The sequence below is a fragment of the Mesorhizobium sp. WSM4842 genome (assembly GCF_055901575.1).
The window spans coordinates 3310396-3421909 of record NZ_CM148372.1 but is presented as its reverse complement, the minus strand read 5'-3'; the positions used below and the strand labels follow the sequence as shown (position 1 = coordinate 3421909).

The window sequence follows — 111514 nt, the reverse complement described above, 5'->3', positions numbered from 1 at the left end:
GCACCGGACTGAAGGCGTGGTCGGCGATCGGGTCGTCGAGCTCGCCTTCCAACTCGGTCAGTTCTTCGGGCGACGGGATGACCTGCACCCGGATGGGATCGGCGGGGTCGCTCCAGTCGATCAGGTCGAGATAGGCTTTTGGGATGCGAACCTTGTGGCGCGTGGCCGCGGCTTGAGCCGCCGCGCGCTCGGCTGGCGACAGCGGCAGCGAATCCAGATCGCGCACATGCCGCACGCCGGCGCGAACATCGTCCTGCCACGTGGCGTCGGCGTCGCTGGCGCGCTCGTCATCTGCCGCCATGCCGGCTGCATCCATGCTGGCGTCGTCGAGGTGTGAGGTCATCGAAGGCTCCTTGAACTCGGGGCTGGATACAGCATTGAAGCCAGGGCTTGAACCCTTGCTGGATGGCACGGAGGAAAGGCTGCGCTCAGCGGCGAAGCTGCCAATCTCCCCCCAAGTGGGGGAGATGTCCGGCAGGACAGAGGGGGGCGCTGTCCCATAGGCGCTAACCTTAGGGGTAGAGTGGTGGAATCGAGATGTGATTCCTAGGCCAGATGCAAAGGAATGATTCCATTGAAAGCGACTGGCAGGCTCTGATCTCGAGACTGTCGCAATGTGTTGATCTTGACACGACGGCGCGAGCGACGGGAGCGCTGGTACGTCGTCGCAATGTTGCGGACGCAGCGACATTGCTGCGTCTGGCCTTGGCCTATGGCCCCGGCGGGATGAGCCTGCGCTCGGCGGCCGCCTGGGCCGGGATGAACGACGTTGCGAGCCTTTCCGATGTTGCTCTTTTGAAGCGCTTGCGTGGAGCGGCCGATTGGCTTGGCTGCATCGCAGGCGCCTTGCTGGAAAACGCTTGTGTCAAAAGTACCGCGGCGACGGGGCGTCGGCTGCGCGTCGTCGATGGCAGTTCGATCTCGCACCCCGGCAGTGCCGGCACGGACTGGCGGCTGCACGCCACCTACGAACCTGCGCTTGCGCGGTTCACGCATCTGGAGATTAGCGACGCTCGCGGCGGTGAAGGCTTCTTTCGTGTTCCGCTTCGCCAAGGCGACATCGTTGTCGGCGATCGCGCCTACGCTCGTACCCCGTCCCTTGAAAAGGTGGTGGCGGCGGGCGGCGACTTCATCGTGCGCACGGGCTGGAACAGTGTTCGGCTGACCACGCCCGAAGGGCAACGGGTCGACTGGAACGCCATCTTTGAGCCCTTGCAGCCCGGTGAAGTTTGCGAGATGAGCGTGCTCCTGGAGCATTCAGGCCGCACGAGCAAGAGCCGAGGCAAGCCGCTCTTGCCGGCGAGGCTCATCGTCAAGCGCAAGGATGAGGAGGCCACGCAAAAAGCACAGAAGGCGGCAAGGCGAGGGCATCAGCGACGTGGCAGCAAGAGGCTGCACCCGATGACCCTCACCGCAGCAGGCTTCGTCATGCTGCTGACGTCGATCCCAGCCGATGAATTGGCGGCCGACGAGGTTCTGCAAACCTATCGGCTGCGCTGGCAAGTCGAACTCGCCTTCAAGCGGCTCAAGAGTGGAATGGGTATCCATAAGCTTCCCGCACGCGATGAGCGGCTCGCTCGAAGCTGGCTGACAGCCCATCTGATCCTGGCGCTGATGATCGACGAGGCCGTCACCGACGTTCTCGACTCTCCCCCCTGTGAAGATGAAACCACCCACAGCGCAATCGCTGTCCCTTTGGAGGCTGCATAGTCTCCTGCGTCCTGCAATCCTCAACGCCATACTGATCGTGATGCGGCCGGGAAAAATCGTGGCGCGCTTTGCCGAAATCATCCGCCACGTCTGCGATCCACCGAGGCGACGAAAAAGCCAATCCGCCGCAGCAAGGATAACGCTCATGCCCTAAGTTAGCGCCTATGGGGCGCTGTCCCTACGACGTCTCTCAGCTTAGAACGTCCTTTGCGCGTTCAGAAAGACGCACACTCCAAGCTAACCGCGCACGAGCAAGGTTGGCGATCCTTCGCGCCCCCCTCTGCCCTGCCGGGCGTTCGTCGTTCGGAAAGCCAAGCAATTGGCTTTCCGTCCGCTGCGCGGACCACTCCTCAACCCCCACAAGGGGCCACAAGGGGGGAGATTGGCAGCATCAGCGTCCGCCTGATTTCTCAGCGCGTCCATCCGGCTTCATGATGATCTCGCGATGCGGATAGGGGATGTCTATGCCGTTTTCCCTAAAAGTGTCCCACAGCGCCAGCAGTACCCTGCCGCGCACGTTGGTCAGACCTTGCTGAGGGTCGTGGATCCAGAAGCGCAGGACGAAATTGAGCGAGGACTCGCCGAAGTCGGTGAGCCAGCAGACCGGCCGCCGGTCCGCTTCGACCCGGCCGACGCTCATGGCGGCCGCTATCGCCAGTTCGCTGACCTTATGTGGGTCGGCGTCGTAAGAGACCCCGAAATTGACGTCGAGCCGCACAAGGTTATCGCTGAACGACCAGTTGATGACCCTTTGGGTGATGAAGTCTTCGTTCGGGATCAGGAATTCGCGGCCGTCGCGCGTCACCACCGAGACGAACCGCGCCCGCAATTCGCGAACCCAGCCGAAAGTACCTTCGAGCGAAATGGTGTCGCCCGGCTTGATCGACTTGTCGAGCAGGATGATCATGCCGGAGACGAAATTTGAAACGACCTTTTGCAGTCCGAAAGCCAGGCCGACGCCGACGGCGCCGGAGAATATCGTCAGAGCCGTCAGGTCGAGACCGACGGAAGACAGGGCGATGGCACCCGCCACCAGCACAAGGCCGATCTTTGCGACCTTGCCGACGAGGACGCGGATCGAGGGTGTCAGCTCTTCGGAGATCCGGACGCGCTCATCGATATACTTGCCGACGACCACCGCAAGCCAAACCGTGGCGATCAGCAGCAGCGCCGCTTTCAGCACCATGAGCGCCGAAAGGCGCACCGCGCCCAAAGGTATTGCCAGGCTGTCCAGGAAAGCCGCAGCGTCGTCATCGATGCCCAGGATGACAAGGGCAGCATAGATCCAGGTCAGCCAGCCGAGAGCCCGCGCAACGAGGCGGTTGCGGATGATGCGCGACAGCACCGACGCGAACAGCCACGCGAGGGATAACGAGAGCGCGATATAGATGAAATGGCTCCGGCTTGGCCAGGTGATGGCGCGCATGAGAATGAGCGCGGCAAGCAGGAAGACCGTGAACAGGATCCAGTCGGTGCGCCGCAACAGGGCAACCACGACCCTCAACAGTCCGGGATGCCCCTTGATCTGGCGTGCCCGGTCCTCCACGAGCGGTTCGATGCGCTGCGCCGCGAGCTTCGCGACCAGGAAGAGCACGACGATGATGGCAGCCTGATAGAAAAACCACGGCGTCACGGCGTAGTCGAACCATCGGCTGGCCCAGGCCAGCGATTCATCGAGGGCGTTGCGAAAATCCATTCCCACACGACCGTTATGGACTGGCGAACAGCCATCCACAATGTCGCCGGCCTCGTGAAGGGTCAAGCCGGCGATCGAGACGCCTTCAGCGCCCCCGCTCTGCGCCTCAGCCCCGCAGTCCCGGCGCCTCTGGCCGGTGCGCTGGACATGTCAGCCGCCGCCACGGATGCCTTCTGGCGCCAGTTCCATCACCCGGTTTAAGCCCGCGGCCGGGAAGCGGCGGCCGGAAACATCCACCGATTGGAAACAGCCGCTGGAAACCGCTAACGCATAACATTAGCTTGCTCTTATATTAGGTTGGGCGTATGTATCTAAATGGCCGGTGATCTACCCCCCAACCGGTTAGGCTCGGCGCCAGTCCCGCCCCCCTCAGGCCAACGACGCCGAGCCGCTCGGCCCTGTGCTCTCGCGGCAGCTTAGCTCCGCAGCCCAGGCGCCTCCTGCCCCGTCCTCTCGACATACTCCGTATAGCCGCCGCCATAGGTGTGGATGCCCTCGGGCGTCAGCTCCAGCACGCGGTTCGACAGCGCGGCGAGAAAGTGGCGGTCGTGCGAGACGAACAGCATGGTGCCCTCATACTGCGAAAGTGCTGTGATCAGCATTTCCTTGGTGGCGATGTCGAGGTGGTTGGTCGGCTCGTCCAGCACCAGAAGGTTTGGCGGGTCGAACAGCATCAGCGCCATCACCAGCCGCGCCTTCTCGCCGCCCGACAGCACCCGGCATTTCTTCTCGATCTCGTCGCCGGAAAAGCCGAAGCAGCCGGCCAACGCGCGTAGCGGCGCCTGGCCTGCCTGCGGAAAGGCGTCCTCCAGCGTCTGGAACACGGTGCGCTCGCCCTCCAGCACTTCCATGGCGTGCTGGGCGAAATAGCCCATCCTGACGCTCGGGCCGCGCGCCACCGTGCCATCGTCCGGCTCGGAAGCGCCGGCCACCAGCTTCAACAGCGTCGACTTGCCGGCGCCGTTGATGCCCATCACGCACCACCGCTCGCGGCGGCGCACCTGGAAGTCCAGCCCCTCGTAGATCGAGCGGCTGCCATAGCCCTTGTGGACGTTCTTCAGCGTCACCACGTCTTCGCCGCAGCGCGGCGCCGGCTGGAAGTCGAACGACACTTTCTGGCGGCGCTTGGGCGGCTCGACGCGGTCGATCTTCTCCAGCTTCTTCACCCGGCTCTGCACCTGGGCTGCATGCGAAGCGCGCGCCTTGAAGCGCTCGATGAAAGCGATTTCCTTGGCCAGCATCGCCTGCTGGCGCTCGAACTGCGCCTGCTGCTGCCGGTCGGCGATCGCCCGCTGCTGCTGGTAGAATTCATAGTTGCCGGAGTAAGCGGTCAGCGAGCCGCCATCGATCTCGACCACCTTGTTGACGATGCGGTTCATGAACTCGCGGTCGTGCGAGGTCATCAGCAGCGCGCCGTCGTAATTTTTCAGGAACTGCTCCAGCCAGATCAGGCTTTCCAGGTCGAGATGGTTGCTCGGCTCGTCGAGCAGCATGGCGTCGGGCCGCATCAGCAGGATCCTGGCCAGCGCCACGCGCATCTTCCAGCCGCCGGAAAGTTTTGCGACGTCGCCGTCCATCATCTCCTGGCTGAAGCCAAGGCCGTCCAGAACCTCGCGGGCGCGGCCATCCAGCGCATAGCCGTCGAGCTCCTCGAACCGCGCCTGCAGGTCGCCGTAGCGGGCGATGATCGCCTCCATCTCATCGCCGCGATCGGGATCGCCCATGGCGGCTTCGAGTTCGCCCATCTCGGCCGCCACTTCGCTCACCGGCCCGGCGCCGTCCATCACTTCGGCTACCGCGCTGCGGCCCGCCATGTCGCCGACATCCTGGCTGAAATAGCCGATGGTGACGCCGCGATCGACGGAGACCTGGCCCTCGTCGGGCTGCTCCTCGCCGTTGATCATGCGAAACAGCGTCGTCTTGCCGGCGCCGTTGGGGCCGACCAGCCCGACCTTCTCGCCCTTCTGCAGGGAGGCGGAGGCCTCGATGAAGACGATCTGCCGCCCGTTCTGCTTGCTGATGCTTTCCAGTCGAATCATGCTTTTCACGCGTGCCCAAGGGATTTTCCCCGCGCCAATACGCGATAGGCCGCGCCTGCGGAAGCCCGCAAAGCATGAGGTTGCGTGCCAAATTGTCCGAACCGGGCTGATATATATGGCTGGTTGGCTGACCCTGCGGGACGTCCAATGGACATTGCCGGACCCGTCCGGTCTCGAACTGATGGCCTTCGGTTCCGGTCTCAGCTAGAGCGGATGCGTTCAAACCAAACTGGGCATCCCGCTCTATCTATTTGTTTTAGCCGCATTTCTACGGCGCCAAGTGATTCCACTTGGCTGCAAAACGCGCTAGAGCCGGACACCAGCTCCACGGTCGAGCCAGGCAATACTCTCACAGGCAATACTCTCAGGGGGGTCAGCTCCTGCGGCTTCCGCGCCGGGCCTATAGGCCGCCCGGAGGAGATAGACAAAATACCCAACCTGCAAAACGATCAAGGCAATGATCATCCCGCCGGTCGCCTTCCAGATTGAACCCGTTGCCCAATAAGTCGAAATCGCCACGACAGACGACATGGTGAGGATGCCCACCAGGAACCGCAGGAGTTTCATGAATTCCCAAAGCCGTCCCGGAACTTACAACAGTCGAGACGCCTTCTCCCTACCCAACACTCGTTACCCAATAACCCAAAACCAGCATCTCATTATTTTAGGGGTGGCGCAAGTACCATGTCGAGTAACGGCTGCGCCGGTACAACTATTGGTTTACAATTGGCTCCCGGTCCGGAAGGACCCGCTGATCGTTCCGTTTGAGGTTCGAACCGAATAGCGGAACCTCAGATAGTGCCGGCAGTTTAGAAAGATGACCTCAAACACCGAAAGGAGGATGAGATGAAGACGCTTACCGCTATTTTGCTCGCCACCTCTATGATCGGCCTGAGCGCCGGCACGGCAAGCGCCACCTGCCATGAGACGACCGCATCGATCGAAGCTCAATCAGGCGTCGCAAAAGACGCAACGCGTGCGCCCCTCGAAACTGATGCGAATGCCGGCAACAGGGTAGAGGGCGGCCCGACCAACAAGACCGGCAACACCATGCCGCTTGCCAACCAGGAAGCCGGTGGCGACAAAAACCTTGCCACTTCGCAGCAGGATGTCGAGGCGCAGCAGGAGGGTGAAAAGACAGCGGCGGCCAAGGCCGACCCCTGCAAGCCGGACTGACGCGGATTGAGGGACTGGCCGCAGACGTGCTGCCTGCCGCAGCACAAGGCGAAGCGCGGTGGTCATCCAATTCCACCGGTCACCACGTAGGCGCCGGCGGCGCGTCCGTCTTCAAGACGCACGACGGCGCTGACGATCGAGCCGTACGCGCCACGCCAGACGCTGTGGATTCTCTCATGCTCTTTGGCCGGTACGACTGCACGACCGGTGAAGCGCGCGCTGGTCCGCTGCATGCGAATGGGCTCGCCGTTGACATGGACTTTCACGCTGGTCTCGATTCCCGTTCCGGCCACATCTAGCGTGACCGTTATCTCGTCTTGATCACCCGCGCGGCGCGTCTCGGCGGCAAGGGTCAGCGGCGGCGCCTCGCCGGGCCGGCGGGCGGAAGGCCGGGCGCAAAAAACATCGTCGGGAAGCTCCGGCGTGCGCGGCGGCCGGCTGCGGCGCGCGCCTGAGCGTTCGAAGTCGCCGGCCAGCCGCAGCAGCTTCGTATCGTCATAAGCCTTGCCGGCGAAGGTCAACCCGACCGGCATGCCGATATCGGCCATCGTGCCCATCGGCACGGTAACGGTCGGAATACCGAGATGGCGCCACACCAGATTGCCGTTGGCGACCCAGGTGCCGTTGCGCCAGGCCAGCGCTGCGGAGGCCTCGTTGACATCCGCATCGGCCGGCCCGACGTCGGCGACGGCGGGAAACACCACCGCGTCGAGCCCTTGCGCGTCGAGCCAATCCTCGAAGTCGATCCGCCGCGTCGCCTCTAGGCCTTTCAGCCCGGCCTCCAGCCCGGAAATGGCCTGGAATGGGGTGAGGCCGCGTTTGGCCCGCTCGACATATTCCGCCAGATCGAAGCTGTCGCCATAGCGGTCCGGCAGTGTGCCCGGCGGCTGCGGAAAGATCTTTGCGCCGTCGACCGAGGACAGATCGGGGATCGCGGGGTCGGCATTGGCGCGCAGGAAATCGTCCCAGGCGAAGACGCACAGGTCCCAGATCTCGCGCTCGGCGAATCCTTCCGGAACCAGCCCGCGATCGACCATGTTTTTGGTGCCCGGCCGGTCGCGCTCGTAGTTGGAGACGACGGGAAAATCGACCTCGACCACATCAGCGCCGAGCCGTCGCAAATCCGCTGCCGCCTGCTCCCACAGGTCGAGCACCGACGCGCGGGTCTGGATCGGAACGTCAGCCTCCGTATCGCGGCTGATATACATGCGGGGCACGCCGAGCCGCATGCCTTGCAGCGCCCCCTCCAGCCTGAGCCCGGTGTAGCGTGGCGGCCGTACATCCGAGCTCTTCGGCAGCGCCACCCAGGGCTGCGCGCGCCAGAAATCGCCGGTGGTGTCCGGGTCGTCGGCGACGATCACGTCGAGCAGTTCGAGCATATCGCGCACGCTGCGCGTATGCGGCACCACCACGTCCATCGTCGGCACCAGCGGCCAGTTGCCGCGCACCGAAATGACGCCGCGCGACGGCGTGTAGGCAACCAGCGCATTGTTCGACGCCGGCGCCCGGCCGGACGACCATGTCTCCTCGCCGAGCCCGAAGGCGGCGAAGCTGGCCGCCGTCGCTGTCCCGGAACCATTCGACGAGCCCGACGCGAAGGCGGCCGTCAGGTATGCGGCATTGTAGGGGCTTTCCGCCCTTCCGTAGACGCCGCGCTGCATGCCGCCATTGGCCATCGGCGGCATGTTGGTCAGCCCGATCAGCACCGCGCCGCCGGCCCGCAGCCGCCCGATGGTGAAGGCGTCCTCGTTGGCGACGAGATGCTCGAAGGCCGGCGAGCCGGCAGCGACCGTCAGGCCTTTCACCTTGTAGCTGTCCTTGGCGGTATAGGGGATGCCGTCCAGCGGCCCGAGCGTCGCACCATTCCTGCGGCGACGGTCGGACGCGGCGGCCTCCTCGAACATTTTGGGATTGAGCACAGGAACGGCATTGAGGGCGATGCCATGGCGGTCATACATGGCGATCCTGCGCAGGCAGGCACCGACCAGCTCGACGCTGGTGACGGTGCCGGCCTCCAGCGCCCGCCGCAGCTGTTCGATCGACGCCTCAACGATATGGAGATTGGTCATTTTGTCCCCAACGCTTGGTTCTCGAAGCGGTATTGGCCTCGAAAGCCGATGCCGTAAAGGGGTTTTGCGAAGGCGGCCGTGACAGCCGATCTCCCCCCTTGTGGGGGAGATGTCCGGCAGGACGAGGGGGGCGCTGTCCCGCCGACCTGTCAACCATTCGTAGCTACGCCCGCAGACTGGTTCCTGGTTGAGAATGAGTTAGAGCAAAGGCTGGCGATCCTTCGCGCCCCCCTCTGCCCTGCCGGGCATCTCCCCCACGAGGGGGGAGATTGGCAGCGTCGGCGGCGGCCCTCCTTTCTGTAACGTCGAGCGTCGCGCGCCACCTTCGCACATCACTCCGGCGCGCCCGGAAACAGCGCCACGGCATCGCCGCCGCCCGCCGGCCAGTCCCGGATGGTTCGGTCGTAGCCGCCGGTCAGCACCGTGCCGTCGGCGGCGAACGCCACGGCGTAGACCGGTCCGGACCGGCTGTCGAACAGGGCGGTCTCACTGCCGGTTTCCATGTCCCACAGCCGTGCCGTGCCGTCGAGCGAGCCGGACAGCAGCCGCTTGCCGTCGGCCGACAGCGCCAGCGCATACACCGTGCCCGAATGGCCCTCGAGGCGCCGCACTTCGCGGCCGCTGTCGAGATCCCAGAGCTTGATCGTATAGTCGCCGCTGCCGGTGATCAGATGGCGCCCGTCGGCCATGAACACCACGCCATAGGGGCCGCGCTCATGCCCGTGCCAGCTGCGCAGCTGCTTGCCGGTGCCGATGTCCCATAGTTTTAGCGTGCCCTCGATACTGCCGCTGATCGCGCGTGTGCCGTCGGGCGAGACGGCGACCCCGCTGATCGACCAGTCGTGCCCCAGCATCACATGCAGAACCGAGCCTTTCTCGATATCCCAGACGATGACCCTGCCGGTGTCGTGCCCGCTGACGGCACGTTTGCCGTCCGGGCTGATCGCCAGCTTGTTGACGCCGCCGTTCTGGCCTGACGAGAAGACGTGCAGCACCGCGCCATCGGAGAGCTGGCGCAGCACGATCTCGCCGTCGTCGCCCGCCGTCAGCGCCCGCGCCCCATCGGGCAGGAAAAGCGCGGTACGCGCCATGTCCTTGTGGACGCCAAGGGTGCGGATCAGGCGCTTGCCGTCGATATCCCAGAGCTTGATCGTGCGGTCGGTGCTGGCGCTCATGATCGAGTGACCGTCGGGCGCCACCGCCAGCCAGACGACGGGCTCGCGGTGGCCGTCGGGCTCAGTCGGCTGCGGCGGCGGAGCCTGTGGCAGCGGCGCGACGGTCTGCGGTGGCGCAGCCGAGACTGGAGCAGGCTCCGGCGGTGAGACAGGTGGGGCCAGCGCGACCTCGGATGGCGAGGCAGGAGCTGGCGGCTGTATCGCTTCCGGTTCCGGGGCCGGTGCGCTGGTGACGTCTTGGCCTTCCGGCGCGCTCGGCACGGTTTGCTCGGCGGTCAGGCTTCTACCGGCGTCCTGTGGCTGCCGCGACCAGGGGCCGAGCTGGTCGGCCACCAGAGCGAGCACGGCGAGGAACGGAACGACGGCAAAGAGCCGCCGCAGGCGTGGTCGTCCGCCGGGTTGCGTTTCGGCACCCCTGCCGAACAGCGGCACCTTCGGATCGTGCGTCGATCGGCCCGGCAACAGGCCGGCCCAGAACAGCAGGGCTGCAAGGGCTGAGACAACGCCCGCCGCTGCGAAGAAAGCCAGGCGCACCGACGCGAAAGCGTCGCCGGCGCCCTCGTCGCCCAGCGCGAAATACACGCGTGTGAAGCAGAGCATGCCGATCGCCAGCAGCAGCATTGCGAGCAGCCTGTCGACAAACCTGTTCATCGGGCTCCCCTCGCGCCGCTGTTCGCTTCGCCCGCAATGATGCAGGTCGGCGCCGGGCTTGTCGATGCCCGGTTCAATTCCGAAGATTACCAGCGAAACAGCGAGCGCAAAACGCTCGCCTGCGCCAAAGCGCTCGATATGGCCTGGCGACACTCTCGGTCGCCGCAATGTTGCCCGGTCGCGCGCTAGAATCGCTCGGCAGGGCTCAAGACCGATCGAGGCCAAGCGATGGATGAGTGGAAATTACCTTGGGACGGCGGCTGCCTGTGCGGCGGGATACGCTTTCGGATAAGTGCGCCGCCCTTGCTTACAATGGCCTGTCATTGCACCGGTTGTCAGAAGCTGAGCGCGAGCGCTTATTCCCTGACCATGGCCGTGCCAAGCAACGGCTTCACCGTTACGCAGGGCGAGCCGGTGGTCGGCGGCATGCATGGGCCGCACCGGCAACTCTATTGCCCGCACTGCAAGAACTGGATGTTCACGCACCCGCACGGCCTGGACTTCTTCGTCAATGTCCGCGCTACCATGCTGGACGATCACCATTGGTACGTGCCCTTCGTCGAGGTCTTCACTTCAGAAAAGCTGCCCTGGGCAACGACCGCCGCCAGCCACAGCTTCGCCACCCAACCCGACCTTGAGGGATATGCGCCTTTGATCGAGGCCTTTGCGCGCGAAGGGGCGCGACCGGTGTGACTGGTTGCATGAAGGGATAAGATTGGCGAAAGCGCCAATGACGGCCAATCTCCCCCCTTGTGGGGGAGATGTCCGGCAGGACAGAGGGGGGCGCTGTCCCGCCGACTTTGCAAGCAACCGCAATTGTGCGCTCGTGTTAATTCCGCTGGTCACAGTATGAATTATGGTTGCGATCCTTCGCGCCCCCCTCTGCCCTGCCGGGCATCTCCCCCACAAGGGGGGAGAATGGCTCTCCGCCCTCACCGCAATTCCACCCACACCGGGGCGTGGTCGCTGGCGCCGGGCTCGCCGCGGACGTCGCGGTCGATGCCTGCCGCGGTCAGCCGGCGCGCCAGCTTCTTCGAGAGCAGTATATGATCCAGCCGCAGGCCGGCGTCGCGCTGCCAGCGGTTGCGGCGATAATCCCAGAATGTGTAGAGCGTCTCCTTCGGGTGCTTCTTGCGCAGTGCGTCGGTCCAGCCCTGGTCGAGCAGTGCTGCGAAGGCGGCGCGGCTTTCCGGCTGCACCAGCGCATTGTCGTCATAGGAGCGGGTCGGGTAGATGTCGCGCGGCTCGGGCACGATGTTGTAGTCGCCGGCCAGCACCACCGGCAGACCGGTGTCGAACAGCTCCGCCGCATGTGCGTTCAGGCGCTCGTGCCAGGCAAGCTTATAGCTGAATTTCGGACCGGGCTGCGGGTTGCCGTTCGGCGCATAGAGGCAGGCGACGACGATGCCGTTGACCGCCGCCTCGATATAGCGGGCCTGGTTGTCGCTGTCGTCGCCGGGCAGCGCCTCGCGGATCAGAACGGGTTCTGAACCCCGCGCCAGTATGGCGACGCCGTTCCAGGTCGGCTGCCCCACCCACACCGCGCCATAGCCGGCCGCGGCGAGTGCTGTGCGCGGAAACTGCGTCTGCCTTGCTTTCAGTTCCTGCAGGCAGACGATGTCGGGCTTGGCGACAGTCAGCCAGGCGAGTAGGTTTTGCAGCCGGCCGTTGATGTTGTTGATGTTGAAGGTGGCGATCTTCATCGGCCTGCTTCAGCGCACGATGCGCTCGGTCCACGCCCTCACCGCATTAGTCATCGTCTTCAGATGATCGGCGGCGGAGAAGCCGGAGATGCTCTTGCGCGGCTTGAGGTCGTGGTCGCCATCCTCCAGCCAGAGGATCTCGATGCGGTCGGAAAGATCGTAGGTCGCGACCTCGTCCCTGGTGCCGAACTCGTCGCGTGTGCCCTGGAAGATCAATGTCGGCGTCCTGAGATCGGCGAGGTGTTTTGTCCGAAGCTGCGTCGGTTTCGCCGGCGGATGGAAGGGATAGCCGAGGCAAAGCAGCCCTGAAATCTCGCCCTTCGAATACATCTCGTCGGCAATCATCGAAGCGACGCGTCCGCCCATCGACTTGCCGCCGATGATGAGCGGCCCCTTCGCGCCTTTCGCCCTGAGGTCGGCGATCGCCTTGATGTATTCGGGATTCACCGTCTCGGCGCGCGGCGGCGGCTTGCGGTGGCCGTAGCGGCGGGCCGCCATGTAGTGGAATTCAAAGCGCGCAACGCGGAAGCCGGCCTCAGCCAGCGCTTTTGCCGTGGCAGTCATCGAGGCCGAATCCATCGGCGCCCCGGCGCCATGCGCAAGCAGGATGGTGATCGGAGCGGTGTCGGGGCCGTCGAGGAGGAAGGTGGTCATGGGGCGTACAACTCCAACGTTGACGACCCCTTCTCCCCTTGTGGGAGAAGGTGGCCGAGCGAAGCTCGGTCGGATGAGGGGTGTTGGACGGAGCGCCAACGCGTCATTTCTTCCAGCACCCCTTGCATGTTCGGATTGCGGCTATTTGTGCAAGATAGCTGTACTCCCCGACGGATGGCCGTCCGCCGGGGAGTGGACGGATGGGACCGTACGCCCCTTGGTGTGAGCCGCGGATGAGCAAGGTCCATTCGTTCTCACATTGGTCCTGAACAGATGATGGGGAGCAAGTCCCGCATGCAAGGCAAGGTATTGTCCGAACCGAATGCGACGCCGCCAGTCTATGCCGGCATCGACGTGTGTAAAGAGTGGCTGGATGTCTACGTCCATCCGGCCGGCAAGAGCTTCCGCGTCGCCAATGACAGTGGCGGACTGCGGCGGCTGAAGCGCCTGCTCGGCGAGCTTGCGGTGAGGCGGGTGGTCCTGGAGGCGACGTCCAAATACCATCGGGCGGCGCAACGCTCGCTGCACGAGGCGGGATTGGCCGTGGCCGTCGTCAACCCGCTGCGCGCTCGGCTCTTTGCCGAAGCCTGCGGCCAGCTCGCCAAGACCGATAGGATCGACGCCAGGCTGCTGGCCTTGATGGGGGTCGCACTCGAACCGGCCGAGACGGTACCGGCTTCGCTTGCGATGGAAGCATTGCAGGAAATCGTCGGCGTGCGCGGTGCCGCCAGTGCCGAACGCACCGCGCTCATCAACCGCTTGGCGACACTCCAAAGCCCCTTTCTGCGCGCCGAACTCAAGCGCAGACTGCGGATGATCGAACGCCACCTCGTCCGTCTCGAAACCGAAACCGCTCGCCTGATCTCGGCCGACCCCGCCCTTGCCCGCCGCCACGCCATCTTGGTGTCGATCCCGGGCATTGGCCCGATCACGGCCACCGCGCTGCTGGTCGGTCTCGCCGAGATGGGCACGCTCAACGCCAAACAGGCGGCCATGCTGACCGGCCTCGCCCCCGTCGCCCACGACAGCGGGCCGCGTCAGGGCCGCCGTGCAATCAAAGGCGGACGCAAGGCTGTCAGAAACGTCCTCTACATGGCGGCGCTGTCGGCAAGCCGCTACAACAAGGACCTTGCCGCCTTCGCCGCACGCCTGCGCAACGCCGGAAAGGCCGCAAAGGTCATCCTCGTCGCCGTCATGCGAAAGCTCGTCGTCATGGCCAACGCACTCATCGCCCAAGACCGCTTCTGGAGCCCAATCGCCCCTTGACAACAAACACAGATGCTCATCCGTCTCGGCGCTAACGCGCCAATCCACCTTCTCCCACAAGGGGAGAAGGGAGCGCCATCGCCTCACCCCGCCGACATCCGCGCCAGCTGCAAATCGACGAACTGGATACCCTTGGCCGCCATGCGCGCCCATTCGGAGCTGGCGTCGAGCTCGAGATAGCGCGCCCAGTTCCGCCGCGCCTCGGCCAGGTTGCCGGCGTCGAACTCCAGCCGTGCAAGGTTGAACACCGCGTCGGCATAATTGGCATCGAGCGCGATCGCCTTCTGCAGATGCCGTCGCGCCGAGGCGTCGCGGCCCTCATCGCTCATCAGCCCGGCCAGATTGAACCAGGCCTCGACAAAACCGGGGTCGAGCTTGATGGCGCGGGCATAGTCGTGCGCCGCCTCGGCCGCACGTCCAGCGGCGCGCAGGCAGTTGGCACGGTTGAAGGCGGCGATGGCGTCGGTCGGGTCGATGGCGAGGCAGCGCTGGTAGAGTGCGGCCGCCTGCTCGTGGTGTTCAGCCTCTTCCGCCGCTTCAGCGTCGGCGAACAGTTCTTCCAGCGTGTCGTCATCCGCCGACCCCAGGTCGAACAGCAATTGGCCGTCGAGTTCGCTCTGGCCGCCCTCGAGATAGATCGCATCGGCGCGCCCATGCTGCGAGCCGACATTCAGCGACTTGGCGGTCAGCGAGGCGACCGGGCCGCAGCGGTGCACCGAGCGCGCGATCGCCCCCCACGAGGCGCCACCAGCAACCAGCCCGGCATATTTGCGGGCGAGGATCAGATCGCGAAACGAATAGGGTTCGCAATCATGCTCGAAGGCATCGAAAAGCGACAACAGGTCGAGATCGGCGGCGGCAAGCCGCGACTGGTCAATGAGCGACTGCCGCGACAGCGCCGAAGCCTCCGGCGCCTTCATCAGCCCGAGCAGGCGCAAGAAACCGTTTTCGCTGATGAGCTTGCGGCCGGCCGTTCGCTCGGCCGCGACGCGGCGCTCGATCTCGGCCTCCCCCGCCTTGGCGAGATACAAGCGGCCGAACACGACATGGCTGGTGCGCCTGTTAACGCCGCGCCGCAGCTGGCTCCGCCGGCGCTCGACCTCGCGCGCGGCCAGCCTCAGCGGGAACGCCGCCAGCGCGCCGATGGTGCCGAAGACGTTGCCGGCGAGAGCCGTCACGCCTTGCTCTTGCCGACGGCCTTGAGGAGGTTGGCCTTGAGGGGATTTTCCTTGGCCGCGCCGGCGGCAGCCTTGGCGGATTTCGCTGCAGGCTTGGCTGCCTCATCGGCCTTGCTCTTGCTCTTGGCCGGCGGCTTGGCCGATTGCGACAGGCTGGCCTTCAGCGCATCCATCAGATTGATCACGTTGCCGCGCTCGGGGGCGGCGGCGATGATCGGCTTGTGGCCCTTGAGCTTCTCGCGGATCATCGCCATCAGCGCGATCTCGTAGCGGTCCTCGTAGTTCTTCGGGTCGAAGGTGGTTTCCTTCTGCTTGATCAGCGCTTCGGCGAGCTGCAGCATTTCCGGGTCGGGCTTGCCGGCCGGGATGTTGCCGAAATATTCAGCCGTGCCGCGCACTTCGTTCGGGTTCCTCAAGGTGCAGACGAACATGCCGTTCTCACGTGCGCCGATGGTCACCACGCGTTCGCGGCTGGACAGCACCAGCCGGGCGATCGCCAGCTTGCCGGACTTGCGCATGGCTTCGCGCAGCACCGCGAAAGTCTCCTCGGCCATGGCGCCGTCGGGCGCCAGGTAATAGGGCGCGTCCTGATAGATGACGTCGACCGATTGCTCGTCGACAAAGGCCTCGATGTTCATTGTGTGGTTGGATTCGATGCGCACCGCCTCGAGGTCGGCATCGTCGATGATGATGTACTGCTTGTCCTCGTATTCGTAGCCCTTGACCAGATCCGAGCGCTCGACCAACCCGAGTTCGGGATCGACCGGCTTCATGTTGATGCGGTTGTGGGTGTCCTTGTGCAGCTGGTTGAAGCTGATGCGCTCGCTGGCACTCGTCGCCGGATACAGCCGGACCGGGCAGCTGACGAGACTGAGCTTGAGGTAACCTTTCCAACTTGCCCTGGGCGCCATGAAACTCTCCTACGCGGCCGTGCACTGTCGAACTTTTCGCAGCGCTTCGTCCAAAGGACGAACGACGCTGCGCAAAACCTACATCGCCCTCACAATACCGGCAAATCCCTAGCGAAATCTTCCATATCGGCCCAGGGATCGCCGGAGGTGGCCAGAAGGCCCGGCAGCGAAGAATAATTCAAATCTTCCGGAGCGTCGATGGATTCCAGATCGGACCAGCTCACCGGCGTCGAGGCCGGCAGGTTGGTGCGGGCGCGCAGCGAGTAAGGTGCCGCCGAGGTGTGGCCGCGCGCATTGCGATGATAGTCGATGAAGATGCGCCGCTTGCGGTTGTCCTTGCCCATGGTGGTGGTGAAGGTGTCGGGCGCCGTGGCGGCCAACGCCGAGGAGATGGCGCTGGTCGCCTGGTGCAGCTTCTTCCAGTTCTGTTTTTGCGTCACCGGCACTGATATGTGGATGCCCTTGCCGCCCGAGGTTTTCGCAAAAGGCACCAGCCCCAAAGCCTCCAGTCCGGCGCGGATATGCACCGCCGCCTCGACCACCTCACGCCAGCTAATCCCCTGGCCCGGGTCGAGGTCGAAGACGATCAGGTCGGGCTTGTCGAGCCGCGTGCGATGGGTGCCCCAGGTGTGGAACTCGACGACGCCGAACTGCGCCAGCGCCAGATAGCCCTTGGCATCCTCCACCGACAGATAGGATTTGGTCTCGCCCTCGGAATTGGTCGCCTCGAAGGTGGCGACCGATGAAGGCATGCCGGTGAAGGCATGGCGCTGGAAAAAACAGTCCTGCGGCTTGCCGGTCGGGCAGCGCACCAGCGACACTGGGCGCCCCAAAATATGCGGCAGCATAAAGTCGCCGACCAGCGCGTAGTAGACAGCGATATCGAGCTTGGTCGGTCCGGTCTTGCCGAACAGCCGCCGCGTCGGGTTGGTCACCCAGATCGTGGCAAGGTCGGCCTCGGCGATCAGCCGCTTGCGCTTGGCCGACACTGGCGTCGACAGGCCGACATCCCTGAGCCCGCGGAACACGCCGTGGCGCAGCGCATTGTCCGCCGTGCGGTTGGCATAGTGGATGCGGGCCGACAGCAGCGGCCGCACCCATTTCATCTCGCGCATGATCTCGCGCGGAACCCCCTCGGGCGCCGACGCGCCGGCGCGCAGCGGCTCCAACCGGGCCAGCAATTCACCTGCTGTCGCGGCATCGAAGCCGGTGCCGACCTTGCCGCGATAATGCAATTCGCCGTCCTCGAATTCGGCCATGCCGAGCGCCGCCAGTCCCTCGGCCGCGTCGGAGGTGGTGTAGCCGGCGATGACGAAGTCGTCGGACTTGAGCGCCTTGGTCTTGGTCCAGGTCTTGGTGCGGCCGCTCTGGTAGATTGCCGTGGCGCGCTTGGAGACGACGCCTTCCAGTCCCATCTCGGAAGCCTGGTCGTAGAGCGCCTGGCCATCGCCTTCGACGTGGTCTGAGAACTGAATGGCGGAGTTGGCGGCCAAGCCGGACAGCAATTGCGACAGCAGCGCCTTGCGCCGGCCGAGCGGCGCTTTTCTCAGGTCCCAGCCGTCGAGATGCAAGAGATCGAAGGCGTAGAAGTGGAGCTTGTTGCCGCCGCCTTCGGCCAGCGCGTCCTGCAAAAGAGCGAAGCGGCTGATGCCCTTGGCGTCGAGCACGACGATCTCGCCGTCGATGACAGCCTCACGGCATGGCAGCCTGGCGAAGGCATGCGGCAGGTCGCCATAGCGCCTGGTCCAGTCGAGGCCGGCGCGTGTGATCAGCCGCACCTCGCCCTCAGCCAGATGCGCCATGGTGCGATAGCCGTCGAACTTGATTTCGTGCAGCCAGATTTCGCCCGTGCGGCTCGCGGGGTCATCGCCGCCCGGCGGCTTTGCCACGGTCGTCGCCAGTTGCGGCTCGATGCGGGTGGGCGGCGGCACCTTGATCGCACCCGGCAGCGCACCGGGTTTCAGCACCACCGGCCTGGCAGGTTTGGGGGCTGGCTTCGGGGTTGCCACCAGTTCCTCGATGCGGCGGCCGGATTTGACGCTTTCCGGCCGGGCTTCCAGTATGTCGAGCCTGGCGTCGGCGGCGAGGTCGCGCTCCTTGAACAGCAGCCAGTTCTTTTTGCCCTCATCCTCGCCGGGCTTCGGTTTCAGCCTGGTCAGCATCCAGCCGCCATTCAGCTTCTCGCCGGCGAGACGGAACTTGAAGGAACCGGTGCGCAGGCTCTTTTCGACATCGTCCATCGGTGCCCAGACGCCGGTGTCCCAGACGATCATCGGCCCGCCGCCATATTCGCCCTCGGGAATGACGCCTTCGAAGTCGATATATTCGAGCGGGTGGTCCTCGGTCTCGACCGCCAGCCGCTTGTCGGCGGGATTGAGCGACGGGCCGCGAGGCACCGCCCAGGTCTTCAGCACGTCGCCGACCTGCAGGCGAAGGTCGTAGTGGTCGGCAGTGGCATGGTGTTTGTGCACGACGAAGCGATTGCCTTCTCCGGCAACCAGATCGCCGACGGGTTCCGGCGTCTTGCTGAATTCGCGCTTGGCGCGATAGGCCCTGAGTTTGGCGGGAGCTGGCATGTCAAAGACCGAAGCGCGCGGCAGTCAGGAACCAACGTCTCATTCCTTCGCGCCCCCCTCTGTCCTGCCGGACATCTCCCCCACGAGGGGGGAGATTGGCAGTGTCACTGTGGGCACCCTCTTTGCAACGTCGGAGATTGGCGAAAGCGTCGCGACATCCGATCTCCCCCCATGTGGGGGAGATGTCCGGCAGGACAGAGGGGGGCGCTGTCCCGCCAGCATCAAAATTCCATCGCAGCGGCGCTCACAGGTCGCGGCATGGTCTCCGCGACGTCGCTTCGCTCCTGCTCCGCCCTGGGATGACGAAGGGTATGCCTCACACAGCTCAATCGTCGGTGGCCGGCGTCAGTTCGAGCTCGGCCGGCGACAGCCCCTGCTGGAGCTGGCTCAGCCGGAATTCGTCGACCCAGTAGGCCTCGCCGTCGACGAGGACACGGGCTTTGTAGGCGCCGGCGGAAAAGCTCTGTGCGGTGATATAGACCTTGTGGCGGTCGAGCGCCTTGCGCACCGCGGCACGCTTGGAATTCTGGCTGGTGACGGAACTGGCCATGGACTCGCTCATACACACGCCGCCGCAAGAAAAGGCGGCTGGCATAAGGATGGCCGAGACCGGGTGTTCTGTCAATTTGGCAGTGGGCAGGGAGTGGGCAAGGCACTTAGCGGAAAAGCTCACACGATCGTGCGATCAGTCTCGACCGAGCGACTGTGGAAACCGAGCGAGCGCACTATATGGTCCTGACGCAATAGTCCTGACGCACACGAACCCTGACATTGTCCGGAGATCTCATCCATGACCTTGAGCACACGCAAGCTGGGCAGCCAAGGGCTGCAGGTATCGGTGATCGGCCTCGGCTGCATGGGCATGAGCCAGTCCTACGGCCCGGCCGACGAGGCGGAATCGATCGCCACACTGCACCGCGCCATCGAGCTCGGCTGCACCTTCTTCGATACGGCGGAAGTCTATGGCCCGCACACCAATGAGGAACTGCTGGGCCGCGCCCTGAAGGGCCGGCGCGACGAGGTGACGATCGCCACCAAATTCGGTTTCCGTATCGAAAGCGGCAAGCAGATCGGCACCGACCGCAACAGCCGGCCCGAGCATATCCGTGAGGCGGTGGACGGCTCGCTCAGCCGGCTCGCCACCGACCATATCGACCTGCTCTACCAGCACCGCGTCGACCCGGCGGTGCCGATCGAGGATGTGGCGGGTGCTGTCAGCAAACTAATCACTGAAGGCAAGGTGCGCTTCTTCGGCCTGTCGGAGGCGGGTGCGGCCAACATCGGCCGGGCGCATGCCGTGCAACCGGTGTCGGCGGTGCAGAGCGAATATTCGTTGTGGGAACGCAATCTGGAGCCGGAGATCATCCCGCTGCTCAGCGAACTCGGCATTGGCCTGGTGCCGTTCGCGCCGCTTGGCCGCGGCTTTCTCACCGGCGACGTCAAGCGCGCCGAAGACTATCCGGAAGGCGACTTCCGGCGCGGCGACCCGCGCTACCAGGGCGCCAACTACGACGCCAATGTGCAGGCCGCCGGGATTGTCCGCGACATCGCGGCGGCCAAGGGCGTCAAGCCCGGCCAGATCGCGCTGGCCTGGCTGCTGCACAAGGGCAGCGACTTCGGCATCGACATCGTGCCGATCCCCGGCACCAAGCGCAGAAAATACCTCGAGGAGAATGTCGCCGCCGCGGCGATCAAGCTCGACGCTGACGCAATGCAGGCGCTCGACGACGCGCTGGCGCCGGGCAAGGTCGCGGGTGAGCGCTACAATGAACGCGTCATGGTGACGATCGATCGGTAGGGGCATCTACGGCAGCTTCGCCAGTTCGGCAGCGTGGCGGATGGCAAGCAACGCGTCCCGGTTGGTCACCGGATAGCCTGCGATGAAGCGTTCGACCGAAAAGCCTGGAAATTCGGCTCTCAAGCGGGCCGCGGCGCGCGCCGCCTCGCCGGCCTCGCCCATGGCCGCATGCGAAAGCGCCAGGAACATCAGCACGTCCGGCGATTCCGGCGAACTCCTGCGGAGCGCCGCGACAGCTTCCCGATGCCTGCCGGCGACGAACAGCATGCGGCCTTGCATCCCGAAATACCAGGGCGGGGCCAACGGATTGAGGCGCATGGCACGCTCGATGAGCGGAATCGCCTCGCCCGGATCGCCGACGACAAGCGCCTTGCTGCCGGCCAGCAGCGCCAGTATGCCGGCGTGATTGGAGCCGTATTCGAGAGCCCGCCGATGCGCGTGCTCCGCTCCTTCGAGATCACCAAGACATGCCCTGACATTGCCAAGGCATGCGTGGGCGCAGCTGTCCGTCGGGTCGAGGCGCAAGGCGTTTTCGGCCGCCGCCCGCCAGTTCTCGATCGACGTCAGCAGGTCGTTACCGAAGCCGTTGCAGGCCTCGACCGAATAGGCATAAGCGAGCTCGGCCCAGCAGTTGGCGAAGGTAGGATCAAGCTCCAGCGCGCGTGAAAACAAGCGGATCGCCTCGACATTTCCGGCGCGGCTGAACGTAGTGTGCTGTTCGAGGGCAAGCAGATAAAAATCATAGGCCCGCAGGCTGGCCGGCGGCTTGCGGCGAACCGCATTGCGGCCGACCGTGGCCAGCGTTCCGTAACTGCCGGCGAACACATTGATGATGCTTTCGGTCAGGCTGTCCTGCAGCGCGAAAATGTCCTCGACCGGGCGGTCGTAGCGCTGCCTCCACAGGCTGACGCCGCTACGGGCATCGGCAAGCTCTATCGTCAAGCGAATCCTCTGGTCGTCCGCGCGCAACTGGCCCGACACAATATAGGTAGCGCCAAGCGCCTTGCCGTCCGCCTCGAAGTCGGCCGGCTTGCTGCCCAGCGATTTCATCGTGTGGAAGGCGATGACAGGCAAGCCCGCGTATCGTGCCAGGTCGATGGTGATGTCCGACGACAGACCGTCGGCAAAGCGGCGCCAACGCTCTTCCGAATTCAGGCATTCGATAGGAAATATGGCGAGCACCGGCGGAGCGTCCGACGGGGGTGACAGCCCGTCCGGCCGAGCGCCGGAAGCGCCGGCAAAATACGCCGCGAGCCCGATCTTGGTGCGCACGCCAAGTTTTTCGTAGATGGCCGCAAGGTGGGTGCGAACAGTGGTCGGGGCAATGAAAAGTGCATTGCCGATTTCGCGATAGGTCATGCCGGTTGCGAATTTTTCAGCGACCGCGCGCTCGCGACCCGACAAGGCATCGAGCGCCTGCGCTTTCGAAGCGTCGTTGAACGTCATGGTGGGACCCGTCCCCAGCGGAAGAATACCACAAATGCAGGAGGCCGAATACTGCATCTGCCCGATCCCGCCGCAGGCGCACAAATTGCAAGCTCGCTTGCGGCAACAAGCTGCTATCAGGGGAGGTTTCCATGCGTCCTGTTTCGATAATGCTGGCATGCACGATCTTGAGTCTTTCCGCCGTCCACTCGCCGTTGTTCGCAAGAGGATGCAGGCAGGTGCTGGAATCGGATGTGAAAATCACGAGCATGCGCGTCTATGCCGACGTTCTGGCCAACGCCGCCCGCAACGGCTGGGACTACACGCCTGAATCGATCGTCAGCGGCTCAAAGCGGCATTTCGAGGAGATGAAGCTCCAGTTGAACGACGCCGGCTATGAGATCGTGCCCGTCGGCGTCCGCCCTTATTGCAAACGGTGGGACAAGCTCGCCGCCCGCTAGCAACCAGCGATCCGCCCTTTGCGGCGCAAGCTTTGTCGAGACATCGATATGTCGAAGGTGCAGGCCAACTGTCTGCTTCTGCTTGCTGCTGCCTTTTGGGGCTTCGGTAATGTTGCGCAGAAGACTGTGCTGGATCATCTCGATCCGCTCAGCGCCGTGGGCATGCGCTGCCTGATCGCGGGGCTCATGGTCGCGCCGCTGACGATGCTCGAATGGGGAAGGAAATCCGGGCCCGGCTACTGGATGAGCCTCGCCAAAGTCAGCGTTCTGTTTTCAATTTCGATCATCATCCAGCAGGTCTCCTATCTCGACACCTCGGTTACCAATGCGAGCTTCCTGGTGAGCACCGCAACGGTGATGACACCGCTCGCCGCCTGGTTGCTGATTGGCGAGCGCCCGACTGCTGTTGGCGGGCTTGCGGCTGCCATGACAGTGGTCGGTGTCCTGCTGCTGTCCGGAGGCTTGACCACCAGCTTCAGCCAGGGCGATCTCGCTGCGATACTTTCGGCCGCGTGCTACGCGCTTTGGATGGTGGAGCTTGGTCGCCACATGCAGACCCACGGCGCGCCGGTCGCGGCGGCTGCCGCGCAATTTCTCGGCGCCGCCGTGCTCACCCTGCCGCTCGGCGCCCTCCAGGGTAATCTGTCGCTGGCCGCCATCAGCGATGCAGGCCCGGAACTCGCCGTGCTCGGCATCTTCTCGACCGGGGCCGCCTTCGGCATCCAGACGGTCGCTCAACGCTTCACATCCGCCAGCCATGCCGCGGTGATCGTCAGCGCGGAGAGCGTGTTCGGAGCGATTGGCGCTGCCATATTTTTGGGCGAGCGGCTGTCGCCGACCGCAGCAGTCGGTGCTGCGGTCGTATTTGGATCAATCACCTTGCTGTCGCTGACAACCGACAAATCCGAAATCAGCAAGCCGGCGGTGGTGGACTGAGAGATTATCCTCAAGACGGTCCGGCGAACCTCCTGCGAAGCGCCGAAGGATAAGCCAGGGACCCGACCGGACCGAATCCTGCCGTTCTTGCGCAAACCTCCGGCCTTGGCTAGCATCCGCGCGCCGGCGCCGAGCGGAGGAGAACGTCGCGGTGGACCGGCTGGAGCGCCGTTGCGTCCCCTTGGGCGCTCAAAGGACACTCCATTTCTAGATCGACGCATCAACCTGCCGGAGACACATTCCGGTTTTCGGGGTCGTGCGCTCATGTGGAGGAGACTAAATTGATCAACAGACGTGAATTCCTGCTGTCGTCCGTGGCGATCGGCACAATGGCTCTGGCCGCTCCGCAACCGGCTTTTGCCCAGGACAAGCTGACCATCCTGGGTTCGGTGCCGAGCCTCGGCTTTCCGTTCTTCGTTCACATGCTGAACCAGATCAAGGCGGAGGCGCAGGCGCAAGGCGTCAACCTGACCGAGAGCGACGGCCAGAATTCGGCGCCAAAGCAGACCGCCGATATCGAGGCGGCGCTTGTGCAGAAGGTCGACGCCATCGTCATCTCGCCGCTCGACGTCAACGCGCTGGCGCCGGCCATCGAGCAGGCGGTCCAGGCCGGCATCCCCGTCGTCACCATCGACCGCCGCGTCGACGGCGTCGAAGGCATTCTCGCCCATGTCGGCGCCGACAATGTCAAAGGCGGCGAGGCCGAGGCGCAGGCCATGGTGGCGGCGTTCCCGAACGGCGCCAAGATCTTCCATCTGCAGGGCCAGCCCGGCGCCGGCCCGGCGATCGATCGCAACAAGGGCGTGCACAACGTGCTCGATCCGCTGAAGGACAAGTACCAGATCGTCTTCGAGCAGACCGCCAATTTCGCCCGCGCCGAGGCGCTGTCCGTCACCGAGGCCGGCCTTGCCGCCAATGGCAAGCCCGACGCGATCATCTGCGCCAATGACGACATGGCGCTTGGCGCGGTAGAAGCCTGCGCGGCGCGCAACTTCACCGACGTCAAGATCTACGGCTTCGATGCGCTTCCCGAAGCGCTGGTCGCCGTGCGCGACGGCAAGCTGGCCGGCACCGTCGAACAGTTCCCCGGCGAGCAGTCGCGCACCGCGGTGCAGATCGCCGTCGCCTATGCCAAGGACAAGACCGAGCCGAAGGAAAAGCTCGTGCTGCTGACGCCGATCGTCATCGGCAAGGACAATCTCGACAAGGCGGAAAGGCTGAGCGAGACGAAGTAAGCGACGCCGAGGGCGCATAGCGGCAAAAGTAGCGTTCTGCCGCGCCCCCCCTGTCCTGCCGGACATCTCCCCCTCAAGGGGGGAGATTGGCAGCTTCGACGCAGGCTCTCCTCTGCAACGTTGGTGATTGGCGAAACCAGTGATGAAGGCGCAATCTCCCCCCTTGTGGGGGAGATGTCCGGCAGGACAGAGGGGGGCGCTGTCCCGCCAACCTTGTAACAATCGGAACGATCGATCTCATCTTTCAGGGAGGATTTTTTGTCTCCAGCAGAAGCGGCAACGACGTCGCCATCGCCCGCCCTCCTCGTCGTAGAAGGCGTGACCAAGCGCTTTGCCGGCGTGACCGCGCTCAGCGATGTCTCGCTCGAGGTTCGGCCCGGCGAAATCCTCGGCCTGCTCGGCGAGAACGGCGCCGGCAAGTCGACTCTGCTCAAGATCCTTTCCGGCGTGATGCCGCCCTCCAGCGGCCGCATCGTCTTCGACGGCGTCGAATTCAATCCCCACAACCCGCAGGACGCCAAGCGCCTCGGCATCGTCACCATCTACCAGGAACTGAGCCTGATCCCGACGCTCACCGTGGCGGAGAATATTTTTATCGGCCGCGCGCCGCTCGGGCCGCTCGGCCTGGTCAGCTGGCGGAAGATGGAGGAAGACTCGCGCGCGATCATCGCCCGCGTTGGTCTGGACCTCGACCCGACTACGCCGGTGTCGGCACTGTCTGTCGCCGAACAGCAGCTGGTCGAGATCGCCCGCGCGCTGTCGCTGAAGAGCCGCCTCATCGTCATGGACGAGCCGACCTCGGCGCTGACCGAAACCGAAGTGCAGAAGCTGATGTCGATTATGGGCCGGCTGCGCAAGGATGGCGTCGCCATCATGTTCGTCACCCACAGGCTGGAAGAGGCCTCTGCCATCTGTGACCGCATGACGGTGCTGCGCGACGGCAGGCTGGCCGGCCATCTCGACCGCGACGGCGGGCCGATCAAGCTGCCGAAAATCATCGAGAAGATGGTCGGCCGCGCCGCGTCCGAGCTTTATGCCAGGCCGACGCTGCGCGACGTCGCCGGCGACGTCAGGCTCTCCGTGCGCGGCCTGCGCACGGTGCGCGATCCGCAAGCGCCGCACGCCATCGTGCTCGAAGGCGTCGATCTCGACCTCAAGGCGGGCGAGATCCTCGGCGTCGCCGGCCTCGTCGGCTCCGGCCGCACCGAGTTGGCCCGCGCCATCTTCGGCGCCGACCGCATTGCCGCCGGCACCATCGCGCTCGACGGCAAGCCGATCGCGCCTGAAACACCCGCCGACGCCATCGCGCTCGGCATCGGCCTGGTGCCGGAAGACCGCAAGCACCAGGCGATCTTCGCCGCGCTCGGCATCCTCACCAATTTTTCCATCGCCGCCCTCGGCCGCTACTCCAACGCCGCCGGCTTCATGGCCGAGCGCCGCGAGCGCGAAGCGCTGGCAAGCTACAGGAAGACGCTGTCTATCCGCATGGCCTCGCCCGAGCAGCCCATAGAGGGGCTGTCCGGCGGCAACCAGCAGAAGGTCATCCTTGCCCGCTGGCTGGCGCGCGACCCCAAGGTGCTGATTGTCGATGAACCGACACGCGGCGTCGATGTCGGCGCCAAGGCCGAGGTGCACCAGATCCTGGTGCAGCTCGCAGCGCGCGGCATCGCCATCATGATGATCTCGTCCGAACTGCCGGAGGTGCTTGCGGTGTCGGACAGGATCGTCACCATGCGGCGCGGACGCATCACCGGCGAGATGCCCGGCATCGAGGCGACCGAGGAAAAACTGATGGAACTGATGGCGCTCGATCAAACGCAGGAAGCGACGCAATGACCAGCACGACCGAACAGACCCAGCGCGGCGGCATCAATGTCGCGCGCCTGCTGATGAGCTTCGGCCCGCTGATGTTCCTGGCGCTGCTGATCGTTGTTTTCACCGTCCTGAAGCCGAGCTTCATCGACCCCATCAACATCTTCAACATCATGCGGCAGATCTCGATCACCGGGCTGATCGCGCTCGGCATGACCTTCGTCATCCTCACTGCCGGCATCGACCTGTCGGTCGGTTCGCTGCTGGCTTTCTGCGGCATGGTCGCGGCGGTGGTGGCCAAGGGCGGCACCGCCAACACGCTGTCGCTGTCGACGTCCGGCACGCAAGGCTTTGGCTGGTTCGCAGCCCTATTGGCTGCCGTCGTCATCGGCGCCCTGGCCGGCGGCGTCCAGGGCTTTGCCATCACCAGGCTGAAGGTGCCGCCCTTCGTCGTCACGCTTGGCGGCCTCACCGTCTTTCGCGGCCTGACGCTGACGATCTCCAACGGCGGCCCGATCTCCGGCTTCGACGCCTCGATGCGCTGGTTCGGCACCGGGCTGATCGGCCCGGTCCCGGTGCCGGCGATCATTTTCGCGGCGGCGGCAATCCTCTGCCACATCGTGCTGCGCTACACGCGCTACGGCCGCGCCGTCTACGCCGTCGGCGGCAATGCCGAGGCGGCGCGGCTGTCGGGCCTGCGCGTCGACCGTATCCTGATCTCGGTCTATGTCATCGTCGGCTTCTTCGCCGGCCTCGCCGCCTTCGTATTGTCGGCCAGGCTCAATTCCTCGGAAGCCGTCGCCGGCATCGGCTACGAACTGACGGTGATCTCGGCGGTCGTCATCGGTGGCACCTCGCTGTTCGGCGGCATTGGCTCGGTCGGCGGCACGGTGGTGGGTGCGGCACTGATCGGCGTGCTGCAGAATGGGCTGCAGTTCAACAACGTCTCGTCCTACACCCAGAGCATCGTCATCGGCCTGATCCTCATCCTCGCCGTGGCCTTCGACCGCTGGCTGAAATCGCGGGTGAGACGATGATCCGAGGCGCGAAGGATGCGATGCAATAAACTGCCGGGGAGGTAGTAGCGATGACTCAAATCAGGGCCATGACCGAACGGGACGTGCCGTCGGTGTCGCGGCTCCTTGGAGAGTCCTGGCGCCGGACCTACTCGCCAATCATCGGTGCCGAGACCACGGCACGCATCTCGGACGACTACCACGCGCCGCAGAAGATCGCGGCGGAACTGGCAGACGACAACAAGATGTCTTTCGTTGCGGAACGGCCGGACGGCTCTATCGCCGGCTACGCGATGGCCGAGATGGATGAAACCGGCAACGTCATGCTCGACCGGCTCCACATCGACAACAGCGAGTTCGGCACAGGGCTGGCCGCCGATATGCTGCACGCCGTCCTTGCCGCTCATTCGGGAATTCCCAGCATCGCGCTTGAAGTGATCGAGGGGAACGACCGGGCGCTGGCCTTTTATCGCAAGCACGGGTTCGAAGTGGTCGAGCGCAGGCCTTCGTCCCACGGCGCGGAAGGCCATGCGTCGTTTATCATGCGCAGGCCCTTGCCACGAGCTTAGGCGCGCGCTTCGTCTTCCACTCAGGCCGGAGCATTAGTCGGCTGCGAACGCACCGCTCGCGACCGTCCCATTCGTCTGCGGTGCAAGAAGATCGTTGCGGCGGGCGAACGCCATGAAGGTCGCGCGCCGTCTACTCCTTGCCGGCTCCCAATCGCTGAGCCGACAGGAACATCAACGTATAGGCCGCCTTGCGACGGTCCCAGCCGGCCGACTCGACCGCGTCCAGCAATCCGTCGACAAGCGGCGCCAGCGCCGTCTTGCACTCCGTTTCATAGTTGAAATCGGTCTTGGAAAGGGTCGGCGCCGTGATCTTTCCAAAACTGTTCATCATGTCCATGGCAACACCTGTATATGATCCGCCAAGGCCGTGCCCGCCTTCTCTCGGCGGGCACGGCCGTTTGTCCTCAGAAGCCTGGCGTCAGTAGTCCATGCCGGCACCGGCAGGCATCGCCGGCGTGGCACCTTCTTTCTTCGGCTTCTCGGCCACCATCGCCTCGGTGGTCACCAGCAGGCCGGCCACCGACGCCGCGTCCTGGAGAGCGGCGCGCACCACCTTGGCCGGGTCGATCACGCCCTGCCCGTAGAGGTCGCCGAACTCGTTGGTCTGGGCGTTCCAGCCATAGCCGAATTCGGTCTTCTCTCGCAGCTTGCCGACGATGATCGAACCCTCGGCGCCGGCATTCTCGGCGATCTGGCGCACCGGCTGTTCGATGGCGCGACGCACGATCTCGACGCCGGTCTTCTGGTCGGGATTGTCGACGGCGACATTGTCGAGCGCCTTCGCCGCCCTGAGCAGCGCCACGCCGCCGCCGGGCAGTATGCCTTCCTCGACCGCAGCGCGGGTGGCGTGCATGGCGTCGTCGACGCGGTCCTTGCGCTCCCTGACCTCGATCTCGGTCGAGCCACCGACGCGGATGACGGCGACGCCGCCGGCGAGCTTGGCCAGCCGCTCCTGCAGCTTCTCACGGTCGTAATCGGAGGTGGTCTCCTCGATCTGCGCCTTGATCTGGCCGATGCGCGCCTGGATTTCATCCTTGCGGCCGGCACCGTCGACGATGGTGGTGTTCTCCTTCTCGATCAGCACCTTCTTGGCGCGGCCGAGCATCTCCAATGTGACGTTTTCGAGCTTGATGCCGAGATCCTCGCTGATTGCCGTGCCGCCGGTCAGGATGGCAATGTCTTCCAGCATGGCCTTGCGGCGGTCACCAAAACCCGGCGCCTTGACGGCGGCAACCTTCAGGCCACCGCGCAGCTTGTTGACGACCAGCGTCGCCAGCGCCTCGCCTTCGACATCCTCGGCGATGATCAGCAGCGGCTTGCTCGATTGCATTGCGGCTTCGAGCACGGGAAGCATGGCCTGCAGGTTGGACAGCTTCTTCTCGTGGATCAGCACATAGGGCTCTTCGAGCTCGACGCGCATCTTGTCCTGGTTGGTGATGAAATAGGGGCTGAGATAGCCGCGATCGAATTGCATGCCCTCGACCACTTCGAGCTCGGTCTCGGCGGTCTTGGCCTCCTCGACCGTGATGACGCCCTCATTGCCGACCTTTTCCATCGCTTCGGCGAGGAATCGGCCGATCTCGGCATCCCCATTGGCCGAGATGGCGCCGACCTGGGCGATCTCGTCGTTCCGGGTCACCTTGCGGGCATTGGCCTTGAGTTCAGCGACGATGGCGTCGACCGCCTTGTCGATGCCGCGCTTCAGGTCCATCGGATTCATGCCGGCGGCAACCGCCTTGGCGCCTTCCTGGACGATCGACTGAGCCAGAACGGTCGCGGTCGTTGTGCCGTCGCCGGCGACGTCGCTTGTCTTCGACGCCACCTCGCGCACCATCTGCGCGCCCATGTTCTCGAACTTGTCCTCAAGCTCGATTTCCTTGGCGACGGTAACGCCGTCCTTGGTAATGCGCGGGGCGCCGAACGACTTGTCGAGGATGACGTTGCGGCCCTTGGGACCGAGCGTCACCTTCACCGCATTGGCAAGGATATCGACGCCGCGCAACATCTTCTCGCGGGCTTCGGTATGGAATTTCACATCCTTGGCAGCCATTGGATAACTCCTTCAAATAGGCAGCTTTTCGTTGACTGATTGCTTGTCCAGGCCCCGCTCAGGCGGCCTTCTGCATCTTGTCGGTCGATTCGATCACGCCCAGCACGTCGCTTTCCTTCATGATGAGCAGGTCCTCGCCGTTGAGCTTGATCTCGGTGCCCGACCATTTGCCGAACAGGATACGGTCGCCGACCTTGACGTCGAGCGGCTGCAGCTGGCCGCTATCGTCACGCGCCCCAGGCCCGGCGGCGATTACCTCGCCTTCCTGCGGCTTTTCCTTGGCGGTGTCGGGAATGATGATGCCGCCCGCGGTCTTCTCGTCGACCTCGATGCGGCGGACCAGGATACGGTCATGCAGTGGACGGAACGCCATGTCGTTCTCCTCATAGGACAAACAGATTTTCTTGGACCTCCCTTCGCAGCCGACCGGTACAACGGCCGATGCGACGGTGCGCGACCCCTGCTCAGGCATCACGCGCATATCGAATTAGTCTGCCGATTCAGGCTTTCAAGAGGACGTCGAAAAAATTTTAGCACTCGCCGTGGTCGAGTGCCAACGCACCGTAATAGCGCACTGTAATTATGGCGCTATTCCAGGATTGAAACGACGGATGCGGCTTGAAACCGCGCCGCAACCCTCCAACGTCGTCGTCGACCGCGGCACCGCCTGCCGGCCGGCCGGAACCGATGAGGAAGCGGACGCGTTTTTGCACGCGGAGGATGGCGATGGAACGCGATGCCCCAACGATTTCGATTGCACCGGAAGATCCCGCTCTCGGCCGGCTGCTCGATCCGGCGCGGCATTTCGATCGTCCACAGGACGTGCTGGCCGACGCGACGCTGGACGTCGGTGAAAAGCGCGCGATCCTGTCGTCATGGGCCTCCGATGCCTGCGCGGTCGAATCCATGCCGGCGCTGCGCAAGCCGCCCGGCGCCAAAGCTCCAATCGCCTTTGAAGAGATCATGGACGCTCTGCAGGCACTCGATGGCGCAGGTCCATCTCAAGGCGCCGGCGCCAGCCGAAGCCGCCACGGCGGGCCCCACCGCGTCGGCGCCTGATTTACGACAGAAAGGAGACGTGCATGGTCAGCAACGAGTTCCAGCTCCAGATGCAGGGTTTTGGCCTGACGACGGCGGAGATCCATTATCGTCTTCCCGACTATCGGGACCTGCTGCAGCTCTTCATCTGGCAGGAATACGACATCGCTCCGGATTTCCCGACGCTGAAGCATTTCCTCGAATATTGGGAACGTGAGATCGAAGGCCCGCTGCATTCCGTGCGTGTCGCCCATCACCGTCTGATCCAGCCCTCCGAATGGCGGGCGGTGGACGGTGTTATTACGCTGCAGTGAGACGTCGTTGCGTTGCAGTGAGGCAGGGGGGTACGCGCCGCTCCGGGCCACGGCCGTTCAGGTGGATTTACGTCCCTTGACAAGCAGTCCGGCCGTGCGAGCCGCCTTGACGAAGGCCGTGCGAGCCTCGCGGGCGGTGCGCCAGCCGTCGAGCGCGTCGCGGCAGGCGCGATAGGCTGCGCGCCAGTTCCGGCCGCGCGCCCGGTCCGGCCACTGCTGCATGCATTCGATGGCTTCCCAACTGCTTGCGACCTTGCGCTCTCCGACGGATTGGAGCTTCAGCGTGATCGGCTCGGAAAATGGGACGTCGTTCATCACTTCCTCCTTCTTTCTGTTTTTTTAGAGCAAGTAGCATCCTCGAATAAGCAGCAGGCAGCCGATGTCCGATCGGCGCCGGTGGACGAGATGGTTCGTGTGCCTGCACGCTTCAAGACCTCCCCGCCTCAAACCCCTGGCCCCCGCCCTCGACTGCAACGGCCGGCTATATGTCGTCGTCAGGCGGTTCGAGAAGCCCGATCAGCGTCGCCACCCTTGCCGACGGCAGAGGGCGGCCCTCGTTGACCAGCGCCTCATCGGCACCGACCCAGGCAAAGGCCTCGCGCAACTCTTCGATCGTCGCGCCGGTCGAGGCGATGTCGGCGATGACGGCGTCGTCCACCGGGCCCAGCACCGAAATGATGTCGTCGCGTGTCATGGTCATGATATCCTCCATGCGGCGTGCCGGCGCGACCCTCAAATGACGGTTGAAACCGGCATTGCCAGTACAATCTGGCAACAAAAAAATCTGGCTGCGGGACAGAATCTGGGTCTTGATTTCGGCCTGACAATAACCAAATCCAAATTGCCGGTTGCCGAACGGGACCGGCAGAACCCAGGGAGCGCCAAGCTCTTTGGCGTCCCTCGTACTATGTTGCTCCATGGAGGATGTAGCTATGAGAACCGCATTCGACTTTTCCCCGCTCTATCGGTCGAGCATCGGTTTCGACCGTATCTTCACCCTGCTGGAAAACGCGCCTCAGGCAGTCGAAACCTGGCCGCCTTATGACATCGAGCGAAGCGACGAGAACACCTATCGTGTGAGGATCGCCGTCGCCGGCTTTTCCGAGAACGATCTCGACATTAGCCACGAGCCGAACCTTCTAATCGTCTCGGGCGAGCGCAAGGAACAGGACGAGGTGGAATATCTCCATCGCGGCCTTCCGGTGCGACCGTTCACACGGCGCTTCGAGCTTGCCGATCACATGACGGTCACCGGCGCCTCGCTCAACAACGGCCTGCTGACGATCGACCTCGTGCGCGAAGTGCCCGAGGAGATGAAGCCGCGTCGCATCGCGATCGCCAAGGACGACGACGCGCGGAAGGCCGGGCAGGTCGAGAAGCCGAAGCAGGCCGCCTGAGCGAAGGCGATCTCTGGCGTTCGCCTTTGGCGCAACCAGTCGAGAAAGGAGAACAGCAATGGCTATTCGTGATCTCATACCCTGGGGCCGGGAGAACAGTCCGGTTCCCAGCTTCTATCGTGACGAGGAGCGCGACCCGTTCATGGCGTTGCATCGCGAGATGAACCGCCTGATCGACGACGCGTTCCGCGGCTTCGAAACGCGCATGCCTTCGCTCAGCGGATTTTCGTCGGCGCGCGGCAGCTGGCCGAGCGTCGAAATCGCCGACGGCGAGAAGGAGATCCGCGTGACCGCGGAAATTCCTGGCATGGACGAAAAGGACGTCGAGGTGATGCTCGATGACGGTGTGCTGACGCTGCGCGGCGAGAAGCGCTCCGAGACCGAGGACAAGGACAGGCAGTTCTCCGAGCGGTTCTACGGCCGCTTCGAGCGCCGCATCCCGCTCGGCTACGAGGTCGAGGAGGACAAGGTGAACGCCGCCTTCCATAACGGCGTGCTCACCGTGACGCTGCCCAAGACGGAGCGCGCACAGTCGAAAGCCAAGCGCATCGCCATCAGTGGCGGTGCCGCCAGCCCCGGCAAGAGCAAGCACTGACGACATCGGCAGCCGGACGCGCAAGCGCCCGGCTGCGCAGGCCCGCGCTCTCCGCCAAAGGCGTGGGCTTCATTTGTTTGGCCGATGCGCCTGACGGCGCGAAGGCCGCATATTGAGTATCTACGGAGCATTTAGTAGCAGCGTCGCTACCGTGGCGTTCCTGGTGCCCAGGCTACGGAAGCCCGTCATCCGAAAGGGTGGCGGGCTTTCGTATCAATTAACTTTATCGGCCTGTCGGAGCCGAGCGAAAAGTCCTCGCCATCCGCTTCTTGTCGCCTGTCACGGGCGGAGGCGGCCATCCGTCTCAGATCTCCTCGCGCTCGCGTTCCGGCGTGGCGACCAGCACGGCCGCGGCGGTGTTGGCGGCGGCGAGGGCAGCCTCGACCTGATGCCCACGGGCAAGGCCTGCCGCGAACGCGCCGACGAACTCGTCGCCGGCGCCATGGGTGCTGACGACCTTCACCGGGATGGCCGCCAGCACGAACGCCTGGCCGTCGCGGTCGCAATAGGCAACGCCCTCCCCGCCGGCCGTGACGATCGCGGCCGGATAGAAATCGGCCAGCATGCGTGCCGCCTCGGCAGCCCCCTCGAGCGTGTCGACGACCGGAATGCCGGCCAGGAATTCCGCCTCGATGGCGTTGACGATGACGATATCGGTAAGTGCGATCAGTTCGCCGGACAGTTTTCGGGCGGGTGCGGCGTTGAGCACGACGCGCCCGCCATGCGCCTTCACCGCCCGCGCCGCGGCAATGTTGGCGGCTTCCGGCACCTCGTTCTGCATCAGCAGAACCGACGTTTGCGCAATCACATCAGTAGCTTCCGCGACGTCTTTCTTGCCCAAGGTGAGATTGCTGCCTGACACGATCACCGCGCCATAATCGCCGCCGTCGTCGAAAATCGCCACGCTCATGCCGGAGCCGGCGCCAGCCGCGACCCGCACGAAGCGGCTGTCGACGCCGCAGCGGTAGAGATTGTCGAGAAGCACGCGGCCGAAATCGTCATCGCCGACGGCGCCGATCATCGCCGAGCCCACGCCGGCTCGCGCCACCGACACTGCCTGGTTGCCGCCCTTGCCGCCGCATTTCGGCTGCCAGGCATGGCCGGTCACCGTTTCGCCCTTGCGCGGGCGGTCAGGCGCTTCGACCATGATGTCGTAATGCAGGCTGCCGAACACGGTGACCAGCGGAGCCGTCATGTACCCCAATCTTTCATGAGCCCTTGTCCCGACGTTTCGACGTCACCGCCGACATGGTGCGGCCGAGATTGCGCTCCGCCGCCTGATAGTCGCGCTGCGCCACCGCGACGAACAGCGAATCGAGAATGTTGAGCTGGGCGATGCGCGCCGCAGCGTTCTCGCCCATCAGCGGCGAGCCCTGCGCTGTCGAGCACAGCACGATGTCTGCAACGGCGGCCAGCGGCGAGTTGTCGTAGTTGGTGATCGCCAGCGTCCGCGCCCCGCTCTTGCGGGCGAGATGGATGGCATCGATGACGGCGCTGGTATTGCCCGAATGCGAGAAGCCGACGGCGATGTCGTCGGCGCCGAGCAGCGAGGCCGACATCAGCATCATGTGCGAATCGTCGTAGACCGATGCGCGGATGCCGATGCGCAGGAATTTGTGCGACACGTCGCGCGCGATCTGCGCCGAACCGCCGACGCCATAGAAATCCCGGTTCTTGGCGCGGTAGAGAAGATCGGCGGCGCGGTCGAAATCGTCCATGTCGAGGATCGCCAGCGTTTCCTCCAACGCCTGGATGGAGGTGCGGAACACTTTTTGGACGATCTCGGCCGAACTGTCGTCGGCCGACAGCTCCTGGTGCATTTCTGCGGTCGGCAGGCGGCTATACTCATAGACCGCGGTGCGGAAGTCGCGGTAGCCGGAAAAACCCAGCTTCTTGGCGATCTTGACCACCATCGCCTCCGACACGCCGGCCTCTTCGGCGATCTGCTTGAGCGGAATGGTCTCGTCGAAGACGCGCCGTCCGAAGACGGTTTCCACCACCTTCGCCTCGAGCGGCGTCAAATGCGGCATCATCATGCGGATCCGCGGTCCTACTGCTTTCAGATCCAGGCTGGTCAAGGTCATCCACGTCCCCTCGTCACGCGATCGATAAGCATCGCGGCAAGGATTATAAGACCAGTTGCCAGGAGCTGATAGAAGGACTGGACATTCATCAGCGTCAGGCCGTTGCGCATGGTGCCGAGAATGACGGCGCCCAGGATGGTGCCGACCACGCTGCCCTTGCCGCCCATCAGCGAGGCGCCGCCGATGGCCGCCGCGGCAATCGCATCGAGCTCCCAGAGATTGCCGAGAATGGGCTCGGCGGCACCCAGCCGGCCGATCAGGATCTGCGCGGCAAGGGCCGCCAGCAGACCCGAAATCATGTAGGCGGCTATCTTGGTGCGGGCGATCGGCACGCCTGCTATGTAGGCGGCCTCCTCATTGCCGCCGACGGCGAGCAGATATTCGCCGAACGGCGTCTTCTTGAGGATGATCCATGCGATCAGCGCGACCACGGCCACGATGATGACCGCCAACGGCAATCCGAACAGCGAGCCGTTGAAGATGGTGCGGAAGCCGGCAGGCAGGCCGAGCACCGGATTGCCGCCGGTATAGATCAGCGCCAGCGCCCGGTAGGTGCTGAGCGTTCCCAGCGTGACGATGAAAGGCTGCAGTCCGACATAGGCGACCAGCACGCCGTTGAGCAGCCCGCAGACGAGGCCGATGGCGAAGCCGGCGGCGATGGCCAGCGGAAACGGCACGCCGGCAACCAGCATCGAGGCCGAGATGACGGCCGAAAGGGCCGCCGTCGGCCCGACCGACAGATCGATGCCGCCCGAGATGATCACCAGCGTCATGCCCAAGGCCAGGCAGGCATTGATGCTCGACTGCTGCAGGATGTTGATCAGGTTGCGCTCGGCAAAGAAGCCCGGGACCAGCGCACCGAAGACGGCGAGGATCACGACCAGGCCGATCAGCGTTCCGGCGTCGCGCACGGAAAACCGGTGCAGGAATTCAGCCCTTGGGCGCGCTGCTGTGTGTTCGGTTATATCAGTCATCCGCTGGTCCTGTCCGTTATGCACCGGCCCGATGGCCTTGCGCCTTGCCGGCCTGAGTCTCCGATTGGGGTATGGCGTGCGCCGCGATCGCCTGTTCGTTGAGATCGGACCGGTCGATTGCGGCGGCGACCGTGCCGTCGCGCATGACCAGCACGCGGTCGGCGAGCCGGATCACCTCGGGAAGCTCGGACGACACGACGACGACCGAATGGCCTTCGGCGGCGAGCTCCTCGATCAAATGATAGATCTCCGCCTTGGCGCCGACATCGATGCCGCGCGTCGGCTCGTCGAACAAAAGGATGCGCGTTCCCGCCGCCAGCCAGCGGCCGATGATCGCCTTCTGCTGGTTGCCGCCGCTGAACAGCCGGATCGGCCGGTCGAGCAGGAATGGCCTGAGATTGACCCGCTTCATCTTCTCGGCCGCGACCCGCTTCAGCCTGGTGTGATCGATGACGCCGCGCGGTGCGAACACGCCCATCGACGCCAGCGCCATATTGCTGGAGATCGACCGTAACGGCACGATGCCTTCGCGCTTGCGCTCTTCCGGCACCAGGCCGATGCCGGCGGCGATAGCGTCGCGCGGATTGGAAAGTTTGATCGCCTTGCCGTCGATGTCGACCGTGCCTGATGAGGCGCGGTCGGCGCCGGCCAGCAGCCGCAGCAGTTCGGTGCGGCCCGAGCCGACCAGGCCGGCAATGCCCAGCACCTCGCCGCGATGCAGGTCGAACGAGACGTCATGGACCTTGGATGCCGAGGCGAGGCCACGCACGCTCAGCCTTACTTCGCTGGAAGCGTGCGAGCGGTGCTGTTCCTGGGCAAGCTCGCGGCCGACCATCATCGAAACGACGGCTTTTTCCGACATCTGCGCGAGATCGACGGATCCGACCACGACACCGTCGCGCATGATTGTGGCGCGTTGGCAGATGCCGAACACCTCGTCCAGCTTGTGCGAGACATAGACAACCGCGACACCGTCGCGCGCCAGTCCGGCAATGACTTCGGCCAGGCGCTCGAACTCGCTCGGCGTCAGGCTCGATGTCGGCTCGTCCATCGCCACGATGCGCGCCCGATCGAGCAGCGCCCGGGCGATCTCGACGATCTGCCGCTGCGCGACCTTCAGGCTGCCGAGCGGTCCACCCGGATCGATGGTCGGATCGAGGGCGGCAAGGGCTTCCGCAGCGCGGCGTTCCTGCTCGCGCCGTGCGACGAAGATGCCGCCGCGCGTCAGCGGATGACCAAGGAACATGTTCTGGGCGACGCTGAGGTGCGGCACCTGCTGCAATTCCTGATGGATCATGGCAACGCCCGCGGCGCGCGCGGCGACCGGATTGTTCAGCATCAGCGGCCTGCCGTCGATCAGCACGCTTCCGGCTGTCGGCCGGTAGACACCAGACAGGATGCGCAGCAGCGTCGATTTGCCGGCGCCGTTCTCACCGAGCAGGCCATGGATTTCGCCGACGCCGACCGAAAAGGACACATCGCTCAGCGCCCGCACGGCCGGAAACACCTTGGAAATGCCCTCGAATTGCAGCCGAGGTGACATTGGTTCGTTCTCCAAGCGATCTCTCAAAGACCCCTCACCCAGCCTCCGCTTCGCTCGGCTGACCTCTCCCCGAGGGGAGAGGAGATCGCCAGCGTCGGCGCCCTGCTCTTCTCCCCAGCGGGGAGAAGGTGGCCGCGAAGCGGCCGGATGAGGGGGGTGCAACAGCCCCGGTTGTTGCCCCGTCTTAGTTGCCCGCCGCCGCGTCCTCGAGCAGCGCCTTGCGCACGGCGTCGCCGGCGCCGGAATAGCGGTCGGCATTGTCCTTGGTGATCAGCGCCTGCGGCGTGGCGACGACGCGCGGCAGCTTCTGCCCGGCCACCAGTCGCAGCGCCGATTCCAGCGCCACCTCGCCGGTCAGCACCGGGAAACTATCGACGGTGCCGGTCAGCTCGCCCGCGCGGATCGAGGTATACGCGTCGGAGATGCCGTCGGTGCCGAAGACGGCGACCTTGTCCTGCAAGCCGGCGGCCTTGACCGCCTCGACGATGCCCAGCGCCATACCGTCATTGTTGGCATAGAAGCCGATCAGGTCGGGGTGCTGCTGCAGGATGTTGGTGGCCGCGTCGTAGGATGTCTGGCGATCCCAGTTGCCGGGCACGCTGGCGACGACCTCGAACTTCCCGGCCTCGGTGATCGTGGTTTTGAAGCCATCCGTGCGCTGGACGGCGGCATAGACGCCGGCCTGGCCTTCGACGATGGCGACCTTGCCGCCATCCGGCCGGTTCTTGATGAACCATTTGGCGACGCGCACGCCATTGTCGCGCTGGACATTGCCGACATAGTGCTCAGCCTGCGGGATGACCGCGTCATTGACGTTGACCACCGGCACGTTGGCGGACTTGGCCTGTTCCATGATCGGCTGCAGGTTGGAGTCGGTCTGCGGCGAGACGAGAAGCACGTTGTAGCCTTGTGTGACCAGGCCTTCGGCGATTGTGAGCTGGCCGAGCTGGTCGCCCTCGCTCTGCGCCGCCTGGTAGACGACCGGAACGGCGACGCGGTCGCCGAACGACTTGTAGCCCTCACCCAGCGAGCGCCAGTATTCGTTGGTCAGCGTCTTGGAGACGGCGCCCGCCTTGGTGCCCTCGGGCAGCTTGGGGAAAGCACCGAACTTGGCCTCGAGCTGCGACCAGTCGATGCGATCCTGCTCGGTGTCGGAGTTGAGCGGCGCGAGGTCCGCGGAAAATGCCGAACCGATGGACAGCGCCATCAGGCCAGCGGCAGCGGTGGCAAGCAGAAATTTCATGGTCTTTCCTCCCTTGTTGAAAAACGGCGACGGCGCCGGCGTCAGCTGTCCGGCCCGAGCATGGCTTCCTGAATGATGGCTTGCGATGCGATCGCGTCCTGACGATCGACGGCGGTGGACAGGCGGTTGTCCTTTTCCAGCCGATCGACAACGCGCAGCATGCGTTTGACTGTGGCGATGTTGACTTCGCATTCGTGGACCGGATCGAGCCCGGTCATGTCGGGAAACGTGTCGAAGTAGATGGCGCCGGCGTAGCCGTCGCGGAGGATCTGCCTGAGCAGCTCGATCGTCTGCAGCGTGTGCACCGCGCCGACCATCAGGCCGTCGTCGCGCTTGCCGTAGCCGTCGTTGAGATGGACGCCCAAGAGCTTGCTGTGGCGCGCGACCAGTGCTGCGGCAAAGGCCGGCTGCTCGTCGGCGTAGAGCACATGGGCGAAATCAAGCGTCACGCCGAGATTGGGCAGTCCGATCTCGCGGATCGCCAGCAATGTCGTCGCCGCGTCGGGCATCAGGCTGTAGGAGCGCGGCTCGTTGGGCTTGTATTCCAGGCTGATCTGGCAGTCGGGATCATGCGCCGCCACTTCACGAATACCGTCTATCTCGTGTTGCCACAGCGTCGCGTAGTCGGCCTGGAAGGCATAGTCAAAGCCATCCTGGCCGAGCCACAGCGTCATCAGATTGGCGCCGGCCTCACGCACGGCGTCAATGCCGGCCTTGGTTAGGTCGATGGCTTCGCGGCGAACTGCGGGATCTGGATTGGTGAAGGCGCCGAGCTTGAAAGCCGGGTTGGAGTAGTAGCGCATGGCGAAGCCATTGATCGAAAGCCCGACATCGCCGAGTTTTCGCGCCATTTCCGCAGGTTTTTCATCGACATGGTCGGGAAAGTTGAGGTCAAGGTCGGTCAGCCCCGCAACCTTCGCCGCACGCGCCGCCATCTGCAGCATGGACGGCTTGTCGACAAGATCAGGCCATTCGGCCTGTGGTCGCGAGGCAAAGGAATTCAGGCGTGTGGCGAAACGACTGGTTGTCATGGATGACCCTTTTGGTGGACATAACTTCACATGTTTTAATTTACTTGTAAAGTATAGAGCACTGTTTAATTCAATCGTGGGGGCCGGGGGCCTGGGAAGAGACGAACTGCTGGCGCGCGATTTGACCCGCATCCACGGATGCCTTGAGCGCAGTTGTTACCGCTTTCGCGAAAGCGGTAACAATTTATGATGACGGTGGCGACGAAATTGTGTTATTACCCTTTTCGCGAAAACGGTAACAACTCATATGCAGCAGATTCCCCATACATACCAGACGCTCTATTCCGAGCTGGCGCAGCGGTCGCTGGATGCCTCGTTCTCGACGGAATTCAACGTCGGCGGCCGCTTTGTCACAGCCGAGGTGAAAGGCCGCCGTTACTGGTATCTCGACCTGCCGAACCCTGACGGCGGCAAAACACGCACATATGTCGGCCCCGTCGACGATCCCGAAATCACCAGGAGGGTCGAAAACTTCAAGGACCTGAAAGCCGACATCAAAGAGCGGCGAAAACTGGTTTCGACACTCATTCGCGAGGCCTACCTGCCACGGCCGGAAAGGAAGACCGGCGACATTGTCCAGGCGCTCGCCGAAGCCGGTTTCTTCAGGCTTCGTGGCGTCCTGGTCGGTACCGTCGCCTATCAATGCTATCCAGCCGTCCTTGGCGTTCGCCTGCCCAGTACGTCGATGGTCACGGGAGATGCCGATTTTGCGCAGTTTCATTCGATCTCGACGGCCGTCGATGACAAGATGCCACCCGTGCTCGATACGTTGAGGAAAGTCGACCCGACTTTCCGGGAGATTCCGCACCAGGCTGACGGCCGCTTCACCACGCAATATTCTTCCCGCTCCGGATACAAGGTCGAATTCCTGACTCCGAACACCGGTTCGGCCGACTACGAGGGTCGTCCAACATCCATGCCCGCGCTTGGTGGCGCGTCGGCGCAGCCCCTGCGGTTTCTCGATTTCCTGATATACGAGCCGATCCGGGCCGTTCTCCTTCACGGTGCCGGCGTGCCGGTGAACGTGCCGTCGCCCGAACGGTACGCCATCCACAAACTCATCGTCGCCAGCCGCCGTCGGACGGACAGCGACGGCACCGCCAAGAGCCGCAAGGACAAGATGCAGGCTGCAACCATCATGGAAGCCATGATCGAACAACGGCAGTCGGAAGACCTGGCCGATGCTTTCATGGAGGCTTACGACCGCGGCCCGGCCTGGAAGGATGCCATACGCAGGAGTCTATCCCAGGTTGAGAAGGGCGCGCGCGAAACCGTCCTGCCGGCGCTGGCCCGCGCTATTCGAAAACTGGAAAGAGACCCTTCGGAATTCGACCTTGAAGACGTGGCGACCGCGCCGAAACGATAGCGCCTCGCGAATAGTAAGGTTCCGGGCAGTAGGCGCCGACCATCAAGTAAATTTACACAGAGCAGTATCGCGGGTAAAATTGCTTGCAAGCGATCGGCGTCCCAAATGAAGGGCCCACTGAAGATCAAGGTGCTCGGCGAATTGGTGGTCCTGCGGGGCGCCCGGGAGATCGCGCTGCCACCGTCGAAGAAAACGCGCGCCCTGCTCGCCTACCTAGTGGTGGCGAACCGGCGTCAGCGGCGCGATCATTTGTGCCGAATGTTCTGGGAGGTGCCTGACGATCCAAGAGCTTCGCTGAGATGGAGTCTCTCGAAGCTAAGGCACATCATCAACCAAAACGGTGACGAGGGCTGCCTGAAGGCCGATCGAGAGAGCGTGCTTTTCGACACCGCCAAGCTTGATGTCGATTTGCCGCAAGTCGCCCACATGACGGCGGACGAGGTACGCTTTCTCGACACCTCACGCCTGGTAACCCTGGCCGCCATGTTCCGGGGGCAGTTCCTTGAAGATCTGGAACTGCCGCGCTGCCCGGTGTTCGAGGCTTGGCGCACATTCCACGGCGACGCACTGGATCGCACCAGATCGATGATCCTGCAGGCGCTTGTCGAGCGGCTGCGCAGCGATCCTGAACGGGCCCTTTCCTACGCCGAAATGCTGCAGTCTCTGGACCCGGCCAACAAGCAGGTTTCATTGGAGATAAGATCCCTCGAGGCTTCGGCTCCCGGCAATGGGCGATCACATCCTCAAGACATGTCCGACGAGCACCGCTTCCTGGTACCCCGAGACCGGACACGCACCCTTCATCGAGGACTCCTCTCGTTTCAACCGCGAACTCGCCGACTCGTGCGCAGAGCGACGACATCATAGCTGACGATAGCGGACATTTCGCGCCAAGGCTTCTCAATCGGACCAGGCCGTCGTGTCTGCTATTGGCGGCGCATTGCGGACGTAAGGCTCGACGCGGCGAATTTCCGTCCGGGTTTTGAACGCGGCCTGCGTATCAGCACCACGCCTCCCACTCGATTGTTCTGAAGCATCATAACGCATTGATCCATCGAGGAAAATTTTTCCGCTGACGACGAAGAACCGTATCCCGGATCCGTCAGAAATTCTCGCTCTTGAATTCAAAGGAGAATTTCGGCGATCCGCGATTTGCTCGGTTTCAAAGACTATCGATATCGGTTGGTCTATTTTCCTCGGAGTTCTCCGCAAAAGCGGCGTCTCCAGCCTGCCAAAAAGACCGTCAGCGATGGTGAAGTCCGTCGCCGTCAGTAGTGTGGCCCTCCCGCCGGTTGCGATACGGCGCAACATTCGCGGATTGAACGACGCCGCTTCAAGCGATCGCAGCTCGGCTTCCGACCGGATTACGGCAAGCGTCGCCGGCGACCTGCTGCGCATCAGTCGCGCGATACAGACAGCCCCGCGAGAAGCGGAGCGTACGCGGCGAGCCTGCGGGATACGAACTCAGTGAAGAGCCGCACGCGCTTCGTCTTGCGTGTCTCCCCCTGCGTGAGAAGCCAGAGCGTTCCATGCATGTGCAGGTCGGTGCCCGGCACCCTTACCAGTAGGGGGTCGGCATCTCCGACGAAGCACGGCAGTGTCGTCATCCCGAGCCCTTGCCGTACTGCAACGATCTGCGCCTCGCCGTCCGTGGTCCTGAACGGAGCCCCCGTGGTACGAACCTCACCCTCGCGGGCCCAGTCCGGGATGCCATGAAAGCTTATGACGATCCACCGGATGGGATCAGGCGCACCCGCACGCCACGCGGCTAGTCGATCGCGAGACATGTAGACGCCGCTGAACAGCTCCGGTCCCTTCAGGCCGTGAAGATTGAGCGGCAGGGTTTTGCGGTCGTAAACGACGCGGATCGCGACATCGGCCTCTCGGTTGGTCAGATTTGCCAACTCGCCGGACGACAAGATTTCCATCTCGATGTCCGGATGCAGAAGCGCAAACTCAGCGAAGTCGGGCATGAGCAGGTGCGTCGCGAGGGTCGGCGCCAGTGTCACCCGCAAGAGTCCGCGTACGCCCTGATCGCGCCCGAAGATTCGCGTCTCCAGCCGGTTCGACGACGCCTCCATCTGCTCCGCGAACTCGAGGACCTCCTCGCCCGCAGCCGTCAGGCGGTAGCCCGAAGGCAGCTTTTCGAACATGTGCGCCCCCAGGCGTTCCTCGAGCTGAGCGATGCGTCGCAGCACGGTCGAGTGATTCACCCCGAGGCCCTCGGCGGCGGCCCGCACTGAGCCTCCGCGCGCGACGGCAAGAAAGTAGCGAACGTCATCCCAGTCGATCATGGTGCAATCCGGCACCGCGCGGTGCGCGCCTTCCAAAGCCCGTATCTAGCACATCGAACAGCAGTACGGGCGGTTATCCTAGCCTATGTCGACGAACGAGGCCCCATTCCGAACGGCGGACACCGATCGTCGCGGCTGGCGTCAGTCGTCCAGCCGGATCGATTTCGCACCACCGATGTGCGCGCTTCCGCACTCAACAACTGACGCCGACTGACCCATTTCGAGGTCCTCGGAGGCAGATGCTGTCCCGACACCACGAAAGGAGAAGTCATGGGAAAGCTTGAGGGCAAGGTTGCAGTCATCACGGGTGGATCGAGCGGCATGGCGCTGGCGAGCGCCAAGCGGTTCGTTGAAGAAGGCGCCTACGTTTTCATCACGGGCCGGAGGCGGGAGGCGCTCGACGAGGCCGTCAAGCTGATTGGCCGGGACGTGACCGGCGTGCGCGGCGACGCGGCTAATCTCGACGACCTCGACCGCCTGTTCGATACAGTCAAGCGGGAAAAGGGCAAGATGGACGTCCTGTATGCGAGCGCCGGCACGGGCGAAGCCGTCCCACTGGGCGAGATTACCGAGCAGCATTTCGATGCGACCTTCGGCCTGAATACGCGCGGCACGCTGTTCACGGTGCAAAAGGCGTTGCCGCTGTTCAACGATGGCGGATCGATCTTCATGACCGGATCAGTTGCTTCGGTGAAAGGTTTTCCTGGTTACAGCGTGTATGCGGCGAGCAAGGCGGCGTTGCACGCATTCGCACGCGGGTGGCTCAACGAGCTGAAGGGCAGGAATATCCGGGTGAACGTGCTGCACCCGGGGCCGATCGCCACACCGATGCAGGACCAAGTTCTCTACGAGGAGGGGAAGCGGATGTTCGAAGCCCTGATCCCGCGGGGAAAGATGGGGCGTCCTGAGGAAATTGCGACGGCCGCGCTGTTTCTTGCTTCAGACGATTCGAGCTTCGTGAATGGGCTGGAGTTGTCTGTCGACGGAGGCTTCTCGGCCATCTGAAATCGCGCCGGATCGCGGCAAGTGGCTGATCGGCGGGAACTAGCATGTCCATGGTGGAACGACTTCCGCGCTGAACGGTCGGCCCGGCCGCGCGGAAGTCGTTCACAACGGGATGTCTACGCAAAGGTCGCCACACAGCAGAACGGATAACCCAGCGCCGTTGAAGGCGGGGAATGAATATCAACACGGATCGGAGAAGCATTATGAGCTACGCAATTGTAGGATTCGGTAAGATAGGCCAGGCCCTCGCCCACGCCTTCGCCCGTAAAAACATCGACGTGACCGTCGCGAGCCGCCGTCCGCCCGAGGCGTTGGCGCCACAGGCTCGGGCGATCGGACCCACGGTCGTCGCCAAGTCTCTGCAGAATGCAGTCGAGGCCGACACGATCATCTTGGCAATCCCGTTCTGGGAACACCGCGAGGTTGCGAAGGCTCTGCCGAGCTGGGAAGGCAAGACAGTCATCGACGCGACGAACGTGTTTCCAGTCCCTGAAGAGCTGGACGGTCTCCCGTCCTCCGCCTTCGTCGCGAAGGCGTTCACCGGCGCCAAGCTCGTCAAAGGGTTCAATCACCTGATTGCGGCCACCCTGGCTGCCGATCCGATCGTCGAGGGCGGCCACCGGGTCGTCTTTCTGTCGAGCGACGACGAGGACGCGACCGCTCCCGTGGCGGCTTTGGCCAAACAACTCGGGTTCGCACCCGTCAAGCTGGGAAAGCTCAACGAGGGTGGCGCGCTGGTGCACGCACGCGGCCGCACTTGGGGCCAGCTGATCTTCCAGGATTTGTTCAAGAAGGAGCAGTAATCGATCTATGACCGTGTGATCGACGCCGAGAACTGGTCGCGCGCGCTAACTTCTTCGAGCAGCGCGCGACCGAATATTTGAAGGCCACAAAGTCGCGAAGGTTGGGGTGGGCCTGACGGCGTATGGGCGCCGTTCGAAAAGCGGGGAGACGCCCGACAGAGCGGCAGATCTGCAGGTCGCCTAGAATCTATCGACTGCTATCGATGGCCTAGGATTCGCTCGAGTGTCCTCTGCTATCCGATACTACTCCACGGTACTCCCTTCACTCCCACTAGAATATCGAGCCCGCCGTCAACAGCTTGGTCATGCTCGCCGCCCTTGCGTCTTGCGCGCCAATTGACCATGCTCGCCGACGTTAGTTGCACCGCGGCCGGGGGGTTCGCACATGCCGACGCTCTATGCGCTCAAACCGGCCTTTCAGGCGAAGCTGCGGCCGCTCGCCGACCGGCTGGCCGGGGCCGGCGTCACCGCCAACCAGATCACGCTGCTGGCTGCCGCCCTGTCGGTTGCCACCAGCGTTGTGGTCGCGGCCCTTGCCGGCCATCGCGCGGTCTTCCTGCTGATGCCGGTGGTGCTGTTTGCGCGCATGGCGCTGAACGCCATCGACGGGATGCTTGCGCGAGAACATGGCCAGGCCTCCAAGCTCGGCATGTATCTTAACGAACTCTGCGACGTCGTTTCCGACCTGGCGCTGATCCTGGCCTTTGCCGCTCTCTTCCCTGCCTGGGGCGTCGTCGCCTTTGCCGTCACAGCAGTGCTTGTGGAATTCGCCGGCGTGCTCGGCATCGCGGCGGGCACGGGGCGCAATTATGCCGGGCCGTTCGGCAAGAGCGACCGGGCGCTGGCGCTCGGTATCATCGCCTTTCTCATCGCCTGCGGCCTGTGGGTGGACGCGATCACGCCGTTTGTGTTTCCGGCCTTGGCTACACTCTCGCTGGTGACCGCCATCAACCGGATACGCAGCGGGCTTAACGGGAGCGGTGACTGAAATTCCGGTCGCCAGGGGAACAACATGCTTCATGAACCAACGATTGCCGCTTCCGCAAGTGAGCAGCGGGTGGCGCAGGAGCGCACCTTCCGCACGCATGACGGCACCGAGATCTTCTATCGCTATTGGCCGGCACTAACCGAACACGGCAAAAGCGCGGTCCTGCTGTTCCACCGTGGCCACGAGCATGGCGGCCGCATGGCGCATCTGGTCGATGAACTCGACATGCCCGGCCATGCCTTCTACGCCTGGGACGCGCGCGGCAATGGCCGCTCGGCCGGCGAGCGCGGCTATGCGCCGTCCTTTGCAGCACTTGTGCGCGACATCGATTGTTTCGTGCGCGAGATCGGCAGAGACGGGTTCGGCCAACGCGACATCGCATTGATCGCGCAATCCTTCGGCGCCGTGCTCGCCGCCGCCTGGGTGCATGATTATGCGCCCGACATCCGCGCACTGGTGCTGGCCTCGCCGGCCTTCTCGGTCAAGCTCTACGTGCCCTTCGCCAAGCAAGGCATTGCGCTGTGGCAGAAGATCAAGGGCCGCTTCTTCGTCAATTCCTACGTCAAGGCCAAGTTCCTGACGCATGACCCCGAGCGCATCGCCTCCTTCGAGGCCGATCCGCTGATCACGCGGCCGATCGCCTCCAACATCCTCGTCGAGCTCTACGACCACGCCGCGCGTATCGTCGCCGACGCCCGCGCCATCACCGTGCCGACGCAATTGCTGATCTCCGGCAGCGACTGGGTGGTGCGGCATGGACCGCAGCACGAGTTCTTCGTCAATCTCGCCAGCCCGGCCAAGGAGCGGCATATGCTGCCCGGCTTCTTCCACGACACGCTCGGCGAACGCGACCGCCGCAAGGCACTCGACCTGATCAAGCCGTTCCTCGAAAGACAGTTCGCGACGCCGGAGAAGCCGCTCGACCTGACCACGGCCGACCGCGCCGGCTACACACGCGACGAGGCCGACCGGCTGGCCTCGCCGCTCGCCCCGCTGTCACCGAAAGGCCTGTACTGGGCAATGAGCCGCGCCTCGATCCGCATGGGCGCGTGGCTGTCGTCAGGCATGAAGACGGGGATTGCCACCGGCTTCGATTCCGGCTCGACGCTCGACTATGTCTACGAGAACCAGGCGCGGGGCACCGGTCCGCTCGGCCGCATGATCGACCACACCTTTCTCGACGCCATTGGCTGGCGCGGCATCCGCCAGCGCAAGCTGCACCTGGAAGAGCTGATCGGCGGCGCCGCTGAGACGCTGAAGACCGCCGGCCGACCGGTCCATATCGTCGATATCGCCGCCGGCCACGGCCGCTACGTGCTCGACGCCGTCGCCAAATGCACTGAGCCGCCGGCCAGCGTGCGGCTGCAGGATTTCTCCGAGCTCAACGTTTCACTCGGCTGCAAGCTGATCGCCGAGCGGCACCTGCCGACCAGCATCTCGTTCCATCAGGCCGACGCCTTCGACGCCCAAATGCTTGCCGGGCTGGAGCCGGCGCCGGACCTCGCCATCGTCTCCGGGCTTTACGAATTGTTTGCCGACAACGCCATGATCGCCCGCTCGCTCGGCGGGCTGGCCAAGGCGATGCAGCCGGGCGGGCTGCTTCTCTACACCAACCAGCCCTGGCATCCGCAGCTCGAAATGATCGCGCGCAGCCTGACCTCGCATCGCGGCGGCCAGGCCTGGGTGATGCGCCGGCGCACCCAAGGCGAGATGGACCAGCTGGTGGCGGCGGCCGGCTTCGAGAAGCTCGACCAGCGCATCGACCAGTGGGGCATCTTCACCGTCTCGGTCGCGCGGCGCGCCTGAGCATGGTCTTGCCTGCCCTTGGCCCTGCCGATGCCCCTGCCCCTTCTGGCTCCGCGCGCGAGCCGTACGCCGGCATCGTGCTGCGGGCGGCGCTGTGGCTGGGGTTTTTGGCACCGTTCTTCTACGCGACCTACGGCTTCGCCAACTGGCTGGCGTCGCAGCGCGACGATGTCGGCAGCATCGTCTTTGCCTGGGAGCGCGGCATCCCGTTCATCGCCTGGACGATCGTGCCCTATTGGTCGATCAACCTGTTCTACGGCCTGTCGCTGCTGCTCAACGATACCAAGCGCGGCGTCGACCGTCTTGCCGGCCGCTATCTCACGGCGCAAATCGTCGCCGTCGCCTGCTTCATCCTGTTCCCGCTGACGGCGACCTTCGTGCGGCCGCAGACATCAGGCCTGCCAGGCTTCATGTTTGCGGTGCTCGGCGGCTTCGACAAGCCGTTCAACCAGGCGCCATCGCTGCACATCGCGCTGCTGATCATCATCTGGGATCATTGGCGCGGTCGGCTCAAAGGCATGGCCACCGTCTGGCATGCCTGGTGTTTGCTGATCGGCGCCTCGGTGCTGACGACGTGGCAGCACCATGTCATCGACATCCCGACCGGCGCTTTGCTCGGCTTCTTCGCCCTGTGGCTGTTTCCGCGCGATGGCGAATTGCCGTTCGCCGGCTTTCAGCTAACCGCCGACGCCAGGGCCAGGCGGCTGGCTCGGTTCTACGCGCTTGGCACAGCCCTTGTGCTAGCCGGCGCCGTTGCCGGCGCCTTCGTCTCGGCGCTGTGGCTGATCCTGCTGTGGCCGGCGCTGGCGCTGGCCATCGTCGCCTTCGCCTATGCCGGGGCCGGCGCCAGAGTGTTCCAGAAGACGGCCGACGGCAGCGTCTCGCTGGCCAGCCGTGTCTTGCTGCTGCCCTACCGGCTTGGCGCCAGGATCAATAGATGGGCATGGACGCGCAAGCTGCCGCCGCATGTCGCCATTGCCGACGGCGTCTTCCTCGGCCGCTTTCCCACCGCCGCCGAGGCCGACGCCTTCGGCACGGTGATCGACCTTGCCGGCGAGCTGGAACGGCCGCGCGGCGTCACCAGCCGCTGGACTGCTATCGCCATGGTCGACCTTTTGCCGCCACCGCCAGAGGCGCAAGCGCAAGCGGTGGCGGCGATCGAGGCGGCCCGCGGCCACGGCACGGTGCTGGTCTGCTGCGCGCTCGGCTTCCAGCGCAGCGCCGGCGTCGTCGCCGAATGGCTGGTTGCCACCGGCCGCTCGCCAACGCCGGCGCAGGCGCACAAGCGGCTCGCGGCATCGGGCCGGCCGGTGCATCTTCGGATCGCGGTGGATGAGCCGGCATGAGTGCCCATCGAGACAAGGCCGAAGCTTTCGCCGCCGGGCTGATGACGCAGGCGGTGTGGCCGCTGCTTTTGGTGCTGGCCGCATTGACGGCCGCGCCGGTCATTGCCGTGGCAGCGCAGCCGCAGGCGACGATGCTGGCGGCGGCGGCCTGGCTGGTCGCGGCAGCGAGCGGCGTGGTCACCCTCGCCCTCTCGGCCCTGCTTACCTTCGACGCACTGCTGTTCTGGCTGATGGCGAGCCACATCAGCGAGGCCGCCGGCGGAGCCTCGGTCGACGACGTGCTGGCGCGCATGCGCGTCAAACCGGCCGCTGCCGGCATCCGCTCGCTCGACCGGCGCATCGCGGGCACGCAGCGCCTGCTGATGAAGCAGCGCATCGCGCTCGGCCTGTTTATGACGGCATCCGCTGTCGCCTTGTCCTTCTGAGCCGGACGATGAGCAAGCTAGGCACAAGGACCTTCACCCTGCTGCAGACCGTGACCTCGGTCGGCCTGTCGGCGCTGGCCTGGGCGGTGACCGGCGTGCGGCCGATCTGGAACGGCAGCCAGCCGTCGGACCGGCAGCGCATCTACTTCGCCAATCATGCCAGCCACGGGGACTTCATCCTGCTGTCGGCCTGCCTCAGCGAGAAGCAGCGCGCCCGCACCCATGCCGTCGCTGCCGCCGACTATTGGGGAAAATCGCGGCTGCGCCGGTTCATCGCGCAGGACATGCTGTCCTCCGTGCTGATCCAGCGGCAGTGGACGGAAGAGGCGCAGAATCCGATCTCGATCATGCTGTCGGTGCTCGATGAGGGCCATTCGCTGATCATCTTTCCCGAAGGCACCCGCAATATGACCGACGAGCCGCTGCTGCCGTTCCGCTCCGGCCTCTACAATCTGTCGATGGCGCGGCCCGATGTCGAACTCATCCCGTGCTGGATCGAGAACATGTCGCGGGTGCTGCCCAAGGGCCAGTTCGTGCCGGTGCCGCTGCTTTGCCGCGTGGTCTTCGGCGCGCCGATCGCCATTGCGCCGGATGAGGAACGCCGCGCCTTTCTCGACCGCGCCCGCCAAACGCTGCTTGCGCTGAACCCCCGCCCGCCAACGCATGATGCGGAAAAGTGGAATCCTGTTTTCCGGAAAACATCATGCGACCAAAAGAGCTTAGAGCATCGTGCCGGATCCGATATCCGGCACGATGCTCTGAAGGACGACTAGTTCAACATGCCAATGCACGAAACCCTCATTCTGGTTATCGGCCTCGCTGCGGTGCTGACCACGGCAAGCCTGGTTGCCGGCATCCTGTCGTGGCGCGCGCCGAAGCCGCTGTCTTCGACGCTGGTCAACCTCAACCAGCGCATCAACGCCTGGTGGGTGATGGTGCTGGCGATCACCGTCGCCTTCTTCTTCGGCCGCTCCGGCATGACCATCCTGTTCGCGCTGATCTCGTTTGCCGCCTTGCGCGAATTCGTGACGCTGACGCACAGCCGCCGCAGCGACCATTGGGTGCTGCTCGGCATGTTCGGCATCATCATCCCGTTCCAGTACTGGCTGGTGTGGACCGCCTGGTACGGCCTCTTCACCATCTTCATCCCGGTCTACTGCTTCCTGCTGATGCCGGCGATCACCGCGCTTCACGGCGACACCGAGCGCTTTCTCGAGCGCATCTCGGCGCAGCAATGGGCCGTCATGATCTCGGTCTACTGTGTCAGTCACGTGCCGGCGCTGCTGACGCTCGACGTTCCCGGCTTTGAAGGCCGCAATTTGTTGCTGATCGCTTTCCTGATCATCACCGTGCAAGGCAGCGACGTGCTGCAATACATCTTCGGCAAGCTGTTCGGCAGGCACCTGATCTCGCCGAAGGTTTCGCCGTCGAAGACCTGGGAAGGGCTGGTCGGCGGGCTGGCGACGTCGAGCCTGCTTGGCGCGCTGCTGTCGTTCCTGACGCCGTTTTCGCCGCTCCAGGCGGCGGGCGTCGCCTTTATCGCCTGCCTGATGGGATTCCTCGGCGGGCTGGTCGCCTCCGCCATCAAGCGCGACCAGGGGGTGAAGGACTGGGGCCATCTGATCGAGGGCCATGGCGGCATGATGGACCGCGCCGACAGCCTGGTCTTCGCCGCTCCGGTGTTCTTCCACACGGTGCGCTATTTCTGGACGGTGTGAGGGCGCTCCAGCTGCAAGGGCCGGCACCCCAAGTCATTAATGCATCGACCTAATTCAGCAAACTGACTGGCCGTTTCGCTCTGAGGTCTGTTAAGCCTCCTCCAGCCAGAGAGTTCTGGCACTTTCCTTGGCGGGTGGGGATGATGACCTATAAGGCGCTCCAGATATGGTTATACGCGTCGCTGTCGGTGATGCTATTGAGCAATCATGCTTGGCCAACTGAAAAAGAAGTTGTTCAAGCGCAGGCCACCAAAGACGCCGCCGTTAACTATTTGCGGTCGCTGCCGCATGATAGGAAAATTCATGTTTGGCCGTCATGGCATCGGCCTTACGAAATTGTAGCCAATCGTCTGAACGTACGCAGCTCGATCGAGCGATACAAAGCTCTCAGAGGCGATCTTAATGGTCTTATCCCGGCCATTGGCACGGCCCAGATTTCCATAATCGCTGCCGACGGCGCGAACTGGCAAAAGGACGTAGCGTCGGCCTTAACCAGATCGCGCCTGCTGCCATGGTACAAAGATTTCGTTGCAAAGGCGGAGCTCAGTTTGGACGGATGTACGACGTATAAGTTTACAAGCAGAGACACTTGGGCATCTGTAGGTGTCATTTTGATAAACGAGCTCAACTTCCGCGAAAATGGCAAGGAAACGCTTGATCGATGCGTCCATGCGGCACTTGATTACTTGCAAGCGTTTCCAACGAGAGAGGGATACTTCGACTACTCCACACTTCCTGACGCGAGAATTCGGGGCTTGGTGATTGAAGCGACCTATAAATGTGCTGCTGAAGGGGACGGAACCGCCGAGCCAAGAGAAAGGACTAGGGACGGTTTGACGCCACTTCCTTCGCTAGATTGCATCGTGGCGAAGGTGGCTGAATAAGGTCAGGCCACGAGGCGGCGCAACTTTCTGGGCGGGCTGGTCGCCTCCGCCATCAAGCGCGACCAGGGGGTGAAGGACTGGGGCCATCTGATCGAGGGCCATGGCGGCATGATGGACCGCGCCGACAGCCTGGTCTTCGCCGCTCCGGTGTTCTTTCACACGGTGCGTTACTTCTGGACGTGAGAACGAGCTACGGTCTCATTTTGCAGCTGCAAGCGGCGCCTTCTCGGCAGGGCGCGGCCGACGGCGCATGCGGCGCTTGGCAGCGACCTTCAGCGCAACCGGCGGATCGCTCGACAACGCCCCCAGAACGGCTTCGACCATGCCATACGCCACAAAATCGGCATTGATGTCATTGGCCAGTTTGACGGCTGTCTCGCTGGCGTCGCCGTCCTCCGACCAAAACACGATGCCTACCCGCAGCGCCGATTTGGCACGTTTCAGCCGACGAACCAGGAAACGGGCGTGCTTGACGGAGTCGCGGTTAAGGAATCCGACCACGACGGTGTTGACAGCATCGAACTTGAGCCGGCGAATGCTCGCCGGTTCCATGTCGGCAAAGCTCGCCTTCGAGACGGTCGCTCCCTGGACTTCGAGCACCTGCGCCAGCATGGCGGCGGCGGCATCATCAAGTTCGCCGCGGCCGCCGGCACAAAGCACCGACATGTCCGTGCCATCAGGCAGTTCGGTGTCGTCCTCGCTCTCCGCTTGAGCCTGCTTTTCCTCATCCGCTGTGGCAGGCTCGGCCGCAGCCGGGTCATCGTCCTCCTCCGCTTCCTCCCGTGCGCTGTCGTCGAGGTTCGCCACCAGCGTCTGCGCACTGGCCGCCACCTGCCGTCTTTGCTCATCGCCCATGACACCCCGCACGCGATCCTGTTCGCCGAGCAGAAGCGCGGGAATGGCGACCTTGTCATAGAATTCGAACAGATATTTTTCCTCCAGGATCTCCTCGGCGTGATCAGTGGCTTCTTCCGGATCGCCGGCCAACAGCCGTTGGTAAAGCCGAGCATGTAGCTCGAGCACGGGTTCGTTGCCGAATAGGACGTCGAGGAATTCGAACTGCGGCACGTGCCTGCCGAGCACGACGAGACAGACCGTGAGCGGCGTCGACAGAACCAGGCCCAGCGGGCCCCAGAGCCAGGTCCAGAAGATCGCCGCGACAATGATGGCCAATGGTGAGAGCCCGGTGCGCGAGCCGTAGAGCCAAGGTTCGACGACGTTGCCGGTGATCATTTCCATGACCACGAACAGCCCGGCGGTCCACAGCACGAGCGACCAGCCGGGAGCCACGGCAAGCGCCAGGAACAGAGGCAGCAGCGCACCAATGATCGGGCCGATATAGGGAACAAAGCGCAGCGCCAACGCCAGCAATCCCCACAGCAGTGCATTGGGTATGCCGAGAACCCAAAGCCCGAATGCAATCGGCACGGCGTAGACGATGTTCACCACCAATTGCATGAGCAGATATCGGCCGACCCGCTTGCCCGCTTCCTGGAGCGCCTCGGTGGTCCGATGAAGATCGCCGTAGCCGACGAGGCGTATGAAACGATCGCGCAGGTCCTCGCGCTCGAGCAGCATGAATATGACGACGATGATGATCAGGCCGGCCGATGCCAGCGGGCTGATCAGCGGCCGGATCAGGTTCTGGAGAACCTGGAGCGGCCTTTCGCGCGCGATGATCTCGACAGGCACCGGCTCGCGCTCTGGCTCATCTGCGGCGGGCGGTGAGGTTTCCTGCCTGTCGAGTTCCTGGCCAACGCTTTCGATCACCCCGCTCAGCCTGGCGATGATGCCTCCGCCGATGCCGGTTTCCTTCAGGGATCGGACCTTGGTCAGGATATTCGACTGGTAAAGCGGGATGTTCTGCGCCAGTTCGCTGACCTGCGTTGCGACAATGAAGGAGAACAGTGCAAGGACCGTGAATGCGCCCAGCACAGTGGCGATGACGGCCGGAAGACGGGGAATGCCGACTCGCTTGAGTACGGAAACCATGGGTGCAAGCGCAAAGGTAAGCAGCAGAGCGATTGCGATCGGCAGGAAAACCTCGCGCCCGAAATACAGGGCAGCAACCGTAGCCACGACGGTCGCGACGGTCGGCAATGACATGCGCGGGAGGACCCTGGCACCGGAAACAATGCCCACCAGCCCGGACTCCGACGGGTGCATGCCGTTTCGACGATTGGCCGCCACTTGGTGCCTCCACCCTGCCAATCACCATGATCAGGCATATTGAGCCGGCGCGCAATGTCCGCACCTTTGTGCCGGAGCCCGACCGCAGGGAGGTATTCCCTCTTTGTCCGGCCCGCGCGCCGCAAGATCGGAACGGCGGCTCACTGTTGCTGTGGTCAGACTTAGCCGGAATGACGCAGCCAATGACGGTCGAACACGTCGAGAATGGACCGGAATTCGGCCGGCGGGATCTGGTTGGCGCCGCCGTCGCTGTCTCCGGCGAGGAATTGCGCCAGCTGCCGGTCAACCGCCTCCGTGTGCTCGACTGACAGGCCAAGCGATGCCAAATCCCTAGCGATCGACCCGTCGGACGGCAGATATCCGCCCCATGTCTTGGGCGCCGGATTGCGCAAGCGGATCATCAGGATCCTGGTCAGGGACGGCTGCGGCTCCGGGCCGATGATGGTGGTGCCGCACAGATAGCCGCCAAGCACGCTTCCCGGCCGCGAGTGCGGAAACAGGCATAGGAAGAAGTGGGCTTCGCCGTTGGTTTCTTTCAGATGCGCATAAAGGCCGCGTTTTGCCGGCGTCATCAGCCCGCCGAGCAGCAGCTGCCCGGTCGGCAATGCCTCGCGATAGGCGGCAGTCAGGCCGTGCGCCCCCGGCCCGGCCTCTATCGACAGGCTGCCCCTGATCAACTGGCCGCGATAGTAGGGCGACAAGGCGCGCGAATAACATGCGTAGGTTCCGGCAACGGCCAATCCAAGGCTTCGCTCCTCGTGTCCGGACGCCGTCTCGAAATGCGCACCGGCGCGGCGTTCCAGTTCGGCCCTCTCGATGCCGTGGCGGGCGCAGATCGCCGCCGTAAAGCCTGACAGGTCGCTCTCGGCGATCCAGGCGCCGGGCTGCTCCAGCTTGAGAAGCTTCGACCAGTCGTCGTAGACGCTGAGTTCGCGTGGCTGGGCGCGGCCCTGCAGCCATTTGTCGGCACGGCCGAGATCGAACGCCGTCTTCGGGTTGACGCCCCGGAACGCCGCCGCCAAATCCTTGCGGGCGACGGTTCCCAGCAAGGCTGCAGTCAACCGTAACTTCTGCGCGATATGCTGTGCCATCCCCCACCTGCCCCTTTATGCCACCGCAAGGCATAGCATGTGCCAGCAATTGCTCCCACCGCATTCATTGCGGGCTGGACCTCTCCTAAAGTCTATATTCCAGGAAATCCGCAGAATTCCACGCCGCTCCACGCGGCTGCCCTTTTCGCCCCGCCGGGCGGCGCTAAGGTCGCGCAGGGCAAGGGCAAGTTATGAAACTCACGCTATCTAGGGTTGAATACCAACACCCTTCCTCAGTCATTTGAACGACGGCGAAGCCGAGCTCTCGGCACCGGCACAAACCAGCGTAGATGCCGCCTCAACAAGGAAGGAATAATTCGATGTCCTGGATTGCCTCCCCCAAAATCCCTTTCACCGCGGTTGCGGCTGGATCCGCTGCACTGCTGCTGCTGACCTTCGGGCCGGATGGACCATCGCGTGCCGCTGCCGGCTCGCGCGCGGCAGCGACATATGGCAAGGCGGCTCCTGCGTCGCCGGCCATCGAGCCGACGCGCATCGAAGTCGACGGCAGCGCGCACGTGATACGCTTTTACATCGACGGCAAGCAGGTCGCCCTGCTCGACTCGACCGGCTTCAGGGATTGATCTTCACACCAGCGCTGGCCGCTACGAAGCGGGCGAATAGCTGCTGCCTTCATGCGCGGACGACGGTCACCACGGAGTGACCGTCAAACGCTGCGCGACATGGCGCACCCTGCTGCCTTGATGCGACTGTAAGCCTGACTCGCGCCGGTTCGTTGCAGCCGCGCTTTTCCACAAGCCATATTCCAGGAATTCCGCAGAATTCCACGCCTTTCCGCGCAGCGGCCGTGTTCAGGCCGGCGGCTGGGGCTAACCTTACGTTAACCATTGAGGGACGCCGTCATGAAACTTGCTCTGTCTGCACTTCTCGCCGTGCTCGCCCTTTCGCAAACCGTGGAGGCTAAAACGAAAGTCGTTGCCACCGATGCGAAAGCGGCCACAGCCGAGAAAAGCCGGCCGCAGCTCGACAACAAGTCCACCGGCGGGATCACCGCGTCGCCCGGTGCGATGGCAGCGCCGGCCGACAAGAATGTGTCCAGTCCGTATCCGCCGGCGATCTATTTCGATTTCTAGAGTCTATCCATCCCTAGTGGCGGGGCTCCATCTTTTTATTTCGACCGCACCGCGCTTGCGGTACCCGGGATCGGCTGGCCCGGGGGATCGACAAGCCCGATCGACAGGCCTCGGGATCAACAGACTTGGCGGCGCGCCAGGCGGTGATAGGATTGTTCCGTTCGCCTCCGGCCTCAGCCGACCCTGACGACGAAATGCTTCGTCACCGGCTCGATGATTTTCCACGTTCCCTTGAAATCGGCTTCAACCACGAAGGCGTCGCCGGGGCCGACTTCGACGGGCGCGCCGCCATCGGGCGTGATGACGATGCGCCCAGCGATCATGTGCACGAATTCATAGTCGCTGTAGGTTGCGTGGTAGGTACCGGGGGTGGCCTGCCAGGTTCCCGACATAACCTTGCCGTCCGCTGTGGTGTGCTGGACGGCGGTCTTCATGGTCGGGTTGCCGTCGACCACGACCCAGCCTGCGAGATCGCCCGCCTCGGCGTTTTCGACCGCGCCGAATTTGAGGATGGTCTTCTCTGTCATGGTCGGGCTCCGTTTGGAACTGTGCCGGCATTGGCTGCCGGTCAATAGCCGAAGCACCTGAGATGAGCAACGCGGGTGCCCTGTCCGGTTCACGAGCAAGCGATGGCACGGTTTGCCGCGTGCCATCGCTTGACCTTGCCGCCATCCGCCGGATAGTCGGTTGTCCGGCTCCGATGAAAGACCCCGATATGGCAGACGCGATCGTAAGAGACAGCAACGGCACCCAGCTGAACGAGGGCGATTCCGTGACCCTGATCAAGGATTTGAAGGTCAAGGGCACGTCGGAGACGATCAAGCGCGGCACGCTGGTGAAGAATATTCGCCTCACCGGCCATCCCGGCGAGATCGAGTGCAACACCAAGCAGGTGAAGGGCCTGGTGCTGAAGACCGAGTTCCTGAAAAAGGCGTGATCGCGTGGAGTCTTGACCCGTGATCCCTGGCCTTGCGGCCTCCGGAACCGGCGCAGCGCCTCTAAGTTGAGCAGACGGATGACGGCACTGACGGAGCCTGGCTAACCGGCCGGCGGAGCCACTCCTTGAAAGCCGTCGAAAGTGCGATATATCAATGACTAAGCGTGCGCTGCACGCGACGTAGTGCTTTGGTCAAACTTCACCTGTGGAGGTTGTCATGGCAAACGGTCTGATGGAAGGAAAGAAAGCCCAGGACTGGATCAACCTGATCCTTGCGGCATGTCTGTTCATCTCACCCTGGGTCATCGGCTTCGTTGCTGAAACCGCTCCTGCGTGGAACGCCTGGATTGCCGCAGTCGTGCTCGGCGCCCTGGCTCTCGCGGCGCTTTCGGTATTCGCCGAATGGGAAGAGTGGGTGAACCTTGTCGTCGGGCTCTGGCTGGTCGTCTCGCCCTGGCTGCTTGGCTTCGCGGCAAACGTCAACGCGATGGGAACCCATGTGGTCCTCGGCGTGCTGGTGGTTGCGGCATCGGCCTGGGCGGTCTGGGACTCCCGTCATCATCCGCCAGCGCATGCGTGATCGGTGACGACCAAGGGGAGGAGCCCGGCGCGCGAGTGGCGGGCTCTTCCTAAGCCTGAGATCGGTACGCAGGCCCGCTAGCCGGGCCAGTCATATCCTTGTGCTCAAAAACCAACCGCCCGGCGGGTGCAGACGGCAGCGCCGCCGCGGCGCTTCCTGGTATAGACGCCGACGAGCACCCCGCTACACTCAGCGAACTTCCGCTTATGTTGCATTGCGTTAGATTTGTTGCATTGCAATATCAATGCATTGCGTCGAGTCTTCGCAACGGGGCTTTTTCAACGACCTATGTGAGGTTTTCGCCGTGTCAGCATCGTTTCGGCCTGATATCGAAGGGCTGCGTGCGCTGGCGGTGTCGGGCGTCGTCGCGTTCCATTTCGGTCTGTCGGACCTGCCGGGCGGCTTCACCGGCGTCGACATCTTCTTCGTCATTTCCGGCTATCTGATCACCGGCCAGTTGCTGCGGGAAATCGCCGAGGACGGCAGGCTGGACCTGTGGCGGTTCTATGCAAGGCGCGCCCGGCGCCTGCTGCCGGCCTCGCTGTTCGTCATCTTCGCCACGCTGGTCGCGGGCTACTTCATCCTGTCGCCGGACGAACAGTCGCTCTATTCGAAAGGCGCCATGTACGCCTCGGCCTATGCGATCAATTTCTGGCTGATCCGCTGGTCGTTCGACTATTTCGCCCCCGATGCGGCGAACAACCCCTTCATCCACTTCTGGTCGCTCTCGGTCGAGGAGCAGTTCTATCTCGTATGGCCGGGACTGCTTCTGCTGGCGGCATGGCTGCGCCCGGGCAAGCGCACTGCGATCCTGGTGATCGGCCTCACCGGCGCGGTGTCGTTCGCCGTCTGCGCCTGGCTCACCACCGTGTCGCAGCCCTGGGCCTTCTATTTCTCGCCGCTCAGGGCCTGGGAATTCGCCGCCGGCGGCCTGGCGACGATGGCGCCGGCAAAATTCTGGCGAGAGCGCCCGCAACTGGGCGCAGCACTGGCATGGCTTGGCCTGGCGCTGATCGCCGGCGCCTATCTGACCTTCAGCGAGCGGGACACCCCCTTCCCCGGCGTCGCGGCGGTCGTGCCGGTGGCCGGCACCGTGCTCCTTTTGCTCAGCGGCTCCGGCAATGTCCAAAGAGGGCCGAGCGCCATGCTGGCGCTGCCGCCCCTGCAATGGGTGGGGAAACTTTCCTACTCGCTGTATCTCTGGCACTGGCCGGTCATCGTCTATGCAACGATGATGGTGCCCGACCTCTCCTGGCCCGGGCGGCTTGCCTGCGCGGCATTGACGCTGGCGCTGTCGATCTTCACCTATCATTTCATCGAAAACCCGATCCGTCGCAACGGCTGGCTGATGGCGAGCGCGGCGCGCGCGCTTATCCCCGCCGCAATGCTGACCGGCGCCGGCGTCATGGCGACCTACGCCAATGCGCGCCTTGCCGTGGACGACCTCGACCCCTCACAACGCATCATTGCCGAAACTGCCGCGCAGCCCTCCACCGCGCGCGCCAAGGTGGGTTGCGTTCTCGACTACGAGACCGTGACGCCGAAGCCCTGCGTGTTCGGCGCCAAGAATTCCGAGCGCTCGATCGCGCTGTTCGGCGATTCGCATGCCGACCACTGGTCGACGCCGCTGATCGAGGCAGCGAAGAAGAACGACTACAAGGTCGTCACCTGGCTCAAAGCCGCCTGCCGGGCCTCGCGGCTGACGGTCTGGAGCTCGAAGCTGAAGCGCGACTACACCGAGTGCGATCAATGGCGCGAGCAATCGATCAAGGAGATCATCGCCCTGCGCCCGAGCCTGGTGGTGATATCGGAGATAGCGCTGACCAGTTCGCGCAAACTGTCGCCCGATGCGCAGCAATCCGACAGCCTGAATCAGGACTGGCAAGCCGGCCTTCGCGCAACGCTGGAGGCGTTCAGCCAGGCCGGGCTGAAAGTCGCCTTCATCCGCGATGTGCCGTTCAACAGCATGTTTGTCGACACCTGCGTGGCCCGCGCGCTGTGGCGTGGACAGACGCCATCGGTATGTGACGCGCCGCGAACCGACGCCGCCAACGACGCCATGGCCGCGGTGGAGCGCGACATCGTGCGCGCCGTCCCCAACGCGACCTACATCGACATGACCGACCGGTTCTGCGACGCCAAGACCTGCCATGTCTTCATCGACGGCAAGCTGGCCTACCGCGATCGCCACCACATGGCGACGCCCTTTGCGCAAACGCTGGAGCCGCCGGTCGAGCGCGCGCTGTTCTCAACACGGTGACCACAGCCGTGAAGTAAGGCGGGAGGCGACTGCCCGCTCAGGCAGGTCTTCGTCGTCCGGCGCCTCTGGCTGTCGCCACGCTTTCGGCATCGCCGAATGGGAAGAGTGGGCGAACCTTGTTGTCGGGCTATGGCTGATCGTTTCGCCCTGGCTGCTTGGCTTCGCGGCGAACTTCAACGCGATGGGAACCCATGTGGTTCTCGGCGTGCTGGTGGTCGCGGCGTCGGTCTGGGCAGTCTGGGACCACCGTCGTCATCCGCCAGCGCATGCGTGATGGTGACGACTTAGGGGGAGCCCGGCGCGGGGGCGGCAGGTTCCTCTAAAGCCTGAGATCGGTGCGCAGGCCCGCTCGCCGGGCCAATCACCTCCTGTGTCAAAAAATCGGCCGTCGCGTGGGTTCAGGCTGGCGCTGGCGCTGCGCTTCCTGACGTGCACGCCGACGTGCACATCGCGGCTGCAGTCCGCGAACTTCCACTTATATTGCACTGCGTTAGATTTTTTGATTATGTTGCACTGCGTTAGATTTTTTGCTTATGTTGCGCTGCCTTAGATTTTTTGCAGTGCATATCGGCGCATCGCGTTGAGTCTTCGAAACGGGTAGCTTTTTTCAACGACTCTACGCGAGGTATCGCCGTGTCGCCATCGTTCCGGCCGGATATCGAGGGCTTACGCGCGCTGGCGGTGTCGGGCGTCGTCGCGTTCCATTTCGGTCTGTCGGACCTGCCGGGCGGCTTCACCGGCGTCGACATCTTCTTCGTCATTTCCGGCTATCTGATCACCGGCCAGTTGCTGCGGGAAATCGCCGAGGACGGCAGGCTGGACCTGTGGCGGTTCTATGCAAGGCGCGCCCGGCGCCTGCTGCCGGCCTCGCTGTTCGTCATCTTCGCCACGCTGGTCGCGGGCTACTTCATCCTGTCGCCGGACGAACAGTCGCTCTATTCGAAAGGCGCCATGTACGCCTCGGCCTATGCGATCAATTTCTGGCTGATCCGCTGGTCGTTCGACTATTTCGCCCCCGATGCGGCGAACAACCCTTTCATCCACTTCTGGTCGCTCTCGGTCGAGGAGCAGTTCTATCTCGTATGGCCGGGACTGCTTCTGCTGGCGGCATGGCTGCGCCCGGGCAAGCGCACTGCGATCCTGGTGATCGGCCTCACCGGCGTGGTGTCGTTCGCCGTCTGCGCCTGGCTCACCACCGTGTCGCAGCCCTGGGCCTTCTATTTCTCGCCGCTCAGGGCCTGGGAATTCGCCGCCGGCGGGCTGGCGACGATGGCGCCGGCAAAATTCTGGCGAGAGCGCCCGCAACTGGGCGCAGCACTGGCATGTCTCGGCCTGGCGCTGATCGCCGGCGCCTATCTCATGGTGAGCGAGGATTCCCCCTTCCCCGGGGTGATTGCGCTGGTGCCGGTCGCCGGCACCGTGCTGGTGCTGCTCAGCGGCAGCGGTGCAAGCCGGAGCGCGGCGCAGAACCTACCGATCAGCGTGCTGTCGCTGTCGCCCATGCAGTGGCTTGGCAAGCTTTCCTACTCGCTCTATCTCTGGCACTGGCCGGTCATCGTCTATGCGACGATGATGGTGCCCGACCTGTCCTGGCCCGGGCGGCTTGCCTGCGCGGCATTGACGCTGGCGCTGTCGATCTTCACCTATAATTTCATCGAAAACCCGATCCGTCGCAATGGCTGGCTGATGGCGAACGCGGCGCGAGCGCTCGTTCCCGCTGTCATGCTGACCGGTGCGGGCGTGGTCGTGGCCTATGGCAATGCGCGCTTTGCCGAGCACAATCTCAGCCCCGAACAGCGCGTCATCGCAAGCAGCGCGGCGCAGAGTTCCACGGTGCGCGCGACCAACGCCGGCTGCGTGCTCGATCTGGAAACCATCAAGCCGAACCCTTGCGTGTTTGGCGCGAAAGATGCCGAGCACTCGGTGGTGCTGTTCGGCGATTCGCATGCCGACCACTGGTCGACGCCGCTGATCGAGGCGGCCAGCAAGAACAACTACCGGGTCGTCACCTATCTGAAATCCTCCTGCCGCGCCTCGCGGGTGACGACCTGGAACTCGCGGCTGAAGCGCGACTACACCGAATGCGACCAATGGCGCGAGCAGTCGATCAGGGACATCATTGCCTTGCATCCGAGCCTGGTGGTGATCTCGGAATTCTCGATGGGTAATATGACGCGGGAATCGCCCGATGAATTGAAGCACGCCAATTGGAACGAGGAGTGGCGGAGCGGCCTGCGCTGGACCCTGGGGGCGTTCAGTCAGGCCGGGATCAGGGTCGCGGTCATCAGAGACGTGCCCTTCAACAGCAGCTATGCCGACAAATGCGTGGCACGCGCCCTGTGGCGCGGCCAGACGCCGGCCGCATGCGACACGCAGAGGGTGATGGCCGCCAATGACGACATCGCCAAGGAAGAGCGCGACATCGTGCGCGGCATTCCGAACGCCACCTATCTCGACATGACGAACCGCTTTTGCGATCAGACCACCTGCCATGTGTTCATCGACGGCATGCTGGCCTTCCGCGATCGCCACCACCTTGCAACGCCCTTTGCGGCAACGCTGGAGCCGCCGATCGAGCGCGCGCTGTTCTCGAAGGTGGCGGCGGAGATGTAAGGGCGGCGCAAGACGCGCTTTTTCACCCGACGTCTCAGTGCAGGCCAAACTCACGCAGCAGTTCTTCGCGATAGCGCACGAACCGGGTTTCGCTGCGATCGCGGGGGCGCGGCAGTTCAACCTCGACCAGGCGTGCTGCGCCGCCTTTCTCCCTGGGCAGGATCAGCACCCTGTCCGCAAGATAGATCGCTTCTTCCAGATCATGGGTGACCATGATCATGGTGACGTTCTCTTCGCTCCAGATGCGCACCAGTTCCTCTTGCATGCCGATCTTGGTCATCGCGTCGAGCGCGCCTAGCGGCTCGTCGAGCAGCAGGATTTCAGGCCGCACGGTCAACGCCCGGGCGATGCCGACGCGCTGCGCCATGCCGCCCGAAAGCTGCCTGGGATAGGCATCGCTGAATTCGGCCAGACCGACGAGCGCGGTATAGATGCGGGCCTTGTCCTCCGCCTCCGCCTTGGGCACGCCCCGCACTTCGAGGCCAAAGGCGACGTTGCCGAGTACCGTCAGCCACGGCAGCAGGCGCGGTTCCTGGAAGATCACCGCGCGCTCGGAGCCGACGCCATGGACCGGCTTGCCGTCGATCGCGACACCGCCACTGTCGGCAGCCTCCAGCCCGGCAAGAATGCGCAGCAGCGTGGTCTTGCCCGATCCGCTGGCGCCGACAATGACGAGGCATTCGCCGGAGCGGATGTCGAGGTTGAGCGCCCTCAGCACGGCAAGCGGGCGCCCGCCAAGGGTGAAGGATTTGGAGAGGTCACGTATCGTGACCTCTCCGCCGCTTGTGGTGGCCATGGCCCGTCTCCCGGTCAGTTGGTTTTCGTTTCGCCGCGCCGGTAAAGGATATCAGCGGCTTTCAGCTTGCCCTTGGGCAGGCGGCCGTCGCGTTCCAGCACGCTGACCCAGAAGTCGATGTCGCGGTCGTCAGCCTTCGCCCCTTCACGCAGGCCGAAGCCGGTCCAGTAGCGCGCCAGCTCGCCATTTTCGCCGCGCTTGTCGAGGATGTCCGCGAGCACCTTGCGCGCCTCGTCCGGGTTCTGGCGCGACCAGTCGGCGGCGCGCGCCGACTGGTCGACGAAATTGCGGGCGCCCTCCGGATGCGCCGTGATGAAGTCGCGCCGCAGGACGATGAAGCCGCCGGCCAGTTCGCCCAGCACGTCGGTGTCGTTGAACACGCCGCGCACGCCGCCATTGTCGACCAGCGCGCCGGCAAATGTCGCCTGCCAATAGCCCAGTGCCGCGATATCGACCTGACGCGACCGCAAGGTCTGTTCAAGCTGCGGCCCGGGCACCACGACGAGGTTGGCGGCATCCGGTGGCAGGCCGACGCCGTGCAGCGCCTCGCGCACGGTGTAGTCGAGATGGGCGCCGAGCGTGTTGACCGCAATGGTCTTTCCGGCGATGTCGGCAATCGATTTGATCGGGCTGTCTTCCAGCACGTAGAAGACGCTGCGCACTTGCCTGTTGATGCCGTTGCTTGGATAGGCGGCGACGAAGTCGTTGCCGCCGGAGATCGAATTGATCACCGCAGCGGTCGCGGCCGAGCCGAGATCGACGCTGCCGGAGGCGAGCGCGAACAGCGATTCCGGGCCGCCGCCGGAGTAGCCGACATTCTCCAGCTTGACGCCGACATCGTTGAAATAGCCGAGCGCCTCCGCCAGCTCATGCGGCGAGATGCTGCCGCGGCTGGCGAGGTAGCGCAACGTGACCGGCGCGGCTTGCGCAACGGCGAAGCGGGGCAGGCCGGCGGCGATGATGCCGGCGGCAAAGGGAGCGCCCGCAAGCAGGGAACGGCGAGTGATTGGCATGGGTCCGGTCTTTCCTGTTGGAGAGGGTGGTGCCTGTTGAAGAGGATGGTGAAGGCTGGTCAGTCGATGGGATTGCTCCAGCGGCAGAGCCGCCGCTGCAGGCTGACCAGCGCCTGGTTGGCGATCAGGCCGAGGCCGGCGAGGATGACGATCGCCGCAAACATCAGCGGGATCTGGAAGTTGTACTGCGCGTTCATCACCTGGAAGCCGATGCCCTTGTTGGCGCCGATCATTTCGGAGGCGATCAGCAGCAAGAGCGCCGTGGTCGCACTCAGCCTTAAGCCCACGAAGATCGACGGGACGGCCCCTGGAAGCACGACACGGCGAAACACGGTGAGCCGCGCGGCGCCATAGACCCGAGCCATCTCAAGCAGTTTCGGATCGACTTGCTTGACGCCGCTGATGGTGTTGAGCAGCAGCGGAAACAGCGTCGCCCAGAAGATGACGAAGACCTTTGATGCCTCCCCCAGCCCGAGCAGCAGGATGAACACCGGATAGAGCGCCAGCGCCGAGGTCTGCCGGAAGACCTGCAGGATCGGATCAAGCGCGGTTTCGACGGCGCGCACCTGGCCCATGAACAGGCCGAGCGGGATGGCAACCGCCACTGCCGCCGCGAAGGCGAGGCCGGCGCGCTGCAGGCTGATGGCGATGTCGCCGAGCAAGGTGCCACCGGCCAGACCGTTCCACAATGCGGTGACGATCGTGTCGATCGGCGGCAATACCGCAGCGTTCACCCATCCCGCGCGGCTCGATACCTGCCAGATCGCGAGGAAGCCGATCAGGATGCCGTAGCGGGACAGGAAGCGGACGACAGTCCGGTTGGCCAGGCGCGGGAAAACGGCGCCAAGGCTGGTTCTGCCGTCATGTGTACCGATCGTGACCCGCTGCTCGATGTGTTGCAAACTCATCGTCCTGCCCTTTGCTTTAAGAGAATCTATTCGGCGGCCAGCACCTTGGAGCGGCCGGCGGTCCAGGGGTTTTCCGGCCGCCTGAGGCCGAGATTCTCGCGCAGCGTCCTGCCTTCGTAGGCGGTGCGGAACAGGCCCCGGCGCTGCAGCTCGGGGATCACCAGGTCGACGAAGTCGTCGAGCGCGCCAGGCAGCCAGGGCGGCAGGATGTTGAATCCGTCGGCGGCGTCGTTGCCGAACCATTCCTCCAGCTGATCGGCGACCTGCACCGCGCTGCCGATGACGGTGTAGTGGCCGCGGGCCGTCGCCACCCACTGGTAGAGCTGGCGGATGGTGAAGTCGTGCTCGTCGGCAATCTGGCGGATCAGTGACTGGCGGCTCTTCATGCCTTCGGTTTCCTTGCTCGGCGGCAGCGGTCCGTCGAGCGGATACCCGCTGATGTCGAGCGTCTGGCCCGCCAGCCCGTTGAGCAGGGCCACGCCGTCCTCGGGCAGGATCAGGTCGTTCAGCTGCTGGTACTTGGCGCGGGCTTCCTCTTCGGTGCGGCCGACGAAGGGAGCTACGCCCGGCATGATTAGTACCTGTCCGGGATCGCGGCCGACCGCCGTCACGCGCGCCTTGATGTCGCGGTAGAACTCTTGCGCCGAGGCGAGATTCTGATGGGCGGTGAAGATGACCTCAGCCGAATGGGCGGCGAGCCTGCGGCCGTCCTCCGACTGCCCGGCCTGCACCACCACCGGGTGACCCTGCACCGGGCGCGGCACATTGAGCGGACCTTTGACGCTGAAATGCCGGCCCTTGTGGTCGATGTCGTGAAGCTTGTCCTTGTCGTAGAAGCGCCCCGACTTCTTGTCGCGGATGAAGGCATCGTCTTCCCAGCTGTCCCACAGCGCCTTGACCGTCTCGACATGCTCATGCGCCCGGGCATAGCGCTCGGCGTGGGCAGGCTGCGTCTCGCGATTGAAATTGCGCGCGGTCTCGTCGCCCGCCGAGGTCACGACATTCCAGCCGGCCCGGCCATTCGACAGCAGGTCGAGCGAGGCGAACTTGCGGGCGAGCGTATAAGGCTCCTCATAGGTGGTGGAGGCGGTGGCGATGAAGCCCAGATGCGTGGTGAGCGGCGCCAATGCGGCGAACAGCGTCACCGGCTCGAACCCGGCGATCTTGGCATTGCCGCCTTCGCGGGCGCCGAGGCCGACGGTCAGATTGTCGGCGAGGAAATAGGCGTCGAACAGGCCGCGCTCGGCGGTCAGCGCGAGCTGCCTGTGGAACTCGAAATTCGTCGCGCCGTCGGCCGGCGCGTCAGGATGGCGCCAGGCTGCGATGTGCTGTCCGCCACCGGGCAGGAAAGCACCAAGCTTGATCTGCCTGGACTTGCTGGATCTGGTCATTGCGGGTTCCTTCTGAGCTGTGCGGAAAGGGAATCGAGGGGCACTGACGGGTGTTCAGGCGGCAAGACCAACGCTGCGGGGCACCACCCGGCATGCTTCGGCGACCGCTTGCCTGGCGCGAGCATGGATGGCTTCGGACACCAGCACGCCGTTGGCGAAGTCCTTGTCGGAGGCGTAGATCGCGGTCGGCAGGGTCAGCGCCTCGAAAAAGCCGAACAGCGGCCGCAGCTGATGTTCGACAACCAGCGAATGACGATCGCCGCCGCCAGTTGCAGCAAGGATGACCGGCTTTCCCCTCAGGGATGACGGGTCGAGCAGGTCGAAGAAATGTTTGAAAAGCCCGGTGTAGCTGCCTTTGAAGGTCGGCGAGCCAATCACCAGGACATCGGCGTCCAACAATTGCTCGACGATGTTCCTGGCCGACGGATCCAGCTCGCCAATGCGCCTTGCCTGCGGGAAGGACCGACCGAGATCCTCGATGTCGAAAACGGTCGAGGCTGCACCGGTGCTGCTCGCCAGCTCCGCGACGATGTGGCCGATGAACGCCTTGGTCTTCGACGGACGGGTCAGGTTGCCCGACAGCCCCACCACCAGCTTTTTCGACATTTTGGGTTCCTCGCAAAACGGCTTCTGTGCATTAACTCTACTGAGTTTATAGAATTAGATCAGAAAGAAGATTTCAAAACGAACCCGCCAAGCGGATTGAGTTTGCGGCACATCGTCGTCGATTGGTTCTTTCGACGCGAAATGCGAACGCCGAGTTTGACAACGGCGCCTTGACCGCATTCCGGCCACGCGTTGATGATCTCAAGCACCAAAGCCATCGGCCCGGGGGATTCGCATGAAAACAGCCGTTCTGACGTATCTGCTGCTGGCCTGTTTGCTGGCTTCGTCGGCGCAGGCGGGATGGAAGCCGGTCGAGAAGGTCGAGACCTACGCCGTTTCAGGGCAAACCGGTCCCCAGCTCCACGCCTCGATGGGCGAGCGCGGGCCGATGATCGGCAAGGGCAAGGTCCGCGCCATGGCCTACACCAATTTCAAGCTGACCTGGGTCAGGGACTATCAGCGACAAGGCAACGCCTGCGTGCTGGTATCGGCGCGGCCGAAGCTCATCATAACCTACACCTTGCCCAAAACGTCCGGGCCGGTGCCGGCCGCCGTGCAGAAGAGTTGGGACGTTTTCGCCGCCGGCCTCGCCGCCCACGAAAAGGTGCATGGCGACCTCATCGTCGACATGGTCCGCAAGATCGAGACGGCAACCATCGGCCTGTCCGTCCCCGACGATCCCGGCTGCAGCAAGATCAGGACCGAAATGACCAGGCGGCTCGCCGAACTCTCCCAGGCGCAGCGGCAGGCAAGCCGCGATTTCGACCGGGTAGAATTCGCCCCGCGCGGCAATCTGCAGCATCTCATCGTTAATTTGCTGATGGGGCGGTAGGGGAATCATCGCAAAGCTGGCGGGACAGCGCCCCCCTCTGTCCTGCCGGACATCTCCCCCACTTGGGGGGAGATCGGCCGTCATCTTTGATTTCGCCAATCGCCAACCTCGAAAAAGAGGCGCTGTCGGCGGAACTGCCAATCTCGCCACTTGTGGGGGAGATGTCCGGCAGGACAGAGAGGGGGGCGCCGTAGAGCACAGGCCTCGCCTCACCCCGCCACCGGCGTCCACATCACATCCTCGACCCGCATCGCCCCCGTCGCCAGCATCACCAGCCGGTCGAAGCCGAGCGCGGCGCCGCTCGCCTGCGGCATTATGGTGAGTGCGGCGAGGAAGTCTTCGTCGATCGGATAGCGTTCGCCATAGATGCGCTCCTTCTCGTCCATCTCGAGGATGAAGCGCCGGCGCTGCTCGGCGGCGTCGGTCAGCTCGCCGAACGCGTTGGCCAGCTCGATGCCGCAGCAATAGAGCTCGAAGCGCTCGGCGACCCGCGGATCATCTGCGCTCGGCCGGGCAAGGGCGGCCTCCGAAATCGGATAGCCGTAAAGGATGGTGGCGCGCCCCTGCCCCAGCGCCGGCTCGATCTTTTCCACCATCACCCGGCTGAACAGATCTGCCCAATTGTCGTCGGGCGCGGTGCGTAAGCCCGCCTTGACCAGAGCCGCATGCAGCGCCTCCTGATCGGTACTGCCGTCGGCGGCCACCGTGGCCAGCAGGTCGATGCCGGCATGGCGCATGAAAGCATCGGCGACGCTCAACCGTTCGGGCTCGGCGAACGGATCGGCCGCGCGGCCGCGAAAGGCGAAACGTTTTGCACCCGCGCGCTCGGCGGCCAGCGCGATAAGCCCGGTGCAGTCCTTCATCAGGCTCTCATAGGTCTCGTTAGCCCGGTACCATTCGAGCATGGTGAAGGACGGATGATGCAACGGGCCGCGCTCGCGGTTGCGATAGACGGCGCTCAGGCTGAAGATGCGCGTCTCGCCGGCGGTGAGCAGCTTCTTGCAGGCGAATTCCGGCGAGGTGTGCAAATAGAGCGGCAGACGCTGTCCGTCCGGCCCGATCGCCTCGGTGGCGAAGGCCGACAGATGCGCCTCGTTGCCGGGCGAGACCTGCAGCGCCGCCGTCTCGACCTCGATGAAATCGCGGCTGGCAAACCAGTCGCGCAGGGCCGCAGTGATGGCATTGCGCAGGATCAGCCGCGGCCGCCTGTCGGCGTGAACATCAGGCGTCCACCAGGGCGAGGCGGCGGTCATGACGACAGGATTTGCATGGAGGACTGGCGATTGCCGCCAAGATGCGCTAGGCCGCACCGAACGGCTCCCGCAGCCGATTTGCGCCGTTCGGCGCTCCCAGGCCAGTCAACGCTCTTAGGAATAAAGCCCGTGAAGGTCATCGCCAGTTCCCTACGCAAAGGCAATGTCGTCGAAAAGGACGGCAAGCTCTATGTGATCCTCTTTGCCGAAAACATCCATCCGGGCAAGGGCACGCCGGTTACCCAGCTCGACATGCGCCGTATCTCCGATGGGGTGAAGGTTTCGGAGCGCTACCGCACCACAGAGCAGGTCGAGCGCGCCTATGTCGAGGAGCGCGAGCACACCTTCCTCTACCGCGACGCAGAAGGCTTCCATTTCATGAACCCGGAAAGCTACGACCAGGTCGCGGTGCCGGAAAGCGTGGTCGGCGAGATGGCGCCCTATCTCAAGGAAGGCATGGCGGTGCAGGTTTCCCAGTACAATGGCATCGCCATCTCGCTGGTGCTGCCGCAGCGCGCCACCTTCGAGGTGGTCGAGACCGAGCCGGTGACCAAGGGCCAGACGGCGTCCTCGTCCTACAAGCCGGCAACACTGTCCAACGGCGTGCGCACGCTGGTGCCGCCGCACATCACCGCCGGCACCCGCGTGGTGGTGATGACGGCCGATGGCGCGTATGTGGAGCGCGCCAAGGATTGAGGCTGGTGGATCGCTTGCGGGCGACAGGCCTCGCGTGCTGGAAGCAGGCTGGGCGCGCGGCGGCTAGTAGCGGGAGCAAATCGCGTACACAGCTGCCAGGTATGTGAATGCAATCGTGACGTAGGAGACCGCGAGTTCGGCCACGATGGAGGTGATTTGAAGCAGCGTCACCGGAAAACCCTTTGTTAACCCTAGCTCGCACATACGCGTTAATCCTGTCTCTTAACAGTCCCCTATAAGTTAAGTATCGGTGAGCGAGGCCCGCCACGGCGCCTGATCGTCGCAGAATGCCAAAGTAGAGGCCCAACCCGCGTTTGCCCCATGCCATGACGCGCCGGGAAGAGTCTGCTTCACTGGACTGTGCAGCGGGTTTACTGGACAGTGCAGCGGGGAATTCAGCCAAGGATGAAACCCGCTATCAGAACCGTAAGGATCATCGACAGCGGAACGGCAAGAAGGCAGCACGCCTCTAACCTGTTGATTTGCCAACGGTTCATCAAGCGCTTCCCAGTTGGTTTCCTATCTAAACGGGCAAACCGGGACGGCAGTTCCACGGAAATGCCCGGCGTCATCCACGCCAGTTCATCGTGCTGATTGGCGCCAACCCTTATTCCCGGTCATCCAGCGGGCACGCGCCAGATGCGTCGCCCAGGCCCGGAATGCCCGTTCCGGCTCCTGGTTCGGATCAATATGCAGAACGCTGCGGGCGACCTCACGCCAATCGGCGCCGTCCGCCGAAGCATCGAGCAGCCGCATGTAAGTCAGCATGCAGTGCTCGTCATACGCGGTCAGCACCGAAGACGTCGGCGCCACGTCTGCGAAATCAGGGTCTAGCGGTGGCTTTGGCATGGCGATCTACCAGCAATGGCGCACCGTAACAGGCCGTCGAGAAGCCCGCGCCCTTCAATTGGAGGACGCTGGCCGATCGAGGCCCGCTGCGCGCCCCGAAAATCAGGATGCGGCTTAGCTACATTCGCTTCTGGGGCTTTAGATGAGCCCATAGCACTGCGGCGGCAAACAAGAGCGCAAAAATAAGCGAGACATTAGAAATCGGATGGGTGCTGGACACAGCCGCCGCTGCCGCAACAATGCCGACGATCGCTAAGATTGCCCCCAAAACAACGCCCATGAAACGCATTGCCAACCCTCACATCTCTTGGTCAGGCAGGCAGCCTCTGATGGCATGACAAGTTCATAGCGCCCGCCCCGTTTGCCCTCTACCCCCGCGGCCGCCGCATCAGCATCATCCCGTAATGCACCGCCAACAAATCCAGCCCGATCTTGAGCAGTTTAGAGACCACATCCCGCGGCTCGCCGGTCTGTTCGGCCAGGCTTTTTACCGTTTCGCCGGCGCAGCAGACTTTTTGCACCACGCCCGACACCTCCCAATGCGCAAGCGCCCTGGTGGCGTCGGCATAAGAGCGGCCGGCGGACAGGATGCGGTCGGCAACGCCGCCGCCGATGCGGCCACCGTCGACGCGCTCGGTCAGCGCCATCGGCTTGACACCGTCCTGCGCCGAGACACGAAAATCCTCGCGGTAGCGCATACCCGCCTCGCGCTGCTGGCGCGACAGCGAGGTGATGCCGGTCAGCGGGTCGACATTGCGCACCCGCACAATGCCGCCGGTCGAGCTGTCATTGGAAACCTCATAGATGCGCTTCGCCTCCAGCGTGCCGGTCGCCAGCCGCTTGCGGCCGAAGGCGTCGTCCTTCAGCGCGAAATCATGGCCGACCTCCTTGCGGATGCGCACCTGCTCGGCCTCGCCTTTTGCCAGTTTGGGTGCCTTCGGCGCCTTGACCTTGGCGGTCTTCTTGCTCATGGACAGTCTCCTCGTTTGATTTGCTGCCTTTGCAGAACCTGGGTTCCTCGCCCCCACGCAGTGGGGGAGAGGAACCAGGCCGCCGTGCTTGGCGAGAAGAATCTCGACCGATGCCGCTCACGCTGCATCCGCGAGAGCCGTACGGCGATGGTCGCAGAATCGTGCCGCGTGATAGGCGCAGTAGCTTTTCAGCGGCCGCGTGCGCAGGCCGCAGCACAGCATGTCCAGTGCCGGCCGGCTGCCCGGTGCGTCGTTTTCGGGACCTTCCTTGAGCGTCAGATCGAGCGGCGCGCGGCAGCGGTTGAACAGGCAGTCGATGAAGCGCATGGCCGCGACATGCGGCGGGCGCCCGACGGCTGCAACGGCGCGCGGTGCCGGCACCTTGAGGGCCTCGGGCCCGTGGATCTCGCGCACGAACTGGCGCTGCGGCAGCCAGACCGGCGGCGCCAGCCTGGCCGGGGTGCGGGCGATGCTTTGCAATTCCGTGTCGGTATAGACGGGCATGATGTTGATCCATTGAAAGGTTGAGTAGATGCCGAAGCTGCGTCCCTCTCCCGTTCACGGGGAGAGGATGCCGGCAGGCAGGTGAGGGGCAGCGCGACGTCGCCGATTGCCTCTCCCCAGGTCATTGCCGGCACTGCCCGAGCAGCCCAGCGATGGTGCCGCCCCGCCTGCCGGCACGGGGAGAGGGACGCAACTCCGGCGGCCGAGCTTCGCCTCGGCCGCCTCGCTTGTGGCGCCGGAAACCGCCCTGCCCGTGCACCGGTCGAAGACGATGACCGTGCCGTCCTCGGTGCGGATGCACGAAAGGCCGGCATTGCACTTGCGGAAATTCGTGGCCGGAGCCGTGCGGGGAACGGCTCCGGCCGTTCCGGTAGCCTGCGATGACGGCAGGGTGACCGGAGCCGAGGCGCTAGCCTCGGGCTTCGTCCCGGCCGGGGAGGAGGGCAGCCGGGACGGATGGGAAAACGGGATGGAGCGACGTGACTTGTGCATGGCCGTATATAAGCATAACTCAAAAAATTATGCAAGCCATTCTTGCATGGACGAAACCGATTCTTATGTTTCAGATGGCGCCATGGCGAAAACCTCATTGTCGATCAAGGTCGGGGCGGCGATCCGCAAAGCGCGCAAGCAGCGCGGCCTGGTGATGCGCCACATTGCCGAGCACAACGACACCGACGTCGCCGCCGTCGGCAATTGGGAAACCGGCCGCAACCTGCCAAAAACCGAGAACCTGCTGAAGACCGCCGCCTTCCTGCGCGTCGACCCGGTGGCGCTCGGCAAGGGCGAAGTCGTCTTCCTCGACGACGCCGACAATGTCGCCGACGCCGAGATCGTCACCGACGCCGCCCCCCTGCCCGCCGGCCCGATGGACATCGAGCTTCTCGGTGCGGCGGTCGGCGGCGACGACGGCGACTTCACCTTCAACGGCGAGGTCGCCGGCTATGTCCAGCGTCCGCCCGGCATCCCCCATTTGCGCAAGGTGTTCGCGCTGCATGTGCTCTCCGACTCGATGGTGCCGCGCTACGAGCCCGGCGAGATGCTCTATTGCGGCGGCCGCGACGCCGTGCCCGGCGACCACGTGGTGATCGAGATGTTCCCCGAGGAACACGAGCGCAACGGCAAGGCTTTCATCAAAAAACTGGTTAAGCGCACCGCCGCCGAGCTGGTCGTCGAGCAGTACAATCCGCCGAAGACGCTGACCTTCAACCGCTACGCAATCCAACACGTCTGGCGCGTCATCCCGCTCAAGGAACTGCTGGGGTACTAGGGCGGCGGCGGAGCGCGCTCCCTTCTCCCCCTGTGGGGCAGGGCAATCGCATTTGGATTCTTACGAAGATGGACCCCCACCCTAACCCTCCCCACAAGGGGGAGGGAACGCTGCCGCGCGCCTTTACTTTCCCCTTGGCGCCGAAAGGCAGGCAATTTGCCGAGGTCAGCGCCAACGGAAGTCTCCCTCCCCCTTGTGGGGAGGGGTTAGGGGTGGGGGTACATCGTAGAGCGAAAGCCTCGGCTTTCCACCTGCGATAGCCCTGCCCTGCGGGGAGAGGGCGTCTCCGCCATCAAGCCCGCCTGGATCTCTCCAGCGGAATCTCGCGCTCGCCAAGCATTCGCGCTTCGGCGCGGCGCTGCTGCTGCTCGTCGATGAACGCCGCCTGGATCGAGATCGCCGCGCCCGGCAGCCCGTCGGCGCGGCAGGCCGAGCAGCGAAGGCGCCCCGAAAGCGCCGCCAGCGGCGTCTGCGCGGTCACCCCGAAGCGCTTCAGCTCCGCCGGCTTCCACCATCTGTTGCGGCCGCAATCGATACACTCGACCGCGATCGAGACGACCTCGGCGATCGTCGCTTCCTTGCCCGGCAATGCCATCGTCCCTAGCGCCTCAGTTCCTGTTTTGTTCACATCATTAGGGGTTTTTCCCGAAGAGTCGAGTCAGTTCCGCTCACACCCTGCAAAAGTTTAACTTGTGTCAATTTTTGAGTTATGCTTATATATCGTATCGACGGATAACGCCGCCGCGCACGATCGGATAGGCGGCAGGACCGGGCATCCGCCGCGGCCGCCAACAAGGAGACGAAGATGGACGCTCTCTCCGCCCAGTTCGCCCGCGATTGCGGCTATACCGGCGACAGTCCGGCCATGCTGGCGGCCTTCGCGGCCATCCGTCTCGACGGCATAGGCAAGGCCCGCCTGGGCCATGACCAGCGCAAAGCGATTGTCGACCGGCTGAAGCATGGCGAGGCGCTGTTCCTGGCGGCGATCCGCCCGGCGCAGTCGGCCGAGGAGGCGATCGAGGACGCCGCCCGCTTCATTGCGCTGTTTCGCAACATGCCACGCTGGCGCCAGGAAAGGCGCGGCGCCGATCTCGCCCGCGCCAGGCAGCAGCGGCTCCTGGCGCGCTTCTTTCGCCGCTACGGCCACCGCCTCTGGGCACGGCAGGCGGCGTAAGCTGGAGGTCGCCGACGCCATCAGCCGCGAATGCCTGGCGCCGGTCGCCCGCGACGCGCCTGTCGCGCATAGCTGGACCGCACTTGCCGTCACCAAATCCACACCGTATGTCCACTCGATGGGCGAGATCAAATTCCGTCGCGCGCAAGCGCACGATCTGCCGGCGATTGTCGCACTGCTTGCCGACGATGCGCTCGGTGCTGGTCGGGAGGACCCGTCGACGCCGCTCGCGCCGTCCTACCTCGATGCGTTCCGAGCAATCGAAGCCGATCCCAACCAGGTGCTAGCCGTGGCTGTCGAAGCCGGGCAAATGATCGGAACCCTGCAGCTCAGCTTCATTCCAGGTATTTCCAGGAAAGGCGCCTGGCGCGGCCAGATCGAAGGCGTTCGCGTCGCGCGGCAATGGCGGTCTCGCGGCGTCGGCAAGCAGATGATCGAATGGGCGGTTGAAGAATGCCGTGCACGCAACTGCAGCTTCGTTCAGCTCACGACCGACAAGAGCCGACGGAAGGCGCACGCTTTCTACGAGGGCCTCGGTTTCACCGCCAGCCATCTCGGCTACAAGATGGCGCTGTAGCGCTCGATCGGCTGATTGCCGAAGTCGGCGCTGCCCCTTGCATGTTCGGATTGCGGCTATTTGTGCAAGATAGCTGTACTCCCCGACGGATGGCCGTCCGCCGGGGAGTGGACGGATGGGACCGTACGCCCCTTGGTGTGAGCCGCGGATGAGCAAGGTCCATTCGTTCTCACATTGGTCCTGAACAGATGATGGGGAGCAAGTCCCGCATGCAAGGCAAGGTATTGTCCGAACCGAATGCGACGCCGCCAGTCTATGCCGGCATCGACGTGTGTAAAGAGTGGCTGGATGTCTACGTCCATCCGGCCGGCAAGAGCTTCCGCGTCGCCAATGACAGTGGCGGACTGCGGCGGCTGAAGCGCCTGCTCGGCGAGCTTGCGGTGAGGCGGGTGGTCCTGGAGGCGACGTCCAAATACCATCGGGCGGCGCAACGCTCGCTGCACGAGGCGGGATTGGCCGTGGCCGTCGTCAACCCGCTGCGCGCTCGGCTCTTTGCCGAAGCCTGCGGCCAGCTCGCCAAGACCGATAGGATCGACGCCAGGCTGCTGGCCTTGATGGGGGTCGCACTCGAACCGGCCGAGACGGTACCGGCTTCGCTTGCGATGGAAGCATTGCAGGAAATCGTCGGCGTGCGCGGTGCCGCCAGTGCCGAACGCACCGCGCTCATCAACCGCTTGGCGACACTCCAAAGCCCCTTTCTGCGCGCCGAACTCAAGCGCAGACTGCGGATGATCGAACGCCACCTCGTCCGTCTCGAAACCGAAACCGCTCGCCTGATCTCGGCCGACCCCGCCCTTGCCCGCCGCCACGCCATCTTGGTGTCGATCCCGGGCATTGGCCCGATCACGGCCACCGCGCTGCTGGTCGGTCTCGCCGAGATGGGCACGCTCAACGCCAAACAGGCGGCCATGCTGACCGGCCTCGCCCCCGTCGCCCACGACAGCGGGCCGCGTCAGGGCCGCCGTGCAATCAAAGGCGGACGCAAGGCTGTCAGAAACGTCCTCTACATGGCGGCGCTGTCGGCAAGCCGCTACAACAAGGACCTTGCCGCCTTCGCCGCACGCCTGCGCAACGCCGGAAAGGCCGCAAAGGTCATCCTCGTCGCCGTCATGCGAAAGCTCGTCGTCATGGCCAACGCACTCATCGCCCAAGACCGCTTCTGGAGCCCAATCGCCCCTTGACAACAAACACAGATGCTCATCCGCCTGCCGGCACCTTCTCCCCGTATAGTGACGGGGCGAAGGGGGCTGTCCGCAACCTCGGCACTTTCCTGCAACGTTGGTGATTGGCGAAACCATCGATGAGAGCGTCCTTCTCCCCGTCCCTATACGGGGAGAAGTGCCCGGCAGGGCGATGAGGGGCAGCGCAAACCTCAAGCGATTGCCCTCCACCTGCCCTCCACGCTCCTTGACAATCCACCCGCAATGTTCTCTTTATGTTCCATACAAACCTCAAGACATGCGGCGTTCGAACCGCCGCGGGCGAACGGGCCGGATGGAAGCCAACATCCTCCACGCGGATCTGGATGCCTTCTATGCCTCGGTCGAACAGTTGCTCGACCCGGCCCTGCGCGGCAAGCCGATCGCCGTCGGCGGCGGTGTGGTGCTGGCCGCTTCCTACGAGGCCAAGGCCTTTGGCGTGCGTGGCGGCATGCCGGGGCGGCGCGCCCGGGAACTCTGCCCCGGGCTGATTTTCGTCGGCGGCCATTTCAAGGATTATCAGCGGCTCGGCGACGCGGCCATCAAAGTGCTTGGCGATTTCACGCCGATGGTCGAGCGGATCTCCATCGACGAGGCCTTCGCCGACGTCGCCGGCTGCACCCATCTGTTCGGTCCGCCGGCCGAGATCGCCACAACCATCCGCCGCCGCGTGCGGGCGGAGCTCGGTCTGCCGATCTCGGTCGGCGTGGCGCGCACCAAGCACCTGGCCAAGATCGCCTCGCAAGTGGCCAAGCCCGACGGGCTGGTGGTCGTCGATCCACGCCACGAGTTGGCGTTCCTGCACGATCTGCCGGTCGAGCTGATGTGGGGCGTCGGCCCGGTCACCAGGGAGCGGCTGGCCGGCATCGGTGTGCGCACCGTCGGCGAACTGGCGAAGACGCCTGGCTGGTCGCTGGAGCGCCTGCTCGGGCCGGCGGCGGGCGAAAAACTCAACGCGCTGGCCTGGAACCGCGATCCGCGCAAGCTCGAGACGCAGCGCCGGGCGCGATCGGCCGGCGCACAATCGGCGCTCGGCAGGAAGCCGGCCGAGGCAAAAATCTTCGTGCCGGCGCTGCTGCATCTGGCCGACAGGGTCGCCACCAGGCTGCGGGCGAAATCACGGCCCGGCCGCACGGTGGCGGTCCGCGTCCGCTTTGCCGATCTGCGCTCGGTGACCCGCTCGATCTCCCTCGACCAGCCGATTTCGGCAACCGCCATGCTGGCCGAAATCGCCGAGGCGCTGGTGCGCAAGGTGCTTGTCGATCATCCGCACGAAAAGACCATCTCGCTGCTGGCGATCGCCGTCTCGCATCTGGAAAAGCAACCGGCCCTGCAGCTGGAACTGCCGCTCGGCCTCGATGACGACGGGCGCCGCCCCGGCACCAGGAAGGGCGCGGCGCGCTGGACCGCCGACCGCGCCATCGACAAGATCCGCGACCGTTTCGGCTGGGAGGCGGTCGGCTATGCCTCGGTCGCGCTCGGGCAGTCGCGCTCGGTCCCCGACGCGTTTCGAGAGCTGGCCGAAAAGGAATTGTGAGCCGCGATTACTCTTGGTCGCAAATCGCCGGAATGACGTTCTTGGATCCAGTTCGTTGTGCACCGGTTTTTGGCATCAACCGGATAGGGCAGCACCCGCTCGCAAATTTTCTGCGTCTTCTGGTCGTCAGACCAAAAGCGTTGCGCCGCCCCAGGCGATCAGGACGATGCCGGCCGCCCGGCCAACCCGCTGGCCGGCAGGAAACGCCTTTTCTACCAGCACCAGAATGGCGAGCCCGGCAACCCACACCAGGTTCATGATGCCCCCCACGAACAACAACGCCATCAGCATCCAGCAGCATCCGACACAAAACGCCCCGTGCAGTGCGCCCAAAACGCAGCGCGCCGAGTGCGTGGGGACGCCAGTGTCGGGCAAGGAACGCCGTCGGTGCCCGGCAATGCGACAGGCAGGCGTTCTTGAGCGGCGAGAGCTGATAGAGGCCCGCGGCGATCAGGACGATGGCTGAAAGCCAGCGGCTTTGTGAGCTCATCAGCGTCGCGGAAGCGAAGGCTTCGCGTTCGAGCAGCCGATGCAACGCGGTCGCCGCAACGGAGAACCCCAGCCAGACCAGGAGGTAGCCTGCCATAAATACGCCGGTGGGCGCGAGCTTGTCCTGGATCTGGCCCTGTGCGAGCGCATGGCGATGCACGCTCGCATAGAGCAGGATGGTCGGCGCCGCGCTCGGCGACATCATGGCGATCATCATGACCCACCACATGGCGATCATCAGCGCCCAGTTCGCGGCCCCCCAGACCCGCGGTTCCGTCGCTGCGGCCATCGCGCTCATGTCCATGCCGGGCATGTCCATGCCAGACATATTCATGCCAGACATATCCATGCCGGGCATATCGGAGGTCACGCCGGCAGTTTGCTGGTGGGGGAACAGCGCGAGCCTCGACATCTCCCACGCATTCATGCCGAGCCCTGCACCGGCGACGATGTAAAGCCAGGCCAGCAGGCACAGCGCCACCACGCCCGCAATCGTGATGACGCGGTCGCGTCTGAGCAGGCGTTCCAGTGGCGACGCGCCGTTCATGCGAGGCGTCAGGCCCGCACCACCCCGTGATTGTTGAGATGCAGCCGCGCGAACTGGCCGTAACTGTCCTTCGTGGTCACCTGAACCGGGCCGCTGGTTGTGCTCGAAGCACTGCCGATCTCGGCGACCGCATATTCGAAGCCGTTCGGCAACACGATCTGCGCGCGCGAGTCCGCACCCGTCACCTTGTTGCGGATCGGTTCGCCGACCGTTTCGATGTAGTCCTTGACGAAGATGCGGCCCCTGCGGCCGTCAATATCGAGGTCGAGATCGATCTTCGTGAACACCGGCTCATTCATTTTTGTCACGGTTGAGGCGTAGACGGCGAACATCGTCGCGAACGGGTCGGTGTCCTGGCCGGTCATGATGCGCAGCAGCGCGTTACGCTGCCGGTCGGTTGCATTCTCGTCGACGAAAGCGATGGCTTCGCCATTGCCTTCGTGGATCGCGCCAGGCCATTTGAAGATCGCGGCGATCCGCAGGCCATCGAGAGCGGTTTCGCCATGATGACCCTCATCGATCTGAATGCCGGCAACGGCATGGCAATGGCCTTTGTCGGGCAACGCATTGAATTGACAGTTGCAGCCATATTCGCAGGTGCAATTGACGAGTTCGCGTCCCTTGATTTCCCAAGACGTCACGCTGTCCTCCCTGATGTCGAAATATTAGACCATCAACATACACCTGGACTCTTCCCTCTCAAAGGCGCACCCTTAAAAATGCGAAACCCAAGCGAGAGTTTCGTCCAATGCTTCACATGCTTGACTTGCGTCGGTGATTGTCTGACCTATCCGGATACTTCCGGCTGGGCAGACCTCATATTGTGTCGCCTATCCGTGATCAGGCTACGGCCTAAGGCACGTTGCAGCCCGTTCCGGATCAACTGGGAGGTAAACAACATGCCTGATTTTCAGCGCAGAGAACTTCTTGTTCAAGGAAGCGCGGCTCTTGCCGCAATTGCTGCTCTCTATACCTCGCGTCGGGCTTACGCTTTTCCAACACGGCCGAGCGAGGAGGTTATTGCGTGGCTGGACCAGCCGACCGAAAATCCCGATCCGGTCGGTATCCAGAAGCAGCTTGTCTGGGAGGATTTGGATAGCTGGATAACTCCAAACCACAAGTTCTTCAGCATCTCGCATTTCAACCGGCCAACGATCGACGAGAAGACATGGTCCATGGAGATCGGAGGCCTGGTCAAGAAGCCCTTGAAATTGACGCTCGCCGACATCAGGGCGCGACCGCGGCAGGAGGTCGTTTTCACAGTGGAATGCTCGGGCAACCACGGGTTTCCCTTTTTTACCGGCGGCATCGGCAATGCCCGCTGGGCAGGGACGCCGCTCGCCCCGATCCTCGAGGAAGCCGGCGTTATGGAGAAGGGCATCGAGGTCGTCTTTTTCGGTACTGACAAGGGCGAGGTCCCGATACGCGACGTCAAGATGCAGCAGAACTTCGCTCGCAGCATGTCACTCGCCGACGCGATGAATCCCGACAATCTGCTCTGCTATGAAATGAACGGAGCCGCCTTGCCGCCGGCCAATGGTTTTCCGCTGCGGCTGATTGCTCCCGGCTGGTACGGGATCGCCAACGTCAAGTGGCTGGAACGCATCGAGGTTCGCGACACCCGCTTCATGAGCCTTCTGATGGCCCGTGACTATGTCACCATCCGGGAGGAAGAGCACAACGGCGAGACCGTGTGGACCGAGAACTCAGTCGGCCGGGCACGGATAAAGTCCGCGCCTGCAAAGGTCACCCGGAAGGATTCAGACTACCGCGTCATTGGGGCAGCTTGGGGGGCACCGATCGACCGGGTCGAAGTGCAAATCGATCAAGCGCCATGGGCACCGGCGACCATTGACCGCAGCGAGGAGGCCGAGCACGCCTGGAAGATTTGGTCCCTGGATTGGGCAAATCCCTCTCCTGGAGAACACACGGTGACCTCGCGCGCGGTCAGCACCACGGGACAAGTTCAACCGGCAATGGACGATCCCTTGATTGCCAAGAAACACACATACTGGGAAAGCAACGGCCAGGTGACGCGCCGCGTGCGTGTCGACTAAGAACTACGCGGGAAGGTGAAGCAGGCAGCGCCTGATCGCAGACTGTTTGTCCAAGCAATCTTTAGGTCCGCTTCGGCAGGCAAAATGGACGCGCATCGTAGATGCCCGGAACGACCGCTTCGGGTGGACTGGCGCGATTCGTCTCGTCCATGGGGACATGGGACGGCCGGAATACTGGAAATCGGTCCCCAGCGTCAGCCCTTGGATGCCGTGATGACCAGCGCCGGCATGTCGAAAGCGACGGCGCCGACCGCTGTCACGAAAGGCATAAGTGCTCGCTCGGCCTCCTCCAGAAGCCGCTTAAACTGCTCGTTGTCCAAAAGTCCGCCCAACGTCCAGATGCAGGCTCTTTCAGTCGAGATCAGCGACTCGATCGAGGCAAAACGGACCGTTCCGCGGTGCCGCTTCACCTCGGCATGCTCTATGCCTGCCTTCGCGCAGAGCGAGAGCAGTAACTCTGCATTGCCGAGAGCAAAGGGCGCGCGGAACGCGTTCGCAACGTCGCTTCCAAACAGCCGTTCAAGCATAGCCGCCACTGCGGCATAGCCGGGCGACTGGTCGAGCGAGTCGCAGACCGCGACGGCGAGCCGGCCGCCGGTCTTAACCACGCGCAGCATTTCCCGCAGTCCGGCTGCTCGATCCTCGAAGAACATCAGGCCGAACTGGCTGACTGCGGCGTCGAAGCTTTCATGCGGGAAAGGAATCTGCTCGGCGCGCCCTTCTCGCCAGTCGATGCGAGTGCTTTTGCGGCGGGCAACGCAAAGCATATCGGGATTGGGGTCAAGCCCGACCACCTTGCCCTCCGCGCGAACGCGGTCGAGGGCCGCGAGCGCCAGCACACCCGTACCGCAGGCGATGTCGATGACGCGGTCGCCCCTCCCTATTCGCGCCTCGGCGGCGACGATGGGCCCCCATTGTCGGAACAGCGCTGGAACGAACAGTGAGTCGTAGATTTCAGCCGGAGTTTTCGATGTCTTACCCCGGTGGGTCTGGACCGCCGCGTCCACAGATCCCGGCGTGGCACCTTCAAGGAACACTGCGTTGGATCGGGCTCCGGCGACGCGAAGCGCCTTCAGCGGCTCGTATTCAGGCGATGAGTACCAGCGCTTGGCATGCTCGGCGTCGGCAAATTCGACGATGACCGGATAGACCGGCTGCCAGTCTCCTTCGACAAGGTCGGATTTCCCGCCCAGCACCAAATAGCGCCCTCCATATTGTTCAACCGTTGCAAAGACCCCTGCCAGATACTGCTCGACTTTGGCTTGGTCGGTGATTTCACGCACGTCGAAGAAGCAATAAGTAGACATGGCCGACCTCCGTTGATCGCATGGACTGCACGGGATGCGCGGTGGATATGCTGTCCGGCGCATAGTAGACTTGGCCATGGGCACGCTCCATGACCCAGCGTCTCAATCGCTTGCCGCAGCGTCCGTTCTTGCGCCATCGCCTGGGCGGCCACCGGAAGAGGCCGTTGCCGATGCCGCACCTTCGGCGGTGCCGGACAAGGATGTGCTTTCAGATGTGCTGCGCGTGATAAAGCTCACCGGCGCGCTTTTCTTCTGGGTCGATGCCTCTTCGCCCTGGAGTGTGGAAGTGCCGCGGGCGGATTCATTTGCCCATCTCATCCTGCCGCGCGCCCAACACGTGATTTCCTACCACATAATCACCCAGGGATCGGGCTCGGTCAGCATCGATGAGGGTTCGCCGATGGAGTTTGCCGAAGGCGATATACTTGTGATCCCGCATGAGGATTCATACGCAATGTGCAGTGCGCCCGGAGTGCGATCAGGTTTGAGCCCGGAAGATTCGCTCGATTTCTTTCGCGCCATGGCGGCTGGACAACTGCCTTTCGTGGTCAACGAAGGTGGCGACGGCCCCCTCCTGACAAGATATGTCTGCGGTTTTCTTGGTTGCGATGCACGGCCGTTCAATCCTCTGCTCGGGGCCCTTCCTCCGCTGATACGCATTCGGCGTGCGGCCGGCGCACCGAGCGATCTGCTCGACCGGCTGATCGAGCTAACGCTGGCAGAGGTGTCCGTTCAACGGCCTGGCGCTGAATGCATCCGCCTGCGCCTCAGCGAACTGATGTTCGTTGAGGTCGTTCGCCGCTATCTTGAGGCACTGCCGCCGGAGCAGACCGGCTGGCTGGCCGGCTTGCGCGACCCCGCCGTAGGCAGGGCTGTTGCGCTCGTCCACGAGCATCCGGCGCGTGGCTGGACAATTGAAGAACTCGCTCGCGAAACCGGCGTCTCGCGGTCAGTCCTTGCGGCCCGCTTCACGCGTCTCGTCGGCTGCCCACCGATGCAATATCTCACGCGATGGCGCGTGCAACTGGCCGCACGACTGCTCACTGATGGGCTGGCCAAAGTCTCGACGGTCGGACGTGATGTCGGCTACGAGTCCGAAGCGGCCTTCAGCCGGAGCTTCAAGAAGCTCGCGGGCGTCTCGCCGGCTGGCTGGCGCGGCGGCCGGCGCGGATAGCCGGGCGGCCGGAGGCCAATTTGAGGAACACAATATGCCCCGACAGACGCCTCCGCGCGCCATCTCCGCACCATTTCCAGCCCTCCCCTACCCCTCCACCGTGCTGATCTCCGCATCGACCAGGCACCAGGGCGCGTAGCGGAAGTCGCGGATCTGGACGACCCGCTCGTCCCGCCATTCGACCAGCATGAAGCCGCGGACGGCGCCGTCCGGCTCCTGCGGGTTGCGGATCAGGATCGCCGGCCGGCCGTCGACGAAGCCCAGTGACAGCGCCCAGTCGGTCGCGCGGTCGTAATTGCCGAAATAGGTCGACACTTCGGCCTTGCCGCGCAGGCGGAGGCGGTTGACGACTTCGAGCTGGATGTCCTCGGCGATCAGCGCCCTGACCGCGTCGAAGTCACGCGCGTTGAACAGGTCGACATAGCGGCGCAGCCGCCGCTCGTCATCGGCGTCGAGCCTGGGCGCGGCCACCTGTTCGGGCTCGGCTGCCAATATGCGCAGCTGCGCCCGCCCGCGATGCAGCGCCGCCTTGGTCGCGGCCAGCGTCGCACCGGTCACCTCGCAGGTCTCGTGCAGGGAAAGGCCGAGCACGTCGACCAGGATCACGGCGCCGCGCTGCGCCACCGAAAGCTGCATGAAGCTGCGCAGGCCGGTCGCCGCGGCGAGCCTGCTGTCGGCGCTGCCGGAAGAATCCTCGATCGTGGTCATGTCGGTCTCGGTCATGCGCGACCTTTCCCGATGGCGCCGGCGCAGATGGTCCTGCGCGGCATTGTGGGCGATGCGAAACAGCCATTGCTCGGGCCGCTCGATCGCCAGGCTACCGTCGACCGCCTGCAGCGCCTTCAGCAGCGTCTCCTGCACGATGTCCTCGCCGTCGATCACCGAACCGGCCATGCGGGCGCAGTAGCGGTGCAGTTTGGGACGCAACCCTGAGAGCATCGCCTCCAGCGCCGGCCGGTCGAATTTTTGTGGGATCATGGCGTCCATTCTATCCGGCTTTGCCGTCCTCAAGCACATGGTAGTTGCCGATGATTCTGGCAGGCGATCGCTTGACCGGGGTAGAGCGTCGCCCCGCATGGTTTTGCGTGAACGCCTCGAAGGCCGCAAGCCCGGTCAGCGCGGATGGTTCATTTCCCTCGCCGACGACGTGGATGAACTCGCCGTCGTCCAGTTCGAGCACGAGATAGCGCACGCTCTGCGGCGCCGTCTCATCCAGCGCCTCGAATACCTTTGCCACCAGCGCGCGATTCTCTTCCAGCGCGGTGTCTTTTACGCTGTAGCGAATGAGTTTGTAGCCCATGGTTCGTCTCCTGATTGGTTGGTCTGAGCAGAAGACGTTTGGCGTTCCCGAAAAGATTCTCACAGGCTATGAATCTTTTCGGCCGCCCGGATCGTCTTCCACCTGTGGACGGCTACGCAGCAGCTATCGAGGAGCAGGAGAGACGACCATGCACATCCAGTTTGCCGAATTGCCGGTATTCGACCAGGACCGCGCCAAGGCGTTTTACACCAGGCATTTCGCCTGCAAGGTCGCGGCCGACGAGAAGATGGGCGATAGCGGCTGGCGCTGGATCGAGCTGAAATTTCCCGGCGCCGTGACGAACCTGCATTTCGTGAGGCGCGCCGACGACACGCCAGGCGCGGAGCCGGTGCTGGTGCTGGTCGACGACGATGTCGAGGCCACGATCGCCGCGTTGAAGGCAGGCGGCGTCGAGATCATCACCGAACCGCAGGAGGCGCCGTGGCAGCCGGGCCGCACGGTGGCGGAATTTCGCGACAGCGAGGGCAATCGCATGGTGATCGGCAGCCAATGAGCGGGTGCAGCTGCTGGGCGGGCCTCTGAATTTTGACGCGCCCATTTGAACGGCTGGAGAAGGTGTCATCAGCGCTGGTTGCTGCGACTGTCAACTACCGGGCAGCGAAATAGACTGATGAAGGGGCAGCTCAGAGTCACGATTTGCCCTTGAAGTTTCCCCCGGAGCGAGAGGTTGAATATCGTCGGAAATGCTCTCTGCGCCGGCCGAGTGATACCCAGTCGCCTCACTTTTCGATAAACCGTGCGGCGGCCAAGGCTCGGCGATCTTGCCGACGAGATCGCCGAGACTGACACCGCCGATACGCTGAAGCAGCGTTTCGACAAAATCGCCGCTACCATGGCGTGCCACGGCTCGGTGCGCTCGGCCGGCAGCTTCGGCCGGAAGAAATGAACGCACTGCTCTGCCAGATGGAAGCAACGCCGGGTTCCGGCACCTGCAATCACGGCCGACCGACCTATATCTAACTGAAGCTTGTCGATATCGAGCGGCTGTGTGGACGGCGGTAGCGCCGAAACGTCGTTTGCAACGGCAATAGCTTGTTCGCATCACTTTCAGGGAGGTAAGGAGCCATGATTTCCGGCGCACACATGATCATCTACAGCACGGATGCCGAGGCAGACCGCGCATTTTTTCGCAATGTTCTGCGTTTTCCAGCAATCGATGCTGGCGAAGGCTGGTTGATCTTCGCATTGCCGCCGGCCGAGATTGCTGTTCACCCGATCGCCGAAAACGACAGCCACGAAGTCTATCTCATGTGCGAAGACATCAATGCCACAATCCAAGAGCTGAAATCGCACGATGTTGAATGCACTTCGGTCACCGATGAAGGCTGGGGCCTGCTTACGCATGTCTCGCTTCCCAGTGGCGGCTCGCTTGGCCTCTACCAGCCGAGGCATCCTTTGGCGCACAAAGCCGGAGCTGCCTAAATGCCGGTTTTCCGTCCGGACGAGCGAAGATCACCTGGCCGGACCTCTCGGAGCTGGCCCGCCGCGACGACGTCGCCATCGCGATGTGGCGCATCAGCGAAGTGTCTCTACGCCGCCGTGCGGCGCATCGGCGCCGGGTAATCACGAACAAGGCCGTGCCCGGCACCTGCCCGGGGCAAAAGGCGAAGATCGTCCATCCACGTCCCTCTTCCTCGGCCAACCGCGCCAGCCGGCGGGCGGTGAGCAGGTTCGCCAGCTTCGATGCCGCGTAGAAGGCGCCGCCAGCCGCCACGCGCGACGAGTGGTCGACGCCGGAATCCTGTTCGGGGTAGGCGAGGAGCCATCCGTCGGCGTGTCGCGGAGGCGGAAACGACGTCTGCTAGGCGGGATCGTGCGTACCGCTCGTCGTGATGATCACGTTGGCGTCATCGGCAAGCCGGGGCATCAGCAGGCGGAGCAGCAGGTAGTGGCCCAGGTGGTTGGTTGCGAACGTCATCTCATAGTCGTCGGCGCTGGGCGCCGACGACGATGTCGAGGCCACGATCGCCGCCGGGCGGCGTCGAGATCATCACCGAACCGCCGGAGGCGCCCTGGCCGCCAGGCCGCACGGTGGGCGGAATATCTCGACAGCGAGGCAACCGCATGGTGATCGGCAGCCAATGAACGGGTGCAGCTGCTGGGCGGGCCAGGCTAGAAGCGGCGGAATGAAGGCGTCGCGATCAGGCAGATTCCGAGCCTACCCCAATGTCATAGAAGGGTGGAATGTTGCCATTCGTCTCGTCGATGGGAACGAGCAAGTAGTGCCATTTCCGGACATTTGCGCAGACCACGACGAAGGTCTCGATCCGCCCAACGCGGCCATTCTTGAGACCGTCTGGCGCCCCGAAAGCGACCAGCGGAGCCGAAACTTCTTATCATTTCCACCTAGGGCAACAGCATATGCTCTTCGACACCCTTGCAGGACGTGCTCCGCTGGAAGCCGCCCAGGAGGTTCCCTCGCGATCCTATTCAGGGCGTCGCGAGGCCGGTTCCGCGACGGGCCGCATCGACGCTCCACGCGCCGCCTCCCGCGAAAAAGAAGTACAGGAAAATGAAGCAGTAGAGGATCGCCGCGTCGCCCTGGTTGACAACCGGAAAGAAGTTTTGCGGCGCGTGCGCCATGAAATAGGCGACCGCCATGTTGCCGGACAGAATGAACGCGACGGGCCGGGTGAAGAGTCCGAGGGCAAGCAGCACGCCTCCGATCACCTCGATCAATCCCTGAATCACAAAAGGCCCCGACAGTTGCATCGGCTCGGGAGCGGGCGGAAAATTGAAGAACTTTTGAGTTCCGTGCTCCAGAAACAGCAGCGCCGACATGATCCTCACGACGCTTAACCACTCCGGAGCCCAGGCCGAAATCTTGTCGAAATTCATCAGTTGGCCTCCATCATGACCCGGTGATTCCGGCCAGCAGGCTGAATTATCAGCGGGTCTGCTCTTCGCAGCGATTTTGCGAAGAGGGTATGATGCACAGCGCGAGGCGTAAACCAATACTCCCAGTTCACAGTCGCGTGACATCCGGTCGTGCTATTGATGGAGTGCCGAGCCGCGGGAGCCTAGACCTTGCCGATTGCGCTCGCTCCGCCGGGCGGTGTCGGCTTTACCAGCTCGCCGAGGTCCGGCTCGCCACAGCGCGCCAAGATCGCTTCGCGTACAGCGTCGCGGAGACGCAATACCGCTGCAAAATCGGTTCCAGACGGCGCAATGGGAGCGCCGATCTCAATTGTGACCGGCGTCCATCGTGGAAACCATTGGTCACCGCGCAGCATGGATCGCGTTCCACGGATAATGCCGGGCAGTACCGGCAGGTTGGCATCAACCGCGATCTTGAAAGCTCCGAGATAGAAGGCAGAGAGACCTGGTCTGCGCGTGAACGTGCCTTCGGGAAAGAACACGAGAATGCGTTCTTGCCGGGCGATCTTGGTCAGGGATTCGGCGTCGGAAAGGCTGCCTGTGACGTCATAGCGCTCGACAAACAGTGTGCCTAACCGGCGCAGGAAGGGCCCGGCAAAGACCTGCCCCGCCAGCTCCTTCTTGGCCACGAAAGCTGGTTCTCCCGGCAGAATCGCAGCCAACACCAAGGCGTCCATATAGCTCGAATGGTTGAATGCGAGTATCGCGTTGCGGCGGGGAATGTGCTCGATGCCGCTCGCCGTGATGGTCATGCCGGCAAGGGTGAGCGCGGCACGGGCGATCGTCCTCGCCGCGGCCCAGCGCCAGCCGAGTCGCGGCAGAAGCATCACCGCCAGCCATGCCAAGAAGAAGCTGCAGGCCACGACGATCCACCACCATCCGGCGTAGACAACGTCGGCGAGAAGCCGGCGCAGCCGCTTCAGCTGCGGGCCTGCTCCCGCAAACGACAGCCGCAAGACTTGCCACCAGAGAGAGCGTTGCGGCGCTCCAATTGTCCCGCTCTCGTAAAGCTCCTTGGCCGCGCTGCGGCGAATCTTCCCGCTGGATGTCTTCGGCACGGCTCGCGGCGGCGCGAGGACCATATCGTCGGGAGGTGTCCCGGCGATATCCGTTGCGACCTCATGAGCGCGCTTTTGCAACTCCGCGCGGGCGGGTTCGTCGGTCTCGCGCGTTTCCGCCACGACGACTACACGCTCCGTTCCCGTGGATTGATCGGTGGCGCCGAACACGACGACGCCTCCCTTGCGCACGCCGGGGATGCCCGCGACGGCCTCTTCGATCTCTTGCGGATAGATGTGACGCCCAGCGCGGATGATGATGTCCTTTACCCGGCCGGTAATGTAGACATCACCGCTCGCCACGTATGCCCTGTCTCCGCTGTCGAGCCAGCCATCGCGGAACAGCTCGCGTGTCTTGGCGTCGTTCTCGAAATAGCCGGAGGTCGCCGACGGGCCACGGAATTCGAGCCGGCCTTCCTGGCGTTCACCAAGCTCATAGCCGGCGCCATCGACGATGCGGACTTCATGACTTGGCAGAGGATGTCCGCAGGCGACGATTTCAAGCGGCTTCGGATCGTCGGGGCCGGCGGGCATGGCCGCGCCACGGCCGGTCAGCGCAGTACGATCCACGCGATCGATGATCGGCGAGCGGCCCGGCGGGGGAAAGGCCAGCCCCACCGTGTTCTCAGCCAGGCCGTAGACCGGCGCCATGGCTCCCGGCTTGAAGCCATGATGCTCAAATCTTTCAATGAACCGACGCAGCGTCTGAACACTGACCGGCTCCGCCCCGTTTGCGACCATGCGGAGTGAGCTTAGATCAAGTCCTTCGAGATCGGCGTCGTCTGTCTTGTTCAGACAGAACTCAAAGCCGAAGTTCGGGGAAGCGGACAAGGTGGCGCGAAAACGGTGCATGGACCAGAGCCAGCTCTCCGGGCGTACGAGAAAGCTCAATGGCGACATCGCATAGAGCGGCGCGCCAAAATGAAGGCATCCCAACCAAGCGCCGATCAGACCCATGTCGTGATAGAGCGGCAGCCAGCTGACAAAGACGTCAGCCGAGCTCGCCTCCATCACCGCGCCCATGGCCCGAACATTGGCAAGCAGGTTGGCGTGGCTCAGCACGACGCCTTTCGGATCTCCGGTGCTGCCTGACGTGTATTGTATCAGCGCGGTCGAGTGATCGTCCGTGACCGGCGGCAGCTGTGTGGCAGCGGGCTCGGTGCTGAGACTTGCGACGTTCTCGACGCTGTCCAGGGATTCGACCTGTCCGCGCAGCAGCGCTGCAGGACCCATTCCTTCCTGCATCGTGACGAGTATGCGGGCGCCGGCATTGCTCAAGATGCCCGCCTGGCGACGCAGATGATCCTCGATCTGCGACAGCCGCATCGGCGGATAGATCGGCACCGGCACGGCTCCGGCGTAGAGAATGCCGAAGAATGCGGAGAAGAAATCGAGACTCGTGGGCAGCATCAAAGCGACACGATCGCCCGGCTCGACATTGCGGCGGATCAATCCGGCCGCGACGGCACGAGCTGATTCCGCCAGTTCTGCATAGGTCATTGCCCCCAATGCCGTTGTGTCGTCCTGCAGGACCGTCAGGTGAAGGCGATCAGGATGCTGCGCGACGTGCCAGTCGAGGACCTCGACGAGCGTCCCGGCCTCGGTGGCAGCCGGAACGGGAGGAAGGGCAATGGTCGGCTGCACCGTGCGGGCCGAGCCTGGTCGGGCGCCGGCGTGTTCGAGAGCATTGATCAGATCGCCGATCGTATCCGCCTCACCAACGATTTGAGTAGGCAGCCGCACCCGGAACGCACGCTCGATCCGCAGGATCAGCTCCGTCCGACCAAGGCTGTCGATGCCGAGGTCCCTTTCGATCCGGCTTGACGGCGAGATGTCGATCGCATTTGCACGTTGCGGCTGAAGCTCGTGCGCGAACTCGCGCACAACGGCGATCAGGTCGCCCTCGCGCGATCTCCTGTCATCGGTCGTAGGAACCATCTTCGTGCCCGTTTCCCACGCCAAATGTTAACGCTTCAGGCAATTGGACGTTGACGCGCGTGCTGTCAGAGCAATCGAGCCTCCCCTGCGGTTGGCATTGATGGATCAAAGCCGTGGCGAGCGGCAGGGCCATTGTTGTCTTAACTATAGCGTTCTGGCGGCTCAGCAACGGCCTGGACGCGAGCGGCGTTATTGGAAGCTGGCTGCTATATCGGTCGTTTCATCGTATTCCCACCAGCCCCTTGCGAAACTGACGATTGTGGCGCCGCTGGGCGTGACAGCCGGATTCCTGGATGCCGCAGCGCCAAGATCAGCCATTTGCACCGCGCTCGTTCATGACCGGTTTCAGCCGTTGGGCTGACGAACCAGTCACTAGAAAAATTGGCGGTCGATACTGTCGACAGAGGTTTCGGAGGCACTTGCCCTCCGGCGTGGCTTCCGTCCTTTGGAATTCCCGGAACTAGCTCTTTGCAGTATGCTGCCGCATTTGTAGGGTGAGCGTAGTGTCACTCGCCACGCATGCGATAGGCAGCACAATCTTGGCGGGGGAACGCATGAGGGGGATTGTTGACGCGGTCGTCATAGGCGCGGGCTCGGCCGGGCTTGGCGTCAGCTACTTCCTGCAACAACGCGGCTGCGCGCACCACGTTCTCGAGCGAGGCCGTATCGGAGAGACGTGGCGAACGCAGCGCTGGGACTCCTTCCGGCTGAACTCGACGAATATACGCACCACGCTGCCCGGCGATTCCTACGACGGCCCGGACCCTTGGGGTGCGATAACCCACCATGAATTCGTCGGCTATCTGGAAGGCTATGTTGACCGGCACCGCTTGCCGGTCCGCACTGGAGTGCCGGTTGAGCGGCTGAACCGAGAGGACGGAGCCTACCGAGTCACGACTGATCGCGAGACGTTTCTGGCGCGCACGATCGTGGTTGCAACCGGCAACCAGAGCCGTCAGGTCCGGCCGCCCTGGTCGTCCGACTTGCCGACGGCAGTTCGCCAGGTCGATTCCTCTGCCTATCGCAAGCCGGACGAGTTCGCTGACGGCGCCGTGCTGGTGGTCGGGAGTGGCCAGTCGGGCGGCCAGATAGCCGAGGACTTGGTGCATGCCGGACGTCTTGTGTATCTAGCGACGAGCCGCACTGGCCGCCTGGTACGCCGCTATCGCGGCGGCGACTCGTTCAACTGGCTCACTGTATCCGGCTTTGCCGACGTCCCGCGCCGGGAGCTTATCCTGGAGAACGGCAGGCTGCCGCCGCGTCCGCTGCTCGGGGCAATCCACACGATCAGCCTGCAATCGCTGAGCGCGCAAGGGGTGGTGCTGCTCGGCCGCTTCCGGGGCGTGGAGAACGGCAGCCTCATCTTCGGCGACGAGATCGGCGAGCACATGCGCTTCGCAGACGAGGCCTCGGCGGACGCGAAGCGTGTGATCGACGAGTATATCGAGCGCACCGGCCTCGATGCGCCGCCGGCCGACGATGATCCTGCCGAAACGGTTGCGCCGATTCTGGCTGATCCGCCGATCCGATCGATCGACCTGGCCGCAAGTGGCATCTCCTCGATAATCTGGTGCACCGGCTTCTCGGGCGACTTCTCATGGGTGAAGGTTCCCGGTGCCCTGGATGAGGCTGGCCAACCCATGCACGAGGATGGTGTCGGCACCATTCCCGGGCTCTACTTCGCCGGCCTCGATTTTGCGCTAACGCGGAAATCAGGCACCATACCGGCCGTTGCCGAGGAGGCGCACCATCTGGTGGCGCACATCGACAAAAGACGAGTGGACTCATGGTCGAGAACGCCTGGAGTGGATCGCGAGGTCATGTAATGACTTCCATCGCCACCTCTGGAGCACCGATCACAATGGTGACGGTTGCTCGTTTGTCTAGCGTCGCTAGCCGCCAGCGCTGGAACTTCCCTTCGGCTGCCGGAAGCGGACAAAGCTGCGATTGACGGGCGTAAAAGTTGCGGCGCTCGTTGACGAGGAGCGCTCACCCGGCCATCGGTTTTGAGTCGACCTGGCGTGCGTTTTGGCCCTGGTCGGCGGCGGGGGGCTGGGGCATCGATCCGGCTCAGAATGTGATCGGAGATGCCGCGCGCGATCTCCCGCTGAGCAGGTGCAGCTGGGGAGTGGGCATCTGAATTTTGACGCGCCCGTTTGAACGGCTGCGCGGCAAGTCCTGATGGCCGCTATCGGGCCATTCATGATCCATAATCGAACGTGGCAAGTGCTTTGCCGCAGGATACCGGCGAACGGCACAGAGCTTAGAGGCGTCACGTCGAGTCTTTGGTGCCGTTCACCTGATGTGCGCCATGGCTGCGGAACCTCAAACCTGTCGCGCAGTATTTCCGCCGCGTGGCTTTCCCAATACTACTCTGCCTCATCCCCGGAAGCGGCATTGAGGAGGCCGTATCTCTCATCGCCGATCGAGGCGAGCAGATCGAGCTGGGTCTCGAGAAAGTTGATGTGGCCCTCCTCGTCTTTGAGCAGATCCTCGAACAGGTGCATGGTCACGTAGTCGCCCAGTTCCTGGCAGATCTCGCGTGACTTCTTGTAAGAGGTGCGCGCGTCGTATTCGCCGGCGAGGTCCGATTCCAGCACTTCCCTCACATTCTGCCCGATGCGAAGCGGCGCCACCGCCTGCAGGTTCGGGTGCCCTTCGAGGAAGATGGTCCGTTCGATAATCCGGTCCGCATGGTGCATTTCCTCGATAGATTCCTCGCGCTCCTTCTTCGCCAATTTGAAATAGCCCCAGTCCTCCAACAGGCGATAATGCAGCCAAAATTGATTGACGGCACCGAGTTCCAGAAACAGCGCTTCGTTAAGACGTTCAATGATCCTATCTTCGCCTTTCATGGGTTCTGCTCCCGTTTTGGGCGCGCGCCCCGCACGCATCATGTGGAACGATGCGCCCTTGTTCGCCTCCGGGCGCAGGATAGCACGCGGCGACCTAACCGTCATTTCGGGGGGGGCCGGAGGTTGCAAAGAGCGTATGAGATCCTTCCCGCCGCCCTGCGTTCTTGGTGAGCAGTTGCTAATCTGCCACGGTCGGGCGCTTGGAAGCTTGACGCACAATTTGAACGGCTGGAACGGGGCGGGGGAGCGGCCATTACCGAGCCGTCTCAACACGCTGTCGCGAAAACTTGTCTCGCGCCGTGCTATACTGACCACGCCAACCTGCACTGCGCGGGAAATGCCTCACCGCTGCGCACACAGAATGTTGACCTGCGGGAGTCGCCAGTCCGGATCAGAAATAAAACGACAGGGAGGATGACATGTCCCTCGACGCCAATGACTTCGATCAAGCAGTTGAAAAATACCACCTGGCCCTGGATGAGTTCATGAAAGGGAACCCCGCGCCTGCGAAGGAGCTCTTTTCCCAACGAGACGATGTAACACTGGGAAATCCCTTTGGCCCTTTCGCGCATGGATGGAAGCAGGTCGTTGAGACGATGGAGCAAGCGGCATCGAACTACAGGGACGGCGACGCTACCGGCTTCGAGAACGTAGCGAAGTGTGTGACGTCTGAACTGGCATACCTCGTCGAAGTAGAGCGGCTCAGGTCCAAGGTTGGCGGTCGGATCGATGTCACCCCTTTGGCGTTACGTGTGACGAGCGTCTTTCGCCCAGAAGATGGTCTCTGGAAGATTGTGCATCGTCATGCTGATCCGATAACGACGGCTCAGTTGGCCGATTCGGTACTCCGCCGATAGACGTCGTTGCGGTTTGGACCCTTCGGTCACCGATGCCGGGTCGAAGAGCGCAGAGTGAAGCGGCCAGCGCGCCTGTTGCGACAATCCTCCGCCGGAGCGGCTGCGCGCCTGACATGGTGTCGCGGCGACGTGACATGATCCAGAATAAAGTTTCACTAAACAAGCAGATAGAGCCATGTCTTGATTCTATCTGGCAGGATGGCATCTCGGCATCGCCGGCCCGGCGCATGCCGATCGGTGTGCAACTCGATCTCGCCCTTGAGCATGCTCAGGAAGCGAACATGATCTGCCAGACGGCAACGGCCGCAAGCGCTAGCCCGGCAACGCCTTCGATGGTTCGGGAAATGGTTTCGAGTGGCTTGCCGGCGAAGAAATCCACCAGACGTTCCCGAAACAGGATCGACAACACCGCGACGCAGGACAGCGTCAGCGCCACGCCGACCATCATGGTGATTGCGAAGAGCAAGCCGGCGCCGGGAACGCCTCTGGACATCGCGAAGGTCATCACGAAAAGCGTCAGCGGGCACGGGATCAGACCTGCCATGGCGCCGACCGCCTCGCCCTCATGCTTGTGGTGACGGCCGTGACTCAAAGCGCGCCACAGCATCCACACGCCAATAAGGCCGAGCAGCCCGCGACTGATATCCTCCAGAAGCGGAGCGCGGCCGACGCTGCCCAAAGCGATGGAGACCAGCGGCAGCGAGAGAACCGCAATCAGAACGGCAATCGTCACATGGGTGAAGGACAGCGTAATCGATACGAAAAGGCCGCGCGGAACCTTGGCATCCGAACCCGCAAGATATGTCGCTAGCACAGCTTTGCTGTGGCCGGGCGTCAGCGCATGCGCAGCGCCGAAGACGATGCCCACCGGCAGGAAGCCCATGAACGCCAGCCAGTCGCCTCCCACTGAGAGCAGTTTGATCTGCTCGCCGGCCGCCAGATAGATCGTTCGTTGGAACTCGACAAGAATTTGGAACATCAGCTGAGGCTAACAGAAACGAGCCGCTCCGAGCGACCGTTAGTGGCTGTCGTGTTCGCCGTGAGCATCTTCATGGGAATGATCCGCATCCGCGCTCGCCAATCTTATATTGGCCGCCGCAAGCGCCGGCATGTGCTCGAACAGATCGTGCTCCAGCGCTGCCGTAATCTTCTTCGCTTCGCAGACCGGCAGGCTTTCTCCTACGGCGATGGCAATGTCGGCGTGCAGCCTGTGACCGATCCACCGCGCCTTGGCCTCGACAATGCGCGCTGCCGGCACATGCGCGGCCGCATGGTGGATTTCGCCGATGACATCAGGCTCCACGCCGTCGAGCATGCGGGTCAGCACCGAGCGGGCCGACTGCCAGACGATGCCGAAGATGGCAAGAGTGATGAGGAGGCCGACGATCGGGTCGGCCAGCGCAAAACCGAGCCAGACGCCGAGCGCCCCGATGACCACGGCAAGGCTGGTCAGGCCGTCGGTGCGGGCGTGATAGCCGTCGGCAATCAGTGCGGCGCTGTTGATTTCGCGGCCGACGCGGATGCGGAACACCGCGACGGCCTCATTGCCGAGAAAGCCGACAAGGCCCGCCGCCGCCAGCCAACCAAGATGCGTCACCACGCGTGGATTGATCAAGCGGTCGATGGCCTGGTAGCCGGCGACGATGGCGCTGAACAGGATGATCCCAACGATGATGATCCCGGCCAGGTCCTCGACCCGGCCAAGGCCGTAGGTGAAGGTCGGCGACGGCTTGCGCCGGGCCAGCATGAAGGCGATCCACAGCGGAATGGCGGTGGTGGCGTCACCGATGTTGTGGATCGTGTCGGCCAGCAGCGCCACGCTGCCCGACAGCGCGACCACGACCATCTGCAGTGCCGCGGTAATTGCCAGGATGACGAACGACCATTTGATCGCCCAGATGCCTCGGTCGGTCGTCGCAATGGTCGCATCTATGACCCCGTGGGTGTGACCGTGCGACCCGCTCGCATGATCGTGATGGCCTTGACCATGCGCGGCGTGATCGCGCGACCCGAACCCGAACCAGTCGAGAATGTGCGCGCCGAGACGGCTCACAGGTATTTGACGGCTCACAGGTATTTCGCCAGGTGCTTGAGTTCCGCCAGCGAGTTGCCGCCGGCTTCCGCGGTGTCCGTCAGGCAATGCTCGATATGATCGTGGATCAGTTCGCGCTTTGCGCTGCTGATGGCGCTCTCCACGGCGTGGAGTTGCTGCGCCAGATCAACGCAAGGACGACGCGCCTCGAACATCGACAGCACCGCCGCGAGGTGGCCTTGCGCGCGCTTCAGACGCTTCACGATAGCAGGATGCGAACGATGGATGCTTACGGACATGCTTCTTTTGTATCCTCCCCCCGGGGATACAGTCAATCTTTTCGACTTACTTTAACTTTGCCGCTGAGTGTCCCACAGTCCGAAGAAAACCCTCGGCGCGCCCAGCGACCTGCCACCCTCCTACGGATAGCTTTGCCGGCCGCCGGTTGCGCCGTATTATTTCGTGACCGTGTCGCGCGGGAACCTTCCCTCGCACCACGCGTTCGGGGCGCTGTATTCGTCATGCCTCATATTTAGGCAAACGTAGGTGACGGGCGAATACCGGCGGGGAGGCAAATGCATGGGTTGGGGAGGAGCATATTGTGATGTCGAACCGCGAAATTGAAACGTCCCACACATTGGGGCTGCGCGTCGCTAATCTCAAGGCCAGGATGAGAAGCGCCCGTATTACCGAACACGAAATTAAAACCTTTCAGAAGGTCGCCGCCGTCATGGGAGGAGGTGAAGGCTCCCTACGGCTCGATGCCGACGACCTGATTGCGGCGTCTTTCGTTGTCGAGGACGAGCCCAGGACAAACTGACGATCGTGGCGCCCCCGGCGATCAGCCAGGCACCACGTCGGAGGCCAGGAAAGCGGCGCGTCCGAGGCTGGCGACCGCTTTCCTGACACGCTGCAAATGCGCCTCGCGCTCCACCGCTGAGACAGTGTCCATCCGGTAGAGCGCCAGGAATTTTGTCGAGCACAGCGGATGGCAAACGGAGCGGAAGCCGCGCAGCAGGGTGCGCCGGCCGGGCTGGCCCATGATCCACGACATCAGCGGCGTCGCGCCGCATGTGGTCATCACCAGCACCCGGCGTATGTGCCGCAATTTGGGGCGTGCGCCGCGCTGCGCCGTCGGCATCTCGAAGGCGAAGCCCGGCACCAGCACCCGCTCCAACCAGCCCTTGAGCATGGCCGGCAGGCCATACCACCAGGTCGGGTAGATGAAGATGACGGCCTCCGCCCAAAGCAGTTCCTGCGCCCGGTCATGCACCGGCGCGAGGTTCGCCGCCTTGTCGTGATAGCCGCGCCATTCGTCGGCGCGCATGATCGGGTCGAAATCGGTCGCGTAGAGGTCGAGGAGATGAACCTCATGGCCGCGTTCGGCAAGCGTCTCCAGCACCGTGTCGCGCACAGCCCCGTTGAAGCTGTCGGTGCAGGGATGGCAATAGACGACAAGGACTTTCATGTTGGGCTCAACCGGCTGGGTTTGCATCATCGCCGGCTTGAAACGCGCATGCAATGGCCTGCGGGACATCGTCAGCACCGTAATCGAGGCGCTCTGCGCCGCCCCTCGTTTCTGGATACTCGTATACGAGGATACAGATATCCACACGGGCGGCTTTCTGTTAGCAAGGCTCACCTGACGGGAGAATCGATTGCGCGGACTTGGCGAAGGCTTACTGCAGAAGCCGCTGACGGTGGCGGAGCAAGTGGCGAATGTGCTGCGCGAATCGATTGCCGAGGGCAGCCTGGCGGCCGGCACGCCGCTGCGTCAGGACGACCTGGCCGAGCGGTTCGGCTTCAGCCGCATGCCGGTCCGCGACGCGCTTCGCCAGCTCGAAGCCGAAGGCATCGTGTCGATCCATCCGACCAAGGGCGCGCATGTCGCCAGGATGGACGCTGCCGAGATCAGGGAGATCTTTGCGGTCCGCGCATTGCTCGAAGGCGAAGCGCTGCGGCTCTCGATCCCCAACCTCGGCAAAGAAAAACTAGACGAGGCCGGCTATGTGCTCAACCAGATCGATGCCGAGCCGAATGTCGGCCGCTTGGGAACGCTGAACCGTGCCTTTCATCTGGCCCTTTACAGCGCCTGCGGCAACACAAGGCTGCTCGGCCTGATCGAAGCCCACCACAATGCGGCCGACCGCTACGTTCGCGTTCTCCTGTCCAACCTCGACTATCGCAGCCGCTCGCAGTCGGAGCACCTCGACCTGTTGACGACCTGCCGCCACCGTGACGCCGAGGCAGCCGTCCGCGTCCTGAAAAGGCACCTCAGCGACGGCATGGAAACGCTCGCCAGGGCTGGAGATGGGCTAGCGGGAAAGTCCTGACCTTGCCGGAGCGCTCTCGCAAAACCATAGCGCCACGACCGAATACCGGCCGGCAACGCCCCTCGCCTAGCGCCGGAGCCAATCCGCCAGGAGTGAGCCTTTGCCGTGCGCTGTCGAAACTCGGCCTGTGCTCGCGCAAGCAGGCAGAGATTCTGGTCGCCGAAGGGCGCGTCCGTGTCGCCGGAAAAATTGTGCGCAACGGCTCGCTGCGCGTCGATCCCGGCCGCGACCGCATTGAGGTCGACGGCAGCCGCGTTGTCGCCGAGCGCAAGGTCTATCTGTTGATCAACAAGCCGCGCGGCCTGGTCACCACCCGCGACGACCCGCAGGACCGCGGCACCGTCTATGACTGCCTGGCAGAACTCAACCTGCCCTTCGTGTCGCCGGTCGGCCGCCTCGACAAGGCCAGCGAAGGCCTGCTTTTGATGACCAACGACACGCGCTTCGCCCAGCGCCTGCTCGACCCCGCCTCGCACGTCGCCAAGGTCTATCACGTGCAGACGGGCACCCTGCCCGACGCGGCCGTGCTGGCCAAGTTGCGGGCCGGTGCGACGGTCGATGGCGAAGATTTGACGGCGCGGTCGATCGAAGTCCTGCGCAGCGGCACCAGCACCGCCTGGCTGGAAATCACCCTCGACGAGGGCCGCAACCGCCACATCCGCCGGCTGCTCGGCGCGCACGATGTCGAGGTGCTTCGCCTGGTGCGGGTGGCGATCGGCCCGTTGCAGCTCGGTGAGCTCGCCAAGGGCAAGGCCCGCCACCTCACCGTCGAAGAGCTGGCGCTGCTTCAGGCCTGAGCGAAGGTGCCGAAGCGACCCGGCAAAGCGGAACGGCAGGCCAATCGCTTCAGCTTTGCGCTGCCCCTCACCTGCCTGCCGGCATCCTCTCCCCGTATAATGACGGGGAGAGGGGCGCTCTCATCTATGGTTTCGCCAATCACCAGCGTTGCAGAAAGGGTGCCGAGTTTGCGGCCAGCCCCTTCTCCCCGTCACTATACGGGGAGAAGTGCCCGGCAGGGCGATGAGGGGCGGCGCCGACTCCGACAACTGCCCCTTAGCACGAAGCTGCCCGTCGCCTCTACGCAGGCCCTCGAAGACACCCTTACTTCGCGTCGTGGAAGATAATGCCGACAGTGTGGCGCAGGCCGGAGCAAAGCCGGCTGACGCCGTGCCTGAGATTGACGCGGTAGCTGCCTTTGCTGCCCTGGACCGGACGATTGTGAACCGCGAAGGCGACGGCGTCGCTCTGGCGCAGCGGCACCACCTCGGCGCGGCTCTGCATGCGCGGACGCTGTTCGGTCAGCACGAACTCGCCGCCGGTGAAGTCCTCGCCGGGTTCGGACAGTAGAATCGCCACCTGCAGCGGGAAGGCAAGATCGCCGTAGAGATCCTGATGCAGGCAGTTGAAGTCGCCGGGACCATATTGCAGCAGGAGCGGCGTCGGCCGCGTCTGGCCCTGCTCGTGGCATTGCTTAAGGAACGCGGCGTGTTCGTCCGGGTAGCGCTGGGCGACGCCCATGCGCTCGTTCCAGTCGTTGGCGACCGCGGCCAGGCGCGGATAGAGCGCGGTGCGCAAGCCGCCGATCAGTTCGGGCAAGGGATAGCGGAAATAGCGATACTCGCCCTTGCCGAAGCCGTGCCGCGCCATATGGACATGGCTGCGGAAATGGCTTTCGTCGGGATAGAGCCCGGCGATCTGCCGGCATTCTTCTGGCGTCAGCAGCTTTTCCATCACCGCGCAGCCATAGCCGCTCATCTCCTCGGCCAGCGCCTGCCAGTCATATTCGGCGACGCGCGCTTCGGCCGATCGGACCGCTGCCTTCGAACTTATCGAATGGACGGTCTGGCTCTGCCTCCAATGGCTTCTTCTGCCATCAGAGATGGGTGAAACAGCGCGTGCAAACCACCCGTTTCCTGCCAATGGGTTACGCACAGGGTTGAAGCTGCCGATCTCCCCTTGCGGGGGAGATGTCGGCAGGACAGGGGCGGCCTCATTCCAGCTTGGGTTCCTCGCCCCCACGAAAGTGGGGGAGAGAAGCTATGGGGCGGCGGCGAGGGTTGTGGCACCATCGTTGCTGTGAACTCAACGAATGGAGCGCCCCGATGCACCAGAATGATCTGAGCAAGTCCCTCGTCGCCTTCGATCAGGATAGCACACTGGTCGCGGTCGTTGAACTGAGCGCCAGGAGCTGGCTGGTGGCCGGGCTGGTTCCCGGGCTTGGCCGCGAGCCGCTGAAGAAGCAGGGTGCCGATCCTGTGGCGCTGCTGAGGCTGCTGTGTCGCTGGCGCGACGAGGCGGTGAAGGCCGGCAAGACGATCGCGCGCATTGCGGTGGCGTTCGAGGCTGGCCGCGACGGCTTCTGGCTGGCTCGGCTGCTGTTGGCGCAAGGGATCGAGATCCATGTGATCCACGCGGCCAGCATCCCGGTGTCGCGCGAGCACCGGCGGGCGAAGTCGGACCGGCTGGACACGCAGTTGCTGATGCGTTCGTTTGTAGGCTGGCTGCGCGGCGAGGCCAGGCACTGCGGCATGGTGGCGATCCCGACGATCGAGGAGGAGGACGCGCGGCGCGCCAATCGCGAGCACGAGACGCTGGTTGGCGAGCGCACCAGCCTTGTCAGCCGGATGCAGGCGACGCTGGCGCGCTTTGGCGTCCGCGGCTTCAATGTGAAGCTGAAGAAAGCGGCGGAGCGGCTGGAACAGCTGCGTGGCGCCGAAGGGGTGCCGCTGCCACCCAACACGCTGGCCGAACTGCGCCGCGACATGGCGCGGCTGCGGCTGATCCGGGCGCAGCTCGAGGAGATCGAGAAGACGCGCCTGGAGCGCCTGGCGCGGGCGCCGCAGGAGGGCAGCCATCCCATGGTGCTGATGCTGGCCAGGGTGATGGGCATCGGCATCGAAACGGCCGACATGCTGGTGCATGAGATCCTGTCGCGCAATCTGCGCGACCGCCGCGCGGTGGCCCGTTATGCCGGGCTGACCGGGGCGCCGGACGAGAGCGGCTCCAAACGGCGCGAGAAAGGGCTGGCGCGGGCCGGCAATGCGCGGGTCAGGCGCGGCATGATCCAGCTCGCCTGGCGCTGGCTGATGTTCCAGAAGGGCAGCGCCCTGGCGCAGTGGTTCGCGCAGCGCACCGCCGGGCACCAGCGCAACCTGCGCAAGACCATGATCGTGGCCCTGGCGCGCAAGCTGCTGATCGCGCTGTGGCGCTATGTGAGCGCCGGCGAAGTGCCGGCTGGCGCCATCCTGCGCCCCGCGGCATGAACGATCGAAACGAAACCGGCTAAAGGAGCCCACGCCACAACAGGTCCGGCATCCATCCGCCCGCGGCGGAGCAATGCCAGGACGATCCGAGGCGGCGGTGACCCGCAAGCCACCTATGGCATGATATCCCATGCGCGCGGGAGAGAATGGGAACCGCCTCCGAGGAGCCTTGCCGCCGATGCGCATGACTGCATCATGGGTTCGGATCGCCGCGATCCGCCGAATACAAGGTTGTGGGCGCGCTGGCGCCACGCCAGGCAGGTTCCCCCTCAGGTCGCCCTTGCGCCGCCAGCCGCCGGCCGGCCTGACCGAAACCAGCCGATGCTGCAATTGCGAGGCTGTCATGACGCCCCTGACCGGTAACGATAGCGCCGGGCTCGACCCCGTCCAGGACGCGTGCCCGCGCCGGCTCCGCCGGTGCCGCAAGCGGCATCCTGGACAGGCTCTGCGCGCGACGCTCCCTCCAAAAGCAGGTCGGGACGGAGGGATGGCCGCCAAACCGTCGAACAAAGGGATGGCCGCCTTGAAAAGGCCCCTTGACAGCGAAAGCCCCATACAAGGTGGCTCGGCGAAGCCGAGACGGAGAGGGGGAATCGCGCACTACGAAAGCCCCCTCTCCGGCCGCGGAGCCTGTCCTCGGGCTTGCCAAAGGCAAGACCCGTGGGCGGCCACCTCTCCCCCGCTTCGAGGTGGGCGAGGAACCTAGGCTCGAGAGTTCGAGGGACAGCCCCCCATAGGCGCTAACCTTAGGGGTAGACTGGTGGAATCGAGATGTGATTCCTAGGCCAGATGCAGAGGAATGATTCGATTGAAAGCGATTGGCAGGCTCTGATCTCGAGACTGTCGCAATGTGTTGATCTTGACACGACGGCGCGAGCGACGGGAGCGCTGGTACGTCGTCGCAATGTTGCGGACGCAGCGACATTGCTGCGTCTGGCCTTGGCCTATGGCCCCGGCGGGATGAGCCTGCGCTCGGCGGCCGCCTGGGCCGGGATGAACGACGTTGCGAGCCTTTCCGATGTTGCTCTTTTGAAGCGCTTGCGTGGAGCGGCCGATTGGCTTGGCTGCATCGCAGGCGCCTTGCTGGAAAACGCTTGTGTCAAAAGTACCGCGGCGACGGGGCGTCGGCTGCGCGTCGTCGATGGCAGTTCGATCTCGCACCCCGGCAGTGCCGGCACGGACTGGCGGCTGCACGCCACCTACGAACCTGCGCTTGCGCGGTTCACGCATCTGGAGATTAGCGACGCTCGCGGCGGTGAAGGCTTCTTTCGTGTTCCGCTTCGCCAAGGCGACATCGTTGTCGGCGATCGCGCCTACGCTCGTACCCCGTCCCTTGAAAAGGTGGTGGCGGCGGGCGGCGACTTCATCGTGCGCACGGGCTGGAACAGTGTTCGGCTGACCACGCCCGAAGGGCAACGGGTCGACTGGAACGCCATCTTTGAGCCCTTGCAGCCCGGTGAAGTTTGCGAGATGAGCGTGCTCCTGGAGCATTCAGGCCGCACAAGCAAGAGCCGAGGCAAGCCGCTCTTGCCGGCGAGGCTCATCGTCAAGCGCAAGGATGAGGAGGCCACGCAAAAAGCACAGAAGGCGGCAAGGCGAGGGCATCAGCGACGTGGCAGCAAGAGGCTGCACCCGATGACCCTCACCGCAGCAGGCTTCGTCATGCTGCTGACGTCGATCCCAGCCGATGAATTGGCGGCCGACGAGGTTCTGCAAACCTATCGGCTGCGCTGGCAAGTCGAACTCGCCTTCAAGCGGCTCAAGAGTGGAATGGGTATCCATAAGCTTCCCGCACGCGATGAGCGGCTCGCTCGAAGCTGGCTGACAGCCCATCTGATCCTGGCGCTGATGATCGACGAGGCCGTCACCGACGTTCTCGACTCTCCCCCCTGTGAAGATGAAACCACCCACAGCGCAATCGCTGTCCCTTTGGAGGCTGCATAGTCTCCTGCGTCCTGCAATCCTCAACGCCATACTGATCGTGATGCGGCCGGGAAAAATCGTGGCGCGCTTTGCCGAAATCATCCGCCACGTCTGCGATCCACCGAGGCGACGAAAAAGCCAATCCGCCGCAGCAAGGATAACGCTCATGCCCTAAGTTAGCGCCTATGGGACAGCCCCCCCTCTGCCTTGCCAGGCATCTCCCCCGCAAGGGGGGAGATCGGCAGCTTCAACGCCCCGTTGTCCTGGATCAGCTTCACCCGCCGCGACGCAGCATGGATTTCGGCAAAATCTGGCCCATATCCCTGATAGGGAGCTTTGAGCGTGAAACTCGCGCGTGTAGCCCTGATTGCCGCGGCTTTTGTAGCCGCTGTGGCTGTTTGTTCCTCTTCCGCAACCGGAGAGGCGAACGGGCAGGAGAGGATTGCGCTGCGCATCGAGATAGACGGCGCCATCGGCCCGGCTAGCGCCATGCAGTTCGAGGAAGCGCTGGCGGTCGCCGCGGAGCGAAACGCCGAGGTTTTCATCCTGCAGATGAACACGCCCGGCGGGTTGGTCACCAGCATGCGCGAGATCATCGCCGACATCCTCGCCTCGCCGGTTCCCGTCATCGGCTATGTCGCGCCCGCCGGCGGGCATGCGGCGAGCGCCGGAACCTACATCCTCTACGCAACCCATGTGGCGGCGATGGCGCCCGGCACCAATCTGGGCGCGGCAACGCCGATCGAGATGGGCGGGCCGCTGCCATCCTTTCCCGGCGGCGACGACAAGAACAATGGCCCGGAAGCCGGCAAGGACCCGAAGAACCCACCGTCGGGCGATGCGATGATCGCCAAGGCGACGAACGACGCGGTTGCCCTGATCCGCAGCCTGGCTGAACTGCGCGGGCGCAATGCCGATTGGGGTGAAAAGGCCGTGCGCGAGGCGGCCAGCCTGTCGGCCAGCGCGGCACTGCAGGAACGTGTCGTCGACTTCGTCGCCCGCGACACGACCGAACTGCTTCAGCTGGCCGACGGCCGGACGGTCGAGATCGCCGGCAGGAAAGAGGTGCTGGCGACCAAAGGGCTGCCGGTTGAAACGCTGGAGCCTGGCTGGCTCATCCGGCTTCTCGCCGTCATCACCGACCCGAACATCGCCGTGATCCTGATGCTGATCGGGGTTTATGGCCTCGTCTTCGAGTTCACGAGCCCGGGCGCGGTTGCGCCCGGCGTGATCGGAACGATCTGCCTGCTGCTCGGGCTCTATGCGCTCAATCTCCTGCCGATCAGCTATGCCGGCCTTGCCTTGATGCTGCTTGGCATCATCTTCCTCGTCGTCGAGGTCTTTAATCCCACAGTGGTGCTTGGGCTGGGAGGCGTGGCTGCGTTTCTGCTTGGCGCTGCCATGCTGCTCAGGATCGAGGGGCCAGGCTTCGAGATGTCGTGGGCCGTCATCGGCACCGCCGCCGTCCTGACGCTCGGCCTGGCGCTGCTGACCGGCAGCTATCTGTGGGCGGCCCGCAAGAACCTTCCGCGTGTTGGCGCACAGGCCATGCAAGGGCTGCCGGCCAAGGTCCTCGACTGGGAGGGCAACGAGGGCCACGTGCTGGCCCGGGGCGAGCGCTGGCGGGCGACGGCCGACGAACCCCTTGCAGTGGGCGACAGCGTCGAGGTGGCTGAGGTCAGGGGTCTCGTTCTGACGATACGGCGCCGCAATGTGCGAAGCGATGGAGCAAGGCAATGATCTTCGGTTATGTGGCCTATCTGGTAGCAGCGCTCGTCGTGGTCATGTTCCTGTCCGCGGCCATTCGCATCCTGAGGGAATATCAGCGCGGCGTGGTCTTCACGCTCGGCCGCTTCACCGGGGTCAAGGGCCCCGGCCTGATCATCCTCATCCCGTTCGTGCAGCAGATGGTGAAGGTCGACCTGCGGGTGGTGGTCCAGGACGTGCCGCCGCAGGACGTGATCTCGCGCGACAACGTCTCGGTGAAGGTCAATGCGGTGCTGTATTTTCGTATCGTCGACGCCGAGCGGGCGGTGATCCAAGTCGAGGATTTCATGGCCGCGACCAACCAGCTGGCACAGACCACCTTGCGCTCGGTGCTCGGCAAGCATGAGCTCGATGAAATGCTGGCCGAACGCGACAAGCTCAACAGTGATATCCAGGAGATCCTCGATCAGCGGACCGATGCCTGGGGCATCAAGGTCTCCGATGTCGAGATCAAGCATGTCGACCTCAACGAGAACATGGTCCGCGCCATCGCCAAGCAGGCCGAAGCCGAACGGCTGCGGCGTGCCAAAGTAATCAATGCCGACGGCGAACAGCAGGCGGCGGCAAAACTCGTCGAGGCCGGCAAGATGCTGGCCGAGACACCGCAGGCCATGCAGCTGCGCTATTTCGAGGCGCTCCATGACATCGCCGGTGAGCGCTCGTCGACTGTGGTGTTTCCGGTGCCGATGGATCTGCTGGGGCAGTTTTTGAAACTGCAGAGCGGTGGAGGCGGAGGCGCAGGCGGCTGAGCGCGCAATCTCCCCCCTTGCGGGCCCTTGAGGGGGAGTTGGCCGCGAAGCGGCCAGGGGGTCGCCGACGCCTTCCCCCACGAGACGGCGCTGGCGCTCCACGCGCGGCGACCCCCCTCTGTCGCCTTCGGCGACATCTCCCCCTCAAGGGGGGAGATCAGCACCTTTCCCGCCGCCATGGCGGCTCCGGTGCGAATCGCTTGCCGATCCAGTCGGCGAAGGCGCGCGTCTTGGCCGCTTGCCCCTTGGCTGAAGGCATCACGACATAGACCGCGCCTTCGTCGGCAAGCGTCCAGTCCTCCAGAACAGGCACCAGCCGCCCGTCGGCGAGCTCGCGCCCGACCAGCCAGTCGGTGCTCATCATCAGGCCGACGCCTTGCACGGCGGCTTCGACCAGCACCTCGGCATCGTCGGTAACCAGCGGCCCTGAGACGTCGATTTGGACGCGGCGGCCCGTGCTGTCGGTCATCTCCCAGGTCGGAAAGGTTTGGAACCCAGTGAAACCCAGGCAGCTATGCTCAAGGAGCGCTTGCGGCGTGGCGGGCGTGCCCCGGCGAGCGAGGTAGGACGGTGCGGCGCACAGCAGCCGGCGCCGCGTCGCGACCTTGCGCGCCACCAGGCGCGAATCCTCCAGCGCACCGAGACGGACGGCGACGTCGAAATTCTCGGCGACGAGATCGACGAAACGGTTGGAGAACTCGGCCTCGATGCGAACATCAGGAAATTCGGCGAGAAATTGCGGCAGCAGCGGCCCGATCCACATGCGCCCGAACGATCCGGGCAGGGCCAGCCGCAGCACGCCGCGCGCCCCGCCGCCGGCATGCGCCGAGGCCACGCTCTCCGCCTCGTCGACCGCGGCCAGAATGGCGCGGACGCGGACGAGGAACTCGGCGCCCGCCTCGGTCAGAGACACGCTGCGCGTCGTGCGGTGCAGCAGCCGCACGCCGAGCCGTTCCTCAAGCGATGCAAGCCGCCGCGACAGGATCGTCGCGTCGCGCCCGACGCGCGCCGCCGCCTTGGTGAAGGAGCGTGCCTCGGCGATCGCCGCGAAGGCGGCCATTTCGGCGAGTGCTGCTGGCTCATGGGATTGCTGCATAATGCGCAAAACTCAAATGCAAAAACAGAAGATTATGCATGGATAGCGCAGCAGCTAGTTTCACTCAATCCCAACGAATTGGCCCGTCGGCCGATCAACCGGAGTGAGACCATGAAAGCCATCGAACTGACTGCACCCCGACTGGACGCCTTTCGCGCGGCCACCGTTGCCACACCTGAACCGCAGCGCGGCGAAGTGCTGGTCCGCCTGCGCGCCGCGAGCCTAAATTTCGTCGATGTCGCGGTGGCGAGCGGCAATTATCCCGGGCCGGGCTTCCCGCTCATTCCGGTCGCAGACGGCGCCGGCGAGATCGCCGCGCTCGGCGAGGGCGTCACCAAATACGCCGTGGGCGACCGCGTTATCGCCCATGCGAAACCGCGCTGGATCGGCGGCCGTCCGCGACCCTACGAGATGACGCAGATGCGCGGCCTGACGCTGCCCGGATCGCTCGCCGAATATGTGGCGCTGCCAGCCAATGCCGTCGTGCCGACACCGGCGCATCTGTCCTTCGAAGCGGCGGCGACGCTGCCAATTGCCGCGACCACCGCCTGGAACGCGATCCGCGCCGCCGATGTCGGGCCGGGGTCGGTCGTTGTGCTGCTAGGCACCGGCGGCGTCTCGATCTTGACCTTGCAATTGGCCAAGGCGGCCGGCGCCACCGTCATCATCACCTCGTCGTCGGACGAAAAGCTGGAACGCGCCAGGGCGCTCGGCGCCGATCACCTCATCAACTACCGCACGACGCCGGATTGGGACGGCAAGGTGCTGAAACTAACCGACGACCTCGGCGCCGACCTGATCGTCGAGACCGGCGGCTCGGCCACCTTCGTCCGCGCGGTCAACGCCACGGCGCCAGGCGGCACGCTATTCACCATCGGCTTCGTCACCGGCGCCGAGGCCATGGTCGATCTGCTGCCGATCATCATCAAGGCGCTTAGGGTGGTGGGCAACAACACCGGCTCGGTATCCGACCTGCGCGACGCCGCCCGCGCCATCGGCGCCGCCGGCATCGAGCCGGTCATCGACACGGTCTACAGCCAGGACCAAGCGGCCGAGGCCTACGCGCACATGGCGGCCGGCGGCCGGCATTTCGGCAAGCTGGCGTTTCGGTTGGAGTGGTGAGTGGATGATTTAACGATTGGCGAAAGCGGATGAAGCTGCCGATCTCCCCCTGTTGGAGGAGATGTCCGGCAGGACAGAGGGGGTGTGCAGGATCGCCAGCCCTTCCCTACTTGATGTGTTCCATCCAACCTGCCGGAAGGTACGCTACGATTCTCCGACAGGCCGGAGGGACAGCACCCCCTCTGCCCTGCCCGCAGCTTCATCGATTTTTCTTGACCTACAAGTACAAAATCGCTACCACCATCGGCCATGGGAAGACTGAAGCAATTCGACCCCGAGGCCGCTGTGGCCGCCGCGACGGATCTGTTCTGGCGCCAGGGCTATGGCGCGACGACCCCGGCCGACCTCGTCGACGCGCTCGGCATCGGCAAGGGCAGCCTCTACAACACCTTCGACAACAAGCGGGCGCTGTTCGAGCAGGCATTGCGCCATTACGGTGATGCGCGCGTGGCGGCTCTCACTGCGGTGCTGAATCGGCCCGGGCCGGCAAGGGCGCGGCTACAGGCGGCGCTTGAGCGGCTCGCCGCACCGGAGCTCACCCTTCTGCGGCGACGCGGCTGCATGGGGGTGAACACGGTGGCAGAGCTTGGTGGGCGCGACGAGGCCGCTGTCGCGATCGTGCGCTCCATTTTCGAGCGCATGGAACGCGCGCTGCTGGCGACGATCGAGGAGGGGCAGCGCAATGGCGAGCTCGATGCCGGCCGTGATGCCAAGGCGTTGGCCAGCCTGCTGATGACGACGATCCTGGGTATGACCGTGATCGCAAAAATGTCCGACCGAACCGAGCATTTGCACCGCGTCGTGCATGCCGTGATGTCGTTGATCTAGCCAGGAAAAACCATGATCGGGCACCGGCAATCGGGCTCTTTCGTCACGACCAATTTTGTACCTTTAGTTCAAGAATACCGTCGTCTTCAACCGCAAACTGGAGAAACCATCATGACCTTATCGCTGGCGAACAAAATCGACTCCGAGGCTTTGAAACTCGAGGCCAATAAAGCGACCGTTCTTGCCTTCTATGAAGCCGCCATCAACCGGACGGATTTCAAGGCCGCCTCGAAGTTCCTCGGCAGCCGCTACGTCCAGCACAATCCCTTGATTGCCGACGGCATCGAAGGCTTCAAGGACTTCCTCGCCTTCCTACGGGAAAACTTCCCCGGCCTGCGCGCCGAGGTCAAGCGGGTCTTCGCCGACGGCGACTTCATCATCGCGCACACGCATGGCGTGCGCGTGCCGGGCGACCGCGGCTCGGCCATCGTCGACATCTTCCGGCTCGAGGAGGGCAAGATCGTCGAGCACTGGGACGTCATCCAGCCGATCCCGGAACAGCCGCTCAACCAGAACGGGATGTTTTGATTGAAGCAGATCAGACGCTGAAGCCGCCGATCTCCCCCCACTTGGGGGGAGCCTGGTGGTGTCACTGTGTGGGCGCTGTCTTTGCAACGTTG

Annotated in this window: 109 protein-coding genes and 4 pseudogenes (1 of these 113 cut by a window edge); 59 read left to right on the top strand and 54 right to left on the bottom strand. The window is 63.9% G+C overall.

All coding sequences use genetic code 11. The features are described 5' to 3' along the window. Nucleotides 1–301, bottom strand: partial view of a KamA family radical SAM protein gene (locus AC0NIE_RS16490; protein WP_473488232.1) — the start only. 803 nt of this gene lie to the left of the window's left edge; 301 of the gene's 1104 nt are visible here — the first part of the coding sequence; its start codon is at nucleotides 299–301; the stop codon falls past the left edge of the window. A 254-nt stretch (nucleotides 302–555) separates the two neighbouring features. Between AC0NIE_RS16490 and AC0NIE_RS16485 the strand changes: the two genes are divergently transcribed. Beyond that, entirely contained in the window at nucleotides 556–1710 is a 1155-nt protein-coding gene (locus AC0NIE_RS16485) for an IS4 family transposase (RefSeq protein ID WP_474047177.1), read from the top strand. A gap of 391 nt (nucleotides 1711–2101) precedes the next feature. On the opposite strand, the gene AC0NIE_RS16480 is transcribed toward AC0NIE_RS16485, so the two are convergent. The 3 genes from AC0NIE_RS16480 to AC0NIE_RS16470 form a co-directional block, all read right to left on the bottom strand. Then, complete coding sequence (locus AC0NIE_RS16480) at nucleotides 2102–3406, bottom strand: mechanosensitive ion channel family protein (protein ID WP_473489929.1); 1305 nt, start codon at nucleotides 3404–3406, stop codon at nucleotides 2102–2104. A 416-nt stretch (nucleotides 3407–3822) separates the two neighbouring features. Beyond that, nucleotides 3823–5445, bottom strand: a complete 1623-nt coding sequence (locus AC0NIE_RS16475) for an ABC-F family ATP-binding cassette domain-containing protein (protein WP_473489930.1) — start codon at nucleotides 5443–5445, stop codon at nucleotides 3823–3825. A 306-nt stretch (nucleotides 5446–5751) separates the two neighbouring features. After that, nucleotides 5752–6012 carry a hypothetical protein gene (locus tag AC0NIE_RS16470; RefSeq protein WP_473489931.1) on the bottom strand — a complete coding sequence of 87 codons (261 nt, stop codon included), beginning with the start codon at nucleotides 6010–6012 and terminating at the stop codon, nucleotides 5752–5754. Nucleotides 6013–6291: 279 nt separating this feature from the next. On the opposite strand from AC0NIE_RS16470, the gene AC0NIE_RS16465 reads away from it, so the two are divergent. Then, nucleotides 6292–6621, top strand: a complete 330-nt coding sequence (locus AC0NIE_RS16465) for a hypothetical protein (protein ID WP_473489932.1) — start codon at nucleotides 6292–6294, stop codon at nucleotides 6619–6621. Nucleotides 6622–6683: 62 nt separating this feature from the next. Here AC0NIE_RS16465 and AC0NIE_RS16460 read toward each other — a convergent pair whose 3' ends face one another. Beyond that, nucleotides 6684–8690: an amidase gene (locus AC0NIE_RS16460; RefSeq protein ID WP_473489933.1), complete on the bottom strand. Its 2007-nt coding sequence runs from the start codon at nucleotides 8688–8690 to the stop codon at nucleotides 6684–6686. 332 nt (nucleotides 8691–9022) lie between these two features. Continuing rightward, complete coding sequence (locus AC0NIE_RS16455) at nucleotides 9023–10669, bottom strand: WD40 repeat domain-containing protein (RefSeq protein WP_473489934.1); 1647 nt, start codon at nucleotides 10667–10669, stop codon at nucleotides 9023–9025. A gap of 75 nt (nucleotides 10670–10744) precedes the next feature. Between AC0NIE_RS16455 and AC0NIE_RS16450 the strand changes: the two genes are divergently transcribed. Further along, nucleotides 10745–11209, top strand: a complete 465-nt coding sequence (locus AC0NIE_RS16450; RefSeq protein ID WP_473489935.1) for a GFA family protein — start codon at nucleotides 10745–10747, stop codon at nucleotides 11207–11209. Between the two features lie 239 nt (nucleotides 11210–11448). Here AC0NIE_RS16450 and AC0NIE_RS16445 read toward each other — a convergent pair whose 3' ends face one another. Both AC0NIE_RS16445 and AC0NIE_RS16440 read right to left on the bottom strand, forming a co-directional pair. Beyond that, nucleotides 11449–12219: an exodeoxyribonuclease III gene (locus AC0NIE_RS16445; RefSeq protein ID WP_473489936.1), complete on the bottom strand. Its 771-nt coding sequence runs from the start codon at nucleotides 12217–12219 to the stop codon at nucleotides 11449–11451. A 9-nt stretch (nucleotides 12220–12228) separates the two neighbouring features. Next, the gene (locus AC0NIE_RS16440; protein ID WP_473489937.1) at nucleotides 12229–12873 is read right to left on the bottom strand and encodes an alpha/beta hydrolase family protein; all 645 of its coding nucleotides are present in this window, start codon (nucleotides 12871–12873) and stop codon (nucleotides 12229–12231) included. A 294-nt stretch (nucleotides 12874–13167) separates the two neighbouring features. Here AC0NIE_RS16440 and AC0NIE_RS16435 point away from each other — a divergent pair, with 294 nt between their 5' ends. Next, a complete protein-coding gene (locus AC0NIE_RS16435; protein WP_473490043.1) occupies nucleotides 13168–14139 on the top strand; it encodes an IS110 family RNA-guided transposase in 972 nt (323 codons plus the stop codon). Between the two features lie 83 nt (nucleotides 14140–14222). Here the strand turns inward: AC0NIE_RS16435 and AC0NIE_RS16430 are convergent, their stop codons facing one another. From AC0NIE_RS16430 to AC0NIE_RS16415, 4 genes are all read right to left on the bottom strand, one after another. Continuing rightward, the gene (locus tag AC0NIE_RS16430) at nucleotides 14223–15317 is read right to left on the bottom strand and encodes a tetratricopeptide repeat protein (RefSeq protein ID WP_473488912.1); all 1095 of its coding nucleotides are present in this window, start codon (nucleotides 15315–15317) and stop codon (nucleotides 14223–14225) included. Beyond that, the gene (ku, locus tag AC0NIE_RS16425; RefSeq protein ID WP_123147861.1) at nucleotides 15314–16228 is read right to left on the bottom strand and encodes a non-homologous end joining protein Ku; all 915 of its coding nucleotides are present in this window, start codon (nucleotides 16226–16228) and stop codon (nucleotides 15314–15316) included. The genes AC0NIE_RS16430 and ku overlap by 4 nt, the downstream gene beginning before the upstream one ends. An 89-nt stretch (nucleotides 16229–16317) precedes the next feature. After that, nucleotides 16318–18804, bottom strand: coding sequence for a DNA ligase D (ligD, locus tag AC0NIE_RS16420; RefSeq protein ID WP_473488913.1), 2487 nt, complete (start codon nucleotides 18802–18804; stop codon nucleotides 16318–16320). 325 nt (nucleotides 18805–19129) lie between these two features. Continuing rightward, complete coding sequence (locus AC0NIE_RS16415; RefSeq protein ID WP_029351283.1) at nucleotides 19130–19354, bottom strand: hypothetical protein; 225 nt, start codon at nucleotides 19352–19354, stop codon at nucleotides 19130–19132. A 240-nt stretch (nucleotides 19355–19594) separates the two neighbouring features. On the opposite strand from AC0NIE_RS16415, the gene AC0NIE_RS16410 reads away from it, so the two are divergent. Further along, nucleotides 19595–20602, top strand: coding sequence for an aldo/keto reductase (locus tag AC0NIE_RS16410; RefSeq protein WP_473488914.1), 1008 nt, complete (start codon nucleotides 19595–19597; stop codon nucleotides 20600–20602). 6 nt (nucleotides 20603–20608) lie between these two features. On the opposite strand, the gene AC0NIE_RS16405 is transcribed toward AC0NIE_RS16410, so the two are convergent. Next, on the bottom strand, nucleotides 20609–22048 hold the full coding sequence (locus AC0NIE_RS16405; protein WP_473488915.1) for a LuxR C-terminal-related transcriptional regulator: 1440 nt from the start codon (nucleotides 22046–22048) through the stop codon (nucleotides 20609–20611). A gap of 233 nt (nucleotides 22049–22281) precedes the next feature. Here AC0NIE_RS16405 and AC0NIE_RS16400 point away from each other — a divergent pair, with 233 nt between their 5' ends. The 6 genes from AC0NIE_RS16400 to AC0NIE_RS16375 all read left to right on the top strand — a co-directional run bounded on the left by AC0NIE_RS16400 (nucleotide 22282) and on the right by AC0NIE_RS16375 (nucleotide 28056). Continuing rightward, entirely contained in the window at nucleotides 22282–22488 is a 207-nt protein-coding gene (locus AC0NIE_RS16400; RefSeq protein ID WP_473488916.1) for a hypothetical protein, read from the top strand. Nucleotides 22489–22536: 48 nt separating this feature from the next. Then, entirely contained in the window at nucleotides 22537–23424 is an 888-nt protein-coding gene (locus tag AC0NIE_RS16395) for a DMT family transporter (RefSeq protein ID WP_473488917.1), read from the top strand. 284 nt (nucleotides 23425–23708) lie between these two features. Next, nucleotides 23709–24659, top strand: coding sequence for a substrate-binding domain-containing protein (locus AC0NIE_RS16390; protein ID WP_473488963.1), 951 nt, complete (start codon nucleotides 23709–23711; stop codon nucleotides 24657–24659). Nucleotides 24660–24917: 258 nt separating this feature from the next. Next, nucleotides 24918–26495: a sugar ABC transporter ATP-binding protein gene (locus tag AC0NIE_RS16385; RefSeq protein ID WP_473488918.1), complete on the top strand. Its 1578-nt coding sequence runs from the start codon at nucleotides 24918–24920 to the stop codon at nucleotides 26493–26495. Beyond that, nucleotides 26492–27508 (top strand): ABC transporter permease, encoded by a 1017-nt coding sequence (locus AC0NIE_RS16380; protein ID WP_473488919.1) that lies wholly within the window; start codon nucleotides 26492–26494, stop codon nucleotides 27506–27508. The genes AC0NIE_RS16385 and AC0NIE_RS16380 overlap by 4 nt, the downstream gene beginning before the upstream one ends. Nucleotides 27509–27558: 50 nt before the next feature. Then, on the top strand, nucleotides 27559–28056 hold the full coding sequence (locus tag AC0NIE_RS16375; RefSeq protein WP_123147849.1) for a GNAT family N-acetyltransferase: 498 nt from the start codon (nucleotides 27559–27561) through the stop codon (nucleotides 28054–28056). Between the two features lie 130 nt (nucleotides 28057–28186). Here the strand turns inward: AC0NIE_RS16375 and AC0NIE_RS16370 are convergent, their stop codons facing one another. From AC0NIE_RS16370 to AC0NIE_RS16360, 3 genes are all read right to left on the bottom strand, one after another. Beyond that, nucleotides 28187–28393, bottom strand: coding sequence for a hypothetical protein (locus AC0NIE_RS16370; protein ID WP_473488920.1), 207 nt, complete (start codon nucleotides 28391–28393; stop codon nucleotides 28187–28189). 81 nt (nucleotides 28394–28474) lie between these two features. Then, nucleotides 28475–30106 (bottom strand): chaperonin GroEL, encoded by a 1632-nt coding sequence (gene groL, locus AC0NIE_RS16365; protein WP_473488921.1) that lies wholly within the window; start codon nucleotides 30104–30106, stop codon nucleotides 28475–28477. 58 nt (nucleotides 30107–30164) lie between these two features. Beyond that, nucleotides 30165–30479 carry a co-chaperone GroES gene (locus tag AC0NIE_RS16360; protein ID WP_095493216.1) on the bottom strand — a complete coding sequence of 105 codons (315 nt, stop codon included), beginning with the start codon at nucleotides 30477–30479 and terminating at the stop codon, nucleotides 30165–30167. Nucleotides 30480–30832: 353 nt separating this feature from the next. Between AC0NIE_RS16360 and AC0NIE_RS16355 the strand changes: the two genes are divergently transcribed. Together AC0NIE_RS16355 and AC0NIE_RS16350 are read left to right on the top strand one after the other, a co-directional pair. After that, the gene (locus tag AC0NIE_RS16355) at nucleotides 30833–31165 is read left to right on the top strand and encodes a hypothetical protein (protein ID WP_473488922.1); all 333 of its coding nucleotides are present in this window, start codon (nucleotides 30833–30835) and stop codon (nucleotides 31163–31165) included. A 23-nt stretch (nucleotides 31166–31188) separates the two neighbouring features. Then, the gene (locus tag AC0NIE_RS16350) at nucleotides 31189–31458 is read left to right on the top strand and encodes an usg protein (protein WP_258123242.1); all 270 of its coding nucleotides are present in this window, start codon (nucleotides 31189–31191) and stop codon (nucleotides 31456–31458) included. A 57-nt stretch (nucleotides 31459–31515) separates the two neighbouring features. On the opposite strand, the gene AC0NIE_RS16345 is transcribed toward AC0NIE_RS16350, so the two are convergent. After that, nucleotides 31516–31773, bottom strand: coding sequence for a DUF982 domain-containing protein (locus AC0NIE_RS16345; protein ID WP_292193223.1), 258 nt, complete (start codon nucleotides 31771–31773; stop codon nucleotides 31516–31518). Between the two features lie 166 nt (nucleotides 31774–31939). Then, a complete protein-coding gene (locus tag AC0NIE_RS16340; RefSeq protein ID WP_023799042.1) occupies nucleotides 31940–32158 on the bottom strand; it encodes a hypothetical protein in 219 nt (72 codons plus the stop codon). A 232-nt stretch (nucleotides 32159–32390) separates the two neighbouring features. Here AC0NIE_RS16340 and AC0NIE_RS16335 point away from each other — a divergent pair, with 232 nt between their 5' ends. Both AC0NIE_RS16335 and AC0NIE_RS16330 read left to right on the top strand, forming a co-directional pair. After that, complete coding sequence (locus AC0NIE_RS16335) at nucleotides 32391–32855, top strand: Hsp20 family protein (protein ID WP_473488923.1); 465 nt, start codon at nucleotides 32391–32393, stop codon at nucleotides 32853–32855. A 58-nt stretch (nucleotides 32856–32913) separates the two neighbouring features. Further along, nucleotides 32914–33450 carry an Hsp20/alpha crystallin family protein gene (locus tag AC0NIE_RS16330; RefSeq protein WP_123147844.1) on the top strand — a complete coding sequence of 179 codons (537 nt, stop codon included), beginning with the start codon at nucleotides 32914–32916 and terminating at the stop codon, nucleotides 33448–33450. Nucleotides 33451–33754: 304 nt separating this feature from the next. On the opposite strand, the gene AC0NIE_RS16325 is transcribed toward AC0NIE_RS16330, so the two are convergent. The 6 genes from AC0NIE_RS16325 to AC0NIE_RS16300 form a co-directional block, all read right to left on the bottom strand. Continuing rightward, nucleotides 33755–34645 carry a ribokinase gene (locus AC0NIE_RS16325; RefSeq protein ID WP_473488924.1) on the bottom strand — a complete coding sequence of 297 codons (891 nt, stop codon included), beginning with the start codon at nucleotides 34643–34645 and terminating at the stop codon, nucleotides 33755–33757. A gap of 13 nt (nucleotides 34646–34658) precedes the next feature. Beyond that, entirely contained in the window at nucleotides 34659–35534 is an 876-nt protein-coding gene (locus AC0NIE_RS16320) for a MurR/RpiR family transcriptional regulator (protein ID WP_473488925.1), read from the bottom strand. Next, a complete protein-coding gene (locus AC0NIE_RS16315; RefSeq protein WP_473488926.1) occupies nucleotides 35531–36508 on the bottom strand; it encodes an ABC transporter permease in 978 nt (325 codons plus the stop codon). Before AC0NIE_RS16315 ends, AC0NIE_RS16320 begins: the two co-directional genes overlap by 4 nt. A 16-nt stretch (nucleotides 36509–36524) precedes the next feature. Further along, a complete protein-coding gene (locus tag AC0NIE_RS16310; protein WP_473488927.1) occupies nucleotides 36525–38051 on the bottom strand; it encodes a sugar ABC transporter ATP-binding protein in 1527 nt (508 codons plus the stop codon). Between the two features lie 184 nt (nucleotides 38052–38235). Continuing rightward, a complete protein-coding gene (locus AC0NIE_RS16305) occupies nucleotides 38236–39294 on the bottom strand; it encodes a sugar ABC transporter substrate-binding protein (RefSeq protein ID WP_473488928.1) in 1059 nt (352 codons plus the stop codon). A gap of 41 nt (nucleotides 39295–39335) precedes the next feature. After that, complete coding sequence (locus AC0NIE_RS16300) at nucleotides 39336–40325, bottom strand: TIM barrel protein (protein WP_473488929.1); 990 nt, start codon at nucleotides 40323–40325, stop codon at nucleotides 39336–39338. A 247-nt stretch (nucleotides 40326–40572) separates the two neighbouring features. Between AC0NIE_RS16300 and AC0NIE_RS16295 the strand changes: the two genes are divergently transcribed. Further along, entirely contained in the window at nucleotides 40573–41691 is a 1119-nt protein-coding gene (locus tag AC0NIE_RS16295) for a nucleotidyltransferase family protein (protein WP_473488930.1), read from the top strand. Nucleotides 41692–41820: 129 nt separating this feature from the next. After that, the gene (locus AC0NIE_RS16290) at nucleotides 41821–42558 is read left to right on the top strand and encodes an AfsR/SARP family transcriptional regulator (RefSeq protein WP_473488931.1); all 738 of its coding nucleotides are present in this window, start codon (nucleotides 41821–41823) and stop codon (nucleotides 42556–42558) included. A gap of 33 nt (nucleotides 42559–42591) precedes the next feature. Here the strand turns inward: AC0NIE_RS16290 and AC0NIE_RS16285 are convergent, their stop codons facing one another. Both AC0NIE_RS16285 and AC0NIE_RS16280 read right to left on the bottom strand, forming a co-directional pair. Beyond that, on the bottom strand, nucleotides 42592–43089 hold the full coding sequence (locus AC0NIE_RS16285) for a hypothetical protein (protein WP_473488932.1): 498 nt from the start codon (nucleotides 43087–43089) through the stop codon (nucleotides 42592–42594). Then, the gene (locus AC0NIE_RS16280; protein WP_473488933.1) at nucleotides 43089–43985 is read right to left on the bottom strand and encodes a LysR family transcriptional regulator; all 897 of its coding nucleotides are present in this window, start codon (nucleotides 43983–43985) and stop codon (nucleotides 43089–43091) included. The genes AC0NIE_RS16285 and AC0NIE_RS16280 overlap by 1 nt, the downstream gene beginning before the upstream one ends. A 270-nt stretch (nucleotides 43986–44255) precedes the next feature. On the opposite strand from AC0NIE_RS16280, the gene AC0NIE_RS16275 reads away from it, so the two are divergent. The 10 genes and pseudogenes from AC0NIE_RS16275 to AC0NIE_RS16230 all read left to right on the top strand — a co-directional run. Continuing rightward, nucleotides 44256–44990 (top strand): SDR family NAD(P)-dependent oxidoreductase, encoded by a 735-nt coding sequence (locus AC0NIE_RS16275; RefSeq protein WP_473488934.1) that lies wholly within the window; start codon nucleotides 44256–44258, stop codon nucleotides 44988–44990. A gap of 203 nt (nucleotides 44991–45193) precedes the next feature. Further along, a complete protein-coding gene (locus AC0NIE_RS16270; RefSeq protein ID WP_473488935.1) occupies nucleotides 45194–45793 on the top strand; it encodes an NADPH-dependent F420 reductase in 600 nt (199 codons plus the stop codon). A gap of 385 nt (nucleotides 45794–46178) precedes the next feature. After that, a complete protein-coding gene (locus tag AC0NIE_RS16265) occupies nucleotides 46179–46781 on the top strand; it encodes a CDP-alcohol phosphatidyltransferase family protein (protein ID WP_473488936.1) in 603 nt (200 codons plus the stop codon). A gap of 24 nt (nucleotides 46782–46805) precedes the next feature. After that, the gene (locus AC0NIE_RS16260) at nucleotides 46806–48587 is read left to right on the top strand and encodes a bifunctional alpha/beta hydrolase/class I SAM-dependent methyltransferase (RefSeq protein WP_473488937.1); all 1782 of its coding nucleotides are present in this window, start codon (nucleotides 46806–46808) and stop codon (nucleotides 48585–48587) included. Nucleotides 48588–48589: 2 nt separating this feature from the next. Further along, nucleotides 48590–49933 carry a phosphatase PAP2/dual specificity phosphatase family protein gene (locus tag AC0NIE_RS16255; protein ID WP_473488938.1) on the top strand — a complete coding sequence of 448 codons (1344 nt, stop codon included), beginning with the start codon at nucleotides 48590–48592 and terminating at the stop codon, nucleotides 49931–49933. Beyond that, nucleotides 49930–50358: a hypothetical protein gene (locus AC0NIE_RS16250; RefSeq protein WP_123148040.1), complete on the top strand. Its 429-nt coding sequence runs from the start codon at nucleotides 49930–49932 to the stop codon at nucleotides 50356–50358. Before AC0NIE_RS16255 ends, AC0NIE_RS16250 begins: the two co-directional genes overlap by 4 nt. Nucleotides 50359–50366: 8 nt before the next feature. Beyond that, the gene (locus AC0NIE_RS16245; RefSeq protein WP_473488939.1) at nucleotides 50367–51131 is read left to right on the top strand and encodes a lysophospholipid acyltransferase family protein; all 765 of its coding nucleotides are present in this window, start codon (nucleotides 50367–50369) and stop codon (nucleotides 51129–51131) included. Nucleotides 51132–51143: 12 nt separating this feature from the next. After that, entirely contained in the window at nucleotides 51144–52076 is a 933-nt protein-coding gene (locus tag AC0NIE_RS16240; RefSeq protein ID WP_473488964.1) for a phosphatidate cytidylyltransferase, read from the top strand. Between the two features lie 140 nt (nucleotides 52077–52216). Next, nucleotides 52217–52960 carry a hypothetical protein gene (locus AC0NIE_RS16235; protein ID WP_473488940.1) on the top strand — a complete coding sequence of 248 codons (744 nt, stop codon included), beginning with the start codon at nucleotides 52217–52219 and terminating at the stop codon, nucleotides 52958–52960. A 24-nt stretch (nucleotides 52961–52984) separates the two neighbouring features. Continuing rightward, nucleotides 52985–53143: pseudogene (locus tag AC0NIE_RS16230) on the top strand (phosphatidate cytidylyltransferase); the annotation flags it as partial. 15 nt (nucleotides 53144–53158) lie between these two features. On the opposite strand, the gene AC0NIE_RS16225 reads toward AC0NIE_RS16230, so the two are convergent. Then, nucleotides 53159–55150 (bottom strand): AI-2E family transporter, encoded by a 1992-nt coding sequence (locus AC0NIE_RS16225; RefSeq protein WP_473488941.1) that lies wholly within the window; start codon nucleotides 55148–55150, stop codon nucleotides 53159–53161. 161 nt (nucleotides 55151–55311) lie between these two features. Continuing rightward, on the bottom strand, nucleotides 55312–56241 hold the full coding sequence (locus tag AC0NIE_RS16220; RefSeq protein ID WP_473488942.1) for a hypothetical protein: 930 nt from the start codon (nucleotides 56239–56241) through the stop codon (nucleotides 55312–55314). 320 nt (nucleotides 56242–56561) lie between these two features. On the opposite strand from AC0NIE_RS16220, the gene AC0NIE_RS16215 reads away from it, so the two are divergent. Both AC0NIE_RS16215 and AC0NIE_RS16210 read left to right on the top strand, forming a co-directional pair. Then, complete coding sequence (locus AC0NIE_RS16215; protein WP_473488943.1) at nucleotides 56562–56825, top strand: hypothetical protein; 264 nt, start codon at nucleotides 56562–56564, stop codon at nucleotides 56823–56825. A 279-nt stretch (nucleotides 56826–57104) separates the two neighbouring features. Next, nucleotides 57105–57335 carry a hypothetical protein gene (locus AC0NIE_RS16210; protein ID WP_473488944.1) on the top strand — a complete coding sequence of 77 codons (231 nt, stop codon included), beginning with the start codon at nucleotides 57105–57107 and terminating at the stop codon, nucleotides 57333–57335. A gap of 173 nt (nucleotides 57336–57508) precedes the next feature. Here AC0NIE_RS16210 and AC0NIE_RS16205 read toward each other — a convergent pair whose 3' ends face one another. Next, nucleotides 57509–57862 (bottom strand): cupin domain-containing protein, encoded by a 354-nt coding sequence (locus AC0NIE_RS16205; RefSeq protein ID WP_258123208.1) that lies wholly within the window; start codon nucleotides 57860–57862, stop codon nucleotides 57509–57511. 188 nt (nucleotides 57863–58050) lie between these two features. On the opposite strand from AC0NIE_RS16205, the gene AC0NIE_RS16200 reads away from it, so the two are divergent. From AC0NIE_RS16200 to AC0NIE_RS16180, 5 genes and pseudogenes are all read left to right on the top strand, one after another. Continuing rightward, nucleotides 58051–58272, top strand: a complete 222-nt coding sequence (locus AC0NIE_RS16200; RefSeq protein ID WP_473488945.1) for an alkylphosphonate utilization protein — start codon at nucleotides 58051–58053, stop codon at nucleotides 58270–58272. A gap of 217 nt (nucleotides 58273–58489) precedes the next feature. After that, nucleotides 58490–58852 (top strand): SPW repeat protein, encoded by a 363-nt coding sequence (locus AC0NIE_RS16195; RefSeq protein ID WP_473488946.1) that lies wholly within the window; start codon nucleotides 58490–58492, stop codon nucleotides 58850–58852. Nucleotides 58853–59156: 304 nt separating this feature from the next. Then, on the top strand, nucleotides 59157–61112 hold the full coding sequence (locus tag AC0NIE_RS16190) for an acyltransferase family protein (protein ID WP_474047230.1): 1956 nt from the start codon (nucleotides 59157–59159) through the stop codon (nucleotides 61110–61112). Nucleotides 61113–61177: 65 nt separating this feature from the next. Beyond that, a pseudogene (locus AC0NIE_RS16185) lies at nucleotides 61178–61386 on the top strand (SPW repeat protein); the annotation flags it as partial. Between the two features lie 359 nt (nucleotides 61387–61745). After that, nucleotides 61746–63725, top strand: coding sequence for an acyltransferase family protein (locus tag AC0NIE_RS16180; protein ID WP_473488948.1), 1980 nt, complete (start codon nucleotides 61746–61748; stop codon nucleotides 63723–63725). A gap of 34 nt (nucleotides 63726–63759) precedes the next feature. Here the strand turns inward: AC0NIE_RS16180 and AC0NIE_RS16175 are convergent, their stop codons facing one another. Genes AC0NIE_RS16175 through msuE form a run of 5 tightly spaced genes read right to left on the bottom strand, consistent with a single transcriptional unit; the run spans nucleotide 63760 to nucleotide 68439 of the window. Continuing rightward, entirely contained in the window at nucleotides 63760–64521 is a 762-nt protein-coding gene (locus tag AC0NIE_RS16175; RefSeq protein WP_473488949.1) for an ABC transporter ATP-binding protein, read from the bottom strand. Between the two features lie 14 nt (nucleotides 64522–64535). Further along, complete coding sequence (locus tag AC0NIE_RS16170) at nucleotides 64536–65534, bottom strand: ABC transporter substrate-binding protein (RefSeq protein WP_473488950.1); 999 nt, start codon at nucleotides 65532–65534, stop codon at nucleotides 64536–64538. Between the two features lie 59 nt (nucleotides 65535–65593). Beyond that, nucleotides 65594–66442 (bottom strand): ABC transporter permease, encoded by an 849-nt coding sequence (locus AC0NIE_RS16165; protein WP_473488951.1) that lies wholly within the window; start codon nucleotides 66440–66442, stop codon nucleotides 65594–65596. 26 nt (nucleotides 66443–66468) lie between these two features. Beyond that, nucleotides 66469–67833 (bottom strand): LLM class flavin-dependent oxidoreductase, encoded by a 1365-nt coding sequence (locus AC0NIE_RS16160; protein ID WP_473488952.1) that lies wholly within the window; start codon nucleotides 67831–67833, stop codon nucleotides 66469–66471. Between the two features lie 54 nt (nucleotides 67834–67887). Further along, nucleotides 67888–68439 (bottom strand): FMN reductase, encoded by a 552-nt coding sequence (gene msuE, locus AC0NIE_RS16155; RefSeq protein WP_473488953.1) that lies wholly within the window; start codon nucleotides 68437–68439, stop codon nucleotides 67888–67890. A gap of 235 nt (nucleotides 68440–68674) precedes the next feature. Here msuE and AC0NIE_RS16150 point away from each other — a divergent pair, with 235 nt between their 5' ends. Next, complete coding sequence (locus AC0NIE_RS16150) at nucleotides 68675–69271, top strand: DUF922 domain-containing Zn-dependent protease (protein ID WP_473488954.1); 597 nt, start codon at nucleotides 68675–68677, stop codon at nucleotides 69269–69271. A gap of 209 nt (nucleotides 69272–69480) precedes the next feature. On the opposite strand, the gene epmA is transcribed toward AC0NIE_RS16150, so the two are convergent. Then, a complete protein-coding gene (epmA, locus tag AC0NIE_RS16145; RefSeq protein ID WP_473488955.1) occupies nucleotides 69481–70524 on the bottom strand; it encodes an EF-P lysine aminoacylase EpmA in 1044 nt (347 codons plus the stop codon). 129 nt (nucleotides 70525–70653) lie between these two features. Between epmA and efp the strand changes: the two genes are divergently transcribed. After that, nucleotides 70654–71220: an elongation factor P gene (efp, locus tag AC0NIE_RS16140; RefSeq protein ID WP_473488956.1), complete on the top strand. Its 567-nt coding sequence runs from the start codon at nucleotides 70654–70656 to the stop codon at nucleotides 71218–71220. Between the two features lie 582 nt (nucleotides 71221–71802). On the opposite strand, the gene AC0NIE_RS16135 is transcribed toward efp, so the two are convergent. The 3 genes from AC0NIE_RS16135 to AC0NIE_RS16125 all read right to left on the bottom strand — a co-directional run bounded on the left by AC0NIE_RS16135 (nucleotide 71803) and on the right by AC0NIE_RS16125 (nucleotide 73544). Then, on the bottom strand, nucleotides 71803–72069 hold the full coding sequence (locus AC0NIE_RS16135) for a DUF2285 domain-containing protein (protein ID WP_473488957.1): 267 nt from the start codon (nucleotides 72067–72069) through the stop codon (nucleotides 71803–71805). Nucleotides 72070–72437: 368 nt separating this feature from the next. Continuing rightward, complete coding sequence (locus AC0NIE_RS16130; protein ID WP_473488958.1) at nucleotides 72438–73040, bottom strand: DUF6456 domain-containing protein; 603 nt, start codon at nucleotides 73038–73040, stop codon at nucleotides 72438–72440. 117 nt (nucleotides 73041–73157) lie between these two features. Further along, a complete protein-coding gene (locus tag AC0NIE_RS16125; protein ID WP_473488959.1) occupies nucleotides 73158–73544 on the bottom strand; it encodes a hypothetical protein in 387 nt (128 codons plus the stop codon). 574 nt (nucleotides 73545–74118) lie between these two features. Between AC0NIE_RS16125 and AC0NIE_RS16120 the strand changes: the two genes are divergently transcribed. After that, nucleotides 74119–74814 (top strand): XRE family transcriptional regulator, encoded by a 696-nt coding sequence (locus AC0NIE_RS16120; protein ID WP_473488960.1) that lies wholly within the window; start codon nucleotides 74119–74121, stop codon nucleotides 74812–74814. A 292-nt stretch (nucleotides 74815–75106) separates the two neighbouring features. Here AC0NIE_RS16120 and AC0NIE_RS16115 read toward each other — a convergent pair whose 3' ends face one another. Beyond that, nucleotides 75107–75409, bottom strand: a complete 303-nt coding sequence (locus AC0NIE_RS16115) for a hypothetical protein (RefSeq protein WP_123148021.1) — start codon at nucleotides 75407–75409, stop codon at nucleotides 75107–75109. A 210-nt stretch (nucleotides 75410–75619) separates the two neighbouring features. On the opposite strand from AC0NIE_RS16115, the gene AC0NIE_RS16110 reads away from it, so the two are divergent. The 4 genes from AC0NIE_RS16110 to dinB all read left to right on the top strand — a co-directional run bounded on the left by AC0NIE_RS16110 (nucleotide 75620) and on the right by dinB (nucleotide 79301). Then, complete coding sequence (locus AC0NIE_RS16110) at nucleotides 75620–75988, top strand: hypothetical protein (RefSeq protein ID WP_473488961.1); 369 nt, start codon at nucleotides 75620–75622, stop codon at nucleotides 75986–75988. Nucleotides 75989–76106: 118 nt separating this feature from the next. After that, nucleotides 76107–76565, top strand: coding sequence for a GNAT family N-acetyltransferase (locus tag AC0NIE_RS16105; RefSeq protein WP_473488962.1), 459 nt, complete (start codon nucleotides 76107–76109; stop codon nucleotides 76563–76565). A gap of 209 nt (nucleotides 76566–76774) precedes the next feature. Then, nucleotides 76775–77746 (top strand): IS110 family RNA-guided transposase, encoded by a 972-nt coding sequence (locus AC0NIE_RS16100; RefSeq protein WP_473490043.1) that lies wholly within the window; start codon nucleotides 76775–76777, stop codon nucleotides 77744–77746. 313 nt (nucleotides 77747–78059) lie between these two features. After that, a complete protein-coding gene (gene dinB, locus AC0NIE_RS16095; protein ID WP_473489792.1) occupies nucleotides 78060–79301 on the top strand; it encodes a DNA polymerase IV in 1242 nt (413 codons plus the stop codon). 7 nt (nucleotides 79302–79308) lie between these two features. On the opposite strand, the gene AC0NIE_RS16090 is transcribed toward dinB, so the two are convergent. Together AC0NIE_RS16090 and AC0NIE_RS16085 are read right to left on the bottom strand one after the other, a co-directional pair. Continuing rightward, nucleotides 79309–80337 carry a DUF2182 domain-containing protein gene (locus AC0NIE_RS16090; RefSeq protein ID WP_473489791.1) on the bottom strand — a complete coding sequence of 343 codons (1029 nt, stop codon included), beginning with the start codon at nucleotides 80335–80337 and terminating at the stop codon, nucleotides 79309–79311. A gap of 8 nt (nucleotides 80338–80345) precedes the next feature. After that, entirely contained in the window at nucleotides 80346–80978 is a 633-nt protein-coding gene (locus AC0NIE_RS16085; protein ID WP_473489790.1) for a DUF1326 domain-containing protein, read from the bottom strand. Between the two features lie 258 nt (nucleotides 80979–81236). Between AC0NIE_RS16085 and AC0NIE_RS16080 the strand changes: the two genes are divergently transcribed. Further along, on the top strand, nucleotides 81237–82394 hold the full coding sequence (locus AC0NIE_RS16080; protein WP_473489789.1) for a sulfite oxidase: 1158 nt from the start codon (nucleotides 81237–81239) through the stop codon (nucleotides 82392–82394). A 194-nt stretch (nucleotides 82395–82588) separates the two neighbouring features. On the opposite strand, the gene AC0NIE_RS16075 is transcribed toward AC0NIE_RS16080, so the two are convergent. After that, nucleotides 82589–83701, bottom strand: coding sequence for a DUF1330 domain-containing protein (locus AC0NIE_RS16075; RefSeq protein WP_473489788.1), 1113 nt, complete (start codon nucleotides 83699–83701; stop codon nucleotides 82589–82591). Between the two features lie 76 nt (nucleotides 83702–83777). Between AC0NIE_RS16075 and AC0NIE_RS16070 the strand changes: the two genes are divergently transcribed. Continuing rightward, complete coding sequence (locus tag AC0NIE_RS16070) at nucleotides 83778–84875, top strand: AraC family transcriptional regulator (protein ID WP_473489787.1); 1098 nt, start codon at nucleotides 83778–83780, stop codon at nucleotides 84873–84875. A gap of 87 nt (nucleotides 84876–84962) precedes the next feature. Here the strand turns inward: AC0NIE_RS16070 and AC0NIE_RS16065 are convergent, their stop codons facing one another. Further along, entirely contained in the window at nucleotides 84963–85853 is an 891-nt protein-coding gene (locus tag AC0NIE_RS16065; protein WP_473489794.1) for a sigma-70 family RNA polymerase sigma factor, read from the bottom strand. A gap of 10 nt (nucleotides 85854–85863) precedes the next feature. Continuing rightward, nucleotides 85864–86175 (bottom strand): hypothetical protein, encoded by a 312-nt coding sequence (locus AC0NIE_RS16060; protein ID WP_473489786.1) that lies wholly within the window; start codon nucleotides 86173–86175, stop codon nucleotides 85864–85866. A 148-nt stretch (nucleotides 86176–86323) separates the two neighbouring features. Between AC0NIE_RS16060 and AC0NIE_RS16055 the strand changes: the two genes are divergently transcribed. From AC0NIE_RS16055 to AC0NIE_RS16045, 3 genes and pseudogenes are all read left to right on the top strand, one after another. Then, nucleotides 86324–86689 (top strand): VOC family protein, encoded by a 366-nt coding sequence (locus AC0NIE_RS16055; protein WP_473489785.1) that lies wholly within the window; start codon nucleotides 86324–86326, stop codon nucleotides 86687–86689. A gap of 264 nt (nucleotides 86690–86953) precedes the next feature. Then, a pseudogene (locus AC0NIE_RS16050) lies at nucleotides 86954–87156 on the top strand (DNA mismatch repair endonuclease MutL); the annotation flags it as partial. A 105-nt stretch (nucleotides 87157–87261) separates the two neighbouring features. Next, nucleotides 87262–87618: a VOC family protein gene (locus AC0NIE_RS16045; RefSeq protein WP_192363337.1), complete on the top strand. Its 357-nt coding sequence runs from the start codon at nucleotides 87262–87264 to the stop codon at nucleotides 87616–87618. 379 nt (nucleotides 87619–87997) lie between these two features. On the opposite strand, the gene AC0NIE_RS16040 is transcribed toward AC0NIE_RS16045, so the two are convergent. The 3 genes from AC0NIE_RS16040 to AC0NIE_RS16030 all read right to left on the bottom strand — a co-directional run bounded on the left by AC0NIE_RS16040 (nucleotide 87998) and on the right by AC0NIE_RS16030 (nucleotide 92069). Further along, entirely contained in the window at nucleotides 87998–88159 is a 162-nt protein-coding gene (locus AC0NIE_RS16040; RefSeq protein ID WP_473613766.1) for a hypothetical protein, read from the bottom strand. A 467-nt stretch (nucleotides 88160–88626) separates the two neighbouring features. Further along, nucleotides 88627–89034: a DoxX family protein gene (locus AC0NIE_RS16035; RefSeq protein WP_095491142.1), complete on the bottom strand. Its 408-nt coding sequence runs from the start codon at nucleotides 89032–89034 to the stop codon at nucleotides 88627–88629. Between the two features lie 182 nt (nucleotides 89035–89216). Beyond that, on the bottom strand, nucleotides 89217–92069 hold the full coding sequence (locus AC0NIE_RS16030) for an AMP-binding protein (protein WP_473489783.1): 2853 nt from the start codon (nucleotides 92067–92069) through the stop codon (nucleotides 89217–89219). A 188-nt stretch (nucleotides 92070–92257) separates the two neighbouring features. Between AC0NIE_RS16030 and AC0NIE_RS16025 the strand changes: the two are divergent. Then, nucleotides 92258–92370 (top strand): annotated as a pseudogene (locus AC0NIE_RS16025) (sulfite exporter TauE/SafE family protein); the annotation flags it as partial. Nucleotides 92371–92623: 253 nt separating this feature from the next. After that, on the top strand, nucleotides 92624–93895 hold the full coding sequence (locus AC0NIE_RS16020; protein WP_473489782.1) for a flavin-containing monooxygenase: 1272 nt from the start codon (nucleotides 92624–92626) through the stop codon (nucleotides 93893–93895). A 543-nt stretch (nucleotides 93896–94438) separates the two neighbouring features. Here AC0NIE_RS16020 and bfr read toward each other — a convergent pair. Then, nucleotides 94439–94924, bottom strand: coding sequence for a bacterioferritin (gene bfr, locus AC0NIE_RS16015; protein ID WP_473489793.1), 486 nt, complete (start codon nucleotides 94922–94924; stop codon nucleotides 94439–94441). Nucleotides 94925–95343: 419 nt separating this feature from the next. Here bfr and AC0NIE_RS16010 point away from each other — a divergent pair, with 419 nt between their 5' ends. Next, entirely contained in the window at nucleotides 95344–95781 is a 438-nt protein-coding gene (locus tag AC0NIE_RS16010; RefSeq protein ID WP_473489781.1) for a YybH family protein, read from the top strand. Nucleotides 95782–96049: 268 nt separating this feature from the next. Here AC0NIE_RS16010 and AC0NIE_RS16005 read toward each other — a convergent pair whose 3' ends face one another. From AC0NIE_RS16005 to AC0NIE_RS15995, 3 genes are read right to left on the bottom strand one after another with little or no spacing between them, the layout of a single operon-like run. After that, nucleotides 96050–96760 carry a HoxN/HupN/NixA family nickel/cobalt transporter gene (locus tag AC0NIE_RS16005; protein WP_473489780.1) on the bottom strand — a complete coding sequence of 237 codons (711 nt, stop codon included), beginning with the start codon at nucleotides 96758–96760 and terminating at the stop codon, nucleotides 96050–96052. Between the two features lie 39 nt (nucleotides 96761–96799). Next, the gene (locus AC0NIE_RS16000; RefSeq protein WP_473489779.1) at nucleotides 96800–97852 is read right to left on the bottom strand and encodes a cation diffusion facilitator family transporter; all 1053 of its coding nucleotides are present in this window, start codon (nucleotides 97850–97852) and stop codon (nucleotides 96800–96802) included. Next, complete coding sequence (locus AC0NIE_RS15995; RefSeq protein ID WP_473489778.1) at nucleotides 97849–98112, bottom strand: metal-sensing transcriptional repressor; 264 nt, start codon at nucleotides 98110–98112, stop codon at nucleotides 97849–97851. The genes AC0NIE_RS16000 and AC0NIE_RS15995 overlap by 4 nt, the downstream gene beginning before the upstream one ends. 305 nt (nucleotides 98113–98417) lie before the next feature. Here AC0NIE_RS15995 and AC0NIE_RS15990 point away from each other — a divergent pair, with 305 nt between their 5' ends. Continuing rightward, nucleotides 98418–98633 carry a hypothetical protein gene (locus AC0NIE_RS15990; RefSeq protein ID WP_095491134.1) on the top strand — a complete coding sequence of 72 codons (216 nt, stop codon included), beginning with the start codon at nucleotides 98418–98420 and terminating at the stop codon, nucleotides 98631–98633. Between the two features lie 21 nt (nucleotides 98634–98654). Here the strand turns inward: AC0NIE_RS15990 and AC0NIE_RS15985 are convergent, their stop codons facing one another. Then, the gene (locus AC0NIE_RS15985) at nucleotides 98655–99281 is read right to left on the bottom strand and encodes an NAD(P)H-dependent oxidoreductase (RefSeq protein ID WP_473489777.1); all 627 of its coding nucleotides are present in this window, start codon (nucleotides 99279–99281) and stop codon (nucleotides 98655–98657) included. A gap of 190 nt (nucleotides 99282–99471) precedes the next feature. Here AC0NIE_RS15985 and AC0NIE_RS15980 point away from each other — a divergent pair, with 190 nt between their 5' ends. After that, nucleotides 99472–100146 (top strand): GntR family transcriptional regulator, encoded by a 675-nt coding sequence (locus tag AC0NIE_RS15980; RefSeq protein WP_473489776.1) that lies wholly within the window; start codon nucleotides 99472–99474, stop codon nucleotides 100144–100146. Between the two features lie 92 nt (nucleotides 100147–100238). Next, the gene (locus AC0NIE_RS15975; RefSeq protein WP_473489775.1) at nucleotides 100239–100943 is read left to right on the top strand and encodes a pseudouridine synthase; all 705 of its coding nucleotides are present in this window, start codon (nucleotides 100239–100241) and stop codon (nucleotides 100941–100943) included. Between the two features lie 304 nt (nucleotides 100944–101247). Here the strand turns inward: AC0NIE_RS15975 and AC0NIE_RS15970 are convergent, their stop codons facing one another. Next, nucleotides 101248–101901, bottom strand: coding sequence for a 2OG-Fe(II) oxygenase (locus tag AC0NIE_RS15970; protein ID WP_473489774.1), 654 nt, complete (start codon nucleotides 101899–101901; stop codon nucleotides 101248–101250). Nucleotides 101902–102248: 347 nt separating this feature from the next. Here AC0NIE_RS15970 and AC0NIE_RS15965 point away from each other — a divergent pair, with 347 nt between their 5' ends. The 4 genes from AC0NIE_RS15965 (at nucleotide 102249) to AC0NIE_RS15950 (ending at nucleotide 107848) form a co-directional block, all read left to right on the top strand. After that, complete coding sequence (locus AC0NIE_RS15965) at nucleotides 102249–103409, top strand: IS110 family RNA-guided transposase (RefSeq protein ID WP_474047229.1); 1161 nt, start codon at nucleotides 102249–102251, stop codon at nucleotides 103407–103409. Nucleotides 103410–104198: 789 nt separating this feature from the next. Then, nucleotides 104199–105353 carry an IS4 family transposase gene (locus tag AC0NIE_RS15960; RefSeq protein ID WP_474047177.1) on the top strand — a complete coding sequence of 385 codons (1155 nt, stop codon included), beginning with the start codon at nucleotides 104199–104201 and terminating at the stop codon, nucleotides 105351–105353. Nucleotides 105354–105674: 321 nt separating this feature from the next. Next, on the top strand, nucleotides 105675–107072 hold the full coding sequence (locus AC0NIE_RS15955) for an NfeD family protein (protein WP_473487589.1): 1398 nt from the start codon (nucleotides 105675–105677) through the stop codon (nucleotides 107070–107072). Further along, on the top strand, nucleotides 107069–107848 hold the full coding sequence (locus AC0NIE_RS15950; protein WP_473487588.1) for a slipin family protein: 780 nt from the start codon (nucleotides 107069–107071) through the stop codon (nucleotides 107846–107848). Before AC0NIE_RS15955 ends, AC0NIE_RS15950 begins: the two co-directional genes overlap by 4 nt. 157 nt (nucleotides 107849–108005) lie before the next feature. Here the strand turns inward: AC0NIE_RS15950 and AC0NIE_RS15945 are convergent, their stop codons facing one another. Then, nucleotides 108006–108944, bottom strand: coding sequence for a LysR family transcriptional regulator (locus tag AC0NIE_RS15945; protein WP_473487587.1), 939 nt, complete (start codon nucleotides 108942–108944; stop codon nucleotides 108006–108008). Nucleotides 108945–109055: 111 nt separating this feature from the next. Here AC0NIE_RS15945 and AC0NIE_RS15940 point away from each other — a divergent pair, with 111 nt between their 5' ends. The 3 genes from AC0NIE_RS15940 to AC0NIE_RS15930 all read left to right on the top strand — a co-directional run bounded on the left by AC0NIE_RS15940 (nucleotide 109056) and on the right by AC0NIE_RS15930 (nucleotide 111422). Beyond that, nucleotides 109056–110066, top strand: coding sequence for a zinc-dependent alcohol dehydrogenase family protein (locus AC0NIE_RS15940; RefSeq protein WP_473487586.1), 1011 nt, complete (start codon nucleotides 109056–109058; stop codon nucleotides 110064–110066). Between the two features lie 285 nt (nucleotides 110067–110351). Beyond that, on the top strand, nucleotides 110352–110894 hold the full coding sequence (locus AC0NIE_RS15935) for a TetR/AcrR family transcriptional regulator (RefSeq protein WP_473487585.1): 543 nt from the start codon (nucleotides 110352–110354) through the stop codon (nucleotides 110892–110894). A 12-nt stretch (nucleotides 110895–110906) separates the two neighbouring features. Next, complete coding sequence (locus AC0NIE_RS15930) at nucleotides 110907–111422, top strand: nuclear transport factor 2 family protein (RefSeq protein WP_473487584.1); 516 nt, start codon at nucleotides 110907–110909, stop codon at nucleotides 111420–111422. Nucleotides 111423–111514 lie beyond the last annotated feature (92 nt).

Bases quoted from the DNA above. Each gene is read 5' to 3' on its own strand.
- AC0NIE_RS16300 (WP_473488929.1), bottom strand. From the start codon at position 40,325: ATGACAACCAGTCGTTTCGCCACACGCCTGAATTCCTTTGCCTCGCGA.
- AC0NIE_RS16310 (WP_473488927.1), bottom strand. From the start codon at position 38,051: ATGTCACCTCGGCTGCAATTCGAGGGCATTTCCAAGGTGTTTCCGGCC.
- AC0NIE_RS16305 (WP_473488928.1), bottom strand. From the start codon at position 39,294: ATGAAATTTCTGCTTGCCACCGCTGCCGCTGGCCTGATGGCGCTGTCC.
- AC0NIE_RS16370 (WP_473488920.1), bottom strand. From the start codon at position 28,393: ATGGACATGATGAACAGTTTTGGAAAGATCACGGCGCCGACCCTTTCC.
- AC0NIE_RS16115 (WP_123148021.1), bottom strand. From the start codon at position 75,409: ATGGCATTGCCGGGCAAGGAAGCGACGATCGCCGAGGTCGTCTCGATC.
- AC0NIE_RS16445 (WP_473489936.1), bottom strand. From the start codon at position 12,219: ATGAAGATCGCCACCTTCAACATCAACAACATCAACGGCCGGCTGCAA.
- AC0NIE_RS16350 (WP_258123242.1), top strand. From the start codon at position 31,189: ATGGTCAGCAACGAGTTCCAGCTCCAGATGCAGGGTTTTGGCCTGACG.
- AC0NIE_RS16165 (WP_473488951.1), bottom strand. From the start codon at position 66,442: ATGAGTTTGCAACACATCGAGCAGCGGGTCACGATCGGTACACATGAC.
- AC0NIE_RS16030 (WP_473489783.1), bottom strand. From the start codon at position 92,069: ATGGTTCCTACGACCGATGACAGGAGATCGCGCGAGGGCGACCTGATC.
- AC0NIE_RS16320 (WP_473488925.1), bottom strand. From the start codon at position 35,534: ATGACCTTGACCAGCCTGGATCTGAAAGCAGTAGGACCGCGGATCCGC.
- AC0NIE_RS16005 (WP_473489780.1), bottom strand. From the start codon at position 96,760: ATGTTCCAAATTCTTGTCGAGTTCCAACGAACGATCTATCTGGCGGCC.
- AC0NIE_RS16135 (WP_473488957.1), bottom strand. From the start codon at position 72,069: ATGCCAAAGCCACCGCTAGACCCTGATTTCGCAGACGTGGCGCCGACG.
- AC0NIE_RS16265 (WP_473488936.1), top strand. From the start codon at position 46,179: ATGCCGACGCTCTATGCGCTCAAACCGGCCTTTCAGGCGAAGCTGCGG.
- AC0NIE_RS16060 (WP_473489786.1), bottom strand. From the start codon at position 86,175: ATGGGCTACAAACTCATTCGCTACAGCGTAAAAGACACCGCGCTGGAA.
- AC0NIE_RS16200 (WP_473488945.1), top strand. From the start codon at position 58,051: ATGGCAGACGCGATCGTAAGAGACAGCAACGGCACCCAGCTGAACGAG.
- AC0NIE_RS16465 (WP_473489932.1), top strand. From the start codon at position 6,292: ATGAAGACGCTTACCGCTATTTTGCTCGCCACCTCTATGATCGGCCTG.
- AC0NIE_RS15970 (WP_473489774.1), bottom strand. From the start codon at position 101,901: ATGAGCGGCTATGGCTGCGCGGTGATGGAAAAGCTGCTGACGCCAGAA.
- AC0NIE_RS16210 (WP_473488944.1), top strand. From the start codon at position 57,105: ATGAAACTTGCTCTGTCTGCACTTCTCGCCGTGCTCGCCCTTTCGCAA.
- AC0NIE_RS16150 (WP_473488954.1), top strand. From the start codon at position 68,675: ATGAAAACAGCCGTTCTGACGTATCTGCTGCTGGCCTGTTTGCTGGCT.
- AC0NIE_RS15930 (WP_473487584.1), top strand. From the start codon at position 110,907: ATGATCGGGCACCGGCAATCGGGCTCTTTCGTCACGACCAATTTTGTA.
- AC0NIE_RS16110 (WP_473488961.1), top strand. From the start codon at position 75,620: ATGGACGCTCTCTCCGCCCAGTTCGCCCGCGATTGCGGCTATACCGGC.
- AC0NIE_RS16260 (WP_473488937.1), top strand. From the start codon at position 46,806: ATGCTTCATGAACCAACGATTGCCGCTTCCGCAAGTGAGCAGCGGGTG.
- AC0NIE_RS16045 (WP_192363337.1), top strand. From the start codon at position 87,262: ATGATTTCCGGCGCACACATGATCATCTACAGCACGGATGCCGAGGCA.
- AC0NIE_RS16255 (WP_473488938.1), top strand. From the start codon at position 48,590: ATGGTCTTGCCTGCCCTTGGCCCTGCCGATGCCCCTGCCCCTTCTGGC.
- groL (WP_473488921.1), bottom strand. From the start codon at position 30,106: ATGGCTGCCAAGGATGTGAAATTCCATACCGAAGCCCGCGAGAAGATG.
- AC0NIE_RS16415 (WP_029351283.1), bottom strand. From the start codon at position 19,354: ATGGCCAGTTCCGTCACCAGCCAGAATTCCAAGCGTGCCGCGGTGCGC.
- AC0NIE_RS16475 (WP_473489930.1), bottom strand. From the start codon at position 5,445: ATGATTCGACTGGAAAGCATCAGCAAGCAGAACGGGCGGCAGATCGTC.
- AC0NIE_RS16245 (WP_473488939.1), top strand. From the start codon at position 50,367: ATGAGCAAGCTAGGCACAAGGACCTTCACCCTGCTGCAGACCGTGACC.
- AC0NIE_RS16035 (WP_095491142.1), bottom strand. From the start codon at position 89,034: ATGAATTTCGACAAGATTTCGGCCTGGGCTCCGGAGTGGTTAAGCGTC.
- AC0NIE_RS16355 (WP_473488922.1), top strand. From the start codon at position 30,833: ATGGAACGCGATGCCCCAACGATTTCGATTGCACCGGAAGATCCCGCT.
- AC0NIE_RS16480 (WP_473489929.1), bottom strand. From the start codon at position 3,406: ATGGATTTTCGCAACGCCCTCGATGAATCGCTGGCCTGGGCCAGCCGA.
- AC0NIE_RS16055 (WP_473489785.1), top strand. From the start codon at position 86,324: ATGCACATCCAGTTTGCCGAATTGCCGGTATTCGACCAGGACCGCGCC.
- AC0NIE_RS16460 (WP_473489933.1), bottom strand. From the start codon at position 8,690: ATGACCAATCTCCATATCGTTGAGGCGTCGATCGAACAGCTGCGGCGG.
- AC0NIE_RS16220 (WP_473488942.1), bottom strand. From the start codon at position 56,241: ATGGCACAGCATATCGCGCAGAAGTTACGGTTGACTGCAGCCTTGCTG.
- AC0NIE_RS16470 (WP_473489931.1), bottom strand. From the start codon at position 6,012: ATGAAACTCCTGCGGTTCCTGGTGGGCATCCTCACCATGTCGTCTGTC.
- AC0NIE_RS16345 (WP_292193223.1), bottom strand. From the start codon at position 31,773: ATGAACGACGTCCCATTTTCCGAGCCGATCACGCTGAAGCTCCAATCC.
- AC0NIE_RS15990 (WP_095491134.1), top strand. From the start codon at position 98,418: ATGTCGAACCGCGAAATTGAAACGTCCCACACATTGGGGCTGCGCGTC.
- AC0NIE_RS16160 (WP_473488952.1), bottom strand. From the start codon at position 67,833: ATGACCAGATCCAGCAAGTCCAGGCAGATCAAGCTTGGTGCTTTCCTG.
- AC0NIE_RS16235 (WP_473488940.1), top strand. From the start codon at position 52,217: ATGATGACCTATAAGGCGCTCCAGATATGGTTATACGCGTCGCTGTCG.
- AC0NIE_RS16395 (WP_473488917.1), top strand. From the start codon at position 22,537: ATGTCGAAGGTGCAGGCCAACTGTCTGCTTCTGCTTGCTGCTGCCTTT.
- AC0NIE_RS16315 (WP_473488926.1), bottom strand. From the start codon at position 36,508: ATGACTGATATAACCGAACACACAGCAGCGCGCCCAAGGGCTGAATTC.
- AC0NIE_RS16240 (WP_473488964.1), top strand. From the start codon at position 51,144: ATGCACGAAACCCTCATTCTGGTTATCGGCCTCGCTGCGGTGCTGACC.
- AC0NIE_RS16080 (WP_473489789.1), top strand. From the start codon at position 81,237: ATGCCTGATTTTCAGCGCAGAGAACTTCTTGTTCAAGGAAGCGCGGCT.
- AC0NIE_RS16330 (WP_123147844.1), top strand. From the start codon at position 32,914: ATGGCTATTCGTGATCTCATACCCTGGGGCCGGGAGAACAGTCCGGTT.
- AC0NIE_RS16295 (WP_473488930.1), top strand. From the start codon at position 40,573: ATGCAGCAGATTCCCCATACATACCAGACGCTCTATTCCGAGCTGGCG.
- AC0NIE_RS15940 (WP_473487586.1), top strand. From the start codon at position 109,056: ATGAAAGCCATCGAACTGACTGCACCCCGACTGGACGCCTTTCGCGCG.
- AC0NIE_RS15985 (WP_473489777.1), bottom strand. From the start codon at position 99,281: ATGAAAGTCCTTGTCGTCTATTGCCATCCCTGCACCGACAGCTTCAAC.
- AC0NIE_RS16450 (WP_473489935.1), top strand. From the start codon at position 10,745: ATGGATGAGTGGAAATTACCTTGGGACGGCGGCTGCCTGTGCGGCGGG.
- AC0NIE_RS16360 (WP_095493216.1), bottom strand. From the start codon at position 30,479: ATGGCGTTCCGTCCACTGCATGACCGTATCCTGGTCCGCCGCATCGAG.
- AC0NIE_RS16120 (WP_473488960.1), top strand. From the start codon at position 74,119: ATGGCGAAAACCTCATTGTCGATCAAGGTCGGGGCGGCGATCCGCAAA.
- AC0NIE_RS16485 (WP_474047177.1), top strand. From the start codon at position 556: ATGCAAAGGAATGATTCCATTGAAAGCGACTGGCAGGCTCTGATCTCG.
- AC0NIE_RS16075 (WP_473489788.1), bottom strand. From the start codon at position 83,701: ATGTCTACTTATTGCTTCTTCGACGTGCGTGAAATCACCGACCAAGCC.
- AC0NIE_RS16105 (WP_473488962.1), top strand. From the start codon at position 76,107: ATGGGCGAGATCAAATTCCGTCGCGCGCAAGCGCACGATCTGCCGGCG.
- AC0NIE_RS16405 (WP_473488915.1), bottom strand. From the start codon at position 22,048: ATGACGTTCAACGACGCTTCGAAAGCGCAGGCGCTCGATGCCTTGTCG.
- AC0NIE_RS16100 (WP_473490043.1), top strand. From the start codon at position 76,775: ATGCAAGGCAAGGTATTGTCCGAACCGAATGCGACGCCGCCAGTCTAT.
- AC0NIE_RS16440 (WP_473489937.1), bottom strand. From the start codon at position 12,873: ATGACCACCTTCCTCCTCGACGGCCCCGACACCGCTCCGATCACCATC.
- AC0NIE_RS16325 (WP_473488924.1), bottom strand. From the start codon at position 34,645: ATGACGGCTCCGCTGGTCACCGTGTTCGGCAGCCTGCATTACGACATC.
- AC0NIE_RS16285 (WP_473488932.1), bottom strand. From the start codon at position 43,089: ATGCGCAGCAGGTCGCCGGCGACGCTTGCCGTAATCCGGTCGGAAGCC.
- AC0NIE_RS16090 (WP_473489791.1), bottom strand. From the start codon at position 80,337: ATGAACGGCGCGTCGCCACTGGAACGCCTGCTCAGACGCGACCGCGTC.
- AC0NIE_RS16020 (WP_473489782.1), top strand. From the start codon at position 92,624: ATGAGGGGGATTGTTGACGCGGTCGTCATAGGCGCGGGCTCGGCCGGG.
- epmA (WP_473488955.1), bottom strand. From the start codon at position 70,524: ATGACCGCCGCCTCGCCCTGGTGGACGCCTGATGTTCACGCCGACAGG.
- AC0NIE_RS15995 (WP_473489778.1), bottom strand. From the start codon at position 98,112: ATGTCCGTAAGCATCCATCGTTCGCATCCTGCTATCGTGAAGCGTCTG.
- AC0NIE_RS16335 (WP_473488923.1), top strand. From the start codon at position 32,391: ATGAGAACCGCATTCGACTTTTCCCCGCTCTATCGGTCGAGCATCGGT.
- AC0NIE_RS16175 (WP_473488949.1), bottom strand. From the start codon at position 64,521: ATGGCCACCACAAGCGGCGGAGAGGTCACGATACGTGACCTCTCCAAA.
- AC0NIE_RS15965 (WP_474047229.1), top strand. From the start codon at position 102,249: ATGCACCAGAATGATCTGAGCAAGTCCCTCGTCGCCTTCGATCAGGAT.
- AC0NIE_RS15945 (WP_473487587.1), bottom strand. From the start codon at position 108,944: ATGCAGCAATCCCATGAGCCAGCAGCACTCGCCGAAATGGCCGCCTTC.
- AC0NIE_RS16280 (WP_473488933.1), bottom strand. From the start codon at position 43,985: ATGATCGACTGGGATGACGTTCGCTACTTTCTTGCCGTCGCGCGCGGA.
- AC0NIE_RS16250 (WP_123148040.1), top strand. From the start codon at position 49,930: ATGAGTGCCCATCGAGACAAGGCCGAAGCTTTCGCCGCCGGGCTGATG.
- AC0NIE_RS16435 (WP_473490043.1), top strand. From the start codon at position 13,168: ATGCAAGGCAAGGTATTGTCCGAACCGAATGCGACGCCGCCAGTCTAT.
- AC0NIE_RS16195 (WP_473488946.1), top strand. From the start codon at position 58,490: ATGGCAAACGGTCTGATGGAAGGAAAGAAAGCCCAGGACTGGATCAAC.
- AC0NIE_RS16070 (WP_473489787.1), top strand. From the start codon at position 83,778: ATGGGCACGCTCCATGACCCAGCGTCTCAATCGCTTGCCGCAGCGTCC.
- ligD (WP_473488913.1), bottom strand. From the start codon at position 18,804: ATGCCAGCTCCCGCCAAACTCAGGGCCTATCGCGCCAAGCGCGAATTC.
- AC0NIE_RS16380 (WP_473488919.1), top strand. From the start codon at position 26,492: ATGACCAGCACGACCGAACAGACCCAGCGCGGCGGCATCAATGTCGCG.
- AC0NIE_RS16205 (WP_258123208.1), bottom strand. From the start codon at position 57,862: ATGACAGAGAAGACCATCCTCAAATTCGGCGCGGTCGAAAACGCCGAG.
- AC0NIE_RS15950 (WP_473487588.1), top strand. From the start codon at position 107,069: ATGATCTTCGGTTATGTGGCCTATCTGGTAGCAGCGCTCGTCGTGGTC.
- AC0NIE_RS16010 (WP_473489781.1), top strand. From the start codon at position 95,344: ATGTCCCTCGACGCCAATGACTTCGATCAAGCAGTTGAAAAATACCAC.
- ku (WP_123147861.1), bottom strand. From the start codon at position 16,228: ATGGCGCCCAGGGCAAGTTGGAAAGGTTACCTCAAGCTCAGTCTCGTC.
- AC0NIE_RS16410 (WP_473488914.1), top strand. From the start codon at position 19,595: ATGACCTTGAGCACACGCAAGCTGGGCAGCCAAGGGCTGCAGGTATCG.
- msuE (WP_473488953.1), bottom strand. From the start codon at position 68,439: ATGTCGAAAAAGCTGGTGGTGGGGCTGTCGGGCAACCTGACCCGTCCG.
- AC0NIE_RS16340 (WP_023799042.1), bottom strand. From the start codon at position 32,158: ATGACCATGACACGCGACGACATCATTTCGGTGCTGGGCCCGGTGGAC.
- AC0NIE_RS16375 (WP_123147849.1), top strand. From the start codon at position 27,559: ATGACTCAAATCAGGGCCATGACCGAACGGGACGTGCCGTCGGTGTCG.
- AC0NIE_RS16125 (WP_473488959.1), bottom strand. From the start codon at position 73,544: ATGCCCGTCTATACCGACACGGAATTGCAAAGCATCGCCCGCACCCCG.
- AC0NIE_RS15960 (WP_474047177.1), top strand. From the start codon at position 104,199: ATGCAGAGGAATGATTCGATTGAAAGCGATTGGCAGGCTCTGATCTCG.
- bfr (WP_473489793.1), bottom strand. From the start codon at position 94,924: ATGAAAGGCGAAGATAGGATCATTGAACGTCTTAACGAAGCGCTGTTT.
- AC0NIE_RS16130 (WP_473488958.1), bottom strand. From the start codon at position 73,040: ATGAGCAAGAAGACCGCCAAGGTCAAGGCGCCGAAGGCACCCAAACTG.
- AC0NIE_RS16065 (WP_473489794.1), bottom strand. From the start codon at position 85,853: ATGATCCCACAAAAATTCGACCGGCCGGCGCTGGAGGCGATGCTCTCA.
- AC0NIE_RS16270 (WP_473488935.1), top strand. From the start codon at position 45,194: ATGAGCTACGCAATTGTAGGATTCGGTAAGATAGGCCAGGCCCTCGCC.
- AC0NIE_RS16275 (WP_473488934.1), top strand. From the start codon at position 44,256: ATGGGAAAGCTTGAGGGCAAGGTTGCAGTCATCACGGGTGGATCGAGC.
- AC0NIE_RS16170 (WP_473488950.1), bottom strand. From the start codon at position 65,534: ATGCCAATCACTCGCCGTTCCCTGCTTGCGGGCGCTCCCTTTGCCGCC.
- dinB (WP_473489792.1), top strand. From the start codon at position 78,060: ATGGAAGCCAACATCCTCCACGCGGATCTGGATGCCTTCTATGCCTCG.
- AC0NIE_RS16215 (WP_473488943.1), top strand. From the start codon at position 56,562: ATGTCCTGGATTGCCTCCCCCAAAATCCCTTTCACCGCGGTTGCGGCT.